The organism is Achromobacter sp. NFACC18-2 (assembly GCF_900108985.1).
GTDB lineage: Bacteria > Pseudomonadota > Gammaproteobacteria > Burkholderiales > Burkholderiaceae_B > Achromobacter.
In genome coordinates this window covers 2,186-117,528 of sequence record NZ_FNYM01000019.1, presented here as the reverse complement: position 1 = coordinate 117,528, position 115,343 = coordinate 2,186, and the positions used below count along the sequence as shown (strand labels likewise).

General features: G+C 66.1%; 92 protein-coding genes, 1 tRNA gene and 2 pseudogenes (1 of these 95 cut by a window edge). 69 read left to right on the top strand and 26 right to left on the bottom strand.

Annotation, left to right across the window (positions count from 1 at the left end):
* Positions 1–287 carry the final stretch of a hypothetical protein gene (locus BMW75_RS24715; RefSeq protein ID WP_076519866.1) on the top strand. The gene continues 673 nt to the left of window position 1, outside the view, so only the last 287 of its 960 coding nucleotides appear in the window; its start codon lies beyond the left edge, outside the window; the stop codon is at positions 285–287.
* A gap of 67 nt (positions 288–354) precedes the next feature.
* Here BMW75_RS24715 and BMW75_RS24710 read toward each other — a convergent pair whose 3' ends face one another.
* The 5 genes from BMW75_RS24710 to BMW75_RS24690 all read right to left on the bottom strand — a co-directional run bounded on the left by BMW75_RS24710 (position 355) and on the right by BMW75_RS24690 (position 6,132).
* Positions 355–1,968, bottom strand: coding sequence for a DHA2 family efflux MFS transporter permease subunit (locus BMW75_RS24710; RefSeq protein WP_175493259.1), 1,614 nt, complete (start codon positions 1,966–1,968; stop codon positions 355–357).
* Positions 1,965–3,158 (bottom strand): HlyD/EmrA/EmrK family protein, encoded by a 1,194-nt coding sequence (locus BMW75_RS24705; protein WP_092582264.1) that lies wholly within the window; start codon positions 3,156–3,158, stop codon positions 1,965–1,967. Before BMW75_RS24705 ends, BMW75_RS24710 begins: the two co-directional genes overlap by 4 nt.
* Before the next feature lie 21 nt (positions 3,159–3,179).
* A complete protein-coding gene (locus BMW75_RS24700; protein ID WP_092582263.1) occupies positions 3,180–4,595 on the bottom strand; it encodes an efflux transporter outer membrane subunit in 1,416 nt (471 codons plus the stop codon).
* Between the two features lie 93 nt (positions 4,596–4,688).
* Positions 4,689–5,204: a MarR family winged helix-turn-helix transcriptional regulator gene (locus BMW75_RS24695; protein WP_076519870.1), complete on the bottom strand. Its 516-nt coding sequence runs from the start codon at positions 5,202–5,204 to the stop codon at positions 4,689–4,691.
* 31 nt (positions 5,205–5,235) lie between these two features.
* Positions 5,236–6,132 carry a DMT family transporter gene (locus BMW75_RS24690; RefSeq protein WP_092582280.1) on the bottom strand — a complete coding sequence of 299 codons (897 nt, stop codon included), beginning with the start codon at positions 6,130–6,132 and terminating at the stop codon, positions 5,236–5,238.
* A gap of 69 nt (positions 6,133–6,201) precedes the next feature.
* Here BMW75_RS24690 and BMW75_RS24685 point away from each other — a divergent pair, with 69 nt between their 5' ends.
* Together BMW75_RS24685 and BMW75_RS24680 are read left to right on the top strand one after the other, a co-directional pair.
* A complete protein-coding gene (locus BMW75_RS24685) occupies positions 6,202–7,179 on the top strand; it encodes a DMT family transporter (RefSeq protein WP_076519871.1) in 978 nt (325 codons plus the stop codon).
* Between the two features lie 90 nt (positions 7,180–7,269).
* Entirely contained in the window at positions 7,270–8,259 is a 990-nt protein-coding gene (locus BMW75_RS24680; protein WP_076519872.1) for a quinone oxidoreductase family protein, read from the top strand.
* A 123-nt stretch (positions 8,260–8,382) separates the two neighbouring features.
* Here BMW75_RS24680 and BMW75_RS24675 read toward each other — a convergent pair whose 3' ends face one another.
* Positions 8,383–9,057 (bottom strand): epoxyqueuosine reductase QueH, encoded by a 675-nt coding sequence (locus tag BMW75_RS24675; protein ID WP_076519873.1) that lies wholly within the window; start codon positions 9,055–9,057, stop codon positions 8,383–8,385.
* Between the two features lie 48 nt (positions 9,058–9,105).
* On the bottom strand, positions 9,106–11,886 hold the full coding sequence (glnE, locus tag BMW75_RS24670) for a bifunctional [glutamate--ammonia ligase]-adenylyl-L-tyrosine phosphorylase/[glutamate--ammonia-ligase] adenylyltransferase (RefSeq protein ID WP_092582262.1): 2,781 nt from the start codon (positions 11,884–11,886) through the stop codon (positions 9,106–9,108).
* Between the two features lie 103 nt (positions 11,887–11,989).
* On the opposite strand from glnE, the gene BMW75_RS24665 reads away from it, so the two are divergent.
* A complete protein-coding gene (locus BMW75_RS24665) occupies positions 11,990–15,625 on the top strand; it encodes a YhdP family protein (RefSeq protein WP_092582261.1) in 3,636 nt (1,211 codons plus the stop codon).
* Positions 15,626–15,741: 116 nt separating this feature from the next.
* On the opposite strand, the gene rho is transcribed toward BMW75_RS24665, so the two are convergent.
* Entirely contained in the window at positions 15,742–17,001 is a 1,260-nt protein-coding gene (gene rho, locus BMW75_RS24660) for a transcription termination factor Rho (RefSeq protein WP_043541410.1), read from the bottom strand.
* Positions 17,002–17,117: 116 nt separating this feature from the next.
* A complete protein-coding gene (gene trxA, locus BMW75_RS24655) occupies positions 17,118–17,444 on the bottom strand; it encodes a thioredoxin TrxA (RefSeq protein WP_006218534.1) in 327 nt (108 codons plus the stop codon).
* Between the two features lie 323 nt (positions 17,445–17,767).
* Here trxA and parE point away from each other — a divergent pair, with 323 nt between their 5' ends.
* The 4 genes from parE (at position 17,768) to BMW75_RS24635 (ending at position 23,980) form a co-directional block, all read left to right on the top strand.
* Complete coding sequence (parE, locus tag BMW75_RS24650; RefSeq protein ID WP_076519876.1) at positions 17,768–19,729, top strand: DNA topoisomerase IV subunit B; 1,962 nt, start codon at positions 17,768–17,770, stop codon at positions 19,727–19,729.
* Positions 19,729–20,328: a YcxB family protein gene (locus BMW75_RS24645; protein ID WP_092582260.1), complete on the top strand. Its 600-nt coding sequence runs from the start codon at positions 19,729–19,731 to the stop codon at positions 20,326–20,328. The genes parE and BMW75_RS24645 overlap by 1 nt, the downstream gene beginning before the upstream one ends.
* Before the next feature lie 45 nt (positions 20,329–20,373).
* A complete protein-coding gene (gene parC / locus BMW75_RS24640; protein ID WP_092582259.1) occupies positions 20,374–22,704 on the top strand; it encodes a DNA topoisomerase IV subunit A in 2,331 nt (776 codons plus the stop codon).
* A gap of 76 nt (positions 22,705–22,780) precedes the next feature.
* The gene (locus BMW75_RS24635; RefSeq protein WP_092582258.1) at positions 22,781–23,980 is read left to right on the top strand and encodes a DUF418 domain-containing protein; all 1,200 of its coding nucleotides are present in this window, start codon (positions 22,781–22,783) and stop codon (positions 23,978–23,980) included.
* A gap of 4 nt (positions 23,981–23,984) precedes the next feature.
* On the opposite strand, the gene BMW75_RS24630 is transcribed toward BMW75_RS24635, so the two are convergent.
* From BMW75_RS24630 to BMW75_RS24615, 4 genes are all read right to left on the bottom strand, one after another.
* Positions 23,985–26,600, bottom strand: a complete 2,616-nt coding sequence (locus BMW75_RS24630; protein ID WP_092582257.1) for a TRAP transporter permease — start codon at positions 26,598–26,600, stop codon at positions 23,985–23,987.
* Positions 26,601–26,738: 138 nt separating this feature from the next.
* Positions 26,739–27,743 (bottom strand): TAXI family TRAP transporter solute-binding subunit, encoded by a 1,005-nt coding sequence (locus tag BMW75_RS24625; RefSeq protein ID WP_092582256.1) that lies wholly within the window; start codon positions 27,741–27,743, stop codon positions 26,739–26,741.
* A gap of 156 nt (positions 27,744–27,899) precedes the next feature.
* Positions 27,900–29,240: an aspartate aminotransferase family protein gene (locus BMW75_RS24620; protein ID WP_092582255.1), complete on the bottom strand. Its 1,341-nt coding sequence runs from the start codon at positions 29,238–29,240 to the stop codon at positions 27,900–27,902.
* Positions 29,241–29,290: 50 nt separating this feature from the next.
* Positions 29,291–30,223: a MurR/RpiR family transcriptional regulator gene (locus tag BMW75_RS24615; protein WP_092582254.1), complete on the bottom strand. Its 933-nt coding sequence runs from the start codon at positions 30,221–30,223 to the stop codon at positions 29,291–29,293.
* A 269-nt stretch (positions 30,224–30,492) separates the two neighbouring features.
* Here BMW75_RS24615 and BMW75_RS24610 point away from each other — a divergent pair, with 269 nt between their 5' ends.
* The 6 genes from BMW75_RS24610 to BMW75_RS24585 all read left to right on the top strand — a co-directional run bounded on the left by BMW75_RS24610 (position 30,493) and on the right by BMW75_RS24585 (position 35,365).
* Positions 30,493–31,041, top strand: coding sequence for a MarR family winged helix-turn-helix transcriptional regulator (locus BMW75_RS24610; RefSeq protein WP_092582253.1), 549 nt, complete (start codon positions 30,493–30,495; stop codon positions 31,039–31,041).
* Complete coding sequence (gene ectA, locus BMW75_RS24605; RefSeq protein ID WP_076519885.1) at positions 31,038–31,598, top strand: diaminobutyrate acetyltransferase; 561 nt, start codon at positions 31,038–31,040, stop codon at positions 31,596–31,598. Before BMW75_RS24610 ends, ectA begins: the two co-directional genes overlap by 4 nt.
* A gap of 125 nt (positions 31,599–31,723) precedes the next feature.
* Positions 31,724–33,031 (top strand): diaminobutyrate--2-oxoglutarate transaminase, encoded by a 1,308-nt coding sequence (gene ectB, locus BMW75_RS24600; protein WP_076519886.1) that lies wholly within the window; start codon positions 31,724–31,726, stop codon positions 33,029–33,031.
* Positions 33,028–33,426, top strand: a complete 399-nt coding sequence (locus tag BMW75_RS24595) for an ectoine synthase (RefSeq protein WP_076519887.1) — start codon at positions 33,028–33,030, stop codon at positions 33,424–33,426. Before ectB ends, BMW75_RS24595 begins: the two co-directional genes overlap by 4 nt.
* Before the next feature lie 15 nt (positions 33,427–33,441).
* Positions 33,442–34,368 (top strand): ectoine hydroxylase, encoded by a 927-nt coding sequence (gene thpD, locus BMW75_RS24590; protein WP_092582252.1) that lies wholly within the window; start codon positions 33,442–33,444, stop codon positions 34,366–34,368.
* Between the two features lie 124 nt (positions 34,369–34,492).
* Positions 34,493–35,365 (top strand): MOSC domain-containing protein, encoded by an 873-nt coding sequence (locus tag BMW75_RS24585; protein WP_092582251.1) that lies wholly within the window; start codon positions 34,493–34,495, stop codon positions 35,363–35,365.
* 19 nt (positions 35,366–35,384) lie between these two features.
* Here BMW75_RS24585 and sugE read toward each other — a convergent pair whose 3' ends face one another.
* Positions 35,385–35,702, bottom strand: a complete 318-nt coding sequence (gene sugE, locus BMW75_RS24580; protein ID WP_076519890.1) for a quaternary ammonium compound efflux SMR transporter SugE — start codon at positions 35,700–35,702, stop codon at positions 35,385–35,387.
* A gap of 208 nt (positions 35,703–35,910) precedes the next feature.
* Here sugE and panD point away from each other — a divergent pair, with 208 nt between their 5' ends.
* From panD to BMW75_RS24510, 14 genes and pseudogenes are all read left to right on the top strand, one after another.
* Complete coding sequence (panD, locus tag BMW75_RS24575; protein ID WP_050446262.1) at positions 35,911–36,279, top strand: aspartate 1-decarboxylase; 369 nt, start codon at positions 35,911–35,913, stop codon at positions 36,277–36,279.
* 69 nt (positions 36,280–36,348) lie between these two features.
* Positions 36,349–37,395 carry a CDP-6-deoxy-delta-3,4-glucoseen reductase gene (locus tag BMW75_RS24570; protein ID WP_092582250.1) on the top strand — a complete coding sequence of 349 codons (1,047 nt, stop codon included), beginning with the start codon at positions 36,349–36,351 and terminating at the stop codon, positions 37,393–37,395.
* Positions 37,396–37,521: 126 nt separating this feature from the next.
* On the top strand, positions 37,522–38,778 hold the full coding sequence (locus tag BMW75_RS24565; protein ID WP_092582249.1) for a D-amino acid dehydrogenase: 1,257 nt from the start codon (positions 37,522–37,524) through the stop codon (positions 38,776–38,778).
* Positions 38,779–38,782: 4 nt separating this feature from the next.
* A complete protein-coding gene (locus BMW75_RS24560; protein WP_092582248.1) occupies positions 38,783–40,123 on the top strand; it encodes an extracellular solute-binding protein in 1,341 nt (446 codons plus the stop codon).
* A gap of 244 nt (positions 40,124–40,367) precedes the next feature.
* Positions 40,368–41,264 (top strand): TrbG/VirB9 family P-type conjugative transfer protein, encoded by an 897-nt coding sequence (locus BMW75_RS24555; RefSeq protein WP_092582247.1) that lies wholly within the window; start codon positions 40,368–40,370, stop codon positions 41,262–41,264.
* Positions 41,261–42,849, top strand: a pseudogene (locus tag BMW75_RS24550) (hypothetical protein). The gene BMW75_RS24555 and the pseudogene BMW75_RS24550 overlap by 4 nt, the downstream one beginning before the upstream one ends.
* A 2-nt stretch (positions 42,850–42,851) precedes the next feature.
* Positions 42,852–44,189, top strand: coding sequence for a hypothetical protein (locus tag BMW75_RS24545; protein WP_254792120.1), 1,338 nt, complete (start codon positions 42,852–42,854; stop codon positions 44,187–44,189).
* Positions 44,176–44,691, top strand: coding sequence for a hypothetical protein (locus tag BMW75_RS24540; protein ID WP_092582246.1), 516 nt, complete (start codon positions 44,176–44,178; stop codon positions 44,689–44,691). The genes BMW75_RS24545 and BMW75_RS24540 overlap by 14 nt, the downstream gene beginning before the upstream one ends.
* The gene (locus BMW75_RS24535) at positions 44,688–46,439 is read left to right on the top strand and encodes an ATPase, T2SS/T4P/T4SS family (RefSeq protein WP_092582245.1); all 1,752 of its coding nucleotides are present in this window, start codon (positions 44,688–44,690) and stop codon (positions 46,437–46,439) included. Before BMW75_RS24540 ends, BMW75_RS24535 begins: the two co-directional genes overlap by 4 nt.
* On the top strand, positions 46,432–47,568 hold the full coding sequence (locus BMW75_RS24530; protein WP_254792119.1) for a type II secretion system F family protein: 1,137 nt from the start codon (positions 46,432–46,434) through the stop codon (positions 47,566–47,568). The genes BMW75_RS24535 and BMW75_RS24530 overlap by 8 nt, the downstream gene beginning before the upstream one ends.
* A gap of 63 nt (positions 47,569–47,631) precedes the next feature.
* A complete protein-coding gene (locus BMW75_RS24525) occupies positions 47,632–48,249 on the top strand; it encodes a type 4 pilus major pilin (protein ID WP_092582244.1) in 618 nt (205 codons plus the stop codon).
* Between the two features lie 89 nt (positions 48,250–48,338).
* A complete protein-coding gene (locus BMW75_RS24520) occupies positions 48,339–49,325 on the top strand; it encodes a prepilin (RefSeq protein WP_254792124.1) in 987 nt (328 codons plus the stop codon).
* A gap of 79 nt (positions 49,326–49,404) precedes the next feature.
* Complete coding sequence (gene alaS / locus BMW75_RS24515) at positions 49,405–52,029, top strand: alanine--tRNA ligase (RefSeq protein WP_092582243.1); 2,625 nt, start codon at positions 49,405–49,407, stop codon at positions 52,027–52,029.
* A complete protein-coding gene (locus BMW75_RS24510; RefSeq protein ID WP_092582242.1) occupies positions 52,029–52,298 on the top strand; it encodes a sulfurtransferase TusA family protein in 270 nt (89 codons plus the stop codon). Before alaS ends, BMW75_RS24510 begins: the two co-directional genes overlap by 1 nt.
* Positions 52,299–52,365: 67 nt before the next feature.
* Here BMW75_RS24510 and BMW75_RS24505 read toward each other — a convergent pair whose 3' ends face one another.
* Complete coding sequence (locus BMW75_RS24505; RefSeq protein WP_092582241.1) at positions 52,366–52,947, bottom strand: hypothetical protein; 582 nt, start codon at positions 52,945–52,947, stop codon at positions 52,366–52,368.
* Positions 52,948–53,388: 441 nt separating this feature from the next.
* Between BMW75_RS24505 and rpsP the strand changes: the two genes are divergently transcribed.
* The 3 genes from rpsP (at position 53,389) to trmD (ending at position 55,285) form a co-directional block, all read left to right on the top strand.
* On the top strand, positions 53,389–53,649 hold the full coding sequence (gene rpsP / locus BMW75_RS24500) for a 30S ribosomal protein S16 (protein WP_008165084.1): 261 nt from the start codon (positions 53,389–53,391) through the stop codon (positions 53,647–53,649).
* Between the two features lie 146 nt (positions 53,650–53,795).
* Complete coding sequence (rimM, locus tag BMW75_RS24495) at positions 53,796–54,413, top strand: ribosome maturation factor RimM (protein WP_092582240.1); 618 nt, start codon at positions 53,796–53,798, stop codon at positions 54,411–54,413.
* Positions 54,413–55,285, top strand: coding sequence for a tRNA (guanosine(37)-N1)-methyltransferase TrmD (trmD, locus tag BMW75_RS24490; RefSeq protein ID WP_092582239.1), 873 nt, complete (start codon positions 54,413–54,415; stop codon positions 55,283–55,285). The genes rimM and trmD overlap by 1 nt, the downstream gene beginning before the upstream one ends.
* Positions 55,286–55,483: 198 nt before the next feature.
* Here the strand turns inward: trmD and BMW75_RS24485 are convergent, their stop codons facing one another.
* The gene (locus BMW75_RS24485) at positions 55,484–58,378 is read right to left on the bottom strand and encodes a valine--tRNA ligase (RefSeq protein WP_092582238.1); all 2,895 of its coding nucleotides are present in this window, start codon (positions 58,376–58,378) and stop codon (positions 55,484–55,486) included.
* A gap of 422 nt (positions 58,379–58,800) precedes the next feature.
* Here BMW75_RS24485 and ndk point away from each other — a divergent pair, with 422 nt between their 5' ends.
* The 20 genes from ndk (at position 58,801) to BMW75_RS24385 (ending at position 80,820) form a co-directional block, all read left to right on the top strand.
* Positions 58,801–59,226, top strand: a complete 426-nt coding sequence (ndk, locus tag BMW75_RS24480) for a nucleoside-diphosphate kinase (RefSeq protein ID WP_076519905.1) — start codon at positions 58,801–58,803, stop codon at positions 59,224–59,226.
* Positions 59,227–59,335: 109 nt separating this feature from the next.
* Positions 59,336–60,490, top strand: a complete 1,155-nt coding sequence (gene rlmN, locus BMW75_RS24475) for a dual-specificity RNA methyltransferase RlmN (RefSeq protein WP_092582237.1) — start codon at positions 59,336–59,338, stop codon at positions 60,488–60,490.
* Positions 60,487–60,981 (top strand): helix-turn-helix domain-containing protein, encoded by a 495-nt coding sequence (locus tag BMW75_RS24470; protein ID WP_076519907.1) that lies wholly within the window; start codon positions 60,487–60,489, stop codon positions 60,979–60,981. Before rlmN ends, BMW75_RS24470 begins: the two co-directional genes overlap by 4 nt.
* Before the next feature lie 14 nt (positions 60,982–60,995).
* On the top strand, positions 60,996–62,282 hold the full coding sequence (ispG, locus tag BMW75_RS24465) for a flavodoxin-dependent (E)-4-hydroxy-3-methylbut-2-enyl-diphosphate synthase (RefSeq protein WP_056315698.1): 1,287 nt from the start codon (positions 60,996–60,998) through the stop codon (positions 62,280–62,282).
* 54 nt (positions 62,283–62,336) lie between these two features.
* Positions 62,337–63,623, top strand: coding sequence for a histidine--tRNA ligase (gene hisS / locus BMW75_RS24460; protein ID WP_092582276.1), 1,287 nt, complete (start codon positions 62,337–62,339; stop codon positions 63,621–63,623).
* Positions 63,624–63,626: 3 nt separating this feature from the next.
* Positions 63,627–64,265, top strand: a complete 639-nt coding sequence (locus BMW75_RS24455; protein WP_076519909.1) for a YfgM family protein — start codon at positions 63,627–63,629, stop codon at positions 64,263–64,265.
* A gap of 5 nt (positions 64,266–64,270) precedes the next feature.
* Positions 64,271–65,428, top strand: coding sequence for an outer membrane protein assembly factor BamB (bamB, locus tag BMW75_RS24450; protein ID WP_092582236.1), 1,158 nt, complete (start codon positions 64,271–64,273; stop codon positions 65,426–65,428).
* A 26-nt stretch (positions 65,429–65,454) separates the two neighbouring features.
* A complete protein-coding gene (der, locus tag BMW75_RS24445; RefSeq protein WP_076519911.1) occupies positions 65,455–66,807 on the top strand; it encodes a ribosome biogenesis GTPase Der in 1,353 nt (450 codons plus the stop codon).
* 3 nt (positions 66,808–66,810) lie between these two features.
* Complete coding sequence (gene hisC / locus BMW75_RS24440) at positions 66,811–67,884, top strand: histidinol-phosphate transaminase (RefSeq protein ID WP_092582235.1); 1,074 nt, start codon at positions 66,811–66,813, stop codon at positions 67,882–67,884.
* A gap of 157 nt (positions 67,885–68,041) precedes the next feature.
* A complete protein-coding gene (gene hfq, locus BMW75_RS24435; RefSeq protein ID WP_006218585.1) occupies positions 68,042–68,278 on the top strand; it encodes an RNA chaperone Hfq in 237 nt (78 codons plus the stop codon).
* An 84-nt stretch (positions 68,279–68,362) separates the two neighbouring features.
* Positions 68,363–69,469 (top strand): GTPase HflX, encoded by a 1,107-nt coding sequence (gene hflX, locus BMW75_RS24430; protein WP_092582234.1) that lies wholly within the window; start codon positions 68,363–68,365, stop codon positions 69,467–69,469.
* Positions 69,435–70,733 carry an FtsH protease activity modulator HflK gene (hflK, locus tag BMW75_RS24425; protein WP_092582233.1) on the top strand — a complete coding sequence of 433 codons (1,299 nt, stop codon included), beginning with the start codon at positions 69,435–69,437 and terminating at the stop codon, positions 70,731–70,733. The genes hflX and hflK overlap by 35 nt, the downstream gene beginning before the upstream one ends.
* Before the next feature lie 18 nt (positions 70,734–70,751).
* On the top strand, positions 70,752–71,654 hold the full coding sequence (gene hflC / locus BMW75_RS24420; RefSeq protein ID WP_076519915.1) for a protease modulator HflC: 903 nt from the start codon (positions 70,752–70,754) through the stop codon (positions 71,652–71,654).
* Positions 71,655–71,931: 277 nt separating this feature from the next.
* Positions 71,932–73,089, top strand: coding sequence for an ATP phosphoribosyltransferase regulatory subunit (locus BMW75_RS24415; RefSeq protein WP_092582232.1), 1,158 nt, complete (start codon positions 71,932–71,934; stop codon positions 73,087–73,089).
* A 76-nt stretch (positions 73,090–73,165) separates the two neighbouring features.
* On the top strand, positions 73,166–74,461 hold the full coding sequence (locus BMW75_RS24410) for an adenylosuccinate synthase (protein WP_056315722.1): 1,296 nt from the start codon (positions 73,166–73,168) through the stop codon (positions 74,459–74,461).
* A gap of 81 nt (positions 74,462–74,542) precedes the next feature.
* Positions 74,543–75,085, top strand: a complete 543-nt coding sequence (locus BMW75_RS24405) for a phosphoribosyltransferase (RefSeq protein ID WP_076519917.1) — start codon at positions 74,543–74,545, stop codon at positions 75,083–75,085.
* Between the two features lie 353 nt (positions 75,086–75,438).
* Positions 75,439–75,651 (top strand): 30S ribosomal protein S21, encoded by a 213-nt coding sequence (gene rpsU, locus BMW75_RS24400; protein WP_006218592.1) that lies wholly within the window; start codon positions 75,439–75,441, stop codon positions 75,649–75,651.
* Between the two features lie 19 nt (positions 75,652–75,670).
* Positions 75,671–77,746 carry a DNA primase gene (gene dnaG, locus BMW75_RS24395; protein WP_092582230.1) on the top strand — a complete coding sequence of 692 codons (2,076 nt, stop codon included), beginning with the start codon at positions 75,671–75,673 and terminating at the stop codon, positions 77,744–77,746.
* A gap of 719 nt (positions 77,747–78,465) precedes the next feature.
* Positions 78,466–80,733 (top strand): RNA polymerase sigma factor RpoD, encoded by a 2,268-nt coding sequence (gene rpoD / locus BMW75_RS24390; protein WP_092582229.1) that lies wholly within the window; start codon positions 78,466–78,468, stop codon positions 80,731–80,733.
* Positions 80,734–80,741: 8 nt separating this feature from the next.
* Positions 80,742–80,820 (top strand) — tRNA-Ile (locus BMW75_RS24385).
* 92 nt (positions 80,821–80,912) lie between these two features.
* Here the strand turns inward: BMW75_RS24385 and BMW75_RS24380 are convergent.
* On the bottom strand, positions 80,913–81,641 hold the full coding sequence (locus tag BMW75_RS24380) for an N-acetyltransferase (protein WP_217646966.1): 729 nt from the start codon (positions 81,639–81,641) through the stop codon (positions 80,913–80,915).
* A gap of 187 nt (positions 81,642–81,828) precedes the next feature.
* Here BMW75_RS24380 and BMW75_RS24375 point away from each other — a divergent pair, with 187 nt between their 5' ends.
* From BMW75_RS24375 to BMW75_RS29790, 11 genes and pseudogenes are all read left to right on the top strand, one after another.
* Positions 81,829–83,322: a glycosyltransferase family 61 protein gene (locus BMW75_RS24375; protein WP_175493258.1), complete on the top strand. Its 1,494-nt coding sequence runs from the start codon at positions 81,829–81,831 to the stop codon at positions 83,320–83,322.
* A 331-nt stretch (positions 83,323–83,653) separates the two neighbouring features.
* Positions 83,654–83,920, top strand: a complete 267-nt coding sequence (locus tag BMW75_RS24370; RefSeq protein WP_076521703.1) for a hypothetical protein — start codon at positions 83,654–83,656, stop codon at positions 83,918–83,920.
* A complete protein-coding gene (locus BMW75_RS24365) occupies positions 83,917–85,335 on the top strand; it encodes a pilus assembly protein TadG-related protein (protein WP_092582226.1) in 1,419 nt (472 codons plus the stop codon). The genes BMW75_RS24370 and BMW75_RS24365 overlap by 4 nt, the downstream gene beginning before the upstream one ends.
* Positions 85,332–85,949, top strand: a complete 618-nt coding sequence (locus BMW75_RS24360) for a TadE/TadG family type IV pilus assembly protein (RefSeq protein WP_092582225.1) — start codon at positions 85,332–85,334, stop codon at positions 85,947–85,949. Before BMW75_RS24365 ends, BMW75_RS24360 begins: the two co-directional genes overlap by 4 nt.
* On the top strand, positions 85,946–86,683 hold the full coding sequence (locus BMW75_RS24355) for a hypothetical protein (RefSeq protein ID WP_092582224.1): 738 nt from the start codon (positions 85,946–85,948) through the stop codon (positions 86,681–86,683). The genes BMW75_RS24360 and BMW75_RS24355 overlap by 4 nt, the downstream gene beginning before the upstream one ends.
* Positions 86,680–87,483: a Flp pilus assembly protein CpaB gene (gene cpaB / locus BMW75_RS24350; RefSeq protein WP_092582275.1), complete on the top strand. Its 804-nt coding sequence runs from the start codon at positions 86,680–86,682 to the stop codon at positions 87,481–87,483. Before BMW75_RS24355 ends, cpaB begins: the two co-directional genes overlap by 4 nt.
* The gene (locus BMW75_RS24345; RefSeq protein WP_092582223.1) at positions 87,480–88,841 is read left to right on the top strand and encodes a type II and III secretion system protein family protein; all 1,362 of its coding nucleotides are present in this window, start codon (positions 87,480–87,482) and stop codon (positions 88,839–88,841) included. The genes cpaB and BMW75_RS24345 overlap by 4 nt, the downstream gene beginning before the upstream one ends.
* Positions 88,842–88,845: 4 nt before the next feature.
* On the top strand, positions 88,846–90,537 hold the full coding sequence (locus BMW75_RS24340) for an ATPase, T2SS/T4P/T4SS family (RefSeq protein WP_092582222.1): 1,692 nt from the start codon (positions 88,846–88,848) through the stop codon (positions 90,535–90,537).
* Positions 90,534–91,379, top strand: a complete 846-nt coding sequence (locus BMW75_RS24335; protein WP_092582221.1) for a type II secretion system F family protein — start codon at positions 90,534–90,536, stop codon at positions 91,377–91,379. The genes BMW75_RS24340 and BMW75_RS24335 overlap by 4 nt, the downstream gene beginning before the upstream one ends.
* Before the next feature lie 12 nt (positions 91,380–91,391).
* On the top strand, positions 91,392–92,264 hold the full coding sequence (locus tag BMW75_RS24330; protein ID WP_092582220.1) for a type II secretion system F family protein: 873 nt from the start codon (positions 91,392–91,394) through the stop codon (positions 92,262–92,264).
* Positions 92,261–92,494 (top strand): annotated as a pseudogene (locus BMW75_RS29790) (DUF192 domain-containing protein); the annotation flags it as partial. The gene BMW75_RS24330 and the pseudogene BMW75_RS29790, both read left to right, overlap by 4 nt.
* A 6-nt stretch (positions 92,495–92,500) precedes the next feature.
* Here BMW75_RS29790 and BMW75_RS29785 read toward each other — a convergent pair.
* Positions 92,501–93,304 carry a BPSS1780 family membrane protein gene (locus BMW75_RS29785; protein WP_254792117.1) on the bottom strand — a complete coding sequence of 268 codons (804 nt, stop codon included), beginning with the start codon at positions 93,302–93,304 and terminating at the stop codon, positions 92,501–92,503.
* A 61-nt stretch (positions 93,305–93,365) separates the two neighbouring features.
* Positions 93,366–94,334, bottom strand: coding sequence for a homoserine kinase (locus BMW75_RS24320; RefSeq protein WP_092582218.1), 969 nt, complete (start codon positions 94,332–94,334; stop codon positions 93,366–93,368).
* A gap of 216 nt (positions 94,335–94,550) precedes the next feature.
* Between BMW75_RS24320 and dusA the strand changes: the two genes are divergently transcribed.
* A complete protein-coding gene (gene dusA / locus BMW75_RS24315) occupies positions 94,551–95,537 on the top strand; it encodes a tRNA dihydrouridine(20/20a) synthase DusA (RefSeq protein WP_254792121.1) in 987 nt (328 codons plus the stop codon).
* Positions 95,538–95,573: 36 nt separating this feature from the next.
* Here dusA and BMW75_RS24310 read toward each other — a convergent pair whose 3' ends face one another.
* Positions 95,574–96,032 carry a CBS domain-containing protein gene (locus BMW75_RS24310; RefSeq protein ID WP_076521692.1) on the bottom strand — a complete coding sequence of 153 codons (459 nt, stop codon included), beginning with the start codon at positions 96,030–96,032 and terminating at the stop codon, positions 95,574–95,576.
* A gap of 37 nt (positions 96,033–96,069) precedes the next feature.
* Entirely contained in the window at positions 96,070–97,386 is a 1,317-nt protein-coding gene (locus BMW75_RS24305) for a YihY family inner membrane protein (protein WP_092582216.1), read from the bottom strand.
* 17 nt (positions 97,387–97,403) lie between these two features.
* On the opposite strand from BMW75_RS24305, the gene BMW75_RS24300 reads away from it, so the two are divergent.
* The 3 genes from BMW75_RS24300 to BMW75_RS24290 all read left to right on the top strand — a co-directional run bounded on the left by BMW75_RS24300 (position 97,404) and on the right by BMW75_RS24290 (position 100,190).
* Positions 97,404–97,775 carry a DUF2069 domain-containing protein gene (locus BMW75_RS24300; protein ID WP_076521690.1) on the top strand — a complete coding sequence of 124 codons (372 nt, stop codon included), beginning with the start codon at positions 97,404–97,406 and terminating at the stop codon, positions 97,773–97,775.
* Positions 97,772–99,262: a protein adenylyltransferase SelO gene (locus BMW75_RS24295; protein WP_092582215.1), complete on the top strand. Its 1,491-nt coding sequence runs from the start codon at positions 97,772–97,774 to the stop codon at positions 99,260–99,262. Before BMW75_RS24300 ends, BMW75_RS24295 begins: the two co-directional genes overlap by 4 nt.
* Positions 99,263–99,470: 208 nt before the next feature.
* On the top strand, positions 99,471–100,190 hold the full coding sequence (locus BMW75_RS24290; RefSeq protein WP_043518814.1) for a response regulator transcription factor: 720 nt from the start codon (positions 99,471–99,473) through the stop codon (positions 100,188–100,190).
* 46 nt (positions 100,191–100,236) lie between these two features.
* On the opposite strand, the gene BMW75_RS24285 is transcribed toward BMW75_RS24290, so the two are convergent.
* Positions 100,237–101,679 (bottom strand): sensor histidine kinase, encoded by a 1,443-nt coding sequence (locus tag BMW75_RS24285; protein WP_092582214.1) that lies wholly within the window; start codon positions 101,677–101,679, stop codon positions 100,237–100,239.
* An 89-nt stretch (positions 101,680–101,768) separates the two neighbouring features.
* On the bottom strand, positions 101,769–103,736 hold the full coding sequence (locus tag BMW75_RS24280; RefSeq protein ID WP_092582213.1) for a bifunctional diguanylate cyclase/phosphodiesterase: 1,968 nt from the start codon (positions 103,734–103,736) through the stop codon (positions 101,769–101,771).
* A 533-nt stretch (positions 103,737–104,269) separates the two neighbouring features.
* On the opposite strand from BMW75_RS24280, the gene BMW75_RS24275 reads away from it, so the two are divergent.
* The 3 genes from BMW75_RS24275 to BMW75_RS24265 are packed head-to-tail and all read left to right on the top strand — an operon-like array spanning position 104,270 to position 107,636.
* Complete coding sequence (locus BMW75_RS24275; protein WP_092582212.1) at positions 104,270–105,652, top strand: putative bifunctional diguanylate cyclase/phosphodiesterase; 1,383 nt, start codon at positions 104,270–104,272, stop codon at positions 105,650–105,652.
* Positions 105,653–105,688: 36 nt separating this feature from the next.
* Positions 105,689–106,759, top strand: coding sequence for a chorismate synthase (gene aroC, locus BMW75_RS24270; RefSeq protein WP_092582211.1), 1,071 nt, complete (start codon positions 105,689–105,691; stop codon positions 106,757–106,759).
* Positions 106,760–106,796: 37 nt separating this feature from the next.
* Positions 106,797–107,636, top strand: a complete 840-nt coding sequence (locus tag BMW75_RS24265) for a M48 family metallopeptidase (protein WP_076522162.1) — start codon at positions 106,797–106,799, stop codon at positions 107,634–107,636.
* Between the two features lie 85 nt (positions 107,637–107,721).
* On the opposite strand, the gene BMW75_RS24260 is transcribed toward BMW75_RS24265, so the two are convergent.
* The 3 genes from BMW75_RS24260 to BMW75_RS29780 form a co-directional block, all read right to left on the bottom strand.
* The gene (locus BMW75_RS24260) at positions 107,722–109,689 is read right to left on the bottom strand and encodes a bifunctional diguanylate cyclase/phosphodiesterase (protein WP_092582210.1); all 1,968 of its coding nucleotides are present in this window, start codon (positions 109,687–109,689) and stop codon (positions 107,722–107,724) included.
* 17 nt (positions 109,690–109,706) lie between these two features.
* Positions 109,707–110,390, bottom strand: coding sequence for a transglutaminase-like cysteine peptidase (locus BMW75_RS24255; protein ID WP_076522161.1), 684 nt, complete (start codon positions 110,388–110,390; stop codon positions 109,707–109,709).
* A 106-nt stretch (positions 110,391–110,496) separates the two neighbouring features.
* Positions 110,497–115,343, bottom strand: a 4,847-nt coding sequence (locus BMW75_RS29780) for a type I secretion C-terminal target domain-containing protein (protein ID WP_092582209.1), incomplete at its 5' end; no start/stop codon positions are given.

Genomic DNA, 115,343 nt, shown 5'->3' with positions numbered 1-115,343 from the left:
TCGCCTATGCCGCCTTGCAGGTTTTGGTGTCCGGCGGCGCGCGCGAGGTCTACGTGCACGGGCTGGACCTGACCCTGCAGGGCGGATTGCGTTTCTACGACGAGGGGGGAAAGCCCCAGACCAGCCGGCTGACACGCAACTTTCCGCGCCTCATCGAACCGTCGTTCCGCTTTGCATCGGCGCTCTGGCGCGCGCGGGGGGTGTCCGTGTTCAATCTGTCTCCGATCAGTGCGCTGTCGGCCGACATCATCGAACGCCGGGACTGGCAAACGCTGCTCAGGGACTGACGGGCACGCTGCCAAAAAAGAACAAGGCGCCGCGAGGCGCCTTGTTTTCGTCTGGCGACAGGGCGGCTCAGTGGGCGCCCGCCGCCGCTTCCGCCGCGCCGTCGCCGCCCGCCTTGGCCGACCGGGGCCGGGCGAACCAGACCAGGCCCGTCAGCAGCAGGAAGATGAGCGCGGACGCATAGAACACGTCCGTCGCCGACATCGTGAAGGCCTGCGCGTTGATCAGGCCGTCGACCATGGTGAGCGCCTGTTGATGCGTGACGCCCAACCCGTTCTGCAGGGTGTTCATGGTCTGGTCGAACGCCTGCTGGCCCGGCTTGGCGACCTCGGTCAACTGCGCGTGGTGCAGGGTTGCGCGGTTTTCCCACAGCGTGGTGGAGATCGACGTGCCGAACGCGCCCGCCGTCAACCGCAGGAAGTTCGACAGGCCCGACGCCGCCGGGATGCGCCATGGCTCGATGCTGGACAGCGTGATGGAGGTGAGCGGCACGAAGAACGCCGCCATCGCCGCGCCCTGGATGATGGTCGGGATCATCAGCGTGCGCACGTCCGTCTGGGTGTTGAAGCCCGAGCGCATGAAGCAGACCAGCGCAAAGATCAGGAAGGCGACGGTCACGATCTGCCTGGGGTCACGCGTGGCCAGCATCTTGCCCACGATGGGCGTGAGCAGGATGGCGAGCAGGCCGACGGGGGCGGTGACCAGACCCGCGTAGGTCGCGGTGTAGCCCATATTGCTTTGCAGCCACAGGGGCAGCAGCACCACGTTGCCGAAGAAGACGCCATAGGCCACCGCCAGCGTCAACGCGCCGACCGAGAAATTTCGGATCTTGAACAGCCGCAGGTCGACCACGGGGTGGGCGTCGGTCAGTTCCCAGATCAGGAAGAACACGAAGGCCACGAAGGCGATCGCCGCCAGCGCGATGATGGTCGGACTGGCGAACCAGTCCAGTTCCTTGCCCTTGTCCAGCATGATCTGCAGCGCACCCACCCAGACCACGAGCAGGACAAGGCCGAGCTTGTCGATGGGCAGCTTGCGGGTCATGGATTCGCGCTTGCCGTAGATGCGCCAACTGATCCACGCGGCCAGCAGGCCCACCGGCACGTTGATGTAGAAGATCCAGGGCCAGGTGTAGTTGTCCGAGATCCATCCGCCCAGCAACGGCCCGGCCACCGGGGCCACCAGCGTGGTCATGGACCAGATCGCCAGCGCCATACCCGCCTTGGCCTTGGGGAAGCTGGCCAGCATCAGTGTTTGCGACAGCGGGATCATCGGGCCCGCCACCGCTCCTTGCAGCACGCGAAAGGCGATCAACGCCTCCAGCGACGGCGAAAAGCCGCACAGCCAGGAGGCCACCACGAAAAGCAGGGTGGAAATCAGGAACAGGCGCACCTGGCCGAAGCGTTGCGTCAGCCAGCCCGTGAGCGGCACGGTGATGGCGTTGGCCACCGCGAACGACGTGATGACCCAGGTGCCCTGGCTGGAGCTCACGCCAAGGTCGCCGGATATCGTGGGGATGGACACGTTCGCGATCGAGGTGTCCAGCACGTTCATGAAGACGGCGGTGGACAGCGCGATGGACCCGATGATGCGGGTCGCGCCCTCCAGGGGCGGGTAGGTGCCCGGCGGGCGGGCGGCGTCACTGGGCGCGCCTGCGCCCGCGGGCTGGGCGGCGGTGCTCATGATGCGAGGTTGGCCGCGATGATCTTGCCGATCATGGCGTCGACTTCATCGTGCGCGGGCTCGAACGCGCGCGTCGACCATGCCGGTTCCTTGCGCGCGACCTGGGCCAGCGGCGCGCCGTCGTCCTTGCCCACGTCGACTTCAACGTCCATCGACAGGCCCACGCGCAGCGGATGCTGCTTCAGGTCTTCGGGATCGAGCGTGATGCGCACGGGTACGCGCTGCACGACCTTGATCCAGTTGCCGGTGGCGTTCTGCGCGGGAAGCAGGGCAAAGGCGCTGCCCGTGCCGGCGTCCAGGCCGGCGACGGTGCCGTGGTAGGTCACCGAGCTGCCGTACAGGTCGGCCACCATCTTGACCGGCTGGCCGATGCGCATCTTGCGCAACTGGCCTTCCTTGAAATTGGCTTCGACCCAGACCTGGTCCAGCGGCACGACGGTCATCAGCGCGGCGCCGGGGGCGACGCGCTGGCCGACCTGCGCGCTGCGGCGCGCGATGACGCCGCCGACGGGCGCGGGCAGCACGGTGCGCGATTGCGCCAGCCAGGCGTTGCGCAGCTCGGCGGCCGCCTGGCGCACATCGGGGTGCTCGGCCACGGAAGTGCCTTGCGTCAAGGCCTGGTTGGTCGCCAGCTTGGCCTTCGCGGCGGCCAACGCCGCCTTGGCCTGCGCGACGCCGGACTGGGCGGACTTCAGGGCCACCTCGGCGTGCAGGATTTCCTCGCCGCTGACGCCGCCCGACTTGGCGAGCTGCTGGCGGCGCTTTACGTCGCTCTGCGCGCGGGTCAGCTCGGCCTGGGCGCGCAGGATGTCGGCATTGCGCAGGTCGACGTCGGCGGCGAGCGCATCGTTCTGCACGTAATAGGTCTGCACCTGGCGGACCGTCTGGGCCAGCTTGGCCTGCGCCTGCTGCAGGGCGATGTCCGTATCGGCGGGATCGAGTCGCACCAGCGGCTGGCCGGCGGTGACGGTTTCGGTGTCGTCGGCTTCGATGGCCACCACGGTGCCGGGCACCTGCGGCGTGATCTGCACCAGGTTGCCGTGCACGTAGGCATCGTCGGTGCTTTCGAAGTGCGCGCCGAACAGCGCCCACCAGATGCCGTAGGCGATGGCGACAACGATAAAGGCCCCGGTCGCCATCAGCAGCAGGCGTTTACGGGCGGGATGGGTCGAGGGAGTGGCAGCGTTCATGACGTCTGAATCCGGGATCGTTCAATGAATGGAGTTCGGGGCGGGCTCGGCCGGGGGCGCGTAGCCGCCGCCCAGGGCGGTGGCCAGGTTGGCGTCGAGCTGGTAAGCGCGGATGCGCAGATCGGTGTCCAGGCGAGCCTGGGTGAGGACGCCCGTCTGCGCGATCAGCACGGTGATGTAGTTGCCCATGCCCGCCTTGTAGCGATCGACGGCCAGGGCGTAGGCCGCCTCGATGGCCTCGCGCGCCTGGCGTTGCTGGGCCTTTTCCTGGTCCAGCAGGCGCAGGCCATCCAGCGCGTCCGCGACCTGATGCGCGGCGTCCAGCACGGTCTGGTTGTAGTCCGACACCGCCAGGTCGGCATCGGCGCGGCGGCCCGCCAGGTTGGCGTTGAGCTCGCCGCCGTGGAAGATGGGCAGCGTGATGGCCGGGCCAAAGCCGGCCATGCGGGCGTCGGCGCCCAGCAGGTTGCCGGTGCCGATGGCCTGAAAGCCCACGAAAGCGGCCAGGTTCACGTTGGGATAGAACTCGGCCTTGGCCGTGTCGATGGCGTGGCGCGCGGCCTCGGCGCGCCAGCGCGCGGCCGTGACGTCGGGACGATGCCCCAGCAGATCGAGCGGAACGCTGGACGGAATGCTGCCCGATGGCGCGGTCAGCGTGACCTGGACCAGGTCCTGCCCGCGCTGCGGACCGGCGCCCGCCAGCGCGGCGACCTGGTTGCGCAGTTGCGCCAGCGTGGTTTCGATCTGGGTCAGTTCGACCTTGCCCGAGGCGAGGGACGATTCCGCCTGCTTGACCTCGACCTGGGTGTCCAGCCCGGCCGTGTAGCGGCCCTGGGTCAGCGACAGCACTTCGGCGCGCTGCGAAATCACCCGGTTCAGCACGTCGCGCTGCGCAAAGGCGTTCTGCAGGTTCAGGTAGGCGCGCACGGTGGCGCTGGCCAGCAGGTTGCGCGCGGCTTGCGCGTCGGCGCTGGCGGCTTCCTGCTGCGACACCGCGGACTGCAGGCGCGAGCGGTTCTTGCCCCAGAAATCCAGTTCATAGCTGAAGTCCAGCGCCAGCCGGTTGTCGCTGACGACGGAACCGCCCAGCGGCGCGGGGTAGATGTAGTCCTTGGACAGATGCTCGCGGGTGAGCGTGTAGCCCGCGTCCACGCGGGGCAGCAACGGCGCGCGCGCGATGCCGACCGCTGCGTTGGCCTTGGCCAGGCGCGCCTGCGCGGCGCTCATCGACGGACTGTTTGTCAGCGCTTCGGCCATCAGGGCATTGAGCTGCGGATCGCCGTAGCGCTCCCACCAATGCGTGGCGGGCCAGTCGGCGGTCTGGCCGGTCAGCCCGAGCTTGGCCGCGTCCAGCGCCGCGACGGGCTGCGGCGCGGGTTCCATCAGCGCGCAACCGCCGAGGGCCAGCACCATTACGGTAGATAAAAGGCGTTTCATCCTGACTGTTAGCTGAAAGTAATTGATTAATCTGTATTTGCCTAGGCAGTGATTATGCCAAATAAAAACCCCGGTTCGGTACGGGGCGGCGGGTCAGCGTTCGGCGGGCGAGCCGGATGCGGACCCGTTGGCGATCATCCGTCGCAGGAAATGCATGAGCTGGGCGACTTCGTCGGTGGAGAAGCCGCGCAGGTGGTGATTGAGGGCGCGGGCGATATTTGCGGGGATCTGGCGGGCCTTGGTTTCGCCCAGTTCGGTGAGTTCGATCTTGACCACGCGGCGGTCTTCCTGGCAGCGGTTGCGGCGCAGCAGGCCTTTGGCTTCCAGGCGGTCCAGGGCGCGGGTCATGGCGCCGGTGTCCATGTCGTTGAGCCGCGCGAGTTCGGCGGGCGTGTCGGCGCGGCCCAGGAACACCATGGCCAGCGGCCGCCACTGCATCGCGGTGAGATCGAGCGGCGCCATTTCCTGGTCCAGCATGCGGGTCAGGGAGTGATAGACCAGCTTGATCAGGAAGCCCGCGTTGTCGTCCGCCATGCTGCGCGTGTCGCTGCGGTAATGGACGGGAGACTCGGAAGGTTCGGACGTGGAGGGGGAAGGCGCGGCAGTCATGCGGCGAATTTTACTGCCTAGTCAGTTATTGTCAAGGCTGTATCTTCGAGGGCGCTTCGGCGGTGGAGGACGGCGGCGTCTGCTTGCGCAGCCCCGACCACACGATGGCGGCCACGATGAGCGCGGCGCCCGCCAGCATGCGCGGCGTGGGCTGCTGGCTGAACAGCACCCAGGCGAAGGCAATCGCATAGACGGGTTCCAGCGCGATCACCAGGCCGGCGCTGCGGGCATTCAGGCGCGTAAGGCTGGACACGAACAGGTAGTGCGACAGCCCGGTGCAGAAGATACCCAGCAGCGCCAGCCAGAACCAGTCCAGCGCGGGCACGGCGGGCAGCTGGCCGACCGCGAAGGGCACCATCACCAGCGCAACCACCAGGTTCTGCCAGCATGACACCTGCATCGGGTCCATGCCGGAGGCCGACCGCCGGTTGCTCAACGCCAACAGCGCAAAGCTCAGGCCCGACAGCAGGCCCCACGCGAGGCCGATGGTGCCCTGGTCGGCCAGGTCGAACGACGGGGTGACCAGCACCAGGCCCGCGGTGACCAGCCCCAGCAGCAGCCATTCGGCCAGGCGGACGCGTTCGCGGAATATCAGGCCTTCAAAGAGGGTGATGAACGCCGGAAAGCTGGCAAAGCCAAGCGTCGCGATGGCGATGCCGCCCACTTTCACGGAAATGAAGAACGTGACCCAGTGCGCGGCAAGCAGCGCGCCGGCGATCACCAGGACGAATAATTGCGCCGGGGTGAGCACGCCCAGGAGCGGCTTGCGCCGCATGCGCGCGAAGATGCCCAGCGCCATGACGGCGAACGCCGCCCTGCCCAACGTGATGACCGCGGCGCTCGCCTGGATCAGTTCGCCAAAGACTCCGGTCAGCCCGAACAGCACGGCGGCGATATGGATGTAGGTGAGGGCGCGGTGTCGGGTCATGCGGCGGAAAAGGCAGAATGCGTCATGGAAGGTGTGCAAATATTTTCGCGGTGAACTTAAAATCATCGCATGAATCGTATTGCCAAGCTTACGGCGCTTCCGCTGGCCTCCGGCCGCGCCGCCGGAATCGCCATGGCCGTGCTTGGCGCGATCCTCTTTTCCGCCAAGGCCATCGTCGTCAAATTCACCTACCGCTACGGCATCGACGCGGTCACCCTGATCGCCTTTCGGATGCTGTTCGCCATGCCGTTCTTCGCGGCGGTGGCCTGGCACCAGTCCCGCCGCGCGGCGCGGGGCGAAATCGTCGTGATGACCACCAAAGAGCGCGTGCAGGTGTGCGTGCTTGGCCTCCTGGGCTATTACCTTTCCAGTTTCCTGGACTTCCTGGGCCTGCGCTACATCACGGCCAGCCTCGAACGCCTGATCCTGTTCCTGTCTCCCTCGCTCGTCGTCCTGTTGTCCGCGATCTGGTTCAAGCGTCCGATCGAGCGCCGGCAATGGCTGGCCATGGTGCTGTCTTACGCCGGCGTGGTGCTGGTGTTCGCGCACGATCTGTCCTTCGGCGGGGGCGGCGAGGTGCTGTTAGGGTCTTTGTTCGTTTTCGGCTCCGCCGCAAGCTATTCTGTGTACCTCATCTGTTCCGGGGAACTGATCAAGCGGATCGGTCCGACGCGGCTGGTGGCGTACGCGATGCTCGTGTCGTGCGTGGCGTGCATCATCCAGTTCTTCGTCGTGCATCCGCCGTCGATGCTGATCCAGCCTGCCGCGGTCTATAAATATTCGATCATCCATGCCACGCTCAACACCGTGGTGCCGGTGTTCATGCTGATGTGGGCGGTATCGCTGATCGGCGCGCCCACGGCATCGCTGCTGGGCATGGTCGGGCCGGTATCGGTGCTGTTCCTGGCGTCATGGTTCCTGGACGAGCCCATCACGGTGTGGCAGATGGCCGGAACCGTGCTGGTGCTGGCGGGCGTGTTCGCATTGATGGGCGGCGGCGCGGCCCGGCCGGCCGCGAGGCAGGACGACCGGCAATCCCCGCGGTGAACGCTGTGAACGCTGTGGCTCCCCCGGGGTAAGGTCGGCATTTTTGGATCAGTTCGCGTTATTTCCAATTTCCAATGAAAGGAGGCCAGCATGGCCAGCAATCTCGTCAAGGCAATTCGTATCGAGCAGCACGGTGGTCCCGAAGTCCTGAAGCTGGTTGAGGTGGAAGTTCCGCCGCCGGCCGCCAACGAAGTCACGATCGAGCAGCACGCTGCCGGGCTGAACTTCATCGATATCTATTACCGCACGGGCTTGTATCCGCATCCGCTGCCGCATGGCCTGGGCTTCGAAGGCGCTGGCGTGGTGACCGCCGTGGGCGCCGACGTCAAGCACCTGAAGAAGGGCGACCGCGTCGCCTACGGCCAGAGCCCCCTGGGCGCGTACGCCCAGGCGCGCAACGTGCCTGCCGCGCAGGTCGTCAAGGTGCCCAAAGGAATCGCGTTCGACGAGGCCGCGGCCTTGATGCTCAAGGGCCTGACGGTGCAGTACCTGTTCCGCCAGACCTATCGTTTGCAGGGCGGCGAGACCATCCTGTTCCATGCCGCGGCCGGCGGCGTCGGGCTGATCGCCTGCCAATGGGCCAAGGCGCTGGGCGTCAAGCTCATCGGCACGGTGTCCAGCCCCGAAAAGGCCGAACTGGCGCGCGCCAACGGCGCCTGGGAAACCATCGATTATTCGCGTGAAAACGTGGTCGAGCGCGTGCTGGAACTGACGGGCGGCAAGAAGGTGCCGGTGGTGTATGACGGCGTGGGCAAGGACACCTGGGAAACCTCGCTGGACTGCATCGAGCCGCGCGGCCTGATGGTCAGCTTCGGCAACGCGTCGGGTCCGGTGGCCGGCGTCAACCTGGCCGTGCTGAACCAGAAGGGCAGCCTGTACGTGACGCGCCCGTCGCTGGGCATCCACGTCAATACGCTGGAAAAACTGCAGTCGGCGTCCGAAGAGCTCTTCGACCTGGTGCTCAAGAAGAAGATCAAGGTTCGCATCGACCAGCGCTACTCGCTGGATCAGGCAGGCGAGGCGCAGACCGCGCTGGCCTCGCGCAAGACGACGGGCGCGACGGTGCTCACGCTGGACTGATCGCCCCATAAGAGAAACGGCGCCCCGTGGGGCGCCGATGCAGGCCTGGAGGACGCGCGGCGCGCGGACTGCCAGGCTTTTTCATTGGCGGCGGTGTGCCGCGGGGACTGGCTCAGCAAGCGGTCAGAGCTGTTCCTCGTTGATGAGGTCTTCCTTGCCGTAGAACTTCACGCCGATGTGGATGCGTTCGCGGCCCTGCGCGCGGCGATGGCGGTTGGTGTCGCGCAGCGAATAGACGCAGCCGCAATATTCCTGCTGGTAGAAGTTCTCGCGCTTGCTGATTTCGATCATGCGGGCCGAGCCGCCGCCCTTGCGCCAGTTGTAGGTCCAGTAGACCAGGTCGTCGTAGCGCGCGGCCGCGCGTTCGCCGCAGCCGTTGATCTGGTTCATGTCCTTCCAGCGTGAGATGCCGAGCGAACTGGTGATGGTGTCGAAACCGTGCTCGTGGGCGTACAGCGCCGTGCGCTCGAAGCGCATGTCGAAGCACGCCGTGCAGCGTTCGCCGCGCTCGGGGGCGTCTTCCATGCCCTTGACGCGTTCGAACCAGTTGTCCATGTCGTAGTCGGCGTCGATGAACTCGATGCCGTGCTTTTCAGCGAAGCGGATGTTCTCCTGCTTGCGGATTTCGTACTCTTTGACCGGATGGATGTTCGGGTTGTAGAAGTAGATCGCGTAATCGATGCCGGAGGCGGTCATGGCCTCCATGACCTCGCCGGAACAGGGGGCGCAGCACGAATGCATCAGCACCTTGCTGCGGCCGGCAGGCAGGTCGAGTTTGGGGCGGACGAGTTCAGACATGGCTGGCAGGCAAAAGCGGAAAAACCCTTATTTTACGACGAGTTGCCGTCAGTCCAGCACCGTGGTCCAGAGTTCGCGCACCGCAGCCCGCTCGGCCTGCAGCTGCTCGGGCGCGACGCGCGCCTTTTCCACGCCCTGCAGGCGCAGCTGATGCTGGACGCGCCGCAGGGTGCGATAGGCGTCGCCGGAGCGCGCCGCCAGCTCCGGCGGGATCAGGCCGGCTTCGCCGGCCAGCCGCAGCAGCGCGATGTTGCCGAGGTTGCGCACCAGCACCGGATGCGTGCCGGCGTGGCACAGCACCAGATACTGCGTGACGAACTCCACGTCGACCATCCCGCCGCGGTCGTGTTTCAGGTCGAATCGGTCGGTGGTGTTCGGATGGCCGGCGTTGATTTTTTCGCGCATCGCCAAGACCTCGTCGCGCAGCGCCGCCGTATCGCGCGGCAGCACCAGGATGTCCTCGCGGATTTTCTCGAAGCGGGCGCCCACGCTGGCGTCGCCGGCGGCAAAGCGCGCCCGGGTGAGCGCCTGGTGTTCCCAGGCCCAGGCGTGCTTGTGCTGGTATTGCTCGAAGGCCTCGAGCGACACCGCGAGCAGTCCTGCGTCGCCGTCGGGCCGCAGGCGCAGGTCAATCTCATAGAGCCGGCCCGACGAGGTCATGGTCGACAGCCAGGACGTCATGCGCCGGCCCAGCTTGGCATAGACCTCGGCAGCGTCCTCTCGCGGGTCGTCGAACAGGAAGACCAGATCCAGGTCCGACGCGTAGCCCAGTTCCTTGCCGCCCAGCTTGCCATAGGCGATGACGGCAAAGTGCGGTTCGGCGCCCTCGACCTTGTTCACGAGCGGCCAGGCGCGGCGGATGGTTTCGGCCAGCAGCAGGTCGGCCAGCGCCGACAACTGGTCCGCCAGCTTTTCGACCGTCAGTTCGCCTTCCAGGTCCTGCGCCAGGAGCTGGAAGCTGGCCTGGCGCTGCACGTCGCGCATCAGATTCATCTGGCGCTCGATGTCCGGGCTGCCGTCCGGCAGGCGGCACGCATCCAGGTCCGCCGTCAGCTGGCGGGCGATCTGGTTGAAGTCCAGCGCTTCGAAGAGGGTGCGCCAGTCGATCAGGCTGTCTAGCAGCAGCGGATGCTGCGTCAGGTACTGCGCGGCCCAGGGGCTGGCGGCCACCATCCGCGCCACGCGGGCCAGCGTGTCCGGATACTCGGCAAGCAGCGCCAGATAGGCGCTGCGCTGCGCGATCTTCTCGATCAGGTCGAAGAGGCGGACCGCGGCGTCCCGCGGCGCCGGCGTCTGCAGGGCGGCGCGCAGGGCGGCCGGCAGCAGGATCTCCATGCGGCGGCGGCTGCTTTCGGGCAGGCTGCGCACGCGGTGGCTGCCGGACAGCGTCTGGGCCCGGCGCAGCAGGTCGTCCGCGTCGTCGCCGAAAGCCTGGCGGATCTGGTCGCTCAGTTCGCTTTCGCTGTCGGGTTCGTCCTGGCCGGACGGCGCGTCGCTGCCCGCGGGGGCCGGCGCGGCGTCCTCCTCGCCCATGCCCACCATGCGGAACACGTTGCGAAAGGTCTGCGACACGAAATCGCGGTGCGCGGCCAGCGTGCTTTCGAAGTCGTCGGGGGCGAAACCCAGCGCCGCGGCCAGGGCGGCGCGCTGGGCTGGGTCGCCGGGCAGCAGATGGGTCTGCTCGTCTTCCCGGTATTGCAGCGCGTGCTCGGTGCGCCGCAGGAAACGATAGGCGTCTTCCAGGCGCCGGGCGTCGTCCTCGGGCACCAGGCCGGCTACGCATTCGGCGTGCAGCGCCTCCAGCAGGCCGCGCTTTTGCAGGGCGGGCATGCGCCCGCCGCGGATGAGCTGCGCCAGCTGCACCACGAATTCGATCTCGCGGATGCCGCCGTCGCCCAGCTTGATGTTGTTGGCGCTGTCGATGCCATTGCGCGCCGACGCGCGGCGCTGCCAGTCCTGGCGGATGCGCTCGCGCAGCGCGCGCAGGGCGGCCAGCGCGTCGAAATCGAAGTACTTGCGATAGACGAAGGGCACGCGCAGGCTTTCCAGTTGCGTGGCCTGCGCCGCGCTGTCGCTGCCTTCAAAGGCCTGCGCGGGCATCAGCCGGGCTTTCAGCCAGGCGTAGCGTTCCCATTCGCGGCCCTGGCCGATCAGGTAATGCTCCAGCGCATCGAGGCTCCAGGCCAGCGGCCCGGCATCGCCATCGGGGCGCAGGCGCAGGTCGGTGCGGAACACCTGGCCGTTGGCGTCCACCTCGGACAGCACCGGCATCATGCGGCGCGTCAGGCGCCCGTAGAACTCGTGGTGGCTGATGCGGCGGGGGCCGTCGGTTTCGCCTTCCTCGCCATAGAGCATGATGAGGTCGATGTCGGACGACACATTCAATTCGCAGCCGCCCAGCTTGCCCATGCCCACGATCAGCATTTCCTGCGGCTTGCCGGTGGCGGGATCGCGCGGGACGCCGTGCACCGCCGCCAGCTCCGCCGCCACGCTGCGGTAGGCGGCTGCCACCGCCATGTCCGCCAGCGTGGTCATGGCGCCGACCACTTCCTCAAGCGCTGCCTGACCGGCCAGGTCGCGCACGATGAGCACGCTGAAAACGCGTTCGCGCAGCTTGCGCAGCACCATGCGGCACACGTCCACCGGCAGGGTGTCGGACGCGGCGGCGGGGCCGGCGAGTTCGGCTTGCCATTGCGTCATCAGAGCCGGCGTGACAGGTTGCTTCACGGCTTCGGCCAGCCAGGCGGCCAGGTCCGGATGGGCGTCGAGCCGGCGGCGCAGATGGCCGGACCAGGCGAGGGCGGGGGCGAGGGGGGATGGATTCGACATGGTGCAAAGGGCGGCAGACGGATGGACGTGTTTCAGGTATAAGTGGGGACGATACTGCAAGACCTCTCCTCCTGCCCACTGATCCGTGTCTGTTCCAAAAAAAGTGCTCCGCAGCCTATTCTGGGCCGCGCTGATCGTATATGGCGTTGTCGCCATCGGGTTTCTGGGAGTGCGCTATTGGGTCCTCCCGCGGGTGGACCAATGGCGTCCTCAGATCGAAGCCTACGCCAGCCAGGCGTTGGGCGCCCGAGTTACGATCGGCTCGATCGACGCGAATTGGCAGGGGCTCAATCCCAGGCTCGATCTTGCCTCCGTCCAGGTCCACGACGACGAGGCCGGTCCGGTATTGAGCCTGCCGTCCGTGTCCGCGGTGGTGGCCTGGCGCAGCATTCTGTCGCTGTCGCCCACGCTGGTGCGCCTGCGGGTGGAAAGGCCGGAGCTGATCCTGCGGCGGGACCCATCCAATCATTTGTGGGTGGCCGGGCAGGACATCGACCTCAACACCAGCGACCATGCCTCCGACCTGAATCATCCCGGCCTGCGCTGGCTGGCGGCGCAGCGCGAGCTGCTGGTGCGCGACGCCACGCTGCGCTGGCAGGACGAGTTGCGCCAGGCGCCCGAGCTGACGCTGGAAGGCGTGGACCTTCTGGTGCGCAACGGCAATCTGTCGCACCGTTTCGTGCTGCAGGCATCGGCGGGCGCCGCGCTCGCTCACAAGCTGGAACTGCGCGGCGAATTCAACCGCAGCCTGTTCGCGACGGACGCCAAGAAGCCGGCCAACTGGAGCGGCCAGCTGTTTGTCCAGGCCGATGACGTGGAGCCGCTGGCCTGGGCGCCCTGGGTGGACGTGCCGCCGGTGGCAGGGCGGCTGGCCGCGCGGGCGTGGTGGCAGTTCGACCATGGCAAGTTCACCACGGTAACGAGCGACGTCGCGATGCGCGGCGTTTCCTGGACGTCCGGGCCGGACGGGCCTGCGGTCCAGGGCGGCTCGGGGCAGGTGCGGATGTCGGCGCTGCCCGGCGATTTCGTGCAGATCGATGGCCTGCCGCTGGCGCGCAGCGCGGGCGCGCCGGACGTCGCGGTCAAGGGGGCGCTGCATCAGTTGCGCGTGACGGTGCCGGGTGTTTTCGAAACGCCCACGCTGCTGGCGAACGACCTGGAGCTCGACGCCCGGGTCAAGGGCCCGGATCCGAAAAGCTGGTTCGTGGACGTGGCCCAGCTGCGCGTGGCCAACGACGACCTGGACGTGCGCCTGCAGGGCCAATGGCGCCGGGAAGGCAAGACCGCCGCCGGCAGCGCCGACGTGCGCGGCACGATGGTCCGCGGGTCGATGCCGGCCATCCATCGCTATCTGCCGCTGGAGGTCAACGCGGATGCCCGGGAATGGCTGGCGACCGGCCTGCCGGCCGGGCAGATGCATTCGGCGGCGATCACCCTCAAGGGCGATCTGGACGACTTTCCGTTTGGCGCCCCGGACGCCGCGGGCGAATTCGTCATCGCGGGGGGATACTCCGGCGCCAAGGTTGACTACGCGCCGGCCCGGCCGCACAGCAAGGGCTGGCCGATGCTGGAAAACGTGTCGGGCAATTTCCGCATCGACAAGGTGAGCCTGTCGCTGGACAGCGCGGGCGGTGCCGTGGCTCATACGGGTCCCGGTCACACCATCACGCTGGGCGCCGTGAAGGCGTCCATTCCCGACATGGAAAACAACTCGCAGCTCCAGCTCACCGGCGAGACCGCGGGGCCGGTGGCGGCCTATCTGGCCCTGGCCGCGAATTCGCCGCTGGGCGAACTGCTGGACGGCGCGCTGGACGAGGCGCACGGCACGGGCGACTGGCGCATGCCGCTGGATCTGAAGGTGCCGCTGCTGCATACGGACGACACGCAGGTGCAGGGGACCATCAGGTTCTCGGACAATTCCTTCACCTTCATGCCCGAGATTCCGCTGCTCAGCCAGATCCACGGCGACCTGGAGTTTTCCGAAAAAGGGGTGCAGACCAAGGGCATCCGGGCGCAATTCCTGGGCGGACCCGTCACCATCCTGGGCGCGCTGGCGAAGGGCTCGGACGTCCTGCGCTTTGACGGCACGTTGACGGGGGAGGGACTGTCGCAGTTGAGCCGGGCCCCCTCGATGTCGCGCTTTTCGGGCCGGGCGGCCTACAAGGGGCGTTTGAGCTACCAGAAGGGCGGCGCCATCGACATTTCGGCCGAATCCGACCTGGTGGGCATGGCGATCGACATGCCGGCGCCGGCGGGCAAGTCCGCCAAGTCCGCCCAGCCGCTGAAGGTGCAATGGGCGCCGGCGCAGGACCGCGGCGCGCGGGACCGGCGCTGGCTGACGGCCAACCTGGGCGAAAACGTGAACGCGCTTTTCGAACGGGATCCGGCCGATCGCTCGGCGTCCTATTTTTCGCGCGGCGCCCTGGGCATCGGGCGGCCGGCCAGCCTGCCGGAGCGCGGGCTGAGCCTGAATGCCAGCCTTCCGGAACTGGACATGGACGGTTGGGAGGCGGTATCAGACGGATTCAGCGTGGCGCCGGCCAAGGGCCGGGCCCCTTCCAAGCCGATCCTGCCGCAGCCGGAGCGCGTCAGCCTGGCGGCCGGCGTCCTGCGCACCAGCGGCTACACGCTCAATGACCTGACGCTGTACGCGACGCGTCCCGCGCCGGCGCAGTGGCGCGTCGACCTGGAATCGCGCCAGGCAGCGGGCACGCTGGCGTGGCGGGAGGCGTCGGGCGCCATTGCGGGGCAGATCACCGCTCGCCTGAAGCACCTGTCGTTCGGCGGAGAGGGCGACGCCAATGAGGCCGACAAGGCGCTGGCGTCGGGCAATGACCTGTCGGACATTCCCGCCATCGACCTGCAGGCCGACCGATTCCTGCTGTATGGCAGGAATCTGGGCGTGCTGCAGGTGACCGGCACCAATCTCGAGCGCGGGCGGCAGTGGCGGCTGGACAAGCTGTCCATCACCAATGATTCGGCGGCCTTGAACGCCACGGGCAATTGGCGCCTGGAAGGACCGGATCGCGGCTTGGCCGTCGACACGGCCCTGAAGCTGGAGAACATCGGCGAGCTCATGAACCGACTCGGCTTTCAGAACGTCGTGTCCAACGGCAAGGGCACCGTCCAGGGCAAGGCGACCTGGCGCAACCTGCCCTGGACGCACAACATCGCGGACGTCCAGGGCGACGTGATCGTCAGCCTGGACAACGGCCGCTTCATGCACGTGAACTCGCGCACGGCGCGCCTGCTGGAATTGCTGTCGCTGCAATCGCTGCAACGGCTGGCGCGCCTGGACGTCAATCCCACCAACCTGCTGCGCGACGGGTTTCCCTTCGACACCATCCGCGGCCACGTCAAGGTGGCCGACGGCTTGCTGACCACCGAGGGCTACAAGATCAACGGGCCGGTCGCCGCCATCGTGCTGGCCGGTGGGGTGAACCTGATCAAGGAGCGCTGGGACCTCAAAGCGGTGGTCATCCCCAACCTGGATGCGAGCGGCGCGGCAATGGTGACCGCGCTGGCCGTCAATCCGCTGATCGGCCTGGGGGCTTTCGTGACGCAGTGGCTGCTCAAGCAGCCGCTCGCGCGCGCGATGACCATGGAATATTCCGTGACGGGTAGTTGGGACGACCCGCGCGTCGAGCCCATCGAAAGCGCCGGCAAGGAGCCGCCCAAGCAGACGCCGCGGCCGGCCGATTCGATGCCGCGCCGGATGCCGGAGTTCATCGAGCATTGAGGCGGTGCGCAAGGGGGGCCGGGCCGGACGCTCCCCTGGCAAGATCTTGCGCGCAATGAAAAGCCGCCCATTCAGGGCGGCTGTGGCTGTGGCTGCTGCCGGCGCGGACGGCCTGCTTACTTCTTCTTCATCATGTCGAAGAATTCGGCGTTGGTCTTGGTGGCGCGCATCTTGTCCAGGATGAACTCCATGGACTGGACTTCGTCCATGTCGTGGATGAACTTGCGCAGCACCCACACCTTCTGGAGCAGGTCGGGGGCGATCAGCAGCTCTTCGCGGCGGGTGCCCGACTTGTTCAGGTTGATGGACGGGTAGACGCGCTTTTCGGCCAGGCGGCGCTCGAGGTGGACTTCGGAGTTGCCGGTGCCCTTGAATTCTTCATAGATGACTTCATCCATGCGGCTGCCGGTTTCGATCAGCGCGGTGCCCAGGATGGTCAGCGAGCCGCCTTCCTCCAGGTTGCGCGCGGCGCCGAAGAAGCGCTTGGGGCGCTGCAGGGCGTTGGCGTCCACGCCGCCGGTCAGCACCTTGCCGGAGGCCGGCACGACGGTGTTGTACGCGCGGGCCAGGCGGGTGATCGAGTCCAGCAGGATCACGACGTCCTTCTTCATTTCGACCAGGCGCTTGGCCTTTTCGATGACCATTTCGGCCACTTGCACGTGACGGGTGGCGGGCTCGTCGAAGGTGGAGGCCACCACTTCGCCGCGCACCGTGCGCTGCATTTCGGTCACTTCCTCGGGGCGCTCATCGACCAGCAGGACGATCATGACCGCGTCGGGGTAATTGGTGGTGATGGCGTGCGCGATGTGCTGCATCATCACCGTCTTGCCGGACTTGGGGCTGGCGACGATCAGGCCGCGCTGGCCCATGCCGATGGGGGCGAAGACGTCGAGGATGCGGCCGGTGAGGTTTTCCTCGCTCTTGATGTCGCGTTCCAGGCGGATGACGCGGTTCGGGTGCAGCGGCGTCAGGTTCTCGAACATGATGCGATGCTTGATCGCCTCGGGCGCCACGCCGTTGACCTTGTCCACCTTCACCAGCGCGAAATAGCGCTCGCCATCCTTGGGGGTGCGCACTTCGCCTTCGATGGAGTCGCCGGTGTGCAGGTTGAAACGGCGGATCTGCGACGGAGAAATGTAGATGTCGTCGGTGCTGGCCAGATACGAGGTTTCCGGCGAGCGCAGGAAACCGAAGCCGTCGGGCAGGACTTCCAGGACGCCGTCGCCGAAGATCTGCTCGCCTTGCTTGGCGCGCCGCTTCATGATGGCGAACATCAGTTCCTGCTTGCGCAGGCGGTTGGCGTTCTCGATTTCCAGGCCAGCGGCCATTTCGAGCAGCTGCGAGACGTGCAGCGCCTTCAGTTCGTTGAGGTGCATCGCGGTGAGTTTGGGGGAAAAGTAAAGGAGGGCTCTGGCGGCGCGCCACGGACGGGCTCGCGCGGTACTGAATGAGCGCCGCCTCAGCGGCGGCGCCTTCGTTTACAGCACGCGGTTTACAACGCGCCGTCCAGGAATGCGGTGAGTTGCGACTTCGACAGCGCGCCAACCTTGGTGGCGGCCGCCTGGCCGTCTTTAAAGAGCATAAGGGTAGGAATGCCGCGGATGCCGTACTTGGTGGCCGTGCCCTGGTTTTCGTCCACGTTCAGTTTCGCGATCGTCAGGCGACCCGCGTATTCGGTGGCGACTTCTTCCAGGATCGGGGCAATCATCTTGCAGGGGCCGCACCAGGCAGCCCAGTAGTCCACCAGCACCGGCTGGCCGGATTTCAACACATCGGCATCGAAGCTCGCGTCACTGACGTTCTTGATTTGGTCGCTCATGATGGTGATTCTCGGTTCGGCAGCAAAAGGCGCGTTAAGACGCGCCTTGCCGTTGTTCTTGTTTGTGGAATGGGCTCAAGCATACCACTGTCAATAACAACAGGCATACCACTGTTAATAACAACAGGGTTTGCAGGATTTGTGTAGGATGTTGCGGCGCGGCCGTCGCGATCCGGGTCACTGAACCCCGGTGCGCCGGTCGTGACTGTCATCATCCTACCGAAATCGGACTTGGTCAGGTCGTGCGCATCCCACCCGGAGCCGCGCAGAATCTAGGCTTGTCCGTAAAATGTCGGTTTTTTTCCACAGATGTTGGGGATAACTTGGCCACTCCACGTTACAACGAGGCGTCCATCCGCGTCCTGAAGGGGCTGGAGCCCGTGCGCCAGCGCCCGGGCATGTACACCCGCACCGAAAACCCCCTGCACGTCGTGCAGGAGGTCATAGACAACGCCGCAGACGAGGCCCTGGCCGGCTACGGCAAACAGATCCAGGTCACGCTGCACGCCGATGGCAGCGTGTCCGTCGAGGACGACGGGCGCGGCATCCCCGTCGGCCTGCATCCCGAAGAGAACGCGCCCGTCGTCGAACTGGTCTTCACGCGCCTGCACGCGGGCGGCAAGTTCGACAAGGCCGGCGGCGGCGCCTACGCCTTCTCCGGCGGCCTGCACGGCGTGGGCGTGTCCGTCACGAACGCGCTGGCCACCCGTCTGGAAGTCGTCGTCTGGCGGGACAACGCCGTGAACCGCCTGGTGTTCAAGGGCGGCGACGTCGCCGAACCCCTGGCGCCCTACGACCAGGGCGGCCGCAAGAAGTCCGGCACGCGCGTGCGCGTCTGGCCCGACGCCAAATATTTCGACAGCCCGAACATCCCGCTGGGCGAACTGACGCACCTGCTGCGCAGCAAGGCCGTGCTGCTGCCGGGCGTGAAGGTCACGCTGGTCAACGAGAAAACCGGGGACACCAAGACCTGGCAGTACCAGGACGGCCTGCGCGGCTACCTGGCCGAGGCCCTGGCCGGCGCGGAGCTGATGGTGCCGTTCTTCGAAGGCGAACAGTACGCCGGCGCCGACCACGAGAACTTCGCCGAAGGCGAGGGCGCCCAATGGGTGGTGGCCTGGACCGAGGACGGCAACGCGGTGCGCGAGTCCTACGTCAACCTCATTCCCACGCCCGCGGGCGGCACCCATGAATCCGGCCTGCGCGAAGGCCTCTTCGGCGCGGTCAAGGGCTTTGCCGAGCTGCACAGCCTGCTGCCCAAGGGCGTGAAGCTGCTGCCCGAAGACGTGTTCGCCCGCGCCAGCTTCGTGCTGTCGGCCAAGGTGCTGGATCCGCAATTCCAGGGCCAGATCAAAGAGCGCTTAAATAGCCGCGACGCCGTGCGTCTGGTTGGCGGTTTCTCCAAGAGCGCGCTGGACCTGTGGCTGCACAGCAACGTCGAATATGGCAAGAAGCTGGCGGAGCTGGCCATCCGTCAGGCGCAGGCGCGCCAACGGTCGGCGCAAAAGGTCGAAAAGCGCAAGAGCTCGGGCGTGGCTGTGCTGCCCGGCAAGCTGACCGACTGCGAATCCAGCGACGCGACCCGCACGGAAGTGTTCCTGGTCGAGGGCGACTCGGCCGGCGGCTCGGCCAAGATGGGACGCGACAAGGAGTTCCAGGCCATCCTGCCGCTGCGCGGCAAGGTGCTGAACTCCTGGGAGGTCGATCGCGACCGTCTCTTCGCCAACAACGAAATCCACGACATCTCGGTCGCCATCGGCGTGGACCCCCACGGTCCCGGCGATACCCCCGACCTGTCCGGCCTGCGCTATGGCCGCATCTGCATCCTGTCCGACGCGGACGTCGACGGCTCGCACATCCAGGTGCTGCTGCTGACGCTCTTCTACAAGCACTTCCCCAAGCTGGTTGAGGCGGGCAACGTCTACGTCGCCAAGCCGCCGCTGTTCCGCCTGGACGTGCCGGCTCAGGGCAAGCGCCCCGCCCGCAAGATCTACTGTCTTGACGAAGGCGAACTCGAGGCCGCACAGGACAAGCTGCGCAAGGAAGGCGTGCGCGAAGGCGCCTGGTCGGTCAGCCGGTTCAAGGGCCTGGGCGAAATGAATCCCGAGCAGCTCTGGGAAACCACCATGAACCCCGACACGCGCCGCCTGCTGCCGGTGGGCTACGGCGACCAGACGCCCGACGACACCACCCGCATGTTCGACATGCTGATGGGCAAGGGCGAATCCTCGCAACGCCGCGCGTGGATCGAGGAAAAGGGCAACCTGGCGGAGCTCGACATCTGATGACGCCGTCCGCGCCCGGGCAAGCCCGCATGGTCGTCGACCTGACCGCCGACGACTACGCGGATTTTGCCGCCTATGTGTACAAGCGGCCGGAACTGCGCCGCCGCCGTTACCGGTCCCATCTGCGCTTTGCGATCCTGATGATCGTGGCCCTGCTTGCCTACCTGATGTGGCAGACCTGGGACGGCAAGGGGCCCAATTGGGGCCTGCTGCTGCCGGTGTACTTCCAGGGGCTGGCGGTGGGGCTGGGCATCCTGGCTTTGCTGGCGCTGTCCTATGAATACCTGCTGCCCGGCCTCGTGAGGATGAACACGCGCCGCATGCTGGCCAGGCAGCCCGACACGCTGTATCTCGGCCGGCACGAGCTGGACTTCGGCCCCGAGGGCGTCACGGACACCACCGCCACCGCCTCCGGGCGCATGGACTGGACCGACGTGCGCCGGGTCGAGGAAACCCCGGAACACCTGTACGTCATCCTCGGCACCCTGCAGGGCGTGATCATTCCCAAGCGCGGGCAGGACGCCGCCACGCTGCAGGCGGTGCGCGCCCAATTGCGCGCGCACGTCGCCGACACGCAGCTCATGGCCGCGTCCGCCTGAGGCGCATTGGCGCCGTTTCGATGAAATTGTCTACCTGAAACCATCATGACCGACAGCAATCAACCCGGCCTGTTCGACTCCAACCCGCCCGGCGGCGATGGCGATGACAACGCCGCCATCACGCTGGCGCGCTACGCGGAGCAGGCCTATCTGGACTATGCGGTGTCCGTGGTGCGCGGCCGCGCCTTGCCCGACGTGGGCGACGGACAAAAGCCCGTCCAGCGCCGCATTCTTTTCGCCATGCAGGCGATGGGACTGGGCGCCGGCGCCAAGCCCGTGAAGTCCGCGCGCGTCGTCGGCGACGTGCTGGGTAAATACCATCCGCACGGCGACCAGGCCGCGTACGACGCCATGGTGCGCATGGCGCAGAATTTTTCGCTGCGCTATCCCCTGATCGACGGCCAGGGCAACTTCGGCTCGCGCGACGGCGACAACGCCGCCGCCATGCGTTACACCGAAGCGCGCCTGACCCCCATCGCCAAGCTGCTGCTCGACGAGCTGGACGAAGGCACCGTCGATTTCGTGCCCAACTACGACGGCAGCCAGCAAGAGCCGCAGATGCTGCCCGCGCGGCTGCCGGTGATGCTGCTCAACGGCGCCTCGGGCATTGCCGTGGGCATGGCCACCGAGATCCCGCCGCACAACCTGCGTGAAGTCGCCCAGGCGTGCGTGGCGCTCATCAAGCAGCCGCAGTTGCCGGACGAGGAACTGTACGCAATGATCCCCGGCCCGGACTTCGCGGGCGGCGGCCAGATCATCACGCCGGCGGCCGACATCGCGCAGATCTACGGCGGCGGCCGCGGGTCGCTCAAGGTGCGTGCGCGCTGGCAATTCGAGGAACTGGCGCGCGGCCAGTGGCAGCTCGTGGTCAACGAACTGCCGCCCGGCACCTCCTGCCAGAAGGTGCTGGAAGAAATCGAGGAAATCACCAACCCCAAGGTCAAGACGGGCAAGAAGAGCCTGACGCCCGAGCAGACGCAGTCCAAGGCCGTCATGCTCAACCTGCTGGACGCCGTGCGCGACGAGTCCGGCAAGGACGCCGCGGTGCGCCTGGTCTTCGAACCCAAGACCTCGCGTGTGGACCGCGACGAATTCGTCAACACGCTGCTGGCGCAGACCAGCATGGAAGGCAGTTCGTCCGTCAACCTGGTGTGCATCGGCACCGATGGCCGGCCGCGCCAGAAGGGCTTGCGCGACATCCTGGTCGAATGGCTGGCGTTCCGCACCAACACGGTGGTGCGCCGCACGCGCTTTCGCCTGGACAAGGTCATCGACCGGATCCATGTGCTGGAAGGGCGCATGGTCGTCTACCTGAACGTGGACGAGGTCATCCAGACCATCCGCGAATCCGACGAGCCGCGCGCCGCGCTGATGGAACGCTTCAAGCTGTCCGAGCGCCAGGCTGAAGACATCCTCGAAATGCGCCTGCGCCAGCTCGCGCGCCTGGAAGGGTTCAAAATCGAACAGGAGCTGGCCGACAAGCGCAAGGAACAGGTTTCCCTGCAGGAGCTGCTGGACAACCCCACGACGCTCAAGCGCCTGCTGATCAAGGAAATCGAGGCCGACGCCAAGCAGTATGGCGACGACCGCCGCACCCTGATCGAGACCGCCGAGCGCGCCGTGCTCGAAACCAAGGTGCTGGACGAGCCGGTCACCGTGATCGTCTCGCAGAAGGGCTGGCTGCGCGCCCGCCAGGGCCACGGCCACGATGCCGCGCAATTCGGCTTCAAGCAGGGCGACGACCTCTACGGCGCTTTCGAGTGCCGCACCACCGACACCCTGATCGCGGTGGGCGACAATGGCCGAGTCTATTCGGTCCCGGTGTCCGGCCTGCCGTCCGCGCGCGGCGACGGCCAGCCGGTCACCACCATGATCGACCTCGAATCCGGCACGCGCATCGTCCATACGATCGCGGCCGCCAGCGACAGTCGCTGGCTGCTGGCCACGCGCGGCGGCTATGGCTTTGCGGCCAAGCTGTCGGACATGGTCAGCCGCCAGCGGGCGGGCAAGCAGTTCATCACGCTCGAAGAGGGCGACGAACTGCTGCGTCCGGTGCCGCTCTTTGCGGGCGCCGTGCAACTGGCGCTGCTGTCGCAGAAGGGCAAGTTCCTGGTGTTTGGGCTGGACGAGGTCAAGTCGCTGTCTGGCGGCGGACGCGGCACCATCCTGATGGGGCTGGACGGCGCGGACAAGCTCGACCAGACCGTGCCCATCGGTCCGCTGGGATTGCGCGCCACGGGCATCTACCGCAACAAGATGACCGAAGACATCCTGGTCGGCGCCGCGCTGGCGGTCTACGTCGGCAAGCGCGCGCGCAAGGGCCGGGCGCTGGACGTGCGGCCCAAGCAGCCGCTGCTGTCCCCGGTGCTGGGTTGAGCCGGGCGCGCCGCCTGATACCTGAGCCGGCAGGCGGCGCGCGCCCCTTGCGCCGCCCGCGCCATCAAGGGCAGGCATGAGCGGCGCGGCTGCCCGCCAGCCCAGGCTCGCGCATGTCGATGCCCTGCGCGGCTTTGCGCTCTTCGGCATCCTCGTCGTCAATATCGGCGTGTTCGCGTTTCCGTTCTACGGCGCGGGCGTGCCGGACCCGGCCTGGTCCAGTCCGCTGGACGTGACCGTCCGCTGGTTCGTCGCCTGGCTGTTCGAGACCAAGTTTTACCTGCTCTTCTCCTTCCTGTTCGGCTACAGCTTCACGCTGCAGATGGCCGCGGCCGAACACGCCGGCGTGGCGTTCGCGCCGCGTTTCCTGCGCCGGCTTGTCGGACTGGCCGTGCTGGGCCTGGCCCACGCGATCCTCTTCTACCAGGGCGACATCCTGGTGACCTACGCCTTGCTGGGCCTGGCGCTGCTGCTATGCCGGCGCATGGACCCGGGCCGCGCGCTGCGCCGCGCCCTGTGGCTGATCGCGCTGGCGTCGGCGGCGTGGGTGATCCTGGGCGCGTTGAGCCTGTTGGGGCCCGCGCCGGTGGACTATGGCGCGCAATACAAGGCCGAGGCGCTGGCCTCGATCCAGGCATACCGCGGCACCATCGGCACCACGATCGCGCAACACATCAAAGAGCTCTCCGAGACCGTCTGGTTCACGTTGCTGTTCGTGCAGGGGCCGTTCGCCTTTGCCATGTTCCTGGCGGGCTACGCGCTGGGCCGGCGCGATGCGCTGGCGGATCCCTGGCGTTCGCCCCGCGCGCTGTGGCTGTTGTGCGCGCTGGGCCTGTTGCCCGGGCTGGCGGGGGCCGCGGCCTACGCGACCAGCGCCTTGCCCCAGGCCCGCGTGGTGTGGGAATTGCCGGGGCTGGCCGTGGGCCTTTTCACCGCGCCGTTACTGAGCCTTTCCTACGCCGCCGCGTTCCTGCTCGCGCTGCGCACGGGCCCAGGCCGGCGCCTGGGCGAGTGGCTGGCGCCCGCGGGCCGCATGGCCCTGAGCAATTACCTGATGCAGTCCGTGGTCTGCGCCTGGCTTTTCACGGCCTGGGGGCTGCGCCTGTACGCCGCCGTCTCGCCGCTGGCCGCGTTTGTCATCGCCGTCGCGATCTTCGCCGTGCAGATGCCGCTGTCCGCCTGGTGGCTGCGCCGGCACGCCTACGGCCCCGTGGAGTGGTTCCTGCGCGCGCTCACCATCGGCGCGTGGCCGGCCTGGCGGCGCGCGCAGGGTTGACCGCCTAGACCGCCCGGGCGCGCAACCGGCCTTGCGGCGTGCCGCCGCCGCGCCGGCCCTGCCAGGCCCACATGCCGGCCAGCAACGCCATCGCGGGCAGGTAGACCCAGAAATCGGACCAGCGGTGCGGGTTGGGCGCCTTCACGCTGACCACGTCCCATCCCTGTTCCCAGCCTGCGCGTTGCGCGCGGCTGCCGAAGCGCACCCCGCCGATCTGGATCTGGTCGCCCAGGCGCATCAGCGTCAAGCCGGCTTCGGCCAGCCGCTTGCGCCCGACGTCGGCGCCGCCGCCCGCTTCAAGCGCGGGCAGGGCGACCGCCACCGTCTTGGTCAACTCGTCGCCTTCCAGGTTGAGACCCTTGAGCACCACGGTCAGCCGGCCGTTGTCGGGCAGGGCGGCTGCCGTGGCCAGGATCTCGGACGCCGGGCGGTTTTCATGGCTGGGCGCGAAATGGTCCATGAACCAGTCGGGCCGGAACAGCATGAACGTGACCAACAGCAGCACCGCGACTTCCGCCAGGGTGCAGCGGACCCTGAACCATCGCATGGTGGCGGCGGCGAAGGTCAGCGACGCCAGCGTGGCGCCCGCGACCACCAGCGCCAGCTCCCAGCCGTAGTTCACGTCGATCAGCAGCAGCGTGGGGTTGAAGACGAACATGAACGGCAGAATGGCCGTGCGCGCCGCGTAGGTAACGCCCTGGATGCCCGTTTTGATCGGGTCCTCGCCGGAGATGGCGGCGGCCGCGAAGGTGGCCAGCCCTACCGGCGGCGTGATGTCGGCCATGATGCCGTAATAGAACACGAACATGTGCACGGCGATCAGCGGAATGACCAGGCCGTTCTGCGCGCCCAACTCCACCACCACGGGCGCCATCAGGGTCGCCATCAGGATGTAGTTGGCCGTCGTGGGCATGCCCAGTCCCAGGACCAGGCAGACCGCCGCGGTGAAGATCAGCATCAGCAGCACATTGCCCATCGACACCAGTTCGACGAAGGCTGTCATGCGCAGGCCCAGCCCGGTCAGCGTGATGGCGCCGACGATCAGCCCGGCGGTGCCGCAGGCGATGGCGATGCCGATCATGTTGCGCGCGCCGTCCTGCAGGCCCCCGACGGCGTCGCGCCAACCCTGGCGCCAGGCGGGCGCGGCCGGCTGCTTGCGGAACCAGGCCAGGATCGGACGTTGCGTGACCATCTGGAACAGCATCGCCATCGCCGCCCAGAAGGCCGACAGGCCGGCCGACAACTGCTCCACGCTCAGGCACCAGACCAGGATGCCGATCGGAATCAGGAAGTACAGGCCGGCGCGCACCGTGGGCCACGGCTGGGGGCGCACGGGATGATTGATGTCGATGTCCTGCGGCAAGTCGGGGTGGCGGGCGGCCACGCGCAGCAGCCACACGTAAAGGACCGCCAGGAGGGCCAGCAGGATCGGCGTCGCCGCCTGCCCGGCCAGCGCCTGCACGCCCGTGCCGATTCCGTAGACCGCGCCCATCACGAGCAGCGTGCCGCTGATGCCCATGCCCCAACCGGCCAACTTTTGCAGCGGCGTGCGGGCGGGGCCCGACGCCATCATCGGCTGGATGCCCAGCTTCAGCGCTTCCAGGTGGACGATGTAGAAGAGCGCGACATACGAAATCGCGGCGGGCAGGATGGCGTGGCGGATGATGTCGGCATAGGGGATGCCCACGTACTCGATCATCAGGAACGCGGCGGCGCCCATGACGGGCGGCATGATCTGGCCATTGACCGAGGACGCCGTTTCGATCGCGCCGGCGCGCACGCCGCCATAGCCCGCCTTCTTCATGAGCGGGATGGTGAAGATGCCGCCGGTCACCACGTTGGCGACGGACGATGCGGACACCAGGCCGTTCACCGCCGAGGACATGACCGCCACCTTGGCGGGCCCGCCGCGCAGGTGGCCCAACAGCGCGAACGACACCTGCATCATGTAGTTGCCGGCGCCGCACTTGTCGAGCATGGACCCCAGCAGTACGAAGATGAAGATGTACGACACCGATACGCCCAGCGCCACGCCGTAGACGCCTTCGGTGGTGAGCCACATGTGCGACATCAGCCGTTCCAGCGATGCGCCGCGGTGGGCCAGCACGTCGGGCAGCCACGGACCCGCCAGCGCATAGGCCACGAACACCAGGCCCAGCACCGTCATGGGCAGGCCCAGCGCCCGGCGGGTCACTTCCAGCAGCAGCGCGAGGCCGATCACGGCGGTGCCCACGTCCAGCGGCGTCGGCTGGCCGGGACGGGCCGCCAGCTCGTTGTAGAATACATAAAGATAGCTGCCGCAAAAGCCCGCCGCCAGGGCCAGCACCCAGTCATACCAGGGCATGCGGTCGCGGGCCGAGCGCTTGCTGGCCGGATAGGCGAGATAGCCCAGGAACATGGCGGTGCCCAGGTGCAGCGCGCGCGCCTCGGTGTCGTTGAAGATGCCCCAGTTCAACGAGAACGGGATCGGCGAGGCGTACCAGAGCTGGAAGAAGGACCAGAGCAGCGCGCCGGCGGCCAGCGTGGCGCCGGCCATGCCGCGCGCGTCGCGGCCGCCGCGGTCCGCGTCGGCGACCAGCTGTTCCAGGTTCGGGGTCGGCGTGTGCGACTCGTTTGTCATGAAATTCCCCTGCGTATCGTGGCGCGCGCCGACGCGTTGGCGCGCGATGAGCCGCCCCGCGCGCCAGGCGCGCGCAAGGACGGCGCCCGCGGCCCGAGGCGGATGCCTCCGGGGCCGCGGGCGCGGCTGCGACGGGCCTTAGAGCAGGCCCTTTTCCTTGAAGTACTTCGCGGCGCCCGGATGCAGGGGCGCGGACAGGCCGTTCTTCACCATGTCGGCGGCCTTCAGGTTGGCGAAGGCGGGATGCAACTTCTTGAAATCGTCGAAGTTGTCGAAGACGGCCTTGACCACGATGTAGACCGTGGCCTCGGGCACGTCGGCCGAGGTGACGAAGGTGGCGGTGACGCCGTAGGTCTGGGTCGCTTGCGGATTGCCCGGATACAGCCCGGCCGGAATCGTGGCGTGGGCGTAGTAGGGGTACTTTTCAACCAGCTTGTCCACGGCCGGGCCGATCAACGGCACGAGCTTCGCGCCGCAGCTCGTCGTGGGATCCTGGATGTTGGCGGACGGGTGGCCCACGCCATAGAAGAAGCCGTCGATCTTGCCGTCGCACAGCGCCGAGCCATGCTCGTCCGGGCGCAGCTCCGACGCGAGCGAGAAATCCTTCATCGTCCAGCCCATCGTGGCCAGCAGCTCTTCCATCGACGCGCGCGTGCCCGATCCCGGATTGCCCACGTTGAACCGCTTGCCCTTGAAATCTTCGAATCCCTTGATGTTGGACTCTTTGCGCGCCACGACGGTGAATGGCTCGGGATGGATCGAAAAGACCGAGCGCAGCTTGGTGAAGGGGCCTGCCTGCTTGAACTGGCCTTCGCCGTTGTAGGCATTGAAGCCGACGTCGGATTGCACGACCCCCAGGTCAAGCTCGCCGGCCTTGATGGTGTTGGCATTGAAGACCGAACCACCGGTCGATTCGACCGAGCAGCGGATGCCGTGGTTGGCGCGGTCCTTGTTGACCAGGCGGCAGATGGCGCCGCCCGCCGCATAGTAGACGCCGGTGACGCCGCCCGTTCCGATGCTGACGAACTTCTGCTGGGCGGCGGCCGGAGCCGGCGCCGTGGACAGCAATGCCGTCGCCAGGCCCGCCGCGGCGAGCGTCCAGGCATTGCGATGGCCCAAGGGGTGTTTGAAAGACCTGGTCATGCAAACTCCTTTTGGGGGTTTTCCCCGTGTGATTGCCGGTCTGTGCCGGCGGTGTTGGCAGCCCGCGAGCCGCGGATTGCCCTGTGCTGAATCATCACGTGCCCGCTGTCGGCGGGCGGCGCGCGCGGAACCCGCCGTCGCGCGCGCAGGCGGCGCCTAGGCGCCGGACTGGGCTATCGCCGCGTCGATCGCGCCGGCGAGCCTTTCCGTCAGTTGGTCCAGTTCATCGTCGGAAATGATGAAGGGGGGCGCGAGCAGCACGTGGTCGCCCTGGCGGCCGTCGATGGTGCCGCCCATCGGATACACCATCAGGCCGCGGGCCATGGCTTCGCGCTTGACGCGCGCGTGCAGCGCCAACGCCGGGTCGAAGGTCTGCTTGGTGGCGCGGTCCCGCACGAGTTCCACCCCCATGAACAGGCCGCGTCCGCGGATATCGCCCACGTGGGGATGGTTGCCCAGCGCGGCCTCCAGCCGTTGCCGCAGGCCGGCGCCCTGGATGCGCACCCGTTCGAGCAGGTTGTCGCGACGGATCACGTCCTGGACCGCCAGCGAGGCCGCGCAGGCTGTCGCATGGCCCAGGTAGGTATGGCCATGCTGGAAGAAGCCGCTGCCCTGCTGCATGGCGTCGACGATGCGACCCTGCGCCATGACCGCGCCGATCGGCTGGTAGCCGCCGCCCAGGCCCTTGGCGATGGTGATGAGGTCTGGCGTCACGTCCTCCTGTTCGACGGCGTACAGCGTGCCGGTGCGGCCCATGCCGCACATCACCTCGTCGGCGATGAGCAGCACGCCGTGGCGGTCGCAGACCTCGCGGATGCGTCGAAAGTAGCCGGGCACCGGCGTCACGGCGCCGGCGGTCGCGCCGACCACCGGCTCGGCCACGAACGCCATCACGCTGTCGGGCCCCAGCCGCTGGATCGTTTCCTCCAGCTCCTGCGCCAGCCGTTCGCCGTATTGTTCGGTGCTTTCGTTGTCGCGCTGGTCGCGGTAGGCGTAGCAGGGCGACACGTGCGCCACGTCGATCAGCAGCGGCGCGAACTGCGCGCGGCGCCACGCATTGCCGCCGACCGCCAGGGCGCCGAGCGTGTTGCCGTGATAGCTCTGCCGGCGCGCGATGATGTGCCGGCGCTGCGGCTGGCCGATTTCCACGAAATACTGGCGCGCCATCTTCAAGGCCGCTTCCACGGCTTCGGATCCGCCGGAGACGAAGTAGGCGTGCGAGGTGCCCGCTGGCGCATCCGCCACCAGGCGGTCGGCCAGCCGTTCGGCGACGTCGGTCGTGAAAAAGCCGGTATGGGCGTAGGCCAGCGCATCGATCTGGGCATGCATGGCGGCCTGAACGTCCGGGTGATTGTGACCCAGGCAGGACACCGCGGCGCCGCCCGAGCCGTCGAGATAGGCGCGGCCAGCGCTGTCATGGATCCAGACGCCCTGTCCGCGCACGGCGACGGGAGGCGTTTGGCGTAGGGAACGATGCAGGACGTGTGTCTGGCTCATGCTGCGGTTTTCCATGGATCAAGGGTTGAGAACGGCTGCGGCCCCGGGGCTCAGCCGGGCCGGCGCGCAGGCGCGCCGCTCCAGTAGACGTTGTCCGCGCGCAGGCGCGCCTCCACCTCGGTCAGTCGGTTCAGGACCGCATCGCCGCCACGCGCGGTCAGCCGGGCGATCAGGTGTTCAGCCAGTCCCAGCAGGCCCGCGGTGGTGTGGAAAAACGAGCCCGGGCCCTGGCGCGCCGGGCGCGCCTGCACGCCGTCGCGGTCGGGCGGCGCAAAGCGCAGCGTGTGGCGCGCGTCCACGGCCAGCGGCGAGAGCGGGTCGTCGGTCAACGCCACGAGGGCGACGCCGCGCTGCGCCGCCTGGCGCGCGAGCTGGACCGTCGCGGTGGGGTAGGGCGCCTGCGAGATGACGATCAGCGCATCTTCCGGACCCAGGTTGTCGGTCTGCTCCGCGGGCGCGCCGCCCAGTCCGTCGATGAGGACGCTGTTGCGCCGCACAAGCTGGTAGGCGTAGCGCATCTGGAACGCGATGCCGAAGGCCGAGCGCGTTCCCAGGAATCCGACCTGGCGGGCTTCGAGCAGTGTCTGCACCGCCGCGTCGAACGCGGCGGGCGGGTTCAGCGTGCACACCGAGGACATGGCCTGGACCTGGTAGTCGGTCAGGACATCGGGGCCGGGTTCGGCCGGGTCGCCCGCCGCGGCCTGCAACGCGGCGGCGCGATCGCGCAGGCCGGGCTGTCCGTGCCCCACCAGCGCCTGTTGAAAGGGTTGGCGGAAGGCTTCGTAGCTGGCGTAGCCGACCGCGCGCGCCAGTCGCAGCATCGTGGCCGGCGCCACCCCCAGCGCCTGCGCCTGGCGCCGCATCGACCACAGGCCCACCTCCGCGGGATGCGCCACCACCCAATGCGCCGCCCGCTGCAGCTCGGGGGGCAATTGCTCCAGCTTTTCCTGAAGTGTGGCGAGCAGGGATGACGGCAGGGACATGAGGGCGAGGGGGGGGTGTTAAAAAACATATGATAAATAAAACCAATGAAACAAAACATATGTTTTTTATAGGGGCTTCCCCCTGTGCTGGGCTGCGTCCAGCCCCCGGTCGCGACAGCCCGGCACCCCATAAGTGCGGCCATACTGCAGCGATCCTCGGCAAATCCGCGTTCATTTATTTACATCGCGCGGCGCCTTTTTGTTTGACTCGAATTAATCGGGCGCATATGATTCGTGTAGAAATGATTTTGTCCGAACCACCCGCAACCATGACTGACGCCGCGAAAACCGAAACCTCACAGCAGTACGACCTGCGCATTTTGCGAGCCCTGCGCCGCATCACGCGTTCGATCGCCCTGCATTCGCGCCAGTTGTCCGCGGTCAGCCACATCACCGCGCCGCAATTGATGTGCCTGCGCACGGTGATCGCCAACGGGCCCATGACGGCCACGGCGATCAGCCGCGAGATGCACGTCAGTCCCAGCACCGTGGTCGGCATCCTGGATCGCCTTGAAGACAAGGCCTTGATCCGCCGCGAGCGCGGTCGTGAAGACCGCCGCATCGTGTTCGTCACCGCCACCGAGGCGGGACGTGAATTGGCGCATGGCGCGCCGTCGCCGCTGCAAAAGCACCTGGCCGACGCGCTCAATGCCTTGCCGGAATTGGAACAGGCCACCATCACCCTGTCCCTGGAGCGCATCGTGGCGCTCATGGAACAGGATGGTCAGGCCGCAGTCGACACGCATGGCGACGTGTCGTCGCCCATCCTTGAAGTGCCCACGGGCGGGGCACCACCAGAATCGGGAATCGTCGCATGAAGAAAAACGAACTGGATACCCCCACACTCTCAAGTGCCGTGGCGCCGGCGGTCAGCGCGCAGACCCACACCATGCGTCTGCCCGACCGCAAAGACGGCGCCGCCATCCACCGCCTCATTTCCGAGTGCCCGCCACTCGACCTGAATTCCCTCTACGCGTACCTGCTCCTGTGCGAGCACTTTCGCGACACCTGCGTCCTGGCTGAAAGCGCCGGGGGACGCATCAATGGTTTTATTTCCGCTTATGTGGACCCGTCCCGTCCAGACGTCCTGTTCGTCTGGCAGGTTGCGGTGCACGCCCGCGCTCGCGGCCATCGCCTTGGCCGCGCCATGCTCCGGGAGCTCTTGCAGCGCAAGAACCTGGCGCATGTCCGCTATCTTGAAACCACGGTGGGGCCTGACAACCAGGCTTCGCGCCGCACCTTTGCCGGCCTGGCCGCCGAGGTGGGCGCCCACGTCTCCGAGCAGCCGTTCTTCGACCGGCAACTCTTCGGCGGCGCGGATCACGACGACGAGATGCTGTTGAGGATAGGTCCGTTCACTTTGCCGTCCCCCTAGGGACGCCGCTAGCCGGTCGGGCTTATCGATTTACCGGGATGGTTCACACCGTCCGGATGCGCCTGCCGCACCCGGAGGGGAGCTGGCCGTCTGTCAATTTATGAGATGAAAAGGGAGGATTAATCATGGACTTGAAGATCTTTGACCGTATGGAGTCTGAAGTGCGGGGCTACATCCGGTCGTTTCCCGTGATATTCAATCAGGCCCGGGGCTCGACGCTCATCGATGAGGATGGCGCCGAATACATCGACTTCTTCAGCGGCGCAGGCACGCTGAACTACGGCCACAACAATCCTGTTCTCAAGGAAAAGCTGCTGGAGTACGTGCAGGCGGACGGCGTCGTCCATGGCCTGGACATGGCCACCAGCGCGAAGAAGCGTTTCCTTGAGACGGTGGATCGCGTGCTGCTCAAGCCGCGCAACTGGCAGTACACGCTGCAATTCACCGGCCCGACTGGCACCAACGCCGTCGAAGCCGCGCTGAAGATCGCGCGCCAGGTCAAGGGCCGTCCCAATGTGATCTCGTTCACGCACGGTTTTCACGGCGTCACCGGCGGCTCGCTGGCCGCCACGGCCAACATGAAGTTTCGCGACGCCGCCGGCTACGCGCTGGGCAACACGACGTTCATGCCCTACGACGGATACTTCGGTCCGGACGTGGACACCATGTCGTACCTGGAACGCATGCTGGAAGATCCGAGCAGCGGCCTGGACAAGCCGGCCGCCGTCATCGTGGAAACGGTGCAGGGCGAAGGCGGCGTCAACGTGGCCACGCTGCGCTGGTTGAAAGAGCTGGAAAAGCTGTGCAAGCGGCACGACATGCTGCTGATCGTGGACGACATCCAGGTCGGCTGCGGCCGCACCGGCACGTTCTTCAGCTTCGAGGCCGCCGGCATCCGTCCCGACATCATCACGCTGTCGAAGTCGCTCTCCGGCTTCGGCCTGCCGATGTCCCTGGTGCTGATGAAGCCCGAGCTGGACATCTGGAAGCCGGGCGCCCACAGCGGCACGTTCCGCGGCAACAACCTTGCCTTCGTCACCGCGACCCAGGCGCTGGAAACCTACTGGACCAACACCGCGTTCACCGCCGACATCCAGCGCAAGGAGCGCCTGGTGGGCGACTGGCTCGAGAACCTGGTGCACAGCTATCCCAACGCCGGCCTGTCGGCGCGCGGCCGCGGCCTGATCCAGGGCCTGGTGTCCAACACCACCCCGGCGCTGTCCAACCGCATTGCCCAATGCGCGTTCAAGAAGGGCGTCGTGATCGAAACCTCGGGCGCGCATGACGAAGTGCTCAAGCTGCTGCCCGCGCTGACGATCGAGGAAGACCTGCTGGCCAAGGGCCTGGATCTGATCGAGGCCAGCGTGGCCGAAGCGCTGGCCGATGAGGGGCAGTCCGCCCGCATCCTGAAATTTGGAGGAAAACGTCAATGATCGTACGCAATGTCAAAGATGTGATCGGCACCGCCGACGAAGTCCGCACCGACACCTGGGTCAGCCGCCGCGTGCTGCTCAAGAAGGATGGCATGGGCTTTTCTTTCCATGAGACCACCATTTTTCCGGGCGGCCGCACGCACATCCACTACAAGAACCACCTTGAAGCGGTGTGGTGCATCGAGGGCGACGGTTCGATCGAGACCATTGCCGACGGCAAAAAGTATGAACTGGGCCCCGGCGTGGTCTACGCGCTGAACGAACACGACGAGCACTGGCTGTGCGGCGGCAAGGAGCCGCTGCGCGTCATCTGCGTCTTCAATCCGCCGCTGACCGGCCAGGAAGTGCACGACGAGCATGGTGTCTACGCGCTACCCGATGCCGTCGCGGCCTGAAAATAGGAGGTTCGCATGATCTCACCCGCGAAGGATCCGTACGCCTCCCGTACGGATCGTGGTTCCGCCATCATTTCCCGCCAGGATCCCGTCGTCTATGAAGACGGCAAGTACGCCAGCGCGCTGTCCGACGAGCAGGTCGGCCAGTATGACCGCGACGGCTTCCTGCTCCTGGAAAACCTGTTCTCGGAAGCCGAAGTGCGCGCCCTGTCGGCCGAGGTCGAGCGCATGACGCGCGATCCGTCGATCGTGCGCCGCGAAGAGGCCATCACCGAGCCGGGCAGCAACGCCGTGCGTTCCATCTTCATGGTGCACGTGCTCAACCCCATGCTGGCCCGCCTGGTGCGCGATCCGCGCCTGGTCAACGTGGCGCGCCAGATCCTCGGTTCCGAGGTCTACATCCACCAGTCGCGCGCCAACATGAAGCCGGGCTTCAAGGGCAAGGAGTTCTACTGGCATTCGGACTTCGAGACCTGGCACGTCGAGGACGGCATGCCTTCGATGCGCGCGCTCAGCTGCTCGGTGCTGCTGACCGACAACAACGAGTGCAATGGCCCCCTGATGCTGGTGCCGGGCTCGCACCGCCAGTTTATCTCGTGCGTCGGCGAGACGCCGAACGAGCACTACAAGCAATCGCTGAAGAAGCAGGAATACGGCGTGCCGGATCCTGTCAGCCTGCAACTGCTGGTGGAGCAGGGCGGCATCCGCACGATGACCGCCAAGGCCGGCTCCGTGGTGTTTTTCGACTGCAACACGATGCACGGTTCGAACAGCAATATTTCGCCGTGGCCGCGCGCCAATGTCTTCATGGTCTACAACAGCATGGAGAACACCCTGAACCCGCCCAAGTACGGGCTGACCCCGCGTCCCGAGCACATCGCGACGCGCAAGGGGTTCAAGGCGGTCACGCCGCTGGATGCGTTGAAGCTGGTTGGCGGTTGAGCATCCGCCGTCCACACCTGGCCCGGGCCCGTCCCGGGCCTTTTTTTGTCTCTTGCCGGCGGCCCGGCGCGCCGCATTTCTTGTATTCTCTGCGGCATTCGCAACCCGTTGAGCCATCGCCGCCATGTCTGCCCGTATCCTCAGCCTGCACATCTATCCCGTCAAATCCTGCGCGGGCATCGACCTGACCGAATCTCCCATCGACCGCGCAGGCCTGGCGCATGACCGGCGCTGGATGGTTGTGGATGACGGCGGCCAGTTCATGACGCAGCGGCAATGGCCGGCCATGGCGCTGATCCGCACGGCGCTCTTGCCGGACGCGCTGCGCCTGTCGGCCCCGGGCATGGCGGACCTGGAGGTCGCCCTGGACGGATCGGGACTGGAAGGCGAGGCGCAAACGGTGGGCGTCTGGAGCGACACCATTTCCGCCCGGCGCGAAGGCGCGGCCGCAGAACGTTGGCTGTCCGAATTCCTCAAGACGCCGTGCCGCCTGCTCAAGGTGGATGCCGCCGCGCGCCGCAACGCCAAGCCCGACTGGGTATCGCGCTGGGCCGACGCGCATCCCGATCTGGCCGATGCCTTCGTGGGGGAACACCACTTCGGCTTTGCCGACGGCTTTCCGCTCCTGATCGCCAACCAGGCCTCGCTGGACGACCTGAATGCCCGCCTGCAGGCCAAAGGGGCGGCCCCGGTGCCGATGGACCGGTTCCGTCCCAACATCGTGGTCCAGGGCGAATGGGAGGCCTTCGAGGAAGACCACACGGCCATGATCACGGCGGAGGGCGTACGGATGGCGTTCGTCAAGCCCTGCACCCGTTGCTCGATTCCCGACATCGACCAGCGCACGGCCCAGCAATATGAAGAGCCGGGCCGCACGCTGGCGGGCTACCGCAATCTGGACATCGGCGTCGTGTTCGGCCAGAACGCCATCGTGGATGCGCCGGCCGGCGCGCGGCTGAAAGTGGGCGACGCGGTCGACATCGAACTGGATTTCTGACGCGCCGGGGGGCGCGGCGTCACGGCGAGGACAGCTTCAGGCCAACCAGGCCCAGCACGATGAAGGCGACGCTGGCAATGCGCAGCCAGCTTGCCGACTCGCCGAAGAGCACGATGCCCGCCACGAAAGCGCCGATCGTGCCGATGCCCACCCACACCGCATAGGCGGTGCCCAGCGGCAGGCTTTTCATGGCCAGGGCCAGCAGCCAGAAGCTGATGAGCATGCCGGCCACGGTCACGACGGACGGCCACAGCCGGGTAAATCCGTTGGTGTATTTCAGGCCGACCGCCCAGACGATTTCAAAGAGGCCAGCCAATACCAGGATGATCCAGGTCATGCACGACTCCCAAGATTGCGATGCCGGCGAGATGCCGACATAAATGGGGTCGTCCCCGGAAAAGGCGCCGGCCGTTTGACCGGGCGCAGCAACGGGCCGTCCCGTTGCGGCAAAAATTATAGAATACCCGCTTTCGACGGCAGATCCGGATGCCGGGCATCAACCTAGCAACACTTCGCGTTCCGGGCCGCGAAACCAGGATATTTTTATGCAACGCATCATGCTGCGGGCAAAGCTGCACCGCGTCACGGTCACGGAAGCCGACCTTCACTACGAAGGATCTTGCGGCATCGACGAAGACCTCCTCGACGCTGCCGGCATGCGCGAGTTCGAACGCATCGAGCTCTACAACGTGACGAATGGCGAACGCTTCGACACTTACATCATCAAGGCTGCGCGCGGCAGCGGCGCCATCTCGCTGAACGGCGCGGCGGCGCGCCGGGCCCAGGTGGGCGATCTGCTGATCATCTGCACGTACGGCCCCATGTCCGAAGAAGATTCGGCCACGCACAAGCCCCAGGTGGTGCTGGTCGACGACGCCAACCGCGTCAAGGAAATCCGCAAGTTCCCGGCGTGACGCCGGGCCGGGCGAAGCGCCATGCCGGCTCGGCCGGATAGCGCTTCGTCGCCTCTGAACCGTTTCATCATGAGCTTCCAGGTCATCATCCAACCCAGCAAGCATCAATTCCCGGTCGAGCCCGGCCAGACCGTGCTCGACGCCGCGCTGGCGGCGGGCATCGTCCTGCCCTATAGCTGTCGCAATGGCGCATGCTCCACCTGCAAGGGCAAAGTGGTGTCCGGGGAGTTCGACGCCGGCCAGTACCCCGCGCAGATCCTGTCGCCGGAAGAACTGGCCGACGGCTTCACCCTGTTCTGCCAGGCCCGGCCCCAGTCCGACCTGGTGGTCGAGTCCACCGAGGTCCGGCTGGCGAGCGACATCCAGATCCGCAAGCTGCCGTCGCGCGTCCAAACCATGGAGCGCGTCGCGCCGGACGTCACGGTGCTCAAGCTGCAACTGCCGGCCTCCGAGCAGTTCCGCTACTACGCGGGGCAGTACGTCGAAATCATCCTGAAGGACGGCCGGCGCCGCAGCTACTCGATGGCGGGCGCCCCGCACACCGGCAGCCCGCTTGAACTGCACATTCGCCACATGCCCGGGGGCCTGTTCACCGACCACGTGTTCGGCGCCGGCGACACGCAGATGAAGGAACGCGAGATCCTGCGCCTGGAAGGGCCGTTCGGATCGTTCTTCCTGCGCGAAGACAGCGACAAGCCCATCGTCCTGTTGGCCAGCGGCACGGGCTTCGCGCCGGTCAAGGCCATCGTGGAACACATGATCCACAAGAACATCAGCCGCCCCGTCGCGCTGTACTGGGGCGGGCGCCGTCCGCAAGACCTCTACATGGACGCGCTGGCGCAGTCCTGGGCGGCCCAGCTTCCAGACTTCCGTTACGTGCCCGTAGTGTCCAACGCGCTGCAGGAAGACAACTGGACCGGCCGCACCGGCTTCGTCCACGAAGCCGTCATGCGGGACATCGCCGACCTGTCCGGCCACCAGGTCTATGCCTGCGGCACGCCCTTGATGGTCGATGCGGCGCGCCGCGAGTTCAGCGCGCAGAACGGCCTGCCGCCGGAAGAGTTCTACGCGGACGCCTTCACGTCCGAGGCCGATCTGGCGAAGGCCGGGTCGTAAGTCGTATGTTTTTTTATTACTTAGGCGGCTGCAAAACGGCAAGGTAAACTGCTTTGGCAGCGGCTTGCCGGGCTGCGCGGACATCGGGTCCGCCCCCAGAACCGGCATGCAAGGAGCGATGCGGGCATGAAAGTAGCGGTATTGGGTAGCGGCATTATCGGCATCTCCAGCGCCTGGTGGCTAAGCCAGGCCGGTCATGACGTCGTGGTCATAGACCGCTGCACCGGTCCCGCGCAGGAAACCAGCCTTGCCAATGGCGCGCAGATTTCCGTGTCCTATGCCGAGCCCTGGGCCAATCCCCAGGCGCCGCTCAAGCTGCTCAAGTGGATGTTCCGCGACGACGCGCCGCTGCTGTTCCGTCCGCAACTGGACTGGCGGCAATGGATGTGGGGCCTGGCATTCCTGCGCGAATGCATGCCCGGCCGCCTTGCCCCCAACATCCGCGCCATGGTGCGCATGGCGGAGTACAGCCGCGCTACCTTGCGCGGCATGCGCGCCGAGCTCGGCATCCAGTACGACCACCTTGAGCGCGGCATCCTGAATTTCTATCGCGATCCCCACGAATTCGAAAACTCGCAGCGCGCCGCCGGCCTGATGCGCGACTTCGGCGTCGAGCGCCGCGTCGTGACCGCCGACGAAGTCGTGGCCATCGAGCCCGCGCTGGCGCCGCATCGCGCCACGATCGTCGGAGGCGATTACACGCCCGAGGACGAAAGCGGGGACGTGCACCTATTTACCGTCGCGCTGGCCCAGCACTGCGAGCGTGCCGGGGTCGAGTTCCGCTACAACACGCGCGCGACCCGGCTGCTCACGCAGGGCGGGGCCGTCACGGGCGTGGAACTCATTCAGCCCGACGGCCGCTACACCAGCCTGTCGGCCGACGCCTACGTCGTGGCCATGGGCAGCTTCAGCCCGGCGATGCTGCGTCCGCTGGGCATTCCGTGCAACGTGTATCCGGCCAAGGGTTATTCGGCCACGTTCCCGGTCCTGAATCCGGATGCGACCCCGACCGTCAGCCTCACCGACAGCAGCCATAAGGTCGTTTTCTCGCGCCTGGGCGACCGGCTGCGCATGGCGGGCACGGCGGAACTGTCCGGCTATTCCCGCAGTCTCAATTCTGGTCGTTGCGAAGCCATGACTCGCCTCGCCAGATCGCTCTTTCCCGACGCGCTCGATTTCGAGCGCGTCAGCTATTGGGCGGGCTTGCGCCCGTCCACTCCCTCGAACGTGCCCATCATCGGCCGCAGCCGCATTCCGAATTTGTATATCAATACAGGACACGGTACGCTTGGCTGGACGATGGGTGTTGGCTCGGGCCGGGCATTGGCCGATCTGCTCAGTGGACGGCGGCCAGAACCGGAATTCCCTTTTCTTGGTCTGTGAACCTATGAAGAAACTGCAATTGGCGGGCGTTGCCCGCGCGATGTTCGCCAGCCGGCGAGCATGGGTGTTCGGCGCCGCGATGGCGATGGCAGGCGTGGCAAACGCCGCACCCGTCGAAATCCAGGTCTGGCACACCCTGACCGACGCAAACAAGGCCGAGTTCGAAAAGCTCGCCAAGCAATACAACAAGGAACAGGACGACGTCCGGGTGACGCTGCGCGGCTTCGCGACGCCGGGCGCCCTGGAACAAGAGGCCGTGTCCGCGGTGAAGGCCAAGAAGGGCCCGAACCTGCTGCAACTGTCGGACAACCACTCGCCGGAAGTCGTGGCGCAGCACAAGGCGGTCCTCCCGCTGTATGAACTGCTGGCCAAATACCCGATCAAGGACCTGAACTGGTTCATCCCGGCCACCAGCAGCTTCACGCGCGACAGCAAGGGCCGCATCCTGGCCTTCCCCTGGATGGCCGAAGTCCCGGTGATGTTCTACAACACCGCGGCCTACAAGAAGGCCGGCCTCGATCCCAACAAGCCGGCCCGCACCTGGACCGCCTTGCAGGCCGATCTCCTGAAGCTGCGCGACGTGGCCGACATCGATTGCCCCTACGCGTCCAGCGACCAGGTCTCGGTCCACCTCGAAAATCTGGCGCCCATCAACAACCAGCAGTTCACCAGCAACAACAACGGCCTGGACGCGGCTTCCAAGAAGTCCGTCGCGCCCGCCATGCAGTTCGATACGCTGTACATGCGCCACATCTCGATGATGGTGAGCTGGAAGCGGTCGCTGCTGTTCATGGCGCACTCGGGCGACAACGCCAGCGACAAGCTGTTCGCCAAGGGCGAATGCGCGGTGCTGACGTCCAACTCGGGTGCGTTCGGCCAGTTCCTGGCCACCAAGTCGCTGTCCTTCGGCGTGGCTCCTTTGCCCTACTACGAGCAGGCCACCAAGGAAGGCGGCAAGCCCTTCGTGAGCGGTTCGGCCCTGTGGGCGCTGCAAGGCCATCCCCAGGCGCAGGAAAAAGCCACGGCGCAGTTCCTGGCGTGGCTGTCCAAGCCGGTCGTCGCCGCTGAATGGCATCAGCGCACGGGCTACCTGCCGCTGACGGAAGCCGCGTTCCGCGCGTCCGACGTGTCGTTCTACAGCCGCATTCCGGGCGCGCAGACGCTGATCGCCTCGATGAGCGCCAAGCCCGTGGCCAACAGCCGCGGCTTCCGCATGGCCAACTACGAGCGCATCGAGCCCGTGCTGAACAAGGAGCTCACCGATGCCTTCGAAGGCAAGGTGCCGCCCGTCGCCGCGCTGAACAACGCCGCCTCGCAGGCGCGCAGCATCGCCGCGCAGCGCTGAACGCCGCACGCGGCGCCGCTTTCGCGCGCGCCACGTGGCGCAGAGAAATCGCCCGGTCTTCGGACCGGGTTTTTTTTCGCCTGCCGATTCGTCGATGCGTCGATCCGTCGATGCGTCGATGCGTCGTCGGCCGGGTGGATGAATCCATCCATGCGTACATGCCAGTCTGGCGGCGCCTCGGGCGCTCGGCCAACATGCCGCTCATGCGTGTCGCTTCCGATGCGCCTTTTGCTCGCGGTGAGGCATGGTACGAATCTTCTTCCTGGCGGCCGGGCTGTCCTGTCTCGGCGCATGCTCGTGGTCGGGCCCCGGCCCGGGCGCACCCTCCTGGCAGGCGGCCCGTCCGTCGGCGCAAGGCTTCCGCTTTGATTGGCAGCTATCCGGCGATCCCGCCGTCGCGCCCCTGCAGGTCTTTGACGATGGGCGAGAGACCTGGCTGCAGTTCCTGCCCGGTCAGCCGCTGCCGGCCATCTTTGGCGTCGGCGCCGACGGTGAACACGCCTTGCCGTACGTGCGGCGCGACCCCTACGTCGTGGTCGCTGGCGCGTGGAAAGGGCTGGCGTTTCGCGGCGGGCGGCTGACCGCCAGGGCGCTGCGCGCGACGTCGCTGGCGGCCGTTTCGGCGCAGGGCCCGCAGACCGGCGCCGCATTGCCGGCGCCTGCCGCAGCCGACCCGACGCACCCGCGGACGGATCTGGCGGCGGTTGCCGCGCTTGCGGCAGAGTCGCCGGCCGCCACGGACAAGGACGCCGCAGTCAAGGACGCCGCCGTCAAGGACGCCGCCGTCAACGAAGCCGCAGTCAAAGAGGCCGCATCCAGGCACGCGCCCGATGCCGCGCAGGCATCCCTGTTCCGCGCGGCGCCGCCCGACGCCACGTTGCGGGCGGTGCTCGCGCGCTGGGCCGATGCGGCAGGCTGGACGTTCCAGCCTCAGCACTGGGCCGCGGACGTCGACATTCCACTGGCCGCCACCGCTGAATTCTCCGGCGACTTCAAGACTGCGGTGCGCGGACTGCTCGGCGCCACGGAACTGGCCGATCGGCCCCTGCAGCCCTGTTTCTACGGCAATCGCGTGCTGCGCGTCGTGCCGTTGGCACAGTCCTGCTCGCGCGCGGCAACGCCGCAAGGAGCCGCGGCATGAGCCCCAGACTGCTAGCGTTCGCCACGTTGTCCGGCATGCTGGCCGGCTGCTCGGTCACCGGGCAGGTCTCGGACATGCATCGCATCGCCAAAGGCCGGCATGCCGACGTCGCCGCACGCCATCAGGCGTATGCCGACAGCCTGTCCGATCGCCAGGCGCGCCTTGCTGCGCAGGAAGTATCGACGCCCTGGCTCGCGGGCAAGCCGCAACCGCTGGCCCGCGAGGTCGTGCTGCCTCCGGCGCTGCGCGAAAACGTGCAGACCACGCTGATGCTGGCCGACGACGCCGACCTGTCCACGCTCGCCCAGCGCCTGACCGCCGCCACGGGCATCGCGGTGCGGGTGCGTCCCGACGCGTTGCTGCCGCAGGATCAGTTCCTGCCGCGGCTTGCCATAGCGGGTCTATCGCCCTGGCCGCGCCGGCGCGCATCGAGGTGCGCGCCGATCCCCAGCCGCTCGCTGATCTGCTCGACGCGCTGGCCGCGCGCTTTTCGGTGTACTGGCGATACGAACACAATGCGCTCGAGTTCTACCGGACCGAAACGCGCGTCTTCGACCTGCGGGCCCTGACGCTGGCCAGCAAGGTCGACGTGCGCCTGGGCCGGTCGGGCAGCGCGGAAGGCGAGGGCTTCGAAAGCACCTCCAACACTACGCTGTCGGCGGGCGAGCACAACGCGCTGGCCATCCTGCGCGCGAACATCCTGCCGTTCCTCACCCGGTCCGGCGTGATCGCCGAGTCCGTCGAAGGCGCGGCCGCGCTGGTCGTCACCGATACGCCGGACGCGCTGGACCGCGTCGCGCGCTACCTCGAACGCGAAAACAAGGCGCTGACCCGGCGCGTTCGCCTCGTCTTCGAAGAAATCACGCTCATCGCCAATAGCGAAGCCTCGGCCGGCATTGACTGGAACGCCCTGTATGCGGCCGCGGGCGCCACGGCGCGGCTCGCCGTGCCCGGCACGCCCGCCACCGGCGCCGGGCTGTTGCAGGCGGCGGCCGGCACGGGGCCGTTCCAGGGCTCGCAGGCCATCGTGTCGGCGCTCAGCGCCATGGGGGCGGTCGTGCGGCACAGCAAGATTCCGGTCCTCACCCTGAACCGCCGTCCGGTCACCCATGCGGTCAGGACCACGTTTTCCTACATCGATCGGGTGCAGAGCACCGCCGTCCCGGGCATGACGTCCACGGGCGCGAACGGTTCGCTGCCCGCCGTATCCATCAGCCAGAAAGAGGAAACCGTCGGCTCGTTCCTGACGCTGGTGCCGGACATCCAGGAAGACGGACAGATCCTCTTGTCCATCGCCTATGACAACGCGGTCGCGCAACCCCTGAAGACCATCACCTTCGGAGAAAACGCCAACCAGGTCCAGGTGCAGCAGATCACCATCGACGGCAGCGGCACCGTGCAGCAGATCGAACTGCGCCCGGGGCAGCCCATGATCGTCGCGGGCTTTGATCGCAAGCAGGACCAGCACGATCGTCAACGGCTCGCGCCCGGCATGCCGCTGCTCGCCGGCGGCATGGACAGCGCCGCCTCCGAGCGCCTGACGACCCTGGTCCTCGTAACGGCCCAGGTCGAGGAAGGATACTGAACGTGAACCGCGCTCCCCACTTCCTGCTGATCGAATGCCCAGGCTCGGAGCGGATGCTGGCGTTCGGCCTGCGCTGGTTCGCGCTGATCGGCTCCAACGTCCCCCGGCTGGCGCGTTCACGCGGGCGTCGCTTGCGGGCAACGCATTACGTGGTGGGCGGGTCCCCCGCGATGGTGGCCGGTTATGGGCGCGCGCGTCCGGGCCTGCGCCGGCGCCGTCGCGCGCAGGGCGGGGACGCGGCGCCTTTGCAGTCGGCCGCGCAGTTGTTTGCCTTGCTGTACCCGCAGGGCGGCCATAGCCTGGTCCGCCTGCCGGATGGGCGGCATTGGCTGGTGGCCGCGCAGGGCGGCGCGGTCCTGTCGCAGACGGACCGGGTGTTCGGTTCGTTCGACGACGCGCAGCAGGAACGGCTCGCGTTGATCGCGCAACGTCCTTCCTTGCAGGAGCACCCCGCCGACCAGGTCTGGACCGCGTTGGCGCAGGCTGTGGAACCGGGCGCGGCGTTGACGGCCTTGCCCTCGCGCTGGGCCGAACTGCCCGTCGCGTTGCGTCTCTTTCTTGCCTGCCTCGGGTTGGCTGCCGTGGCGCCCTTGGTGTGGAACGCCACCGTCAAGCCGCTCTGGCGCAAAGAGGCCGTCCGGCCCGAGCCGGTTCAGGTCCGGGACCCGGTGGCCGATGCGTACCACGCCCTGCTGCGCGGTACGACCCTGCATCCAGCCGCGGGCCTCATGCGCCTGCTGGCCGGGGTGGCTGCGCTGCCCGTGCAGGTGCAGGGCTGGGCCTTGCGCCGCGCCCAGTGCGAAGCCGGACCCCTGCATTGGAACTGCACCGCCGTGTACGCCAGGGCCCATCCGCTCGCCACCAATGACGGTCTTTACGCCTTGCGCCCCGCCGGTTGGCAGGTGTCGTTCAAACCGCTCGAGGAAGCCACGCTGGCGTGGCAAGTGGCGTCGGCCCCGATCCGGCTGGCCGACATGACGCTGCCTACCGCTTTGCAGGTCGACACGCGGGTGGCCGGCGGGCTGCAAGGGCTGCGGCCGGCGTTCGCTTCCGTGACGTTGTCGCCGTCCACGCCGCTCGTGCCCCGGATGCCGGGCGTGCCGGCGGCGGGGCGCGCCTCTGCCGCACAAGCCGGCGCAGCGGCGCCGGAGATGCCCGCGATCCGGCGGCGCAGCCTCGTTCTGCACGGGCCTTTGCGCTCCATGGCGCTGATGCCTGGCCCCGTCTCCGCGGTCCGCTGGTCGCGCCTCGTGGTGGACGTGCAGCCGCAGGCGCGGCCGAGTCTGGCGGCCAGCGCGCTCGTCGCCGAATTGCAGGGAGATCTCTATGAAATGGACTAAACATCGCTTCGATCGCCGCCGCGTCGTCGGACGGACATTCTTCGGTCTCGTCATCGGGCTGACGTTGAACGCCGCGGCAGCCTCGCCGGCACCATCGCAGGCCGGGTCGGCCGCGGCAACGGACCTGCAGCCCTGGCCGGAAGCCGAAACCGTGCGCACGCTGTTGCGCGCGGATGCCGCCGCCGCGCTGGCGGCTTGTCGCGTGCCGGGCATCTGCGCCGCGGGCGACGGAGCCGACATGGCGTCCGAGCGGCCCGCGCCCGCGCGCTTGCGCGACGACATCCGGGTGGCCGCGATATTCGGCACGGCGCGCAGCCTAAACGTCGACATTGTCGTCAACGGGTCGCTGCTGCGTTACCGGGCGGGGCGCGCCGATCCCGTGGCGGGAAGCGCCACGTTGGAGCCGTATCGGCTGCTGGCCATCGATGGCGCCTGCGTGCGCCTGCATCGAGACGGCCGCGACCAGACCGCATGCCTGGAAGCGCGAGGCCCGCGGCCATGACGAATCAAACCCTGCTTCCCGCCGGGGCGGGCGAGCGCGTCCCCGAGCTGCACACGCCCGAAGACGTCGCGAGCCTGGACCCGGCATTCGTCCGCGCGCTGGGCCGCCAGTTCGACCTGGCCTCGCTTGCCGGCCGGCTGTGCCCGGTCCTGCTTGAAGGCGGCGAGGCCGCGATCTTCGCCGTGAAGGAATACACCGTGGGCGACCAGATCGACGAGGTCGAACGCATGGTCAGGGCGGCGGGATACCGCCTGGCGCAGCCGGCGCGCTACATGCTTCCCGCGCCGCTCCTGCTGATGATCGCGCGCGGCCAGTTCGTGCCGTCGGGACCGGGGCGCCTGGCCCGCGCCAATCAGGCCGAGCGCGCCTCGGCGCTGGCGGCCTTGTTTCTCGACATCGTCCGCTGGGGCGTCATGCAGGGCGCCAGCGATGTCCACATCAACGTCGACCAGCGGCGCGACACGGGAGAAATCCGCTACACCATTCACGGCGAATATGTCGGCACCGATCGGTTCGCCGGCCTGTCCAGCGCCACCTTGCTCGAAGTCCTGGCTGTGGCATGGATGGACGTGCGCGGCGGAAACGGCGCCGTGTTCGATCCGGCGGTCGAGCAACAGGGTCGTATATCGCTGGACGTCGACTCGGCGCCCATCGTGTTGCGCTGGGCCTCGCTGGCCGCTGATGCGGGACCCTCGGTGTGCCTGCGCATCCTGCGCCTGGACGCCACCGTCAATGGCGACCTGCAGGCGCTGGGCTACCTGCCGGGGCAAGCCGAAACCCTGTTGCGGGCGCGCGAGCGCGAGGGCGGGGCGATCGTGCTGGCGGGCGTGGTCGGCTCCGGCAAGTCCACCACCATCGCCGCATTGATGCGCGGCATCGCACCGACGCGCAAGGTCATCACGCTTGAAGACCCGGTGGAATACCACATCGGCAATGCGCTGCAGAACACGCTGTCGGGGGCGCTCGCGGATTCGGCCTGGCCCACGCTGGACGCCAAGCTCAAGACTATCAAGCGGTCCGCCATGAATGACCTGCTGATCGGCGAAATCCGCGACACCCAGACCGGCCGCGCCTTCATGGACCTCGCCAGTTCGGGCGTCAGCCTGTATGCGACGACGCACGCCGCTTCGGCCGCGATGATCCCCGAGCGGCTGGCTTCCGATGCGATCGGCGTCTCGCGCGAATTCCTCGCGTCGCCCGGCATCCTGAAGCTGCTCGTGTACCAGACCCTGCTGCCAAGGCTTTGCGAGGGCTGCGCCTTGCCGGTCGACAGCCTGTGGTCTCGCGGCGCCGCGCAGCAGGCGGGCGGATGGGACTGGCGCGGCTGGGTGCATGGCCTGCAAGCGGCTTTCGGCCTGGACGCCAATGCGCTCAAGGCCCGCAACGCGGCCGGCTGTTCCTATTGCCGGCGCCCTCACATGCCGGAACTCAACGGCACGTCGGGCCGCTGCGTCGCCGCCGAGATGATCGAACCCGAGCGGGCGCAGGGCTTTCTGGACCTGGTGCGACGGCGCGACAACCTGGGGCTGAAGCAGCAATTTCAGCCGGCAACGGGCACGGCCTGGCGCGACGCCGCCGCGCACGGCGTGCGGGCGCTCGATTGCGCCGTGTACCGGGTCAGTCTCGGCGAAATCGATCCGCGCACGCTGTTGCGCAGATTCGAACTGCCCGTCGCGCCACGCATCGGTGCCTCTTTGAGCCACGCGGACATACATGCGGCGACGCCCGGGGGAGGCCGCCATGCCTGACCTCGCGCCGCGCGCCTCCCCCTGGTTGCCGCGTTTCGGCGGCCAGCATCGGCTGCGCTGGGACGCGCTGCGTTTTCGCGCGCAGCGTGCCGACTACTACGACTACCTCGCCGACGTCGTCGAAGGCACGCAGGGGCGCAAGAGCCTGCGCGACATTTTCGAGGACGATGCGCGCCGCTACGGGCCTGACACGGTGCGCGGCCGTCTCTGCCAGCACTGGGCGGTCGCCTATCTCGACGCTGGCGGCGATCTGGGTGTGGCGTGGTCGGAAACGCTGCCGCACAACGAATGCCAGTTGCTGAGCTGCGTACAGGAAGAGGGCGGCGACCTGGCCGCGGCATTGCGGGATCTGGCCCGCGCCGTCAGGCTGGCGTCCGAGGCCTGGGGGGCATTGGTGTCGGCGGCCGCCACCGGCGTGGTTGCGACCATCGTGGCCTTCGCCTTGCTGTGCGCCATCCCGTTCTTCAGCGTTCCCCGGCTGCAGCAGGTTTTCCAGGTCGTGCCGGCCGAAGACTACGCGCCGCTGACCCGCGCGCTCTTCGCGCTGGCCAGCGGGCTGAAGCAATGGCTCGCGCTATGGGTCGTACTGATCTTCGGCGCCGTCTTGCTGGTCCTGTGGTCGCTGGCCAATCTCACGGGCGATTTCCGTGCCGTGCTCGACCGCTGGCTGCTCTGGCGGCTGTACCGCGATTTTCAGGCGATCCGCTTCCTGTCGTTGCTTGCGGTGCTCATCAGGCAGCACGGCGCGGCCGACACACGGTTGCGCCGCGCGCTGGCGGTGCAGGGGCGGGACGCGCCGCCGTGGCTGCACGCCCATCTGCAGGCCATGCTGAGCCGCATCGACGCGGGCGCCAGCGGCGCCGAAATATTCGGCACCGGGCTGCTGGATCCCGAAACCTGGTGGTACATGGCCGACATGATGGACGCATTGGGCGTGGAGCCCGGCCTGGCTCGCGTGCGCCTGCGTGTCGAGTCGCGGCTCCTGGCGCGGGTGCGGCGACAGGCGCTCGTGTTGCGCTGGTCATTGCTGATCTCGTCGCTTGCCACGGTGCTGGGCATCACGCTCTGGCATTACGCGGTGATAGACCAGCTACGCCAGGCATTGACGAATTTCTATGCCAGCCAGTAGGGCATCACGGGTTGGCGACAACGGCGCGGCTCGCGCTGCGCGCTTTATTCAAAGAGGGTAGTCATGAAAGAAATCGGGAAGTCTCGATTCGGCGCCGCGCGCCAGCAAGGGTTTTCGTTGATGGAAGTGTCCATCGTCACCGCGATCGTCCTGCTCATCGCCATTGTCGGCATCCCCGCCATCGGCGGTTACGTCATCGAGAACAAGGTGCCCAAAGTCGGCGAAGAACTGCAACGATTCATCGCCAGCATGAAGATCAATGCGCAGGGCGGCGGCGTGACGCCCTATGTCGGCCTCGATACCGGCGCCCTGGCCAACGCACTGCGCGATTCGACGGTGCTTGCCGTGCAGGGAACAGGCGCGGCGGCCAGCGTGGCGCACGGCCTGGGAGGCAGCGGAACCGGCGGCAGCGGCACCGTCGAGGTCGAGCCCGCGGCCGTCGATGGCGCGGGCATGGGCTCCGCGTTCACGCTCACCCTCACCAGCGTCAGCCATGCGGCATGCCCCGCGCTGGCTTCCGTGCTGCAGCGGGTGTCGGAAATCATCTCCATCACCGGGAGCAGCGGCGCCAAGGTCGTCAAGGACTCGATCGCCCAGCCCGCCACGCCTTATCGCGCCGCGCAGGCCCAGGCGCAGTGCAGCCAGGGCGACGTGAACACATTCGTGTTTACCGCAAGATGAGCGCGCCCCTGCGCAACTCAGGCGTCCCGGGGCGCCACAGGTGCCGGGCCGGCAGCCGCGCGCGCCAGCCAGGCTTTTCCCTGGTCGGGATGGTCGTGGCCCTGGCCATCACCACCGCAGTCGCCATTTGGGCCTCCAACGAAGTCGTCCACGGCATCGAGGCGTCCGCGGCGCGATCCACGGGCGTATGGATGACCCAGATTCGACTGGCGGTGGCCGGCGTGCTGTCGCGGCATGCCGACGCGCTGTCCAAGGGCGATGCGCCCACGGACGGCCAGGGCCGGCCGTGGTTCGGGGACGCCTTGCGGCCCACCCTGGCCGAACTGCGTGGTCAGGGTCACCTGCCTGCCGATTTCCCCGACCAGTCGGCCCTGGGTTTCGGCGCCGATATCCGGATCTGGCGCGGTCCGACCTGTCCGGGCGAGCCGTGTCGCCTGGACGGCGTCGTCTATGCCGATAAGCCCTTGCTGAAAAAGGGGGCGCAAGTTCCGGACCCTCTTGCCATGGCCGCCGTCATCGAGGCGGCGGGGGGCTACGGCGGGGCGGTGTGGCCGCAAGCGCCCGCGCAGCTCCGGGGCGCCGCGTACAGTTTTCCCAATCCCCCGGCCGCCGGGGCGCCCACCTACGCACCCGGCACCCTGGCCTTGTGGGCGGGGGCGGGCAGCGGACAGCCCGATCTGAGCGGTTACGTCAAGCTGCGCGACACCCGCGACCCGGACCTGCAAGGCAAGCTGTCCGTGGCGGGCGATCTCGATGCGGGCGGCCACGTCACCGTGGGCGCGCGGGAGGTCCCCGGACATGCCTGCGGCGCGCAACCGGGGGCGCTGGCCACGTCCGCCGTCGGCCAACTGCTCTCCTGCGAATCGGGCGCCTGGATGCAGGCGAGCGGGGGCTTCGGCGGCGCCTTCAGCATCAATTACCCCTTGGGCTGCTTTCATTACACGGGCGTCTCCACGGCCAATCCCCGCACGGGCCAATGCTCGTGCCCCGAAGGCTACGCAGGCGTCATTGTGTCGGCGGGCGGCAAATGGACGGAAACCGAAGGCTGGACCACCGGCTATGTCTGCGTCCGCTAAGCCCGCCCCAACCCGTTCCCGCGTATTCCCGCCAACCCTCTATAATTGGCGATTCGCCCTAAATTCTGCTTCATCCACGATGAAATCCTCCGAGATTCGCCAGCAGTTCCTGCAATTCTTCAAGTCCAAGGGACACACCATCGTCCCTTCGTCGTCGCTCGTCCCCGGCAACGACCCGACCCTGCTCTTCACCAATTCGGGCATGGTCCAGTTCAAGGACGTCTTCACGGGCAAGGAATCGCGGTCGTACACGCGTGCAACCTCGTCGCAGCGCAGCGTGCGCGCCGGGGGCAAGCACAATGACTTGGAGAACGTGGGCTATACCGCCCGCCACCATACGTTCTTCGAAATGCTGGGCAATTTCAGCTTTGGCGACTACTTCAAGCGCGACGCCATCCAGTACGCATGGGAGCTGCTGACGCAGGTCTACAAGCTGCCGGCGGAAAAGCTCTGGGTCACGGTCTACCAGGAAGACGACGAGGCCTATGACATCTGGGCCAAGGAAGTCGGCGTGCCGACCGAGCGCATCATCCGCATCGGTGACAACAAGGGCGCGCGCTACGCCTCCGACAACTTCTGGCAGATGGCGGACACCGGCCCCTGCGGTCCGTGCTCGGAAATCTTCTTTGACCACGGCCCCGAGATCTGGGGCGGCCCTCCGGGATCCCCCGAAGAAGACGGCGACCGCTACATCGAAATCTGGAACCTCGTGTTCATGCAGTTCGAACGCGATGCCGCGGGCAACATGCCGCGCCTGCCGCGTCCCTGTGTCGATACCGGCATGGGTCTGGAACGCATCGCCGCCGTGCTGCAGGGCGTGCATTCCAACTACGAAATCGACCTCTTCCAGCACCTCATTGCGGCCGCCGCGCGCGAAACCGGCATCAAGGATCTGGAAGACAACTCGCTCAAGGTCATCGCCGACCACATCCGCGCCTGCTCGTTCCTCATCGTCGACGGCGTGATCCCCAGCAACGAAGGCCGGGGCTACGTGCTGCGCCGCATCGTCCGCCGCGCCCTGCGCCACGGCTACAAGCTGGGCCAGACCAAGCCTTTCTTCCATCGCCTGGTGCCGGATCTCGTCGCCGAAATGGGCGAGGCCTATCCGGAGCTGGCCGCCGCGGCCGAGCGCGTGGCCCAGGTGCTCAAGCAGGAAGAAGAGCGCTTCGGCGAAACCCTCGAACACGGCATGCGCATCCTGGACTCCGCCCTGGCCAACGTGCCCAAGGGCGGCGTGCTGGACGGCACCACGCTGTTCACGCTTTACGACACCTATGGCTTCCCGGTCGACCTCACCGCCGACATCTGCCGCGAACGTGAAGTCGAGGTCGACATGGCTGGCTTCGAAGTCGCCATGGAGCGCCAGCGCGACCAGGCCCGAGCCGCCGGCAAGTTCAAGATGGCCGAAGGCCTCAGCTATGAAGGCGCCGAGACGCGCTTCGAAGGCTACGAAAAGCTCGAACTGGACAACGTCAAGGTCACGGCCCTGTACGTGGATGGCACGCAGGTCCAGCAAGTGCAGGCCGGCCAGAGCGCGGTCGTCGTGCTGGACGCCACCCCGTTCTACGCGGAGTCCGGCGGCCAGGTGGGCGACACCGGTCTCCTGCAAGCCGATGGCGTGCGTTTTGCCGTCGCCGACACCCTGAAAATCCAGGCTGGCGTGTCCGGCCACCATGGCGTGCTGGAATCCGGATCGCTGTCGGTCGGCGATACGCTGCTGGCGCGCGTGGACGCCGTGCGCCGCGCCCGCACGGTGCGCAACCACTCGGCCACGCACCTCATGCACAAGGCCCTGCGCCAGGTCCTGGGCGCGCACGTGCAACAGCGCGGCTCGCTCGTCGATCCCGACAAGACCCGTTTCGACTTTGCGCAGGACGCACCGCTGACGGCCGAGCAGATCGCTCGCGTCGAAGCCATCGTCAACGCCGAAGTCCTGGCCAACCAGCCCACCGTTGCCCAGGTCATGGGCTATGACGACGCGGTCAAGGGCGGCGCCATGGCGCTGTTCGGCGAAAAATACGGCGATACGGTCCGCGTCCTCGATATCGGCTTTTCGCGTGAACTCTGCGGCGGCACGCACGTCAGCCGCACCGGCGACATCGGCCTGTTCAAGATTGTCTCCGAAGGCGGCGTGGCGGCGGGCGTACGTCGCATCGAAGCCATCACCGGCGATAACGCGCTCGCCTGGGTGCAGAACCAGAACGCCTTGCTGACCCAGGTCGCCGGCATGCTGCGCAGCACGCCCGCCGATCTGCCCGCGCGCATCGCGCAGGTGCAGGACCAGGTCAAGACGCTCGAAAAGGAACTGGAGCAATCGCGCAACAAGCTCGCTGCCAGCGCCGGCAACGATCTGGCCTCCAGCGCCGCTGTCGACGTCAAGGGCATCAAGGTCCTGGCGGCCAGCATCGGCGACGTCGATCCCAAGGCGCTGCGCGGCATGGTCGACAACCTGAAAGACCGCCTGAAGCCCGCTGTCGTGCTGCTGGCCACCGGTTCTGCCGATGGCAAGATCAGTGTCGTGGGTGGCGTCACGGCCGACCTGACCGATCGCATCAAGGCCGGTGATCTGGTGGGCTTTGTCGCCGGCCAGGTGGGCGGCAAGGGCGGCGGCCGTCCCGACATGGCCATGGGCGGCGGCACGGATATCGCCGCGCTCCCCGCGGCCATCGCCGGGGTGCAGAAGTGGGTGGACGAGCGCCTCTGATGAGCGACGTCGATTCCAGTCTCGATGCCGGCGCCCAGGCGCCGGCCTTCGAGCAAGAGGTCGATGCCAGCGGCCTGACCTGTCCCTTGCCCATTCTGCGGGCCAAGAAGGCGCTTGCGCAGATGGAAAGCGGACAGGTGGTGCGCGTCATCACCACCGACCGTAATGCCATCCGCGATTTCCAGGCCTTTGCCCGCCAGACTGGCAACACGCTGGTCGCGCAGCAAGAGGCCGAGGGGCGCTGCGTGCATTTCCTGCGCCGACGCTAGCGCGCCGACCTCCCGCGCCCAAACGTCAAGGCCCGCTCATCGCGGGCCTTGTTTCATGCCGCGCCGTCTATCTGTGGATGGCCGCGGCGACCGCCTGGGTGACCGTGAAGTCCACCAGATCGCCTTCCTTCAACTGCTGAAGCTTCTCGCGCAGGGCCGGGTCCCGGACCTGGATGGTGCGCCTGCCGCCCTGGGGCCCCTTCAAGATGACCAGATTCGCGCTGCGATTGATATGCCAGATCTCGGCCGTGATTGTGGTCTGCCGGCCGATGGCGCCGCCCGGCATCGCGCCCTTGGCGGCGCGGGTGGCCGCAGTCTCGGTCACGACCTCCGGCGCGCCGGAGCCCGCCGGGCGCACGTCCACCGCCACGGACTCGTAATAGTCCAGCGTCAACGTGTCCCCCGGCTTGATTTGCTGGAAGTTGCGAATGTCTGGCCCGGCAACGATTTCCACGGTGTTGCCATCGGCGCCGCGCAGCGTGATCGTCCGGCTGGCCGGGTCCACCGCCGTGACCTGGCCCGACGCCGTGGTCAGTGCGGCGCCGATCACGCGCGCGGACGCGCCAGTAGGCAACGCAAGTGATCCCGCCAGTAGTCCAGCCACAGCCAGGCGCGCGACGGGAGCGAAGACTGATTTTTGGTTCTTCATGATGTGCACACTCCAGTGAGAGGTAGTTCGTGGGGGGGAAGTGGGGAAAAAAGCAGGGACGTAGCCGCATGGTCCGATAAGTCCGGACGCCGGGCAGGGAGGCGGGGAGGGCGAGAAAGCGGTCGCTGGACGGCGACCAGCAAAGACGTGGCGTAGAGTTTTGCGCGGGTCGACATGAATCCGATCGCTCCAATCAGATTGCTCTTCAGACGCAACAACTGCTCAAACGCATTAAAACGGGCTGTTTGCAGGCACAAGCAGCGCGGGGAGGCTACACTTCGGGCTGCGGCGGGCCTGGGCCCTTGTTTTGTAGAATACCCGGATGTGGTGTTTTAGGATATAAATCGCGCCGCATCGCAGAATTCAGCACTCCCATTTGCCAGCAGGCTTTAATCAGTGCTAGAATTTCCCGTTTTTCACAACTAATTCAAGGGATTACCTATGGTGGTGATTCGCCTGGCCCGCGGTGGGTCCAAGAAGCGTCCGTTCTACAACCTGGTGGCCACCGATTCGCGTAACCGTCGCGATGGCCGTTTTATCGAGCGCGTGGGTTTTTACAACCCCGTGGCTAGCGAAGGCACGGAAAACCTGCGCATTGCGCTGGATCGCGTGCAGTACTGGACCGGCACCGGCGCGCAACTGTCGCCCGCCGTCGAGCGTCTGGTCAAGGAATACTCGGCCAAGGTTTCCGCTGCGGCCTGATTGCCCGCGTCGCGTATTTTTGGCTGATACTCTTGGCTGATGCTGATACGCGAGCTGCTGGTTTTTCCACGCTGAAAGCTACACGCTTGAAAGCTACCATTCATAGCTGATTCATAGCTATCTAAGCCCGATAAAGAGCACGATACATGCCTGATGCCGCAACCTCCAACGCGGCGCCCACGGATTTGGTCGAGCTTGGCCGCATCACTGCAGCCTACGGTGTGAAAGGCTGGGTTAAAGTGCAGCCGCATTCGGCCAACGCCGAAGTGCTGCTCTCAGCGTCTCAATGGTGGTTGACTCGCCCTGTGCCTGAATTGGCGCGGGGCGCTGTCGCGTCTGCACCTGTCGCAATTAAGGTCCTGCAAGCCCGTTCGCAGGGCGCCACCGTGGTGGCGCAACTGCAGGGCATCACGGATCGCGACCAGGCCGAGGCGCTGCGCGGGCATACCGTGCAGGCGCCGCGCGGGTCATTCCCCGCGCCCGAGGAAGACGAATACTACTGGGTCGATCTCATCGGTTGCGCGCTGTATTCCAGCGCCAACGGCGAACCCGCGCTGATAGGCGTGGTAAGCGAGGTCCTCGACAACGGCGCGCATGCCGTGTTGAAGGTCCAGCTCCAGAAGGCTGGGGACCAAGGTCCCGAGACCCTGCTGGACGCCAAAGGCCGGCCCGCCGAAATGCTCGTTCCGTTCGTACGCGCGCACATCCACGCCGTCGATCTGGCTGCTCGCCGCATCGACAGCGATTGGCCCGCGGATTTCTGATGCGTATCGACGTCGTTACGCTGTTCCCCGAGATGTTCGGGGTGGTGCGCGACCTCGGTGTCACCGGCCGGGCCCATGCCCAGGGCCGGTGGCAGTTGCGCACCTGGAATCCGCGCGATTTCACCCACGACGTGCATCGCACCGTGGACGACCGCCCCTACGGCGGGGGTCCTGGCATGGTCATGATGGCCGGCCCCCTGGAGGCCGCCGTCAGTGCGGCTCAGCGATCCCGCGCCGAGCAAGGCCTGGGTCCCGCGCCGGTCGCGCTGCTGGCCCCCGTTGGCCGGCGCTATGACCAGGCGGGCGCCGAAGCCCTGGCCGCCAGCGATGGCCTCATCCTCATCTGCGGCCGCTACGAAGGCGTCGACCAGCGGTTCATCGATCGCTGCGTCACCCATGAAATCTCCCTGGGCGACTTCGTGCTGTCCGGCGGAGAGATCGCCGCGCTCGCGGTGATCGATGCCGCTGTGCGCCTCTTGCCCGGCGTGCTCAATGATGGCGACTCCGCTCTGCAGGATTCGTTCAACGACACCTTGTCCGGTCTGCTGGACAGCCCGCACTACACGCGCCCGGAAGTCTATGAGGGCGAGCCGGTGCCGGCGCCCTTGTTGAGCGGGCATCATGCCAATATCGCGCGTTGGCGCCGTGATCGCTCGCTGGCGTTGACCGCGGCGCGGCGGCCCGAGCTCATCGATGCGGCCCGAGCCAAGGGCTGGCTGAACAAGCTGGATGAGCGTTTCCTGGCCGAGCTGGCCGGGTCGCCGCTTCCTGCCGATACGACGCCTTCCCGCCGCCGCCGGCCGCGCAAGGCGTCAGGCGCCGACACCGCGCCTTCCACGGCCGGCGCTTCCAAGCCGACCGACGCCGCCTGACGTCTCCGCCGGCCGTTTCCCCCTGATGTTTCCGCAGGGGTCTCCGCCCCGCCTGTCCGCCATCGGCCGCACGTCGCCGTCACGCGCCTGCGCCTGCGCCCGCGCCCGCGATGCGCGGGACCCCGGTGTGCGCGGCAAGCAAAACAAAAGCCCCGGAACCTGTCCGGGGCTTCTGGGTTGCTGCGAGCGAAGCGGAGATCAGTCCCCCAGCTTGGCGCGCTGCTCCTGCACCTTCTGCAGGGTCTCGCCAAACTGCGCCATGCGCGCCTTCTCCTGTTCGACCACGGCCGCGGGGGCGCGTTCGACGAAGCTGGCGTTGGACAGCTTGCCCTGGGCCTTGGCGATCTCGCCGGTCAGGCGCGCGATTTCCTTGTCCAGGCGCACACGCTCGGCCGCCACGTCGACTTCAACGTGCAGCATCAGGCGGCTGGAACCCACGACCTGCACGGGGGCGCCGGCGTCGGGCAGGGCGTCCAGCACCTCAACCTGGCTCAGCTTGGCCAGCGCGGCCAGGTACGGCGCGTTGCGGGTCAGCATGGGTGCGTCGCCCTGGGCGCACAGCGGCACCTTCTGGGCGGGCGACAGGTTCATCTCGCCGCGCAGCGCACGGACGGCCTCGACCTGCGCCTTCAGTTCGGCCACCGCGGCCTCGGCGGCCGCGTCCACGGCTTGCGGATTGGCCTTCGGATAGGGCTGCACGCTGACGCTGTCGGCGACGCCTTCCTTGCGCTTGCCCGCCACGACGGACACCTTCTGCCACAGCTCTTCCGTGATGAACGGAATGATCGGATGGGCCAGGCGCAGCACGCATTCCAGCACGCGGATCAGCGTGCGGCGCGTGCCGAGTTGCTGGGCCGGCGTGCCGGTCTGGATCTGCACCTTGGCCAGTTCCAGGTACCAGTCGCAGTACTCGTCCCACACGTAGCGGTAGAGCGCGTTGGCGATGTTGTCGAAGCGGTAGTCGGCAAAACCGCGCGCCACGTCGGCTTCCAGGGTCTGCATCTGGCTGACGATCCAGCGGTCGACGAAGGACAGCTCGCCGGCGTCCGCCACCGTCAGGTCGTGGCCTTCGGTGTTCATCAGCACGAAGCGCGTGGCGTTCCACAGCTTGTTGCAGAAGTTGCGGTAGCCCTCGCAACGCTTGAGGTCGAAATTGATGTTGCGGCCCAGCGTGGCGTAGGCGGCCATCGTGAAGCGCAACGCGTCGGTGCCGTAGGCGGGGATGCCGTCCGGATACTGGCGGCGTGTCGCTTTTTCGATCGCGCCGGCCTGCTTGGGGTTCATCAGGCCGTAGGTGCGCTTGGCCACCAGGCCGTCCAGGTCGATGCCGTCGATCAGGTCCACCGGGTCCAGCGTGTTGCCCTTGGATTTGCTCATCTTCTGGCCGTCGGCGTCGCGGATCAAGCCGTGCACATAGACGTGCTTGAACGGAATCTGGCCGGTCATGTGCGTGGTCAGCATGACCATGCGCGCCACCCAGAAGAAGATGATGTCAAAGCCCGTGACCAGGACGCTGGAGGGCAGATAGCGCTGCAGGTCCGGCGTGTTTTCCGGCCAGCCCAGCGTGGTGAAGGGCACCAGGCCCGACGAGAACCAGGTGTCCAGCACGTCCGGATCGCGCGTGAGCGGGCCCGACACGCCGGCGGCGCGGGCCTGTTCGATGGCTTCGGCTTCGTCGTGGGCGACGAACACCTGGCCGTCTTCCGAATACCACGCCGGAATCTGGTGGCCCCACCAGAGCTGGCGCGAAATGCACCAATCCTGGATGTTGTTGAGCCACTGGTTGTAGATGGTGGTCCAGTTCTCGGGGTAGAACTGGATGCGGCCGTCGGCCACCACTTCCAGCGCGACCTCGGTGATGCTCTTGCCGGGATTCAGCGTGCCTTCCGGCGCGGGCTTGCTCATGGCCACGAACCACTGATCGGTCAGCATGGGCTCCAGCACGACGCCGGTGCGGTCGCCCTTGGGCTGCATCATTTTGTGCGGCTCGACCTTGACCAGATAGCCTTCGGCTTCCAGTTGCGCAACAACGGCCTTGCGCGCCTCGTAGCGTTCCATGCCCTGGAACTGCTTGGGGCCGTTCTCGTTGATGTGCGCGTCCAGCGTGAAGATCACGATCAGCGGCAGATCGTGGCGCATCGCGCAGGCGTAGTCGTTGAAATCATGCGCGCCGGTGATCTTCACGCAGCCCGTGCCGAAGGCCGGGTCGACGAAATCGTCGGCGATGATGGGAATGTTGCGGTCGCACAGCGGCAGTTCGACTTCCTTGCCGACCAGGTGCTTGTAACGGGGATCGTCGGGGTGGACGCACAGGGCGCCGTCGGCCAGCATGGTCTCGGGGCGGGTGGTGGCGATGGTCATGCCGCGCAGCGTGACCGTCTGGCCGTCCTTGTCGACGATGGTTTGCGGGCCATCGACGAAGGGGTAGAGGATGTGCCACATGTGGCCATCGGTCTCTTCGGACTGGACTTCCAGGTCGGAAACGGCCGTCAGCAGCTTGGGGTCCCAGTTGACCAGGCGCTTGCCGCGGTAGATCAGTCCTTGTTTATGCAGGCGGACAAAGGTTTCCACCACGCCGCGCGACATGCGCTCGTCCATGGTGAAGTACTCGCGCGGCCAGTCGGCCGACGCGCCCAGGCGGCGCACCTGCTCGGTGATGGCGCTGCCGGATTTTTCTTTCCATTCCCACACTTTCTCAACGAACTTTTCGCGGCCCAGGTCGTGGCGCGAAACCTTTTGCGCGTCGAGCTGTCTTTCAACGACGATCTGCGTGGCGATGCCGGCGTGGTCGGTGCCCGGGATGAACACGGTGTCGTCGCCGGACATGCGGTGGTAGCGGATCAGCCCGTCCATGATGGTCTGGTTGAACGCGTGGCCCATGTGCAGCGTGCCGGTCACGTTGGGTGGCGGGAACTGGATGACGTAGGGCTGACTTTCCGTCCCCGTTTCTACGTGCTGGCCGGCGGCGAAGTAGCCGCGCTTGTCCCACTCGGCATACCAGCGGGATTCCAGTTCGGAGGGTTCGAAGCTCTTGGAGAGTTCCGGGGTTTCGCCGGCGATGGGCGCGGCGTTCGGGGGAGCAGCTTGAGTCATTACTAAGTTCCGGCAGACAGGGGCGCCCGGATAGGACGCGGGCAGCAAACCGCTCATTTTAAGATGTAATGCGGTCTTCTCAGCGTGTTAGAATACCGGGTTACTGTAAACCTTTTAGAAGTCCCTGAATTCATTGAGGATTCCTTCGGAAATGCGCGCAGAATCGTCCAGATTCACCCGCATCCGGAATCCCGCAGGCAATCCGGGACGCCTCCGACAGGTCGGCAGTGTCGAATCCTGTCCTGGTAGGTGGAACAGAGCGGCCCGAGGCACCCATTCGTTTCGGATCGCCTGCGCGCCAAGGGCGCGACACGCTCGTAGACGGCACCGAACGGTGGCATCGAAGGGCGACATCGCCAAGCGCAGAGCCCCGCCAGGCAATTAACTAGAAACCCGTCAGAAATCAGTTTTCGGAGTCTTTTATGTCCATCCAACGCACCCTCTCGATCATCAAGCCCGACGCCGTCGCCAAGAACGTGATCGGCCAGATCGTCGGCCGTTTCGAGCAAGCCGGCCTGAAGGTCATCGCCGCCCGCCTGGCCCAACTGTCGCGCGCCGACGCCGAGCGTTTCTACGCCGTGCACAAGGAACGCCCCTTCTTCAAGGACCTGGTCGACTTCATGATCTCGGGCCCCGTGTTCGTGCAAGTCCTGGAAGGCGAAGACGCCATCCAGAAGAACCGCGACCTGATGGGCGCCACCGACCCCAAGAAGGCCGCCCCGGGCACCATCCGCGCCGACTTCGCCGACAGCATCGACGCCAACGCCGTCCACGGCTCGGATGCGCCGGAAACGGCTGCCGTCGAAGTGGCTTTCTTCTTCCCCGAAATCAACATCCACAGCCGTTGATTTTTGGCTTGAGTTGTTGAGATCGCTTCAGCTTCAGTCCAGGCCTCGGCGTCAGTCTTTGTCTTGGCTCTGGCTTTAGCTCTAGCTTCTGTTTTGGTTTTACCTGGTTATGGAATCCGTCGAACGAATCAATCTGCTGGGGCTGGACAGCTCCGCCCTGTCCGAACTGGTCGGACAGTGGGGCGGCAAGCCGTTTCGTGCCCGCCAGTTGCAGCGCTGGATGCACCAGCGCGGCGCCGATTCGTTCGACGCCATGACCGACCTGGCCCGCGAATTCCGCGGCCAACTGGCCACGCACTGCCGCATTGAGGCGTTGCCCGTCAACATCGAGCAGCGCTCGACCGACGGCACGCGCAAGTGGCTGTTCGACGTGGGGCAGGGCAATGCCATCGAAACCGTCTTCATTCCCGAAGACGACCGCGGCACGCTGTGCATTTCCAGCCAGGCCGGCTGCGTGGTGAACTGCCGCTTCTGCTCGACCGGGCACCAGGGCTTCAACCGCAACCTGAAGACCAGCGAGATCATCGGCCAGTTGTGGTGGGCCAAGCGCGTGCTCGAAGCCGACATCGGCACCGCGCGCCTGGAAGGCGCCCGCGCCACCGAAGACACCCGTGTCATCAGCAACGTCGTCATGATGGGCATGGGCGAACCCCTGCTCAACTACGACCAGGTCCTGCCGGCCCTGCGTCTCATGCTGGACGACAACGCCTATGGCCTGTCGCGCCGCCGCGTCACGGTGTCCACATCTGGCGTGGTCCCCATGATGGACCGCCTGTCGCAGGACTGTCCCGTGGCGCTGGCCGTATCGCTGCACGCGCCCAACGACGCGCTGCGCGACGAACTGGTGCCGCTGAACAAGAAGTACCCGCTGAAGGAGTTGCTGGCCGCTTGCGAACGCTACCTGGCGTTCGCCCCGCGCGACTTCATCACATTTGAATACTGCATGCTGGACGGCATCAACGACACCGACCAGCACGCCAAGGAACTGATCCACATTGCACGCCAGGTGCGCTGCAAGCTCAACCTGATCCCGTTCAACCCCTTCCCCGCGTCCGGCCTGAAGCGCTCGAGCTCGGCGCGGGTGAAAGTGTTTGCCCAGCGTCTCATGGACGCCGGCATCATCACGACGGTCCGCAAGACCCGGGGCGACGACATCGATGCGGCTTGCGGCCAACTGGCCGGAGAGGTGCGCGACCGCACTCGGATCACCGAGCGCAACGCCGCACAGCGCCAGACCATACCAATCAGACAGGTGCACGCATGACGCAGGATATCGCTTCTGCAGTTTCCGAACCGTCCGCCGGCGCCTCGGGCAGCGTGGGCGCCGCATTGCGCGGCTTGCGCCAGTCCAAGGGCTGGTCGCTCGACGAAGTGTCCAGCCGCATCAAGTTTTCCACCAAGCAGATCGAAGCCCTTGAAAACGAGCAGTGGGACAACCTGCCCACCGGCGTTTCCTTGCGCGGCCTGGTCCGCAACTACGCGCGCCTGCTGGGCGCCGATGCGCAGGCCATCGTCGATTCGCTCGATCCCAAGGCCCGCGCTACCGGCCCGGCCAAGCTGAGCCCGAGTTCTCTGCACTCGGCGCATTCTATTCCGCAATCCAGCGCCGACGACGACCGCTCGTCCACGACGTCCTGGGGATGGCTCATCGCCATCGTGCTGGTGCTGGCCGCTGGCGTGGCGTATGCCTTCTGGCAAGGCTGGTTGCCGCAGCACTGGCTGCCGGCCGACTGGCTGCCCAAACCGACCAAGTAACCCGGTTCCACCCGATGCAAGATTCTTCTCTGCCTTGCCAGGATGCGCCGCCTCCCCCGGTGGGGGCCGCGGCGCGCCGCGCCACGCGCTCCGTCGCGGTGAAGTGGGGCGATCGCGTCGTCACCGTGGGCGGCGACGCCCCGGTCGTGGTCCAGTCCATGACCAACACCGACACCGCGGACGCCATCGCCACCGCCATCCAGGTCAAAGAGTTGGCCCAGGCCGGCTCCGAACTGGTGCGCATCACGGTGAACACGCCCGAAGCAGCCCGCGAAGTCGTCGCCATCCGCGAACAGCTCGACCGCATGGGCGTGAACGTGCCGCTGGTAGGGGACTTCCACTACAACGGCCACAAGCTGCTGACGCAATTCCCGGAGTGCGCCCAGGCGCTGTCCAAGTACCGCATCAACCCCGGCAACATGGGCGGCGGCAAGCGCCGCGACGACAACTTCGCGCAAATGATCGAAGTCGCCTGCCGCTATGACAAGCCGGTGCGTATCGGCGTCAACTGGGGCAGCCTCGATCACGAACTCATGGCGCGCAAGATGGACGAAAACAGCCGTCGCGCCCAGCCGTGGGAAGCGCAAGCCGTCATGCGCGACGCGCTTGTCGTGTCGGCCATCAGCAATGCCCAGCGCGCCGAAGAACTCGGCCTGCGGCGCGACGCCATCATCCTGTCGTGCAAGGTCAGCCACGTCCAGGACCTGATCGCCGTCTATCGCGACCTGTCCGCCCGTTGCGACTACCCGCTCCATCTGGGCCTGACCGAAGCTGGCATGGGCAGCAAGGGCATCGTGGCTTCCACGGCCGCGCTGGCCGTGCTGCTGCAGCAGGGCATCGGCGACACCATCCGCATTTCGCTCACGCCCGAACCGGGCGGCGAGCGCAGCCGCGAAGCCATCGTCGCGCAGGAAATCCTGCAGACCATGGGCCTGCGCGCCTTCACGCCCATGGTCGTCGCCTGCCCGGGTTGCGGCCGCACCAGCAGCACGTTCTTCCAGGAACTGGCCGACAGCATCCAGTCGTTCCTGCGCCGGCAGATGCCGGTGTGGCGCACGCAGTACCCCGGCGTCGAGAGCATGAACGTCGCGGTGATGGGCTGTGTGGTCAATGGGCCGGGCGAAAGCCGTCACGCCGACATCGGCATCAGCCTGCCGGGCACCGGCGAAGTGCCGGCCGCGCCTGTGTTCGTTGACGGCGAGCGGACGGTCACGCTCAAGGGCGACCATATCGCCGAAGAGTTCCAGGCCATCGTTGAAGAATACGTTGCGCGCCGCTATGGCGCGCTCGCCTCTCACTAAAGTAAGGGTGTAGCCGCTGGCGCGCTTCCCGGCGCGCGGCGCGGCATGATCAAGATGACTCAAGCTTTCCAGAAAGTCGCCGCCATACGCGGCATGAATGACCTGCTTCCGGGTGCGAGCGCCCGCTGGGAGCAATTCGAGGAAATCGTGCGCGGCTGGCTGCGCGGCTATGGCTATCGCAATGTGCGTACGCCCGTGCTTGAGCATACGCGCCTGTTCGCGCGCGGCATCGGTGAAGTCACCGACATCGTCGAAAAAGAAATGTACACGTTCACCGACGCGCTCAACGGCGAGTCGCTGACCATGCGCCCCGAGATGACCGCGGGCATCGTGCGCGCCTCCATCGAGCACAACCTGCTCTACGACCGTCCGCAGCGCGTCTACTCCATCGGCCCCGTGTTCCGCCACGAGCGCCCGCAGCGTGGCCGCTACCGCCAGTTCCACCAGATCGACGTCGAAGCGCTCGGTTTCGCCGGTCCCGACGTGGACGCGGAACTCATCGTCATGCTGGCCCGACTCTGGAAACTGCTGGGCCTGAAGGACGTGCGCCTCGAACTGAATTCGCTGGGCCAGCCCGCCGAGCGCGCCGCGCATCGCGCCGCCCTGATCCAGCATCTGGAAAAGCACCGCGACGTCCTCGACGAAGACGGCCAGCGCCGCATGTACAGCAACCCGCTGCGCGTGCTGGACACGAAGAATCCCGCCATGCAGGAGATGGCCGACAGCGCGCCGCGCCTGTTCGACTTCCTGGGCGAAGAATCCCGCGCGCACTTCGAAGGCGTGTGCCAGCGCCTGACCGACGCCGGCATCGAGTACCGCCTGAACCCGCGTCTGGTGCGCGGCCTGGACTACTACAACCTCACCGTGTTCGAGTGGGTCACGGATCGCCTCGGCTCGCAGGGCACGGTCTGCGGCGGCGGCCGCTACGACGGCCTGGTCGAACTGCTGGGCGGCAAGCCGGCGCCCGCCGTGGGCTTTGCCATCGGCATGGAACGCCTGCTCGACCTGTGGGAACAAAGCGTGGACATCGCCGCGCCCGCCGAGTGCGACGTCTACGTCGTGCACCAGGGCGAAGAGGCGCAGCGTCTGGCCGCGCGCGTCGGCGAAGACCTGCGCGACGCGGGTCTGTCGGTCATCGTGCATGCCGGATCGGCGGGCTTCAAGTCGCAATTCAAGCGCGCGGACGCCAGCGGCGCCCGCGTTGCGGTTATTCTTGGCGCCGACGAAGTGGCTACGCAGACCGCCAGCGTCAAGTTCCTGCGCGCGCAGGAACAGGGCGAGGCGGCCCAGCAGCAGGTGCCGCTGGCGAAGCTGGCCGACGCATTGAACAACAAGGGTTAAGGCATGGCATACGATCTGGAAGAACAGGAAAAACTCGACGCGATCAAGGCGTGGTGGGCCCGCTACGGGACGCTCGTGCTCACGCTGGTGACGGTCGTGCTCCTGGCCTGGGGCGGCTGGTGGGGCTGGAAGGCGTATGAATCGCATCGCGCCAACCAGGCCATGGGTTACTTCGAAGCCCTCGAAGATGCGGCCCGCCTGGGTGGCGCCGATTCCGCGGTGCGCATCAAGACGGCCGCCGCGACGCTGCGCGAAAAGTATCCGAACACCGGCTATGCCGCCCGCGGCGCCCTCGTGGCCGCTCAGGCGCTGCAGGCCCAGAAAGATGACGCCGGTGCGCGCGAACAGCTCGAATGGCTGGCCGGCCAGAACAAGAACCCGTCCATGCAGGCCGTGGCGCGCCTGCGCCTGGCGGGCATGATGCTGGACCAGAAGCAATACGATGCCGCCCTGGCGCAGTTGAACAACCCGCCGGCAGCCTTTGCCGCCTTGTTCGCCGACCGCCGTGGCGATGTCCTGGCTGCGCAAGGCAAGCGTGACGAGGCCCGCGCGGCATGGCAGAGCGCCATCGATGGCCTGGGCCAGGCCAATCCCCTGACCCAGGTTGTGCAACTGAAACTGGATGCCTTGAGCGGAGCGTGACTGTAATGCGTAAATTTGCACCTGGCCGCACGTGGCGCGGCGCCGTTTTGCTGGCCAGCCTGCTGGCCCTGGGCGGTTGCGGCATGTTTTCTCATGATGACGGCCGCTACGACCCCGCTCCCCTGACCGAATACAAGGCCGGCATGTCCGTGCGCCAGGTCTGGTCCACGTCGATCGGCAGCGGCTCGGGCCTGGGTTTCGCGCCCACCGTGCTCGGGGACGCCATCTACGCCGCCACGCCTGACGGCTCCGTGGGCAAGTTCGATCTGCAGAGCGGCCGCGTCATCTGGAAGGCTGACGTCGACGGCAAGTTGTCCGCTGGCGCCGGCAGCGACGGCACCACCACCGCCGTGGCCTCGCCCAATGGCGACGTCATCGCTTTCGACGACACGGGCAAGGTCAAGTGGAAGGTCCGCGCCACCAGCGACGTCAGCATTCCGCCGGTCGTCGGCTATGGCATCGTCGTCGTGCGTAGCGGCGACTATCGCATCCAGGCATTCGACGCCAACAGCGGCGAACGCGTCTGGAGCGTGCAGCGCCCCGGTCCCTCGCTCGCCTTGCGCAGCGTGTCGCAGATGGTGCTGGCCGAAGGCCTGGTCATCACCGGCCTGCCCGGCGGCAAGCTCATGGCCATCGCTTCCAACAGCGGCAACGTCCAATGGGAAGGCACCGTGGCCACGCCCCGCGGCGCCAGCGACCTGGAACGGCTGACCGACGTGGTCGGCGTCCCGCGCATCGCCGGCAACCTGCTGTGCGCGGTCGCCTATCAGGGACGCATTGTCTGCTTCGACGTCACCGCCGGCGGCCGTCCGCTCTGGGCAAAGGACTTCTCCAGCGTCAGCGGCCTCACGCTGGACGACCGATTTGCCTATTCCGCCGACCAGAACAGTGTGGTGAACGCATTTGCGCTGGATAATGGGGGCAATCTCTGGAAACAGGCCGCCCTGAAGAACCGCCAGCTCACCGCACCGGCTATGCTGGGGGGAGCGCTGGCCGTGGGCGACCTGGACGGATACATGCACTTCCTGTCGCGCAGCGACGGCAGCCTGATGGCGCGCCTGTCCGTGGGCGGAGGCGCCATCGTTTCGCCGCCGCAAACGACCCCCCAAGGCGTGCTGGTCCAGACGGGCAATGGCAATCTCGTCATGATCGGCACCAACTGAAACCCATAAAGCAAAACCCTTACACCGTGTCTTTCAAGCCTGTCGTTGCCCTGGTCGGCCGCCCCAATGTGGGGAAATCGACCCTTTTCAATCGCCTGACGCGATCGCGCGCCGCGCTGGTGGCCGATTATTCCGGCCTGACCCGCGATCGCCATTACGGCGAGGGCAGGGTGGGCGATATTCCGTTCATCGCCATCGATACGGGTGGCTTCGAGCCCGTCGCGAAGGATGGCATCCTGCTGGAAATGGCCCGCCAGACGCGCCAGGCCATCGCCGAGGCGGACGTCGTCGTGTTCCTGGTGGACGCGCGAGCCGGCCTCAATGCGCACGACCACGAAATCGCCAAGCTCCTGCGCAAGTCGGGCCAGCAACGCGTCCTGCTGGCCGTGAACAAGGCCGAAGGCATGGGCCTGGGGCCCGCCATCGCCGAGTTCCACGAGCTCGGCCTGGGCCAGCCCTATCCCATTTCGGCGGCGCACGGCGACGGTATCGTCGACCTTATCGAACTGGCGCTCAAGGACCTGGCCGAACCGCCCGCTGAGGCCGAGCCTGCCGAAGAAGGCGAGCACGATCACCGCATCAAGCTGGCAATCGTCGGTCGCCCGAACGTGGGCAAGTCCACGCTGATCAACACCTTCCTGGGCGAAGAGCGCGTCATCGCCTTCGACATGCCCGGCACCACGCGCGACGCCATCGAAATCGATTTCGACCGCGACGGCCGGCGCTACACGCTGATCGACACGGCCGGCCTGCGCAAGCGCGGCAAGGTGTTCGAGGCGGTCGAAAAGTTCTCCGTCATCAAGACCTTGCAGGCCATCGAAGCCAGCAACGTCGTGCTGCTCATGCTGGACGCGCAGACCGAAATCTCCGAGCAGGACGCGCATATCGCCGGGTTCGTGCTGGAAACTGGCCGCGCCGTGGTCGTGGCCGTCAACAAGTGGGACGGCCTGGACAGCGAAGAAAAGGAACGCATCGAGCGCGAGTTCAATCGCAAGCTGCGCTTCCTGTCATTCGCGCGCGTGCACACGATTTCCGCGCTGCGCGGGCAGGGCATCAAGCCTTTGCTCAAGTCCATCAATGCCGCGCATGCCGCTGCGTTCGCCAAGCTGTCCACGCCCAAGCTCACGCGCGAGCTGCAGCTTGCGGTCGAGCAGCAGCAGCCTCCCCGCAAGGGCATCTTCCGCCCCAAGATGCGCTACGCGCACCAGGGCGGCCAGAACCCGCCGCTGGTGGTCATCCACGGCAATGCGCTGGACGCGATTCCCGACTCGTACCGCCGCTATCTCGAAACGCGATTCCGCAATGCGTTCGACCTGGCCGGCACGCCGCTGCGCATCGAATTCAAGTCTTCGCACAACCCCTACGCGCAGGAAAGCTGATCCATGAGCCGTTTCTGGAGTCCCGTAGTCGGGACGCTCAGTCCCTATGTCCCGGGCGAGCAGCCCAAGCTTCAGAACCTGGTCAAGCTGAACACCAACGAGCATCCTTACGGGCCGTCGCCCAAGGTGCTCGATGCGATCCGCGAGGCCTGCGACGACACGCTCAAGCTTTATCCGGATCCTTCCTCCGATCGCCTGCGCCAGGCCATCGCCTCGACCGTCGGCGTGCAGCCCGGGCAGGTGTTCGTGGGCAATGGTTCCGACGAAGTCCTGGCGCACGCTTTCCTGGCCCTGCTCAAGCATGATCGGCCTGTGCGGTTCCCGGACATCACCTACAGCTTCTATCCGGTGTATTGCGGTCTGTACGCCATCGATTTCGAAACGATGCCGCTCACCGCGGACTTCCGCATCGATGTGGAAGACTACCTGCCCGCGCGCCATGGACAGGCGGGCGCCATCATCTTCCCGAATCCCAACGCGCCCACCGGCCGAGCGCTTGCCGCCGCCGAGGTCGAACGCATCGTTGCCGGCAACCCCGACACGGTGGTCGTCGTCGACGAGGCCTATGTGGATTTCGGCGCGGAATCGGTCATCCCGCTTGTCTCGCGCTACGACAACCTGCTCGTTGTGCAGACGCTCTCGAAGTCCCGCTCGCTCGCGGGCCTGCGGGTGGGGTTCGCCGTCGGCAGCGCCGCGCTGATCGACGGACTCGAGCGAGTAAAGAACAGTTTCAACTCCTACCCCATCGACCGGCTGGCATCCGTCGGCGCAGTAGCGGCCCTGGAAGATACGGAGTACTTTGAGAAAACCCGCTGCGCCGTGATCGAAACCCGCTCACGCATGACGACGGGGCTGGAATCGCTGGGCTTCGAAGTGCTGCCGTCCGCCGCGAACTTCGTGTTCGCGCGGCACCCTTCGAAAGACGCCGCGATGCTGGCCGCGGCCTTGCGCGAGCGCAGCATCATCGTTCGACATTTCCGTCATGCGCGCATCGATCAGTTCCTGCGCATCACGGTGGGTACCGACACGCAGTGCGACCTGCTGCTGGAAGCGCTTGCGCAGGTACTGCAGGCGTGATTTTCAGGGGCGTTTGGGCTGGAAAAATCTGGACTCATTTTTGCTTCCCGGCCAAGTAGCACGGGCCGGGAAAACCCTGTAGAGTACGTGTTTCGGCGTGCACCACCAGTACAAAAAGCACGCCACCACTCAATAACAAACAAATGGAGCCTGGCCAATGAGCAATAAAGGGCAAACTCTGCAAGATCCGTTCCTCAACACGCTGCGCAAGGATCATGTGCCCGTGTCGATCTATCTCGTGAACGGCATCAAGCTTCAAGGGCAAATCGAATCTTTCGACCAGTACGTCGTGTTGCTGCGCAATACCGTCACCCAAATGGTCTACAAGCACGCCATCTCCACCGTCGTTCCCGCGCGTGCCGTCAATTTTCAAGTGGAAGTCCCTGCTGAGTAATCTCGCTCCAGCTTTACCTTTTATTGCCCGCCGGACGGTTCTCGTCGGCGGGCATTTTCGCTTTGGCTCCAATATGGTGCATGTATGCGCGCTCTGATCATCAGCGTGGATCTGGGTGACCCAGACTTCACGGCCCATGCCGAGGAATTCGCCATGCTGGCCAAGGGCGCGGGCGCCGAAATCGTCGGCACCCTGACCGCCCGTCGGGACCGTCCCGACGCCAAGTTCTTCATCGGCTCGGGCAAAGCCGACGAGGGGGTTGCGATGGCGCAGGCCTTGCTTGCGGATATCGTCCTTTTCGACCAGCCCCTGTCGCCGGCCCAGCAACGCAACCTCGAGCGCGTCTTCAACCTGCGCGTCGTCGATCGCGTTGCGCTCATCCTGGACATCTTCGCGCTGCGCGCAAAGAGCCACGAAGGGAAACTGCAGGTCGAACTGGCGCAGCTCCAGCATCTGGCCACGCGCCTGACGCGCATGTGGAGCCACTTGGAGCGCCAGCGCGGCGGCATCGGCATGCGCGGCCCCGGCGAATCCCAGCTCGAAATGGACCGCCGCATGATCGGCGCCAAGGTCAAGACGCTGCGTGAGCGGCTGGACAAGGTCGAGCGCCAGCGCGTCACGCAACGCCGCGCCCGCGCGCGGGGCGGGGCGCTGTCGGTGTCGCTGGTCGGCTATACCAACGCCGGCAAGTCGACCTTGTTCAATGCCCTGACCCGGGCAGACGCCTACGCCGCTGACCAGTTGTTCGCCACGCTGGACACGACCACGCGGCGCATTTGGGTCGAAGGGGCGGGTTCGGTGGTGATATCCGATACGGTCGGCTTCATCCGCGACCTGCCCCACGACCTGATCGCCGCCTTCCGGGCCACGCTTGAAGAAACCGTGCACGCCGATCTGCTCCTGCATGTGGTGGATGCGGCCAGTCCGCAACGGGATGAGCAGATCTTCGAGGTGAACAAGGTGCTCGCCGAAATCGGCGCTGCCGCGATTCCGACCATTCTGGTATACAACAAGATAGATCGGGCGGGACTGGAACCGCGGGTCGAGCGCGATGCACATGGTACGATTGCGCGAGTATTTGTAAGCGCCACCGAGCGCGCCGGTTTGGACGCGTTGCGCGGGGCAATTGCGGAGACCGGACAGATTGTGGGAAACAATGCCGCGAATTATCAAACTCTTCAATCTGAATGACCCCGGCTGGGGTCGCGGAAACAACAATGGCTCCGAGCCGCCGCCCAAGCGGCCTCAGCGCGACGGAGACGGCCCACCCGACCTGGACGAGGTCTGGCGCGATTTCAATAATCGCATCGGCAACCTGTTCGGCCGCAAGGGCGGGGGCGGCAACAACCGGCCCGGCAATCGTGGCGGCATGACGCCGCCTTCCCCGCGTGGCACGCGCATCGGCCTGGGCGTCATCGCCCTGGTCGCGGTGGGCATCTGGCTGGCCAGCGGCTTCTACATCGTGCAAGAAGGCCAGGTCGCGGTCGTGACCCAGTTCGGCAAATACAAGAGCACGTCGCAAGCCGGTTTCCAGTGGCGCCTGCCGTATCCGATCCAAAACCATGAAATGGTCAACGTGTCGCAACTGCGCACGTTCGAAGTCGGTTTCCGCGGCGGTGCGCGCAACAAGGTCCTCCCTGAAGCGCTGATGCTCACCACGGACGAGAACATCGTCGACATGCAGTTCGTGGTCCAGTACCGTCTGCGCGCCGATGGCGCGCCTGACTACCTCTTCATGACGCGCGACCCGGACGAATCCGTCCGCCAGGCCTCCGAAACCGCGATGCGCGAAGTCGTAGGCAAGCAGTCCATGGACTTCGTGCTGTACGAAGGCCGTACGACCGTCGCCTCGCAGGTGCAGGCGCTGATGCAGCAGATCCTGGATCGCTACCAGACCGGCGTGCAGGTCAGCACCGTCGCCATCCAGAACGTGCAGCCGCCCGAGCAGGTCCAGGCCGCGTTCGACGACGCCGTCAAGGCGGGCCAGGATCGCGAGCGCCAGATCAACGAAGGCCAAGCCTACGCCAACCAGGTCGTGCCGCTTGCAAGCGGTCAGGCCTCGCGCATGGTCGAACAGGCCGAAGGCTACAAGGCCAAGGTCGTCGGCGACGCGCAGGGTAATACGTCGCGCTTCACCAGCATCCTGGGCGAGTACGAGAAGTCGCCCCTGGTCATGCGTCAGCGCATGTACCTGGAAAGCATGCAGGACATCTTCACGCGCGCCAGCAAGGTCATGGTCGACACCAAGAGCAACAACAACATGTTGTACCTGCCCCTGGACAAGATCATGCACCTGGCCGCTCAGGACGGGGGCAAGTCCAATGTCGGCAATCCCGGTTCGCCCGCTCTGGTCTCTCCGCCTGTCCAGCCTCCGCGTGGCACTGCCACGCCGGCGCCGCAGCCTTCCGGCAGCAGCACGAGCAACACGCTGCCCCGCGACCGTATGTCGCGCTAATCCGGAGGAGTCCCGAACATGAATCGTCTTATGCCCATCCTGGTCGGCCTGCTCATCGTGCTGGCCCTGCTTTCCTCCAGCGTGTTCGTCGTGCGCGAGCGCGACTACGCACTGGTGTTCTCGCTCGGCGAGGTCCGCAAGGTCATCAGCGAACCTGGCCTGTATTTCAAACTTCCGCCGCCGTTCCAGAATGTCGTCACGCTCGACAAGCGCATTCTGACCATCGAAACCAACGAAGCCGAGCGTATCCAGACGTCGGAAAAGAAAAACCTCCTGATCGATTCCTACGTCAAGTGGCGCATCGCGGATCCCCGCCTGTTCTACGTGACGTTCGGCGGCAATGAGCGTGCGGCGCAAGAGCGCCTGCAAGCCCAGATCCGCGACGCGCTGAACGCGTCGGTCAACGTGCGCACGGTGCGGGATGTCGTCTCCACCGAGCGCGACAAGATCATGGCGGAAATCCTGACCAACGTCGCCAAGCGCGCCGAGCCCCTTGGCGTGCAGATCGTCGACGTGCGTCTGCGCCGGATCGAGTTCGCGCCGGAGATCTCGGAATCGGTGTACCGCCGCATGGAGGCCGAACGCACGCGCGTCGCCAACGAGCTGCGTTCCATCGGCGCCGCCGAAGGCGAGAAGATCCGCGCCGAAGCCGACCGCCAGCGCGAAGTCATCGTCGCCCAGGCGTACGCCAAGGCACAGGGCATCATGGGTGAGGGCGATGCCGCTGCGGCAGCGATCTACTCCCAGGCTTACGGCAAGAACCCGGACTTCTACACGTACTACAAGAGCCTGGAAGCCTATCGCGCCTCGTTCTCCAGGCCGGGCGACGTGCTGGTGGTCGACCCCAGCTCCAGCTTCTTCCAGTTCATGAAGGATCCGGCTGGCGCCGCGCTGGCGCCTGTCACTGTGCCGGCCAAGTGATGCGCAAGCGGTAGCGCCAGCGCGCCGCAGGCACGAAAAGCCCCCTGGTTCTCCAAGGGGCTTTTCTGCATCTGGCGCGCGCCGTATCGTGCGTCCGTATTGGGGACGGGTTGCGGCCATGCGTGCGCCACCCGGCTGGCGCTGTCGGCCGAACCATGTACAATACCGCGTAAGCTAGAAAACATTCCGCAGCGGCTGAGCGGGCTTACGCCCCCTCAGCCGCTTTTTCGTTTGGGCGACGCCCACGCATCACTTGGCGTTATTCAGGTAAACATTCATGGGTAACTGGTTGCTGCCCGAGAGCCTTGCCGACGTACTTCCGGCCGAGGCCCGGCGCATCGAGGAATTGCGCCGCGAACTTCTCGATCTTTACCGTACTTACGGGTTCGAGCTGGTCGCGCCGCCCCTGGTCGAGTACATCGATTCATTGCTGTCGGGCACCGGCAGCGATCTGGATCTGCGCACCTGCAAGCTGGTGGACCAGCTCTCGGGCCGCACGCTGGGCGTGCGCGCGGACATGACTCCCCAGGTCACGCGCATCGACGCGCACTTGCTGAACCGCGCGGGCGTCACCCGCCTGTGCTACTGCGGCAACGTGTTGCATGCGCGGCCTTCGGACCTCTTGTCCAGCCGTGAATTGCTGCAGATCGGCGCCGAAATCTACGGCCACGCCGGATTCGAAGCCGACCTCGAAATCATCCAGCTCGTGCTGGAAACCGTTGCAATCGCCGGCGTGCGCAATCCGCGCCTGGATCTGTGCCATCCGGGCGTGTTGCGCGCCCTCCTGAAGTCCGACCCGGCGGCTGCCGAGCTGGCGCAGGACGCCATCCGGCTGATGCGCGACAAGGACGTGCCCGGTTTGGGCGAGCTCGCATCGCGGGCGCCCGGCATCCGACCGGAAACGCTCAAGGCGCTGCAATTGCTGCCCACCCTGTACGGCGGTCCGGACGTGCTGAAGACCGCTCGCCGGGAACTGCCGTCGTTGCCCGGCGTGGCCGAGGCGCTCGACGCGCTGCAGTCGCTGGTGGATGCCATGCCGAACGTGTCGTTCAGCGTGGACCTGGCCGATGTCGGCGGCTACGCCTACCACTCGGGCGTGAAGTTCGCCCTGTACGCCGAAGGTTGGCACGACGCGCTGGTCAGCGGCGGCCGCTATGACGACGTCAGCCGTGCATTCGGCCGGGCGCGTCCGGCGACGGGCTTCAGTCTGGATTTACGCAAGCTGGCGGCGGGTCTGCCGCCGGCGGAAAGGGCGCGAGCGGTTCGCGCGCCCTGGGGGCAGGCCCCCGCCCTGACCGAGGCGGTTCGCCGCCTGCGCCGGTCAGGGGAAATCGTCGTTCAGGTATTGCCCGGTCACGAGCAGGATCAGGACGAATTCGTTTGCGATCGCGAGCTGGCGCTGCAGGATGGCGTCTGGACGGTCAGAACGCTGTGACTAACTCCCTCTCGGAAACGAGGGGGCCGCGGGGAGATTTCCGGATTTCCCGAGAAACTCGATATTGATTCGTAACATGAGCAAGAACGTAGTCGTAATCGGCACCCAGTGGGGTGACGAGGGCAAAGGCAAGATCGTCGACTGGCTGGCGGAATCCGTCCAGGGCGTGGTCCGCTTCCAGGGCGGTCACAACGCCGGCCATACGCTGTGGATCAACGGCAAGAAGACGATTCTTCGCCTGATTCCGTCGGGCATCATGCATCCCGGTGTCACCTGCTTCATCGGCAATGGCGTCGTGCTGTCCCCCGAAGCCCTGCTCAAGGAAATCGAAGAGCTTGAGGCGGCCGGCCTGGACGTGCGCTCGCGCCTGCAAATCTCCGAGATCTGCCCGCTGATCCTCCCGTACCACGTCGCCATCGACAAGGCACGCGAAGCCCGCAAGGGCGAGGGCAAGATCGGCACGACCGGTCGCGGCATCGGTCCGGCCTACGAAGACAAGGTCGCCCGCCGCGCGCTGCGCGTGCAAGACCTCTTCAATCCCGCGCTGTTCGACGAAAAGCTCGCCGAAGTGCTGGATTACCACAACTTCGTGCTGACCCAGTACCTGGGCGCCGAAGCCGTGTCGGCCAACGAAGTGCGCGATCAGGCCATGGCGCTCGCCCCGGCCATCGCCCCGATGGTCAAGGACGTCTCCAGCAACCTGTATGCCATGCAACAGGAAGGCAAGCGCCTGCTGTTCGAAGGCGCCCAAGGTGCGCTGCTGGATGTCGACCACGGCACTTACCCCTTCGTCACCAGCAGCAACTGCGTGGCGGGCGCGGCCTCGGCCGGCGCGGGCGTGGGTCCCCAGCAACTGGATTACGTCCTGGGCATCACCAAGGCGTACACCACGCGCGTCGGTTCTGGTCCGTTCCCCACCGAACTGGTCGACGAGATCGGCACGCGCCTGGCCACGATCGGCAAGGAATTCGGTTCGGTCACCGGCCGTCCGCGTCGCTGCGGCTGGTTCGACGGCGCCGCCCTGAAGCGCTCGGTGCGCCTGAACGGCATTTCCGGCCTGTGCATCACCAAGCTGGACGTGCTGGACGGTCTGGAAACCATCCAGCTCGGCGTCGGCTACCGCGTCAACGGCGAGTTCCGCGACGTGCTGCCCTATGGCGCGCACGCCGTGGCCCAGGCGCAGCCCGTCCTGGAAGAACTGCCCGGCTGGAGCGAGTCGACGGTCGGCATCACCGAGTACGCCAAGCTTCCCGCCGCGGCCCGCCGCTACCTGGAACGTGTGGCGGAAGTCTGCGGTGTTCCGATCGACCTGGTGTCCACCGGCCCGGACCGCAACGAGACCATTGTTTTGCGTCATCCCCTGAAGGGCTGACATCGGGTTATTATTCCCGAGGCCGCCGCCGGTCATACCGGCGGCGGCCTTTTCGTATTTTTGTGCAGGAGATGCTTGCCTATGAGCACGCCGACCAGTGACGATAGCCATCTGTGGGTAACGTGGGACGATTACAACCGCTTGATCGAGCGCCTTACTTTGCAGGTGCACCAGTCGGGCTGGAAGTTTGACAAGATTCTTTGCCTGGCGCGCGGCGGCATGCGCGTTGGCGACGTCATGTCCCGCATTTTTGACGTGCCGCTCGGCATCCTCGCCACCAGCAGCTATCGCGAGGCGGCAGGCACCAAGCAGGGCGACATGGATATCGCCCAGTTCATCACCATCACCCGAGGCACGTTGTCCGGGCGAGTGTTGCTGGTGGACGACATGGTCGATACCGGCAAGACGTTCAGCAAGGTCTACGACCACCTGAAGAGCCAGTTTGCCGACATCACCGAACTGCGCAGCGCCGTGCTGTGGTGGAAAGGCCATTCCCTGGCCACGCCCGACTACTACGTCGAAAAGCTGCCCACCAATCCCTGGATCCACCAGCCGTTCGAAGACTACGACAGCTTGCGTCCCCATCAATTGGAAGCCTGGATCCGCAAGGGCTCCCAGGGCTAGCTGGTTTAGTCGAAGGGCGGTCCCGGCGCGCTGGGAAGCCCTTTCAGTAGTCAAACCGCCTATGACCATGCTAGAATCGCTGGTTATCGCTAAACCGAACTTGGCTTGTTACTCTCTGGGTAGTCTTTGGGTAACGGAAACAGCCAGCTTAAACCCGGGTGATCGCATGCCTGGGTTGCGCTTTCAAGGTTCCTAGTTATCGCGGTACTAGCCTTTTGGTGGTTGGCTGGCCTGGTTGTCAGGTCCCGTCGCCAAAGGCCGTCTTCGCGTACCTGGGTCCGCGCAGCGTTGCTGGAAAAGCAAGCCAGGTTTGTCATCAACTTTTGTTACCCTACAAGCAGGCCAATTACTTTATGCCTATCGTTCGACTGAAGGAAAACGAACCGTTTGAAGCCGCTCTGCGCCGCTTCAAGCGCACCATCGAAAAGACCGGTTTGCTCACCGAGCTGCGTTCGCGCGAGTTCTACGAGAAGCCCACCGCCGAGCGCAAGCGCAAGCATGCCGCCGCCGTGAAGCGCCACTACAAGCGCATCCGTAGCCAACAACTGCCCCCGCGCCTGTATTGATTTCTGATTCCCGAATCTATTGATTCCAGAATCATTCATCCAGGATTTGCTCGCCCGAGTCGACGTCGTCGACATAGTCGGGCGATATGTGCAGTTGCGAAAGGGTGGGGCCAACTTGCTTGGCCTGTGCCCCTTTCATAACGAAAAAAGTCCCTCGTTCACTGTCAGTCCCACCAAGCAGTTCTATCACTGCTTCGGCTGCGGAGCTCATGGCAGCGCCATCACCTTCCTGATGGAACATACGGGCGCCAGTTTCCCCGATGCCGTGCGTACGCTCGCGGCATCGGCGGGAATGACGGTCCCCGAAGAAAACCGCAGTCCCCGTCAGCAGCAGGAATCCGCGCGCCGCAAGGCCGAGGAATCCCGGCATACACAAGTGCTGGACGCCGCGCAGGCGCATTACCTCAAGCAGTTGCGCGCGTCGCCCGCTGCCGTGCGCTACTTGAAGCAACGTGGCCTCACCGGCGAAATCGCGGCGCATTTCGGCCTGGGGTGGTCCGGCACGGACAGGCATGGCTTGTCTCAGGTATTTCCCAATTACGAAGACCCCACATTGGTGGAGTCCGGGCTTGTCATCGAGTCCGAAGACGGGCGCCGTTACGACCGCTTCCGCGAGCGCGTCATGTTCCCGATTCGCAATGCGCGGGGAAGCCTCATCGGATTCGGCGGCCGGATCATCGGCAAGGGTGAGCCCAAGTACCTGAACTCGCCCGAGACCCCGCTGTTTTCGAAAGGGCAGGAGCTCTACGGATTGTGGGAAGCGCGCCAGGCCATCCGCCAGGAAGGCCAGGTCATCGTGGTCGAAGGCTACATGGACGTGGTCGGGCTGGCCCAGCAGGGCATCGCCAATGCAGTCGCCACGCTTGGCACCGCGACCACGCCGGACCATGTCAAGAAGCTCTTGCGCGCCAGTGACAAGGTGATTTTCAGCTTTGACGGCGACAAGGCCGGGCGGCGGGCTGCGTGGCGAGCCTTGCAGGCGTGCCTGCCGGTGCTCAGGGACGATATTGCGATCCGGTTCCTGTTCCTTCCTGCCGAGCACGATCCGGATTCCTACGTGCGCGAACTCGGCGCCGAGGCTTTCCGGGCTTGCCTGGCCGAGGCCGTGGCGCTGTCGCGCTTCCTGCTGGAAGAGCTGGCGTCGCGTCACAACATGACCGAGGCCGAAGGTCGTGCCAGTTGCCTGCACGAAGCCAAGCCCCTGCTGGCCGCCATCCCCGAATGTGCGCTGCGCGTGCAGATTGAACGCGAAATGGCCAAGCTGGTGCAGCTCACGCCCGAGGAGATGGCCCAGGTCCTGGCGCAGCAGCCCGCCAAACCCTTTGCGCCCGCCGGCCGGCCGGCGCAGGGCGCGGGCGAAGCGGCTGCAGCCGGCTCGCCGGGCTCCGATGGCGGCGCGCCCGACATGGGATATGACTTCGGCGGCCACGAATTCCACGACATTCCGGCAGACGAATCCGAATTCACGGATTATGGCCAGTATGCCTCGCACGGCGACGAGTCCATCCCCGGCGGCGGCGGCTGGCAGCAGGGCGAAAAGCAGGACTGGAAGGCCAAAAGCGACTGGAAGTCGAAGGGCGATTGGAAAGGCAAGGGCGATTGGAAGGGCGGCAAGGGCAACTGGAAGGGGCGCCGTGACAACGACGTCGGCGGCTTCGAAGGCCGCCGCACGATGCCGTCGCTGGCCAAGCGCCTCCTCAGTCTGCTGCTGGCCCATCCCGAGTTGGTCGATTCCATGGGAGACCAGCAGCTTGAAGTCATCGACCACGGCCCCCATCTGGGTCTTGTAAGGGACCTGATCATGCTGGCGCAATCCAGCGGGGCACGCCACGTCGGCGCCTTGCTGGAGGCGGCCGAGCCGGATTCGGACCTTGCCACCGTGCTGAAAGGTCTGAGGGCGGACATCCTGTCGCAAGAGGATCTGCCGGACCCGCAGACGGAATGGGATGACGCGCTGCGGCGCATCGAGTTTGATTCGGCCAAGGCCGAAATGGCCAAGCTGGCAGCGGCGGGCCTGGCCACTGATGAGGCCCGCAAGCGCTATCTTGAGCTGTCCCGCCGCATGACCGTCTTGAAAGGTGCCGGCATGCGCTAAATGCGCTAAAATCAAAGGTTGTCCGCCACGTTGCGAGAGGCCCGGCAGGCAAGAGCAGGGGCCTCTGGATGACCAGCAGTAGCAGGAACTTGAAAAATGTAGGGTGGTATCCGGAATCTATTTTGGATGCCGTAATCTAATAATTATTGTGGCAATTTATTGTGGCAATTGGCGTGCCCATCGATGCGAGCGGATGTTCGATTGATGCTCGGGCACCCCGGTAGTTCCCGGTAGTTGAGCCCCTGGCGCTAGCGCCGACCAGAAAAAAGAGGAACGCCTTCTTTTTCTTAATGGCTTAAAAAAAACGGGACGCGTGCGTCAATTTTGTTACATAGTTAATTAATATAGCTGAGCGGTGAATCGAGCAGTTCAGCGGCGGTAGTTCCGCGTGGCGTTAGTGGTTCGGGTGCTGTGTATACGTAGCCGCTTGGGGCAATGGCCCGATAAGCGAGCAAAGCCTATTTATAGGCAGGCAGCCCCCCCGATGTCCGGAACCCCGTCGATGAATGAGGTCATGCACGCCATGCGCCATAACGGTATTGAACCGTAGGATGGCGCCCGGCGGGCTCGCAAGAGCTGGCGCTGTGAACAACGCAGCCGCGTGATCTCTGCCGATCCACCAGATTTACCCGTATTTCATGCCGCGCCGGGTCCTTGCCCGGCGGGGTGATATGCGGTGCAACATGCCCGAACGGGTTGCGACGACCACGGAAGCGACTATGACCAAATCCACCGGCAAATCCTCCTCTGCAATTGAAGCGGCCGAAACCCAGGCTGTGGCGCCCAAGCGCGCCGTCAGCATGGCCGCGGAAAAAGCGCCCGCCAAGACGGCGGTAAAGGTCGCCAAGCCCGCTGCCAAGACGGCTGTCAAAAAGGCGGCCAAAACGGCTGTTGCCGCGGACAAGCCTGAAAAGGTAACGAAGGCCCGCGCCAAGAAGGCCGAAGACAAGCTGGCCGACCTGGTCGGCAGTGCGCGTCCCGCCCCGAGCGGCCGCCGCCCGGGCCGCCCCGCCAAGAACGCCAACAACGATTCCGACGGCTTCGACGATCCGATGGACGGCGAAGGCGAAGTCCTGCCCGACCTGAAGCCGCCCAAGCGCGGCGGCAAGCGCGGCAAGGCGGATCCCAAGGATCTGATCGCCCGTGGCCCTGTCACGCCGGAAGAGTACGAAGCCCGCCGCAACCGCCTGAAGCAGCTCATCAAGCTGGGCAAGGACCGCGGCTACCTGACGTACGGGGAAATCAACGACCATCTGCCGGATGACCTGGTCGACGCGGAAGCGATCGACGGCATCATCAGCACCTTCAGCGACATGGGTATCGCGGTCTACGACCAGGCCCCCGACGCCGAAACCCTGCTGATGAGCGAAAACGCGCCGGTGGCGTCCAACGACGACGACGTCGAAGACGAAGCCGAAGCCGCGCTGACCACGGTGGATTCCGATTTCGGCCGCACGACCGATCCGGTCCGCATGTACATGCGCGAAATGGGTTCCGTCGAGCTGCTGACCCGCGAAGGCGAAATCGAGATCGCCAAGCGCATCGAAGACGGCCTGAAGCACATGGTCATGGCCATCTCGGCCTGCCCGACCACGATCAACGAAATCCTCGCCCACATCACGCGCGTGCGTGAAGGTCAGGCGCAGATCGACGAAGTGGTCGACGGCCTGGTCGATCCGGAAGACGGCGAAGAATATGCCGGCGCCGGCGTGACCGCCGACGAAGACGAGAGCGATGACGGCCCCGCGGGCGGTATGTCCAGCAAGCAGCTGGAAGACCTGCGCGTCAAGGCCCTGGCCAAGTTCGACGAGGTCGGCAAGCAGTTCGACAAGATGCGCCTGTCGTACGAAAAGGACGGCTACAAGTCCGACATCTACGTGCGCGCCCAGGAAGCCATCCAGAACGAGCTCATGGGTATCCGCTTTACCGCCAAGATGGTGGAGAAGCTGGCCGATACGCTGCGCAACCAGGTCGAAGAAGTGCGCCAGCTCGAGCGGGCCGTCCTGCACACGTGTGTGGACCGTGCCGGCATGCCGCGCCTGCACTTCATCAAGGTGTTCCCCGGCAACGAAACCAACCTCCAGTGGGTCGTCGACGAAGTGGCCGCCGGCCATCCGTACGCTGAAACGCTCGAGCGTCAGATCCCCGCCGTGCAGGAACTTCAGCAAAAGCTGATCGACCTGCAGACCCGCGTCGTGCTGCCGCTGAAGGACCTGAAGGACGTCAACAAGCGCATGGCCACCGGCGAAGCCAAGGCTCGCAAGGCCAAGCGCGAAATGACCGAGGCCAACCTGCGTCTCGTGATCTCGATCGCCAAGAAGTACACGAACCGCGGCCTGCAGTTCCTGGACCTGATCCAGGAAGGCAACATCGGCCTGATGAAGGCCGTGGACAAGTTCGAATACCGTCGCGGCTACAAGTTCTCGACCTACGCCACGTGGTGGATTCGCCAGGCCATCACGCGTTCCATCGCCGACCAGGCGCGCACCATCCGTATCCCGGTTCACATGATCGAAACGATCAACAAGATGAACCGCATCAGCCGCCAGATCCTGCAGGAAACCGGCGCCGAGCCGGATCCCGCGACCCTGGCGCAAAAGATGGACATGCCCGAGGACAAGATCCGCAAGATCCTGAAGATCGCCAAGGAACCGATCTCGATGGAAACGCCCATCGGCGATGACGACGATTCGCACCTGGGCGATTTCATCGAAGACACGTCCACGCTGGCGCCTTCGGACGCGGCGCTGCACGGTTCCATGCGCGACGTCGTCAAGGAAGTGCTAGACTCTCTCACCCCGCGTGAGGCCAAGGTTCTGCGCATGCGTTTCGGCATCGAGATGAGCACCGACCAGACCCTGGAAGAAGTGGGCAAGCAGTTCGACGTCACGCGCGAGCGCATTCGCCAAATAGAGGCTAAAGCGCTGCGCAAGCTGCGTCACCCCAGCCGGGCCGACAAGCTGAAGAGCTTCCTGGAAGGGCAGTAAATTTTTCCGGGCCTCTAGCTCATGCCTGGTTAGAGCAGCGGACTCATAATCCGTTGGTGCCGAGTTCGACTCTCGGGGGGCCTACCAAGCATAGACGCGGGTTGCGTGTTTTCACGCAACCCGCGTTTTTCTTTTGGCTGCAAAGAAAATAAGGGGAGGTTCCTGGAACCTCCCCTGCATCATTCTTCGGCCGCCCGCTTCATGGGACGGGCCGGCACGCCGGCCACGGTCGTTGACGCTTCCACGGGCTTGGTGACCACGGCGCCGGACGCGACGGTGGCCTTGCTGCCGATGCGCACGCCGGGAAGGAGCGTGGCTCCCGCGCCGACGAATGCGCCCGCTTCGACAACGGGGCCCGTGATGTGGTCGCCGAAGCCCGCCCGGATCAGGTTGTCGTTTGCCGTGCCGACCATGGTGCTGATGAAGACGTCTTCGGCGATCCGGGCGTTCCCCGTGATGTGGGTGTTGTCCATGATCTTGGTGCGGTCGCCGATGGACGTGTCGTAATTGATGGTCACGTAGCGGCTGATGATGCAACGGCTGCCGATCGAACATTTTTCGCGCACGGACGCGCCGTCGCCCAGCAAAGTGTTCGCGCCAATGGTGACGTCGTAGAAGATGACGACATGCGGCCCGATCGAGCATTCGTCTTCGATCACGATTTTTCGTTCGAATTGCGGCTGGCGGGCGATCGCGCCGGCGCCTTTGGGCTCTTTGCCGATGAAAGCGCCCGGGAAGACTTCGACGTTGCGCCCGAGGTGGACGCCGTCGGCCATCACGACATGCGGGTGGATGATGGAGCCCTCACCGATAGTCACGTCGCCGATCACGGCGTAAGGTCCGATGACGACGTTCTCCCCAATGACAGCATTATTGGAAACAATCGCGGTGGGATGTATTTTGCTCATGGCCATAAGTTGTTGTGATAAAGCAAAAGTTTCAGTTGGGGGCCAGCGTGGCGACTTCCATATCCTACCTCCAGTCGCGAGCGACTATTCGTCAGGGGGCAGCGATATGTCGCGCGCCCTAGCGTGGAATGGGCGAGGCTTTAGCGTATATTGATTGTCATTCTTTTGCCATAAAGCCATGCGAAATATGGAGCAATTTCTCCGCCGCTGCGTCGTCAACGCCCTCAATTTCGTGGATGAGAAGTTTTATTTTCGGGAATACCCGGACGTTGCCGCATCGGGTATGAGTGCGGCGGAGCACTTTCACCGGTTCGGCCTGGCCGAAGGACGGCTGCCCAATCGGTTTCGCATGTGGTGGTGGCGAAGGCAACAGTACCGCTTGCTGCGAGTCAAGCCCGAGCGCCGGAAGCTCTACGATCCCGAAATGCCAGATCTGACGCGTGACGGCCTGTTCTACCTGGCGAGGACCGCGTCGGCAACGAAGCTGCATAAGATGATCCGGGAGATATTGATCGACGTCCCGCCGGATTCCCTGGTCTGCAAGGTGCTGCGGCGCGTGCGGGTCCAGGACGCGGGTGAAATGCGTCGTCTGCCTGGCCCGGCAAGCTTTGGTTTTATTGAGCCGCCGGTCTATGGAGAGATCGGGCGCGAGATCCATCGCGTGGTTGACGTCCCGGAGTCCTGGATCGCGACGGTGCGGCAGGCCTCTGTGATCGGCGGGTTCCAGGTCCTGAAGAACGACTGGCTTGTGCAATACGAACCCGCGGCCGACCAGCGCAAAGGCTTCGTGGCCGGTATCTGGCCGTTTCTGCACGTCGTGGGAAAAGGCCGCAATCGTGTCGTCGCCTGGTTTCGCTATGACCATGTTGAAAATCTGGAGGCGGGCATACTGCTGAGCGGGCGTTGCAGTCCGAACTATTTCCATTGGCTGATCGAGTATCTCCCGCGCGTTCAACTCGCCATGACGCAACTGGACAAGGTCCGTCCGCCCCTGCTGGTCGATGCGGACATGTACCCGCAGGAGTTCGAATCGCTGGCTGTGATCGCTGGGGACTGGCCGATCCACAAAGTGCGAAAGGCCACATTACTGCATGTGGACACGCTGCATATCCCTTCGATTCCGACGTACCACCCGGATTCCATCGATATGCCGTTCTGGAAAGGGTCTGCGGTCAATGTCGATTCCCTCAAGTTCCTGCGCGAGCGCGCCTGGGCGGCGGCGGGCGTCAGCGCGGACGCCGCTCCGCCGACGCGTCGCATTTATGTGGCGCGGCGGCAAGGACGCAATGTGACGAACGGCGAGGAAGTGGAAGCCGTCTTGCGCGGCCTGGATTTCGAAGTCGTGGACACGGCGGGCATGTCGTTCATTGAACAGGTGCGCCTCTTTGCTTCGGCGGCCGTGCTGGTGGGCGCAGTCGGCGCGGCGTTTTCCAACCTCGTGTTTTGCGATCCGCGGTGCAAGGTGATCTGCTTCGTATCGCCTTTCGGAAAAAGATATTCCATGCAGGCGAGCCTGGCGCAGTTTGCCGGCTGCGAGTACATGCTGATTGCCGGCCAGCATCCGCGATATTCGCCCGGCGCCGAAGATACCAATCGCGACGTCAATCTGCTGCAGGAATCCTTCGGCATTTCCAAAGACGAACTGGAGGGCGCAGTGCGCCACATGCTCGGGCGGCAATAGCCCAGGCGCCCTTGGCGATAAAACGCGGAGTCCAAATGGAAGAGCGCCCCAGCTCGAGATGAGTCTGAGGCGCTCCTGCCCGGCTTCGCACGCGATGGGTGTCAGACAGCCCGGCAATTCCAATCTACTGCTGGGTTGGGAGGCCGGCAATAGGGGAAACCCTTGCAATAAACGGGGTTGGATTGCGCAACCCCGGACGCGCGCGTTTCCCACGAAGGCGGCGTCCAGTCAACGCGCCGGGACGAACTTGTCCGCCTCGGCATCCACGAATTGTTGGCTCATCGCCCGCTGGCGACACTGTGCTCCACGTTCACTGCACGGGAGAGCAGACATGTCGGGGTATCGGAAGCGTCAATTGGGGCAGGGCATGACCGAGTACATCGTGGTCGTGGCCCTGGTCGCGGTCGCGGCGATCGCGGTCTACCAGTACTTCGGGCAAGTCGTGCGATCGCAGACCGCGGCGATGGCGCGCGAGCTCGCCGGCGAGGACGGCAGCTCGCAATCCCGATCCGCGCAGCAGGCGGCTCAGAAGGCTGCGGCGCAGACCAAGGCGCGATCGCTCAAGTCCTTCACCGGCAACGCCGAGAGCGCAAATTGAGCGCGCCTTCGCTCACGCTTGCCGACTCCCAGCGAGGCCAGGCCCTGGTCCTGGGCATGCTGGTCGCCGTGGTGGGGGCGGCGTCTCTCGTCGTCCTGTACAACCTGGGCCAGACCGTGGAAGCGCGCACCCGCCTGACCCATGCGGCGGACGCCGCGGCCTACAGCGGCGCGCTGGCGCAGGCCCGCGCCCTCAATGCCATCGCCTATGTGAACCGTAGCCACATCGCGCATCAGGTCGCCATGGCGCATCTGGTCACGTTGGGGGCGTCGGCGCAGTATCTCCATGCGCTGCAGACGCAACGCCGCCGCGGCAACCCGCCGGGCAGCCTCATTACGATGCTCTTCGGCCCCGACGTGGGAGCAGCCTATCTGACGGCGCAAGCGCCGGCGGACGCAGAAAGCCGGCTGGCCCGCGCTTTCGCGCAGCACGACCGCGTCGTGCATCAGGTCCTCGAAATGGCCGCCCGCGAGATCGTCGCGGATTTCTCCGCAGCCCGGGAGCGCGTGATGCGCAAGGTGCTCGCCGCCAATTATCCGGCGCATCCGGGCATCACCCGGGACTCAGCGGCGCCAGCGTCCCCCCTCACGCTGCGTCTGCTGGCAGACGCGTGGCCACGCTACACGGAACGCAACGCGGCAACGCGCAACGCGGGCCTGAGGCCCGCCACCGAAGGCGCTGAGGCGCGATACGGTTTCCTGGACAGCCGCAGCCAGACCCGTCGCAATCCCTGGATGGTCAATCCACGGTGCCCCCTGCATCGCCACGAGCTGCGGCGGCGCGGGTCGACCTGGCTTGGACCGGATGGCCGGTGGGGCGCTCTGGACACGCAGTCCTATCACGCCTTGCGCTCGAATCGCTGGGTCGGCTGCTACTTCCGCGAGTACGCGATGGGGTGGGGAACGGTGCAGGGAGAAAAAAGTGGCGTGCCGAACGATGTGGAATACGTCGACGATGCCCCCGCGGATTTCTCGCAAGAGGATTTCTGGCGGTGGGTGGAGCAGTCCACGTCGTGGGACATTTTTGGTGGCGCCACCAATCCGATGGCGAATTCGTACGCGATGGCGTCGGCGCAGCGGTGGCCGGCTGGCGGCTTGCCTGCCTATCGCGAAGTCGCCGCGGCGCGCATCGCCGATCCATTGCGCTTCGCGGTGGCGGTCAGCCTGGACTCCGCGGTGCTGAAGACCTCCGATGCGGCCAGTGCCGTGGCCCCGCCGAAGGGACGGTTTCACTACGCCGCGCTGGGTCGGACGAGCGCCGTCAAGGTCAGCAGCGCAGCCGAAACGTACTTCACGCGTCCGGAGCGGCGCGCCGACGGCCGGCAGGAGCTCGCCACGCTTTTTCGGCCCTATTGGCAGGCTCGCCTGTCTCCGGTCACGCCGCAGGAAGCCCTGCTGGCCAGGAGCGCCCCATGATGAAGATACGGACCCGCCAAGACGGGCAGGCGGTGATCGAGGCGTTGCTGATGCTACCCCTCATGGCGGGTTTGCTGTGGGCGGTGTCGGGCATCGGCGCGCTGCAGTTCTCCGCCCAGCGCGCGACCCAGGCCAGTCGCCAGGCCGTCATGGCGGCGGCACGGGGGCAGCCGGCAACGCTTTGGCGCGCGCCGGACGGGATGGACGTCGCCCGCGGCGCTCAGGTCTTGGCCGGCGTTGCCTCGCCCCGTGCCGCCACGCTGCAGGACGAGTGGTTCGGCCAGGGCATGAAGATGCTGTCCGCGGAAACCCGGTCCCGGCCACGCGCGGAGGACGCCACGTTTGGCTTGCCGATCGTTCGCCACATCAGCGTGGCGAGCGGGGCGGGCCATGCGCACGGCGACGCCGATGCGCAACGCCGTGTCGCAGGCTCGACTACCGGCTGGTTGCAGGCGAGCCGGACCTCGACGTCCGAGGCCGGGCGGATGCAAGGCTATGTGGATCGGGCGGATCGTCCATGGGGGCGCCCGTCGCTATCGCTGGACTGGTTGTCCGCGTGGGGGGATGTGGTGCCCGCCGACCGGCTGGCCAAGCGCTCGGAGGAAGGCAGATGAAAAAAGTCCGATCTGTACGGACGCCATGCGGCAGGCAGGGGCGCATCGCCGCGCGCACGTCCGGCGTCGTGCTTTGCGGCGTGTTGGGATTATCGCCGCAGGGCGTGCACGCGTCGGCTGGGGTCACGCGCCTCGAGGACCTGCGCTTTCCCGCAGGGGCGCTGCGCGAACGCCTGGCGGATCGCCTGTGGCTGCACGGCATGCCGGCGGACGTGCTGGTGTTCGACGCGCCCCAAAGTCCCTCGGCCCTGGCGCGCACGCTGTCGGCGCAACAGCCTGCCTTGGCGGACCTGCACGTGCTCCCCGGCCAACTCATCCTGTCCGGCCACGTCGGCGCTGAGCGCTGGGTGGTGCAGATGGAAGGGGCGGGTGGGGATCGCACGGTGGGCAGCCTTTCGGCGATCAACGTGCGCGCGGCCCCGACAGCCACTCGGCCCGCGTGGCTGCCCGAGGGCATGCGCGTCAAGTCGGATGTGACCGCGATGGACGCCGGCGTCAAGGTGTCTGACCGCATCTGGCAGCATGCGCTGCCCCCTAAAGAACTGGCCGACCTGCTCGATGTGGGCCTGCGGCGAGCCGGTTGGTCGCCGGAGCGCGACGCGGATGCGGCCCTGCCGGCGGTACGCCCTGGCGGCGCGGGACAATGGTGGACGCGCGAGCGCGAACGCATGAAGCTGTGGCTGGTTCCCGTGGAGGGCGGCAGCGGGGTGCGCGCCGTCGGGTGGGCGCCATGAAGGCCTGGATCATTGGCGGTGCTGCTCGCCTGAGACGGACCGGCGTGTACGGATTGGCCCTGCTTGCCGGCCTGGTCGCGGCGTGGGCGGTGCGCGAACACGTACAGCAGCGCGTGCAGGCGCTGGAGGCCGAGGCGCGCACGCCGGTCGTAAGCCGGCTCGTGGCCGCCTACGACCTGCCGGCAGGCACGTTGCTGGAAGAAGTGCACCTTGCCGTACGCCAGATTCCCCAGCCCTGGGCGCCCGGCACCAGCGTCGATCCCATGGATCTGGGCAGCGTGCTCGGCGCCACGCTCATCGCCGACGTCGCGCATGGCGAGCCGTTGTTGAGGAGCTTCATGACCTTCACCGCGCCGGCTCCCTCGCTGGCCTCGCGGCTTCGGGCCGGCCAGCGTGCGCTCACCGTGGCGGCGACAGACCTGGGCGGACTGGGCAGCATGCTGAGGGCCGGCGACGCGATTGACATCTATGTCACCTTCAACCATCGCCAACGAGAGGTCACGGTTGCGATGCTACAGGGGATGCGCGTGCTGACCGTGGCGGATACCGACGGAGCGGGCAATATCACCTTGGCGGCCACGCCGGAGGAAGCCATGCGCTTCATCGCCGCGCGGCAGGCCGGCGAGCTGACCGCCATGCTGCGTCATCGCGATGACGCATCGCCCGTCAATCCTTCCACGCAGAGTGACCTGGCGTCGCTCGTCGGGCTGGACCCAGACCCCAAGCCCGCGCCCGGCGTCGCCATTCTCTATGGCGACCGTCTGGACGCCCGGGCAAGCTTCGACACGGAGCGGCCATGATCCGAATTCGATTCATTCTTGCACTTGGTCTCAGTCTCGCCATCCCGCCTGCGTGGTCCGCCACTGAAGCCTTGGAAATGCAGGTCGGGGAAACGCGCGTCCTGCCGCATCCCGGTGTGCGGCGGGTGGCAATCGGCAATGGCCAGGTGGTCAGCGCGGTCGCGGCGGAAGGCCGCGAGGTCGTGGTGTTCGCGCGCGCCGAAGGCGTGTCCTCGGTGCATGTCTGGGCGGGCCGCGACCGCATTGCGGCCTATGAGCTGCGTGTCGTTCCGGCGGGCACGCCGAGACTGCGCGACGAAGTGCAGAGCCTGTTGTCGCGTATTCCCGGGGCGCGCAGCTCAAGCGTGGGCGGCCGCATCCTGATCGAGGGCGATGATCTTTCCGATGACGACCGTTCCCGCATTGCGGCGCTGGCGCAGCGCTATCCGGATGTCGTGGACTTCACCGGGCATGTTGGGTGGGACCGCATGGTGCTGTTGGATGTCCAGGTGGTCGAAATACCTACCTCCAGGTTGCAGGAGTTTGGCGTGCGGTGGGACGGCATGACGCAGGGGGGCGTCAATGCGGGGCTGGCCTGGGACGCGGGGTCCCGAGGCCGCATGGCCCGTCCGGGCGAACAGATCATCGAGACGGCGGCGCCAGCGTCGGCGGCCGCGGGGTACTTCGGCATAAACGCCTTGCTCTCTGCGCGCATCGCGGCGCTGGCTCAAACGGGCGAAGCCGTCATGCTGGCGCAACCTCAGCTTCTTGCCCGCAGCGGCGCCAGCGCCACCTTTCTTGCCGGCGGCGAGGTGCCTTATGCGTCCACCGACGCGCGCGGCAATCCGACCACGCTGTTCAAGCCTTACGGCGTGTCGCTGAACATCACGCCTCGGATAGACCGCAACGGCGTCATCCGGTCGTTGATCGAAGTGGAGGCCAGCTCGATCGACACGTCGCTGAGCCTGCCGGGCGGCCCGGCGTTGCGTACCCGGCGTGCGTCCACCGAGTTCAACGTGCGGTCCGGCAACACGCTGGTCATCGGCGGATTCCTGTCGCGCGAACAGGGAAATGACGTCAGTGGCTTGCCGGGCTTGCAGAACATTCCCATCCTGGGCGCATTGTTCTCCTCAAGTCGCTATCAGCGCCGCGAGACCGAACTGGCGATCTTCGTGACGCCGAAGATCGTGTCGCAAGGCGAGCAGGCCATGGCCGACCGCGTGCGGCGCGGGCGCGAGACACTCCAGGCTGCGTTTCCGGATCCCCCACGGCTGGGAACGGTGGCGCCCGCCGATGCGCCGGGTTGGGATCCTTACTCCGGTGTGGGTTCGCAGTGGGCTGCATCTTGGCCGCACCCCAGTTCCACCTTGCCGGAGTGACGCAATGCTCAAGATCGAACTGACCTTTGAGGACGCGGCCGAGCACCGGCTCGAACTGCCCGTGCCGGTCTTGATAGGCAGGGGCGCCCATTGCGCATTGCGCATCCCGACCTGGAGAGTCGGGCGCCAGCACGCCCGGCTTCTACGCGAAGACGACGCCATTGTGCTCGAAGACCTGGGCACGCTGGCGGGCACGATGGTCAACGGCGCAAGGGTGGTGCGGCACTCGCCCGTATTGCCCGACGACGAGATCCTCATCGGGCCGTGTCGGCTGCGCGTATCGGCCGCGACGCCGCATGAGGTGCCTTCGGCCGGCGCCCCGGGAAGCGCGCCGGTCATCGCTGAGCCCGCTGTCGCGCGGTCGCTGGCGGTAGCGGGCAGCGTCGCGCCGGCGATCGCCGTGCCGTCCGTGCTGCACCGGCTGCACGACCGCCGCCGCCTGCATGCGGCCTTGCTGGGCGCACTGGACCTGCGTCGGCGCGACGTGGCGGGCATGAGCGACAGCATGCTGCGCGCGGAAGCCGAACGTCTGCTCACCCAGATCGTGGCTGCGGACGCCGATCTGCCGGCGCAGGCCGACAAGGCCGCCCTGTGCCGCGAGGTGCTGGATGAAGCCGTGGGCCTGGGGCCGCTGGAGCCTCTGCTCGCAGCGCCCGACATTACGGAAATCATGGTCAACCGCTACGATGAAATCTATGTCGAGCGGGCCGGCCGCCTGTGGCGTGAGCCGGCGGTGTTCACCAGTGAACAGTCGGTGCGCTGGGTGATAGAACGCATCGTGACGCCGCTGGGCAGACGCATCGACGAAAGCTCGCCGATGGTGGATGCGCGGCTGCCCGATGGATCGCGCGTGCACGCCATCATTCCTCCCGTGGCCATGAAAGGGGCCAGCCTGACCATACGAAAGTTCCCGCAGCGGCGGCCGCAGATGCCCGACCTGATTGCGCTCGGCGCGCTGAGCAACGAGATGGCGCAGTTTCTTGCGCTGTGCGTAAGGATGCGCAAGAACCTGGTCGTCTCGGGCGGCACCGGTGCCGGCAAGACGACCTTGCTCAATATCCTGTCCAACGAAATTCCGGACGCCGAGCGCGTGGTCACGATCGAAGACGCGGCGGAGCTGCGCCTGAACCATGAAAATCTGGTGGCGCTCGAGGCGCGTCCGGCCAACCAGGAGGGACGTGGCCGCATCGACATTCGCGAACTGGTGCGCAACGCGTTGCGCATGCGGCCGGACCGCATCGTCGTGGGCGAATGCCGAGGCGCCGAAGCGTTCGACATGCTGACGGCCATGAACACGGGCCACGAAGGCTCTCTCACCACGCTGCACGCCAATTCGCCGCGCGATGCGCTGGGCCGCCTGGAGGCCATGGTACTCATGGCCGGACTGGACCTGCCCTTGTCGGCGGTTCGTGAGCATATCGCCGCCAGCGTGGACCTTGCCGTGCAGCAGGCGAGGCTGGCGGACGGACGCCGCATCGTGACATCCATCGTCGAGGTGGTCGGCATGGAGAGCGGCCGCATCCAATTGCAGGAATTGTTCCGCTATGACCGCGCGCGGGGTTTTCAGGGGTGCGGCGCGCTGCCCAGTTTTGCGCGGGAGTGGGCGGAGCAGGGCGTGAGCCTGGATGGGGGATGGTTCTCGGATAAGGGGGCCCCCGCCGTCGGTTCCTCGGCCTATTCGCAGGGGTTGGCGTGATCTGGCTCGCGGCGGCGGCCGCCATGCTGTGCGCCGGCCTGCTGGCGTGGCGCGCGCAGAGCTGGTTCGCGCCCGCGCTTCGGCGATATCGCGAGGTCTACACCCAGGAAGCGGGTGTGCGGCTAAGTGAGGTGTTCCTGTTCATCGATCCCGGGCAGTTGTGGGTGGGCGCCGTGGGCTGCGGGGTGGTGGCGGCGGGGGTGGCCTTCTCGGCGACCGGCAGCGGCCTGGCGGCGGCGCTGTTTGCCGTGCTGGCATCGCGCGTGCCGCGGATGGTCGTGGATGGACTGCGGCGCCGGCGCGCCCGGCGCTTCGAGGAGCAACTGCCCATGGCCCTGCTGATGCTCGCCTCCGCGTTGCGCGCCGGCGTGGCATTGACGACCGGGCTGCGGCATGTGGTTGACCAGAGCGGGGCGCCGCTCGCGCAGGAGTTCGGCTTGATCCTGCGCGAGCAGCGGCTGGGTGTCTCCTGGGATACCGCGCTCGATAACCTGCATACGAGGATGCCCGCCGATTCGACGTCGCTGGTCGTGGCGGCCATGCGCATCGCTGCCAAGACGGGCGGCAACCTGGCGGAGGCCCTCGAAAGCATTGCCCAGACATTGCGGGCTCGCCTGCAGTTGCAGGCCAAATTGCTGGCGCTGACCTCGCAGGGACGGCTGCAGGCCTGGATCGTGGGCGCGCTGCCCTTGGCGCTGCTGGCGGTGCTTGACCGGCTGGAGCCGGAAATCATGGGGCTGCTCTGGCACACGCCCATGGGGTGGGGCGTGTTGGCGATCGTGGCGGTGCTGGAGACCGCGGGCGTGTTGCTGATCCGGCGCGTCATGCGGATCGATATCTGAAGGGGAACGGGAATGTGGCTTTATCTGGGCATGTTCGCGGCGGCGGCGGGGACGGGTTGGCTTGCCTGGGTGCTGTTGAAACCCTTGTTGGCGCAGGAACCGGAAGCTGCCCGCGCCATGCCGTGGTGGTGGCGGGCGGCGTGGCCCTGGATCGCGGCGGTGGCGCCGCTGGCAGGGCCGCTGTGTTCCTGGCGCTGGCGGTCGCGGCTGACACGGCTGATCGAACAGGCCGCCTTGCCGGCGGGCGTCGGCTACGCGCACATCGTGGCGCTGTGTGGCAGCGCTGCGATCGCCGCCGGCGGCATGGGGGCGGCCGCCGCCGCGGCGCTGGCGCCTGCCGGGAGCATCGTGTGGATGCCTGGGGCGGGCGCGGCGGGGTTGGTAGCCGGAATCGCGCCGGCGCTGTGGCTCAAGGGGCTGGGCACGAAGCGGCGGCTTGCCATCGAACGGGACCTGCCTTTCGTGTTCGACATGATGACGCTCTGCGTCGAAGCCGGTTTGGGCGTTCAGGGCGCACTGCAATTGGCCGCCCAGAGCGGGCCGCCCGGGGTATTGCGCGATGCGCTCGGAGATGCATTGGCCGAGATGCGCGCCGGCGTGTCCAGAATCGCCGCGATCAAGGCGCTTGCCGACCGGAGCAACAGCCCGCTTGCGCGCAACTGGGCGGCGGCGCTGGCGCAGGCGGAAGCCTTGGGAGCCAGCCTGGGGCCGGTCCTGCGGGCGCAAGCGGCGCAGTGCCGCAGCGAGCGGCAACTGCGTGCGGAGCAACTGGCCATGCAGGCGCCGGTAAAGATGCTGTTGCCTTTGATCGGCTGCATCTTTCCCTGCACGTTCATCGTGCTGGCCTTTCCCATCGCGGTCCAGTTGCTGCAAAGCGTGCAATGAGCCGGCCGGCACCCCTGCCAGAAGGGCGTCTGCGCCTGCTGGCCGTCAGGCGCTGGCAGGGCCGGATGCGGGGATTGCTGGGGCGCGTCGCGCCCAGCCCGCGGACTGGAATCCTGCTGATGCCGTGCGCCGCGGTGCACACCTTCGGCATGCGTTACGCCATCGACGTGGCGTTCATCGGCCGGGGCGGCCAGGTGGTGGCGTTGCGCCGGGCGCTCGGGCCGTGGCGCGTGGCGCTATGCCTGCGCGCTGTTGCCGTTGTCGAAATGCGTGCCGGCGCTATGGATGCCGAACACGGAGGTGTACGCCGGATAGAAGCTGCAGTAAAGGACGCCACCCGCCGCAATGTTGAATGGAATCTGCAGGGTGCCCGCCAACTGCGGCGACAAACCGATGGCGACCAGTAACCCGGCGCACAGGTCGATGAACAGGAACACCATGATCCAGCAGGCGCCGTAGACCAGGAACGGCAGCTTGTTGCGCCAGCACGCGATGCCCGAAAAGAACAGGGCCTGGGTCAGGCGCAGGCCGTGCCAGGCCACCAGCACGGGTGCATGCCAGAACAACGCCGCGATCACCACATAGCAGATCGCGAACAGCATGAGCGGCAAGGCCATGGCCGACAGGATGGGCTCCACGCTTTGCTCGACCGAAGCGATGCGTATGCCCTCCATCATGGCGTCGGTGAAAGGCAGGAAGATGAGCAGGCCCGTCACCAGGCACAGCCCAGCATAAAGCGCGCCCATGAGAAACAGCTTTCGGAAAACGCCCGGCTGCTTGAGCGGTTTGCCCCACATGGACGGCAGCATGACGCGATCGGCCTCTACGTGCTTGCACGCCGACAGCGTCATCAGGGTGATGATGGGCATCAGGGCCACGACCAGCATCGGACCCACCGGCGGCGTAGCGGACGCAAAGACGACCAGCAGGCTGATGGCCATGGCCCAGGTGAACATGGCCAGGGGTTGCTTGCGGAACAGACGGAAACCGTCGCGGACCCAAAGCCAGCCGGACGTCGCGGGTAGAAATGCTGCTTGCATGGCTCTCTGAAGGGGAGTTCTCTCAAGGGGGGCGCTGTTCCCATTATGGGGGGCGTAGCGGTTACGGCAAGGTTGGCAAGGCCGAGCGGTGGCGTGCTTGCAACACTCGTTCGAAATGGCGCGGGTCGTGCGGCTTGAGGGTCTGGGCCGGCCGCGGCAGGTAGAAGTCATACAAGCGGGACAGCCAGAAGCGCAGGGCGGCCGCGCGCAGCATCAGCGGCCAGATCTCCCGCTCGGCGTCGGTGAATGGGCGCACGGAGGCGTAAGCCTTTAGCCAGGCCTGCACCAATTCAGGGACGAATTCGCCAGTGTCGCGCTCGATGCACCAGTCGTTGACGCTCACGGCCACGTCGAACAGCCACGTGTCGCAGCCCGCGAAGTAGAAGTCGATGATGCCGCCCATGAGCGGATCTTCGAACGTGCCGGCGAAAAGGACGTTGTCGCGGAACAGGTCGCAGTGTGCCGGTCCGGTCTGCAGGGCCTGCCAGGCGGGGGTCGAGGTAACGGCCTGCTGCGCGGCCAGTTCGGCCGTCAGCAGCTCGGCCTGCGCCGGGCTGAGAAAGGGCATGACCTTGGGGGCGGTCTCCAGCCACCAGGACAGCCCGCGCAGGTTGGGCTGGCGGATCGGAAAGTCCTGCGCCGCCACGTGGGCGCGCGCCAGGGTGGCGCCGGCCAGCGCGCAGTGGGCGGGACCGGGGGCCGGCTCGTAGCCGCCGGGCAGGCGAGACACGATGGCGCAGGGCTTGCCGTGCAGGGTGGTCAGCCGGGTGCCGTCGCGCAATGTCTGGGGCTGGGGCACGGGGATGCCGCGTTCCGCCAGGTGGTACATCAGCTCGATGTAGAACGGCAGTTGGGCATGCGTCAGCACCTCGAACAGCGTCAGCACGTATTCGCCGCGCGTCGTGTAAAGAAAATAGTTGGTGTTCTCGATACCCGCCGTAATGCCTCGAAGCGAGACGAGCTCGCCCAGATCGAAATGCGCCAGCAGGGCGCGCGCGTCGTCGTCGGATACAGAGGTGAATACGGCCATGGATCTACGGTGTGAAGGTTAACGGACGCGCGGACAGGCGTGCACGGCGGCGGCGCCGCAATTTTAGACCACATGGAGGGCGGCCCCGGGGCCGCCGTCGGACGACCGGATGGCGGCCGCCGGGCACAATGTCGCCAAGCACCGTAAAATACCGCATCCCCTTGTTTTGTAGAGTGATTCTTGGACTCCCCCGACTGGCGGCTTTGCGTCGCCCCGATGATCGACGTCACCGACCGTCACTGCCGTTACTTTCACCGGCTGCTGGCGCCACGCGCTCGCCTGTACACCGAAATGATCACCACGGGGGCGCTGCTGCACGGCAACGTCGCGCGCCACCTGGAGTTCGACGAGGCCGAGCATCCCGTGGCCCTGCAACTGGGCGGCAGCGAGCCCGATGCGCTGGCCCGCTCGGCCAAGCTGGGCAAGCAATGGGGCTATGACGAAATCAACCTGAATTGCGGCTGCCCGTCCGAGCGCGTGCAGAAGGGCGCGTTTGGCGCCTGCCTGATGGCCGAGCCGGCGCTGGTGGCGGACTGCATGAAGGCCATGCAGGATGCCGTGGACATTCCCGTCACGGTCAAGCACCGTCTGGGACTGGACTACGACGAATCCTATGAATTCGTGCGGGATTTCGTGGGCAAGATCTATGACACCGGCTGCCGCGTCTTCATCGCCCACGCCCGCAACGCGGTGCTCAAGGGCCTGTCGCCCAAGGACAACCGCGAGATTCCGCCGCTGCGTTATGACGTGGTCGCGCAGCTCAAGCGTGATTTTCCGGATTGTACCTTCGTGCTCAATGGCGGGCTGGCCGATGCCGGGCAGTCCGTGAGCGCCGCGCAGACCTTTGACGGGGTGATGCTGGGACGCGCGGCCTGGCACACGCCGCGCGTGCTGTCGGAAGTGTCGTTGCAGTTGTGGCCGTCGGTGCGGCTGCCCAGCGACGCGCAGGTCGTGGACGCCATGACGGAATATGCCGCCCGCCAGGTTGCCAAGGGCGTGCCGCTGCGGGTGATGACCCGTCCGATGCTGGGCTTGGTGAACGGCCAGTCGGGCGCGCGCCGTTGGCGCCGGATGCTGTCGGACCCGGCCCTGCTGGCCGCGAACAATCCGGAACTGATCTACGACGCGTGGCGCAGCCAACGCCATGCGCCGGGCTCAGGCGCGCACGACGCCGCTCGCGAGGCCGCGCCGGCCGGGATGTGATTCCCGGGGCAGGCCGCAGCGAGGGCGCCCGCGGGCTCAGGACTTGGCGGGTTCGGCGCTTTCGGCGGGCCAGTCGCGGATATACGCCTTGAGCATGTTGTTTTCGAACTGCTGGGCGGCGACGATGGCCTGCGCCATGTCATAGAAGGAAATCACGCCCATCAGCGTGGGACCGTCCATCACGGGGATGTAGCGCGCGTGTTTTTCCAGCATCAGGCGCTGCACTTCGTCGGCGCTGGTGTTGGGCGACACGCTGACCGGGGCGTCGTCCATGATCGAACGGATGGTCGTATCGCCGGCCCCGCCATGAGCATGCATGTGGCGGATGATCTCGCGGAACGTGAGCATGCCGGTCAGGGTGCCGAATTCCATGATGACCAACGAGCCTATGTCCTGCTCGCTCATGGTTTGCACGGCCTGCGCCACGGGCATGTCGGGCGACGCCGTATAGAGCGTGTCGCCCTTGACGCGCAAAATCTCACTGACCTTCAACATCGGAATCTCCTGGGGCGGACTGCGCCCATATGCTTTGCTATTTCTTGTTCGCGCCCAGCTGCAGCAGCACGGGTGCGACGTCATTGTCGGTATTTTGCGCTTCTCCGCAGAGTTCTTCCAGCGTTGGCGTGGTTTGCGGCGAAATCACGGACGAAGCGACGCGCAGGATGTCGGGATCATTGCGCACGCGGGGCTGGCTGCGGTCGATCAGAAAGCGGTCCACGACCGGCGCCATTGAGGTCGTGCGGGCGTCGCAGGTCAGCATCCAGTTGTCTTCGGGGCTGCGGGTCACCAAGCCCATGGCGCTCAGCGTCTCCAGGACTTCATTGAGCTCGTCCTGGTGCAGGCGCAGCTGCGAGGCCAGCGTGTTTGCGGCCACGCCGCCCGGCGTCGACAGTTGTGCCTTGCGCAATGCGCGCAGGGCAGCCAGCGCGTCCACGAACGAGGCGCCGGGATAGCGGTTGATGTGCCAGCGTCCCAGCCGGATCAGGGGGGCGCTGGAGGCGAGTGTGGCGCCCAGCAGGACCGCCAGCCAGGACAGGTAGATCCACAGCAGGAAGATGGGGAGGGTCGCAAAGGCGCCGTAGATGACCGTGTACGTGGGAAACCGCGTCAGGTAAAAGGCGAACGCCGATTTCATGATTTCCAGCACGATGGCCGTGACGCTGCCGCCGATGAGCGCGTCGCGCCACAGCACATCGCGGTTCGGCACGACGACGAAGAGCGCCGCGAAGCCCAGTCCCGTGAGCACCAGCGGGATGAAAGAGATGGCCACGCTGACCACCTCGGGCACGTCCTTGATGAGCCCCAGCGATTCGCGGGCCACGAACGAGGTGGCCCAAAGGCTGCCGCCGGCCAGGACCGGTCCAAGCGTGATGATGGCCCAGTACACGAGCGCCCGCTGCGGCAAGGGGCGCTGGCGCGAGACGCGCCAGATGTCATTGAAGGCCTGGTCGATCGTCATGATCAGCAGCAGTGACGTGACCAGCAGGAAGGCGCCGCCGATGGCGGTCAGGCGCGATGCCTGGTGCGCAAACTGGTTCAGGTAGTCCATGATGTTGTCCGAGACGGACGGGGGCATCAGGCTGGTGGTGAGGAAGTCCTCGAGGGCGACCCGGAATTCCTGGAAAACGGGAAAGGCGGTGAACAGCGACAGCACCACCGCCAGCATGGGGACGATTGCCAGGACGGTGGTGAAAGTGAGGCTGGACGCCACCTGGAGCAATTTCTCTTCGTTGGCGCGCTGCACAACAAAGATAAATACGCGTCCGGACCTCGCGACCCATGAAAAGCGCGAGGTCGATCGTTTGGTGACCGCCGGCGTAGCGGCGGCGGGCTCGGCGGGGCGATTCATCAGGCGATAATAGCAGCATGAACCCCGAACTCAACCCCCGCTTGCGCCTGCTGGCCTCGGTGTCGTTGTTTGCCCTGATCGTGCTGTGCGTCGCCTGGGAAACTGTGGTGGCGCCCGTACGGCCAGGCGGATCCTGGATGCTGCTCAAGGCCCTGCCGCTGGCCTTCCCGTTGCGCGGCATCGTGCGCGGCAATCTCTATACCTATCAGTGGGCGTCGATGCTGTCGCTGCTCTACCTGATGGAAGGGGTGGTCCGCGCCATGTCCGATCCGGCGCCCCTGTCCGTCCTGATGGCGTGGGGCGAGATACTGCTGTCGACCACCTTTTTCCTCAGCGCCATTTTCTATGTGCGTCCAGCCAAACGCGCCGCCCGGAGTCAACGCGCATGAAGAATGCCCAATCGCTGTCCGAACTGAATGCCGTCAACTCGTTTGCGGCCTTGCCCGAGGCCTTCTATACCCGGCTGCCAGCCCAAGGGCTGAACAACCCCAGGCTGTTGCACGCCAATCATGAGGCGGCCGCCTTGATCGGCCTGGATCCCGCGGTGCTGTCCACCTCGGAATTCCTGGAGGTGTTTTCCGGCAGCCGCCCGCTGCCAGGCGGAGACACGCTTGCCGCCGTTTACAGCGGTCACCAGTTCGGCGTCTGGGCGGGCCAGTTGGGCGATGGGCGCGCGCACCTGCTGGGAGAGGTGGAGGGGCCCGAAGGCGCATGGGAATTGCAGCTCAAGGGTTCCGGCATGACTCCCTATTCCCGGATGGGGGATGGCCGGGCGGTGCTGCGTTCCTCCGTGCGCGAATATCTGGCCGGCGAAGCCATGCACGGTTTGGGGGTGCCGACCACGCGGGCGCTGGCGCTGGTGGTGTCCGACGATCCGGTCATGCGGGAAACCGTCGAAACCGCCGCGATCGTGACGCGGATGTCGCCCAGTTTCGTCAGGTTCGGCTCGTTCGAGCACTGGTCGTCGCGGCGCCAGCCCGACCTGCTCAAAACGCTGGCCGATTATGTGATTGATCGGTACTACCCGCAGTGCCGCGAGGCGCAGGCGGGGGAAACTCCCTCTGAAACCGCGCCCTACGTGAATCTGCTGCAGGAAGTCACGCGCCGCACGGCGCTGCTGATGGCCGATTGGCAGGCCGTGGGGTTTTGCCATGGCGTCATGAATACCGACAATATGTCCATCCTGGGGCTGACGCTGGATTACGGTCCCTACGGTTTCATGGACGGTTTTCGGTTGGGACATATCTGTAATCATTCGGACGCCGAGGGGCGGTATTCCTGGAATCGCCAGCCGTCCGTGGCGCTCTGGAATCTTTACCGGCTGGGCGGCAGTCTGCATATGCTGGTGCAGGACGCCGATGCGTTGCGCGCGGTGCTGGACCAGTTCGAAGCCATTTTCACGCGCGCTTTCCACGACAGGATGGGCGCCAAGATGGGACTGGCGGCCTGGGTGCCCGACGACGAGGCGCTGCTGGACGATCTGCTGAAACTGATGGATGCCAATCAGGCCGATTTCACCCTGACCTGGCGCCGGCTGGCCGATGCATTGCAGGGCCGGCGCAGCGCGTTTGAAGATCTTTTTATCGATCGCCTCGCGGCTGGCGCCTGGCTGGATCGGCTGCTGGCCCGCCACGCGCAGCAAGGTCGGCCCGTGGCCGAAACCGCCGCCGCCATGAATCGCGTCAATCCCCTTTATGTCCTGCGCAATCACCTCGCCGAGAACGCGATTCGCGCTGCCAAAATGGGGGATCCTGGTGAAATCGATACGCTGCTTAAACTACTGCGTAACCCTTATGTCGCCCAGGACGGTTATGAACGTTATGCCGGGTTGCCGCCGGATTGGGCCAACGGAATCGAAGTCAGCTGTTCTTCCTGAAGCCGATTTTGAGATATTCGCGGCACGATTAATCCGGCGGCAAACCCGGCTTGCGAAAAAAACGCGCGAAAAATGCAAAATATCGCCGTTTTTTTCACTGCAATCATTCGTTTCCATTGTAAAAGTCGTAAGATTGCCGGCTCCGGGACCTTTTTTTCAAGAGTCTCCAGGGCATTTGTCGACAATCTCAATGTAAAGCGCTCTGAATATGCCTGGTGCAGATGGTTTGCTATGTATCGGCCTGCTTGAGGACGATGCCGATTTCCGCGAGGAATTGGCGCTGGGCCTGGGCGGCTACGGCTTTCGCGTGGCGTTCGCCTGTGACAATGCAGTGGCCTTTTATCGCCGGTTGCAGGAGCAGCCGTGCGACATCGTCATCCTGGACGCCCATCTTCCCGGCGAGGATGGTTTTTCCGTCGCCACGCGCCTGCGCGCCTTGAGCCCGGTGGGCATCGTCATGTTGACGGGCCGCAGCGCCCTTGAGGACCGCGTTCGCGGCCTGGAAGGCGGCGCCGACGTCTATATGACCAAGCCGGTCGACCTGCTTGAACTCAGTTCGGTCATACGCAGCCTCGCGCGCCGGATGCGCCTGGCAAAGGCGCCGCGCCCGGCCGATGCCGAGACGCGCGCGTCGGCGGACACGAACTGGTCCCTGCAGGACGGCGGCTGGATTCTCGTCGCCCCGGACGGCGCTTCGCTGCACCTGAGCGCGCAGGAACGGACGTTTCTGGTGGCCTTGATGGATGCCGCCGGCAGCGCGGTCAGCCGCCAGGCACTGGCCGAACTCTTCCTGCCGGACAGCCCGGGCGGTTTTGAATTGCGGCGCATCGACGTGCTGGTGAGCCGGTTGCGCGCCAAGGCGCAAAGCGCCGGCCTCAAGCTGCCGGTGCTGTCCGTGCGCGGCCAGGGTTACGTGTTCGCCGCCTGATGCGGGCCGCGGCCGCGAGCCGTGGACCGCGCACGCCGATTGGCGCCTAGGCCTGCGGTCCGCAGGTCGGCAGGGTGACGACAAAGCGCGTGCCCACGCCCACCTGGCTTTGCACCGTCAACGTGCCGCCCTGGCTCTGGCAGATGCGCCGGGCCAGATACAGCCCGATCCCCATGCCCTGGGTCTCGCGATGCGCAGACCGCCGAAAGCGCGGCTCGAAGATGCGGGCCTGTTCTTCTTCCTCGATGCCGGCGCCGCGGTCGACGACGGCCGCCCACGTCATGGGCGTGTCGCCGACCCGGGTATGACCGGTTTCGATACGCACCGGCTCGTTGGCGGGCGAGTACTTGATGGCGTTGTGGATCAGGTTGCGCACGACCACGCTGGTGAGCGGACGGTCGCAATAGACGGGCAGCGGGGCGTACGCGTCGACCACGAGCGCATGCGCCGTATCGGGCTGCATGGCGTGGACCACGTCGCGCACCAGGTCGGCCAGGTCGGTCTGTTCGCCGCGCGGGCTCCAGGCGTGTTCTTCCAGGCGGTCCTGGTTCAGCAACTGGTCCATCAGCTCCGTCATCCGCGCGACTGATCGGTGGATGCGCGCCAAGCGCGTATCCACGGTTTCGCCGCTGTCGGAGAGAATCATGTCCAGGGATTGGGCCGCGGCGCTGATGGTGGCCAACGGGGCGCGCAATTCGTGCGAGATCAGCGCATTCATCTGCCGCTGCGTGTCGAGCGCGCCGGCCAGTTCCGCCAGCCGCAGTTCGCCCTGGGCCAGATGCTCGGCGTTCGTGGCGCCATCGGCGGGGCGGGCCGGCGCGAGGTCGACGGAGGTATTGAGCGCCAGCCAGAGCAGTGCGCCCGAAGCCAGCATCAGCCGCAATACCTCGATGCCGGCGTCGGCGGCATCGGCGCCGCCGGCGGTCCAGGCATCGTGTCCGAGTATCCATGCTGATGCGCCATACGTGAGCGCCAGGGCCAGCGCCAGGGACATCTCGCGCACGCACCGTTGCCTTGCCGCGCTTGCCAGAAACCAGATTGCCAGCGGCACGCTGAGCAGGGCGCAGACGCCCGCGATGGCGGCGGGCAGCACGCCGGATTCGGTTTCGTAGACGAAGATCAGCGCCAGCGCCGCCACGCCGCACAGCGCGATGCTGATGGATCGGCACGCGGCGGCCAGCATCGTGGCCCAGCGCGAGCCTTTCAGCAGGGGGGCGGTCAGGGCGAGCAGGGCCGCGTAGGAGGCGGCCTGCAGCGCGCCCGGGGGCATCAGCGCGGGCAGGGATCGGAACAGGCCTTCCACCAGGGCAAAGGCCACGCCTGCCGCGTACAACGCGTTGCGGGTATGCGCCCAGGCCACGCCGCAGGCCAGTGTGCATGCGATCGCGACGCCAGCGGTCAGGCCGGACTGCAGGCTGTCGTAGTCGGCATTCAGCCCGTAGGCCAGCGCATGGCCCGGCCAGAAAAGGGCGCATAGCAGCAGCCCCATCCCCGGCCAGGCGGATCTCCGGAGGGAGCCGGCCCAGCTCGCGCGAAGGTGGCGGAAACGCCAGCGGGTGCGAAGAAACAATCCTTCCGTCAACTAGGAACCCATTGGTGATCATGCGCGAGATCGTGCGCGTGGGCGAAGTTTACGACAGCCCCGCTGATCGCGCGGACGCCGATCTCTTCCAGCACGAACTGCGTGGCGCTGTCAGGCACGTCGGCGGCATAGACCGCCATGTCCAGCGTCCTTGCGGTGGCGACCACGGTGGCGGCCAGGTGCTGGCTGCCGGGGCTGTGGAGCAGGCCGGTGATGAAGCTGCCGCAAAGCGTCACGTAGGACACGGGGAATTCATGCAGGTGTTCCATGGCGCCGAATTGCTGCGACAGCCTGGACACGCCGACCCTTCCGCCGGCGCCGGTGACAATGTCGCAGAGCAGGCGCACGTCGGCGCCTTGTTCCACGAGTCCGGCGGCGTCGACGTCGAGGATGAGCCGCATCGTCAGCGCCGGCCGGTCGGCGAGCATGCGTTCAAGCCGGGTGAAGAATGACCCTTGCGCGAGCGTGGCGAGCGACACCGGCACGGTGAGCGCGCCTTCATGGGTGAAGAGCCAGTCCAGTCCCAGGCGGATCGCCTGGATGTCGCATTCGGCCGACAGGCCAAGGCGCACCGCCGGGGGCATGAAGATCGAGGCGGGGACGGGGTCCGTGCCGGACGCGTCGTGCAGCGCCAGCGTGGCCTCGTAATGCAGCACCGCGCCGGACAGGTCGTGCAGCGGCTGGGCCGCCAGCGAGAACCGGTGCTGCTCCAGCGCCGTGACCAGCGCATCGTGCCAGCTGTATTCGCCGATACGGGTGCTGTCGGCGGCCTGGCTCGCGGGCGTTATCTGGTCGTCGTCAGCGCTTTCCGCGCACATCAGGGCATGGTCCAGGCGGGCCAGGATGTCGCTCATGTTGTCGCCCGGGGCGAACTCAGCCATGGCCAGCGCCCAGCGGCACCAGCCGTATTTGTCCATCGGCACGCGCAGGGACCGCAGCTCGCGCCGCACGCGTTCGGCCAGCAGGCTGGCCTGCGGCGCTGACGTGCGGGGCAGCAGCAGGGCGAAGTCCGAGCCGCTGATCCGCGCGAGCAGCGCGCCCGGACCGCCGAATTCCTCCACCAGCTTGCGCAGCCGGTCCGACGACGACCGCAGCCACTGGTCGGTGAAGGCGCGGGACAGGTGCCGGTTGATCTGCGCCAGATCGCGCTGGCGGAACATCAGCAGGTGGCCGCCCGTGTCGTCGGATTTGTCGGTCAGGGCCAGCCTGAACTGGTCGATGAAATGCTTGCGGTTGGACAGGCGGCTGATTGGGTCCCGGTAGATCTCGCTTTGCAGGGATTCGATGCGGGCGTTCTGTTCCTGCACCGTGGCGGCCACGCGCCGCTGCGCATCGACCAGCGCCTGGTCCACCCCCGGCATTTCGCAGGAGCCGGTCAGCGCCGTGCCGGCGCCCGGCGCCAGGGCCCGGACGCGGTCGCAGATGTCCCGGGATGTCCGGGCCTCGATCCACCGCACGAGGTTGGTCGCGAAAAGCGCCCAGAAAGCGGCGGCGGCCAGCGCCAGGCCCAGCACCCGCACACCGCCTTGCCATAGCGTGTCGCGCGCCAGCCGCGCGTCGGCCTGCACGGTCAGGGTGCCCCTGGTCTTGCCGTTGGGCGTGGCGAAGGGCCGGGACACCGCCGGCGCTTCCATGTTCAGCCACGCGGCGCGCCAGTCCCGGTCGCGGCCGGCGGCCGGCGGCGACCGGCGCTCGACGCGCAGGACATTTCCTTCATTCGTGATATTTACCAGCGAATAAAGGCCTTGGCCGAACAGTTCATCCGCGAGCTCGGCCTGCTCCTGCTGGGTGCCCGTGCCGTGAGACAGCGCCCACGCCAGCGCGTTGGCGCCCGCTTCGCTTTGCTGCGCGAGCTGGGTGTTCAGGTAGCGGTGCGCCGCCAGCATCCCGAGCGCCTGGGCGCCAAGCAGGATGAAGCCGATCAGAAGAGCGGAGCATAAAAGCAGCCGGCGTAATGTGGGCATGTTACTTGCGTGTCCCTTCCTGGGCTTGCGCGGTGCCGGCGGGGTATCGCGTCGGCTGCCGCCTAAACGGGAGCGTCAGGCGGCAAGAACGCCTGCGCGGGATAAAACCTGGATATCAAACGTGACACACGTTACGGAGATTGCGATGGCAACGCTGACACTGTAATGGGGCTTGTCACAGAACGCACAGAATATTACGAAATCCTCGGTCATATCAGACAAGGTGTGCAATTATTTCGCTCGTGATAATTGGCCGGTTGAGAACTATTGAGACACTGCGTATTAATTTTTGGCGCTTCGGTGTCGTAGATGGAGCGAGGCATGGCGAGAGGACCGGCCAGCGACTGCCATCCAGGACCCTGCCATGACCTGCCGCGAGCAAACCAAGAACCCAAGGATGTCAGGAAGGAAGGGGCGTGTTGCCTCCGAAAAGTGGCGTGTTTTTGCGAAAGCAATGCATAATTTAAAATATGTTACAGCCCCTGGGCCCGTGGTCGGGCCGCAACGCCGGGGGCATATGGATAGGGGGCTCCGTGCGTGAGAGTTACCTGCTCGCACTGTGCCTGACGCTCGCGGGCGCACTTGCAGCGATCAGTCTGCTTTTCGTCCGCCGGGAGCGCACGCTCCGGCGGCGTTTGACGCGTGACGAATTGACCGGCCTCCTTAGCCAGCAGGAGCTGCATCGTCGCGTGCGTACCTGGCTGGGCAAGCCGCAGGGCACGACGCGCCGCGGCGCCTTTTTTCTGGTCAGTTTCGAACACTACGCCCAGATCAGCGCGATGCTGCGCGCGGGCGAAGACCAGGCCCTCGTGGTGCAGGTGGCGGACCGGCTCGGGCTGGTCGCCCGGGCGCTGGGCGGCATGGCGGCCCGTGCCGGTGCCGATTCGTTCACCGTCTGCGTCCCCAGCGTGGACGAAGAGGGCGCCGCGCAGGTGTCGGCCAAATTGCTGGCCGACCTGAGCGCGCCCTATGAACTGGGAGGCCGTCCCCTTATTGCGGTCTTTCGGATTGGCGCCGCCCTCTATCCCGCCCACGGCCGCAGCGTCGAAGAACTGCAGCGCTGCGTTCAGGTCGCGATGGTCCCGCTCAAGGAACGCGGCGGCGAGGGCTGGAACCTCTTTGATTTCCGTCTGCTGGCGCGCCAGCGGGATCAGCAGGGCCTGGAAAACGACCTGCGGCTGGCGTTGACCACGCCCGACATGGAGCAGTTCGAGTTGTACTACCAGCCGGTCTGCGACAGCGGCACCGGGGTGGTGCAGGGCTGCGAGGCCCTGCTGCGCTGGCATCACCCCGTGCTGGGCAGCGTGTCGCCGGCCGTCACGATTGAACTGGCCGAACGCAGCGGCCTCATTGTGCCGCTGGGCGCCTGGATCCTGGAGCGGGCTTGCACGCAGGCGGCGCTGTGGCCGTCCGCCTGGCGCGTCCACGTGAACCTTTCCGTCAAGCAGATGGACGAGGACAGCCTGGTTCAGCTGGTGACTGACGTGCTGGAGGCCACCCGCCTGTCTCCGCGCAAACTGGTGCTGGAAATCACCGAATCCATCTTCATCCTGCACTACGAGCGGCACGTAAAGATCCTGAACATCCTGCGCGACAAGGGCATCGGCGTGGCATTGGACGACTTCGGCTGTGGCTATTCCAGCCTGAACCACCTGCGCCATCTGCCCATCGACTGGGTCAAGATCGACCGGAGCTTCATTTCCGCCCTGGAATCGGACGCCGGCAGCCGCGAGGTCGTGTCGGCCCTGTTCGGGCTGTGCCAGGCGATGCATCTGCCAGTCGTGGCCGAGGGGGTCGAGACGGAAGGGCAGCGCGAAATCCTCAAGTCCTTGGGATGCCGCGTGATGCAGGGCTATTTGCTGGGTAGGCCCGCGCCCGCCGCCCAGATCCAGGCTTTGGCCTCGGCGGTGTCATAATCGGGGTTGCTTGCAAACCCGACCTGTTGACTCCCTATGCCCGGCAATACCCTAGGTACTCTCTTTACCGTCACGAATTTCGGCGAATCCCACGGGCCGGCCATCGGTTGCGTCGTGGATGGCTGTCCCCCCGGATTGGCGCTGGACGCCTCGGACATCCAGGCCGAGCTGGACCGCCGCCGTCCCGGCACCTCGCGCCACGTGACGCAGCGCCAGGAAGCCGACCAGGTCGAGATCCTGTCGGGCGTTTATGACGGCGTCACCACCGGCACGCCCATCGGCCTCCTGATCCGCAACACCGATGCGCGCAGCAAAGACTATTCCAACATTGCCGACACCTTCCGGCCCGGCCACGCCGACTTCGCCTACTGGCGCAAGTTCGGGGTGCGCGACCCGCGCGGCGGCGGCCGTTCGTCCGCGCGCCTGACGGCGCCCACCGTGGCGGCCGGCGCCATCGCCAAGAAATGGCTGGCCGAACACCATGGCGTGAAGGTGCGCGGCTACATGAGCCAGCTCGGTCCCATCGCGATCCCTTTCGTTTCCTGGGACGAGGTGCCCAACAATCCCTTCTATGCCCCCAATGCCGAGGTCGTCCCCGAACTGGAAGCCTATATGGACCAGTTGCGCCGGGACGGCGATTCCATCGGTGCGCGCATTGAAGTCGTCGCAGAGAACCTGCCGGCCGGCTGGGGGGAACCCATCTACGACCGTCTCGATGCCGACATTGCCCACGTCATGATGGGCTTGAACGCGGTCAAGGGCGTGTCCATTGGTGCCGGCTTCGACTGCATCGCGCAGCGCGGGTCAGAACATGGCGACGAGATCACGCCCGACGGCTTCCTGAGCAACCACGCCGGGGGTGTGCTGGGCGGCATCTCCACGGGCCAGCCCATCACCGTGTCGCTGGCGATCAAGCCCACGTCGAGCATCCGGGTCGAGCGCCGCTCGGTCAACCGCGCCAACGAGCCGGTGATGGTCCAGACGCTCGGGCGCCACGACCCCTGCGTCGGCATCCGCGCGACGCCGATCGCCGAGGCCATGCTGGCGCTCGTGCTGATCGACCACGCGCTGCGCCACCGCGGGCAGTGTGGCGCCGCCCCGGTCTGATACGCTTTCCCGTTGTTGAAATGGCTTGGAGGCCGACATGAAACAGAAGCGTCATTTTCTGCGCAATGCCGGAGCCGTGCTGTCGCTGGCCGTACTGGCCGGCTGCACGGGCATGAACACCACGCAGTCTGGCGCCGTGGGCGTCAATCGCACGCAATATATGTCCAGCATGGTGCCCTCGCAGGCACTGGAGCAGGAGGCGGCCCAGCAATACGCCGACATCCTGCAGCAGGCCAAGTCCAAGGGGCTGCTGGACCGCGACGCCAAGCAGGTGGCCCGGGTGCGGGACATCTCCCAGCGCCTGATCGCGCAGGCGGGCGTGTTCCGTCCCGATGCGACAGGCTGGAAATGGGAAGTCCACGTGCTGTCCAGCGACGAGATCAACGCCTGGTGCATGCCCGGCGGCAAGATCGCCGTCTACACCGGCCTGATTTCAAAGATCAATCCGACCGACGATGAGCTGGCCGCGGTGCTGGGCCACGAGATCGCCCACGCGCTGCGCGAACATGCGCGCGAGCGCGTATCCCAGCAGATGGCCACCGATCTGGGCTTGCAGGTGCTGTCCATCGCCACGGGATCTCCCGCGGCGTCGGACCTGGGCGGGCAGTTTACGAGCGTGATGTTCACCTTGCCCAACAGCCGCACCCATGAGACCGAAGCGGATCGCATGGGCGTGGAACTGGCCGCCAGGGCGGGCTACGACCCGCGCGCCGCCGTGACGCTGTGGCAGAAGATGGGCGCGGCCAGTCAGGGCAGCGCACCACCCGAGATCCTCTCGACCCACCCGTCGGCCGCCTCGCGCATCAGCGACCTGCAAGCCGCAGCGCAGAAGGTGATGCCGCTTTACGAACAGTCCAAGGGCCAGGGCGCGCGCTGAGCGCGTCCGGCCTCGCGCTGACGACACGGCCCGCGCGGCAAGGCCAGCGCGGGCCGTTTTGCATGGTCTGCCGATCGCGGGGCCTTCAGCCTTGTCCCCCGCTGGCCGTCTTGACGCCCTGGCCGCGCATGATCTCGATGCCCAGGCCGTGCAGGATGCGTTGGGTCTCCGCGTCCGGCACGTCTTCCGCATAGACCGCGATCCCCAGCGACCGGGCGGTTTCCAGCACCGAGGCAGTCAACTGTTGGCTGCCCGGGCTTTGCGACATGCCGCCCACGAACCCCCCGCCCAGTTTCACGTAGGACAACGGCAGCGTGTGCAGCTGCGCCACCGCGCCGAACTGCTGCGCCAGGCGGCGCACGCCGATGTGCGCGCCGAACTCCGCTGCGACGCGCGCAAACGCGGTGATCTGCTCGTGGCATTCGACCAGCCCGTGCGCGTCGATTTCCACGAACAGGCGGCGCGCCAGCGGACGGTTTTCGGTCAGCAGCAGCGCAAGCTGGCGCATAAACTTCTGGCCGCGCAGCGACGGCAGCGCCACGCGCACGGCGAGTTCGCCCGGATGGCGGGCCAGCCATTGCAGGCCCAGCCTCACGGATTCCAGGTCGCATTCCGCCACCAGGTCCAGCCGCACGGCCGGCGGGATGAAGAGCGTGGCCGGGATCGGCTCCTGGTCGGGCGCGGTGCGCAGCATCAGCATGGCTTCGGTGCGGACCACGCGGCCGTCCAGCGCGAGCAGGGGTTCTGTCGCCAGTTCGAAATGCTGCCCTTCCAATGCCGTCTGGATGGCGTCCTTCCATGCGCGCTCGCCGGCTTCCGAGGGCGAGTGCATGTCGGTGGCACCCGCAATCACGACCTGGTCGTTGCCGGCGCTTTCCGCACGCATCAGGCCGAAATCCAGTCGCGCCAGCACGGCGCCTGCCTGGCTGCCGTGTCCGTAATCGGTCATGGCCTGCGCCCAACGGCACAGATGCCCCTCACCGACCGGAATGCGCGAGGCGTGCAGATCGGCCCGCACCTGCTCGGCCACCATCATGGCCTGCGGCGCCGCGCAGCCGGGCAGCAGCAGCGCAAAATCGGATCCGTTCAGGCGCGCGAGCAGGGGCGTCGCCACATGCATGCGCGTCAGCGACCCCTGGATGCGTTCGCAGGCCGCGCGCAGCCACTGGTCGATGAATTCGCGCGGCATGTGCCGGTTCAGGTCCGCCAGATCGCGCTGGCGGAACACCAGGACATGCCCGCCATCGATCCGGGACGTGCCCGCCGCCGGCCGGGTTTCCAGCGCGCGCCGGAACTCGTTGACGAAGTACTTGCGGTTGGGCAGGCCGGTCACCGGGTCCTGGTTCAGCTCCAGTTCCAGCGACTCGATCTTCGCGTTCTGCTCTTCGACGCTGGCATGGATGCGTTCGCGCGTCTGGTTCAGGGCCTGCACCACGCCGGAGAGCTCCGGCACCCGCGCCTCGACCTGCTCGCCCGGCGAGTCCCGGCCGATGCCGCGAACGTGGTCGCTGATCTCGCGCAGAAGCCGGTTCTTGATCCAACCAACCAGCACGAAGGCAAAGACGGCCCACAGGATGCCCGCGCCCACCACCAGCGCGATCATCTTCAGGCTGCTGCGCCACAAGGCTTCCCAGGCATAGGCGTCGTTGGCGATCAGGGTGACTTCGCCGATCTGCCGCCAGCCGTCGCTGACCGCGTGGCTGGCCGCCTGGCTATCCAGCGGCGCCAGCGCCTGGAACCACGCCGGCACGGAAGCCGCCGTCGCCGTGGACTTGCGCTCGATCAGCACCTTGCCCTCGGGATCCGTCAGGCGCACCAGCGAGAAGTGCCCGCCATCGTAGAGCGCCGACACCAGCAGCTCCTGGACGACCGGGTCATTGTTCGCCGGTTGCGACAAGGACAGGGCCAGGGATACCGCCGCGTCGGTGCTTTGCACCTGGAGCTGGCCCGAGAGGTATTCGCGCGCCGAGTTGACGCTGAGCGCCAGCGTCCCCAGCAAGATGACGCTGATGGCGAGGGTGACACTGAGCAGGAGCTGACGAAGTATGGACATAGTCTTGTTTCCGGACATCAGGGGCGGATGCCTTCCCGTTCCATGCGTTGAAGGAGGTCGCGCCAGCGGCTGAGGCGGTCGACGGGCGCGGCAGCCTTGCCGTCCACGTAGACGCCGTCGGCATTGAAACTGAACACCGGCGTCAGGTCGCGCCGCTGCGTGGCCGGCAGGATGGTTGAGATCAGGCTGTCCAGCACCAGCGGGACGGCATTCGGGGTTTCGTAATAGCCCAGCACCATGTGCGCCACCTGGCTGCTGCTGGCCGGGCCGCCGATGCGGGCGCGCACGTAGATGAAGCGCAGCTTGTTGGCCGGCACGCCCATGGAGAGCAGGGTGAAATACTTGCCGATGACATAGTCTTCGCAATCCCCCGCGCCTCGCCCCAGCGATTCCAGCGGCGTGGCCCAGTAGTCGGCCTGCTTCCAGATGATGGAATCCTCGCCGGAAAGGAGGGCGCGGTTCCAGAAATCGTTGGCGACGGTGAGGCGGTCCTTGTTCGCGGCGGGCGCGGGGCTGCGCAGCAATTGCAGCCAGCTCGAGACCGATTTGGAGCCCTTGGCGCCGTAGCGGCTGGCCGACAGGCTTTGCAGCCGGTCGGAGTTGACTTCCAGGGCGGAACTGCCCGTCCAGCCGCAAGCCAGGCATAGCAACGCCAATCGGCACAGAGTCAGCGCGCTACGGTAACGGCGGGTCGATGGCATGAAACGGATTTTCACATTTTTTGCGTGATGTTGGACGCACCCTTTAAAAAATGTGACTGAGAAAAAAGGGAAGGCCGATGCCGGCCTTCCCTTGGAACGTCGTGGCTTAGTGGTGATCGACGTTCAGCTTCCCCTTCTGCAGCAGGTCGTTGATGATGGCCTGGTTGCTGACGGCCTGACCGTGGGCGTCATGAGTGAGATCGACGCCCTCCAGCACGATCTTCTGATCGGCACCCTGGCCGATCTGGCCCTTGGTGTTGATCTCGAGAATCGTGTTGCTGGAGTTGGCCGGATCCTGCTTGAAGTTCAGATAGTTCGTCAGATTGCCGTCCTTCTCTCCGACGAGCAGGTCCTTCAGATCCAGCACGTCTCCGCCGTCCGCGGGCTTGGCCAGGGAGAAGTCCTTGATCCGGTCGACTGCCGGGTTGGCGGTCGTTCCCTGATCATTGAACTCCCAGCGGAACGTGTCGGAGCCGTCGCCACCGATGAGGGTGTCGCTGCCCTTTCCGCCGACCAGCACGTCGTTGCCCTTGCCACCGTTGAGCGTATCGTTCCCATCGCCCGCAAGCAGGATCTCGCTCTTGTCGGTGCCAAGCAGAGAGCTACCCGATTGATACGCCACCGACACATTGGCACTGTCGCTATGACCATCCGCCGTCTGGATCGTGTACGAGGAATTGGCCACGTTGTCGGTCACGGGGTTCGCGTGGGAGTAGTCCACGGTCATCGTGAGCAGATAGTCCTCCGCTCCCGTGCCGCCCCAGCTCGATCCGTTGTCGTCGACGTTGACCATGTGGATTTCGTAGGTGGCACCGTTCGTGGAGCTGATGGACTGGCCGCTCTGCAGCACGACATAGTCGTCCGAGCTTCCTGCCAGGCGATACTCCATCCGGATCCAGTTGCTTGGCTGGTCATGGCTCAGCGTGAGGACCTCACCGGCCAGCAGGGTGATGGTGATTGTGTCCTGATCGTTGTTTTGGCTCGAGCCGACCGAAGCAAGATAACCGTCCACCTTGATCTGAGCGCGATCCTGGCCAATCTGCGCCAGACGGTCACGGTTGACCGTCAGGAACTTGTTCGCGTTGTTGTTGCCGGTGCTGTCAAAGTCAACTTTTTCCACCGTTCGTGCGGTGAAATCGCCTCCCTTGTCCTTCCAGCCCGTATTCACCGTCAGCGGACCCATCGTCAACGCACCCGTTCCGCGCACGTCGTTGGCAAGCAGCGAGCCGGCCTGCACGGTCAACTGCGAACCCAGGATGTTGGTGATCACGCTGTCGTTCACGGCATCCGGGTTTTGATGGACCGGCGCCGTCACCGTCAGCGTGAGGCTGGAGCTTGCCGTATCGCCGTCGCCATCCTTGACCGTGTACTGGACGGTGTCGCTGCCGGCGGTTTGCGGCTGGTAGCGGTAATCGCCCACGTTTTCGCCCGCCAGATCGATGGTGAACTTGCCATGCGACGTGGTCACCGTCAGTTCGGATTTGGCCGAATCGAATGTGTAGGTCGCGCCGGAGCTGGCCGTAACCTTGTTTGTCGCGGCGTCGTAGTTATACGTCTTGCCGTCGATGACCAGTTGTGTAATGCGCGCACCGGCCAGGTCGGCGCCCAGCGTGCCTCCGGCGGAGATGTCACCGGTAATGGGCGGCGCGATGGTGTCCGCGATCGCCGTGTCGAGCCCGTTCAGGTCCTTCACGATGATCGTGTTGCTGTCCTGCGGCTTGTCCGGGTTGTAGGAGACCGGATCAATGTACGTGCCGCTGGCGTTGGTGCCCAGGCCGATGCCGTAAGAATTGATATGGTTGTCCGAGAGGAACTTCTCCCAGGTCGCTTGCTGCGCCGCGTAGACGGGACCGTTCTCCGGATTTCCGTCCGTGAAGAAGTAGGAAATGTTCTGGACATTGGCGCCTTCCAGCTTGCCCGTGCCAGAGTTGTTCCACGCAGTCATCGCGGTGTTCAACGCGGCTTCGTAATTCGTGCCGCCGCCGTAGCTCAAGCCCTCGACCAGCACTTTGGCGTCGGCCAGCGACATCCAGCCGCCTCCCTTCTGGCCGGCGGTCGAGTTGAACTCCACGATCATGACGCGCACGTCGCCGGCTTCGCCATATTGGTCGAGCAGCTTGGCAACCGAGGACTTCAGAACCTCCAGTCGCGACAGTTCACGCCAGCCGCTGTACACCCCGCTGCCATAGTTCATGCTGCCGGACGTGTCCAACGTAAGCATGATGTTGGTGCCGAGCGAAGACAGCGCGGAGCTTGCGGCGGCCGGAACGAGACTGGGCGCCGTGTCGGTGACCAGCACGCCCAGGTCGCCCGTGGCCTTGCCGCCGAACTTGTCTTCGACCGTGATCGTGAAGTGGTCCTGGACGTTGGTGTCGTCGCCGGTGTGTTGCTGCGCGCCGCTGGTCTGGTAGGTGTAGGTCACCTTGCCGGTGGCCGCGTCGTAGCCGGTAAGCGTCAGCGTGCCCTTGCTGGTGGTCAGCGTGAGCGGATCGTTCGCCAGGCCCGCCAGGCGGTCCAGGGTCAGCGTGGCATCGGCGTTGCCCGTGCCGTCCATCGAGATCGACTTCAGTCCGGCCGCCGCGGTGATCAGGAAGGAGCCGCTGCCGGTGGCCTGTGCTTCCGACACGCTCAAGACGCCAGGAGCAGCGGCGTTGTTGTCTGCGATCGCCAGGGTCGGCCCGGTCGGCTCGACACCGCCGACCTGGAATTGACCGTTGGCAAAGTCGCCGTCGGCGTCCTTGACTTGGTACGTGAAGTCGATCAGGTCGTTGGCCGTGCCATTCATGGGTTGGTACTGATAGAACTCCCACTTGCCGGTGGCCGGCGTCAGGCGGATCTCGAACACCAGATTGCCCGAGGAATCCAGGCCCTGGATCAGGTTGCCATTGGCCGCCACATTGGTCTTGATGGCGCCGCCGTCGCGCGTGGTCAGGCCGCTTTCCACCCCCGTCAGCTGCAGCGTGCCGGCGCCGTCGGCGCCGTAGGCGTACTGCAGGTTGCCGTCGGCATAGGCGATGGCATGGACATCCTGGCTGCCCAGGAACGTCACGCCGGTGACCGTGAAGTCGCTGTTGTCGCTCGACGAGTTCTTGTGGTTGTCCGTGGCGGAAACCACGATGGTGTCGAAACCGCCTTCCTCGACCCGGAAGTTCGCCGCATAGTCGCCGCCGTTCTTGTCGGAGGTGAAGGTGCGTTCGGCAATCAGCACGCCATCGCGGTAGAAACGCGCGATGCCGCTTTCCACTTCGCCGCCGTACATGGCTGCAAAGTCGATGGTTGCGCCGTAGGCGATCTTTCCGCCGGTAAGGCGGATCGTCAGCTCTTCAGACGCGCCTTGCCCGTTCAGTTCGCGATAGTCCACCTCATTCGCAATGTTGTGATACGGGGATTCATTGCTGGCCACGCCCAGCCCGGACGTGCTCTGGTTGACCTTGGCGTCGACGAGCGTGAGGTCGTCTTTCGAGGTGAATCCCTTGGCGGAGACTTCCACCGCACCATTGCCGAACGTGAACTTCCATTGGCTGTCGCTGCTGGAGCTGCCCGCAAACGACACCTTGCCGGTGTAGACATCGGGAATGCCGGTGGATTCCACGTTGACGGGCGAATTCTGCTGCACGACGGGAGAGTCGTCTTCGATCGTCACGTTCAGGGTGGTGGAGACGGGCGCATTGACGCCGTCGGCGACCTTGACCGTCACGGACAGGCCGAGCGTATCTTCGCGGGTCGTGTCCGGGTGGTCGACCGGCGCCAGCATCTTCACCGTGTACGCGCCGGTGTCGTCGATCTTGATGATGATGGCATCGGCGGAGCCGGCGCGGCCGGTCAAGGTATGGCCGTTGTCGGAGAGCGTCCAGACGATGGGCACGCCGTCGGAAGAGAGGGTGCCATTGGCCGGCGCCACCAGGGTGATGGTGTAGGTGGCTCCACTATTGTCGTCGGTGATGCTCAGTTGACCGTTGGCCTGCGCCGAGTTGGTCGTGTCGGACGTGCCGTTGCTGTCCTTGATGCCGCCGCTCAATCCTTCCTCGGACACGGCCGCGGATGCGCTGCCGACCACCGGGGGCTTGTTGATATCGACGATCGAGGCATTTCCGCTGTCCGAGATGCCTGCCGGCAAGGCCGAGCCACTGGCGGTCTGTCCGGAAAGCGTGGCGTCGAGCGTCATTTTCTCGGTGCCTTCGTAGATGCCGTCTGCCGTCGTGGGCACTTGGACCACGATGCCGCCGGTGGTGCCGGCGGGAACCTTGATGCTGTACGAGCCGTCGGCGTTGGCCGTGACCGTCACGGACAGCCCGCCAATCGTCGCGGTCGGGGTGCCGTGGTCGGCTGCGGTGATCTGGCCGCCCAACGTAAAGGTGAGGGTGGTCTCGGCATCGACGGGCTTGCTCAGGGAGACGTTGAAGCTCGCCTTATTCCCTTCCGTCACGTTGCCCGCGTCGGACACATTGAGCGAGGGCACGTCGGCGCCGGGGCCGCGGTCGTCCACGATGACGGCGTTGCCGGTGTCGGTGATGTTGCCCGGCAAGGCAACGCCACTGGCGGAATTGCCCGTCAGCGTGGCTTCGAGGGTCAGTTGCTCGCGGCCTTCGAACACCGTGTCGTTGGTGGTCGGGACCGTGACCACGATGCCGCCCGTGGTGCCGGCAGGGACCGTGATGCTGTACGAGCCATCCGCGTTGGCGGTGACCGAGGCGGACTTACCGCCGATCATGACGGTGGGCGTGCCCACGTCGCCCGCTTCGATCTGGCCGCCCAGCTTGAAGGTCAGGGTGGTGTCGGCGTCGACGGACTTGGTCAGCGCGACGTTGAAGACTGCGTTGCTGCCTTCATTGACATCCCCAGCGTCGGAGACGGTCAGGGCGGGCACGTCGGCGCCCGGGTTCGGGTTGGACGGATCGGTGCTTTCGGTATCGACAATCGTGGCGCTGCCGCTGTCGGTGATGTTGCCCGGCA

Coding starts and splice junctions, on each gene's coding strand:
- BMW75_RS24620 (WP_092582255.1), bottom strand. CDS start 29,240: ATGAGCCAGACACACGTCCTGCATCGTTCCCTACGCCAAACGCCTCCC.
- BMW75_RS24485 (WP_092582238.1), bottom strand. CDS start 58,378: ATGACTCAAGCTGCTCCCCCGAACGCCGCGCCCATCGCCGGCGAAACC.
- hflX (WP_092582234.1), top strand. CDS start 68,363: ATGCGCGCTCTGATCATCAGCGTGGATCTGGGTGACCCAGACTTCACG.
- rlmN (WP_092582237.1), top strand. CDS start 59,336: ATGGAATCCGTCGAACGAATCAATCTGCTGGGGCTGGACAGCTCCGCC.
- hflK (WP_092582233.1), top strand. CDS start 69,435: ATGCCGCGAATTATCAAACTCTTCAATCTGAATGACCCCGGCTGGGGT.
- BMW75_RS24710 (WP_175493259.1), bottom strand. CDS start 1,968: ATGAGCACCGCCGCCCAGCCCGCGGGCGCAGGCGCGCCCAGTGACGCC.
- BMW75_RS24565 (WP_092582249.1), top strand. CDS start 37,522: ATGAAAGTAGCGGTATTGGGTAGCGGCATTATCGGCATCTCCAGCGCC.
- trxA (WP_006218534.1), bottom strand. CDS start 17,444: ATGAGCGACCAAATCAAGAACGTCAGTGACGCGAGCTTCGATGCCGAT.
- BMW75_RS24535 (WP_092582245.1), top strand. CDS start 44,688: ATGACGAATCAAACCCTGCTTCCCGCCGGGGCGGGCGAGCGCGTCCCC.
- BMW75_RS24260 (WP_092582210.1), bottom strand. CDS start 109,689: ATGTCCATACTTCGTCAGCTCCTGCTCAGTGTCACCCTCGCCATCAGC.
- rpoD (WP_092582229.1), top strand. CDS start 78,466: ATGACCAAATCCACCGGCAAATCCTCCTCTGCAATTGAAGCGGCCGAA.
- BMW75_RS24410 (WP_056315722.1), top strand. CDS start 73,166: ATGAGCAAGAACGTAGTCGTAATCGGCACCCAGTGGGGTGACGAGGGC.
- BMW75_RS24610 (WP_092582253.1), top strand. CDS start 30,493: ATGACTGACGCCGCGAAAACCGAAACCTCACAGCAGTACGACCTGCGC.
- BMW75_RS24455 (WP_076519909.1), top strand. CDS start 63,627: ATGGCATACGATCTGGAAGAACAGGAAAAACTCGACGCGATCAAGGCG.
- BMW75_RS24525 (WP_092582244.1), top strand. CDS start 47,632: ATGAAAGAAATCGGGAAGTCTCGATTCGGCGCCGCGCGCCAGCAAGGG.
- aroC (WP_092582211.1), top strand. CDS start 105,689: ATGCCCGGCAATACCCTAGGTACTCTCTTTACCGTCACGAATTTCGGC.
- rimM (WP_092582240.1), top strand. CDS start 53,796: ATGCCTGATGCCGCAACCTCCAACGCGGCGCCCACGGATTTGGTCGAG.
- BMW75_RS24645 (WP_092582260.1), top strand. CDS start 19,729: ATGACGCCGTCCGCGCCCGGGCAAGCCCGCATGGTCGTCGACCTGACC.
- BMW75_RS24570 (WP_092582250.1), top strand. CDS start 36,349: ATGAGCTTCCAGGTCATCATCCAACCCAGCAAGCATCAATTCCCGGTC.
- BMW75_RS24300 (WP_076521690.1), top strand. CDS start 97,404: ATGAACCCCGAACTCAACCCCCGCTTGCGCCTGCTGGCCTCGGTGTCG.
- BMW75_RS24370 (WP_076521703.1), top strand. CDS start 83,654: ATGTCGGGGTATCGGAAGCGTCAATTGGGGCAGGGCATGACCGAGTAC.
- BMW75_RS24290 (WP_043518814.1), top strand. CDS start 99,471: ATGCCTGGTGCAGATGGTTTGCTATGTATCGGCCTGCTTGAGGACGAT.
- BMW75_RS24280 (WP_092582213.1), bottom strand. CDS start 103,736: ATGCCCACATTACGCCGGCTGCTTTTATGCTCCGCTCTTCTGATCGGC.
- BMW75_RS24375 (WP_175493258.1), top strand. CDS start 81,829: ATGGAGCAATTTCTCCGCCGCTGCGTCGTCAACGCCCTCAATTTCGTG.
- hisC (WP_092582235.1), top strand. CDS start 66,811: ATGAGCCGTTTCTGGAGTCCCGTAGTCGGGACGCTCAGTCCCTATGTC.
- BMW75_RS24360 (WP_092582225.1), top strand. CDS start 85,332: ATGATGAAGATACGGACCCGCCAAGACGGGCAGGCGGTGATCGAGGCG.
- panD (WP_050446262.1), top strand. CDS start 35,911: ATGCAACGCATCATGCTGCGGGCAAAGCTGCACCGCGTCACGGTCACG.
- trmD (WP_092582239.1), top strand. CDS start 54,413: ATGCGTATCGACGTCGTTACGCTGTTCCCCGAGATGTTCGGGGTGGTG.
- BMW75_RS24675 (WP_076519873.1), bottom strand. CDS start 9,057: ATGTCTGAACTCGTCCGCCCCAAACTCGACCTGCCTGCCGGCCGCAGC.
- sugE (WP_076519890.1), bottom strand. CDS start 35,702: ATGACCTGGATCATCCTGGTATTGGCTGGCCTCTTTGAAATCGTCTGG.
- BMW75_RS24415 (WP_092582232.1), top strand. CDS start 71,932: ATGGGTAACTGGTTGCTGCCCGAGAGCCTTGCCGACGTACTTCCGGCC.
- BMW75_RS24285 (WP_092582214.1), bottom strand. CDS start 101,679: ATGGGGCTGCTGCTATGCGCCCTTTTCTGGCCGGGCCATGCGCTGGCC.
- BMW75_RS24700 (WP_092582263.1), bottom strand. CDS start 4,595: ATGAAACGCCTTTTATCTACCGTAATGGTGCTGGCCCTCGGCGGTTGC.
- BMW75_RS24295 (WP_092582215.1), top strand. CDS start 97,772: ATGAAGAATGCCCAATCGCTGTCCGAACTGAATGCCGTCAACTCGTTT.
- rpsP (WP_008165084.1), top strand. CDS start 53,389: ATGGTGGTGATTCGCCTGGCCCGCGGTGGGTCCAAGAAGCGTCCGTTC.
- BMW75_RS24310 (WP_076521692.1), bottom strand. CDS start 96,032: ATGTTGAAGGTCAGTGAGATTTTGCGCGTCAAGGGCGACACGCTCTAT.
- glnE (WP_092582262.1), bottom strand. CDS start 11,886: ATGTCGAATCCATCCCCCCTCGCCCCCGCCCTCGCCTGGTCCGGCCAT.
- BMW75_RS24380 (WP_217646966.1), bottom strand. CDS start 81,641: ATGAGCAAAATACATCCCACCGCGATTGTTTCCAATAATGCTGTCATT.
- BMW75_RS24705 (WP_092582264.1), bottom strand. CDS start 3,158: ATGAACGCTGCCACTCCCTCGACCCATCCCGCCCGTAAACGCCTGCTG.
- BMW75_RS24340 (WP_092582222.1), top strand. CDS start 88,846: ATGCTCAAGATCGAACTGACCTTTGAGGACGCGGCCGAGCACCGGCTC.
- hflC (WP_076519915.1), top strand. CDS start 70,752: ATGAATCGTCTTATGCCCATCCTGGTCGGCCTGCTCATCGTGCTGGCC.
- BMW75_RS24330 (WP_092582220.1), top strand. CDS start 91,392: ATGTGGCTTTATCTGGGCATGTTCGCGGCGGCGGCGGGGACGGGTTGG.
- BMW75_RS24615 (WP_092582254.1), bottom strand. CDS start 30,223: ATGTCCCTGCCGTCATCCCTGCTCGCCACACTTCAGGAAAAGCTGGAG.
- BMW75_RS24540 (WP_092582246.1), top strand. CDS start 44,176: ATGAAATGGACTAAACATCGCTTCGATCGCCGCCGCGTCGTCGGACGG.
- thpD (WP_092582252.1), top strand. CDS start 33,442: ATGATCTCACCCGCGAAGGATCCGTACGCCTCCCGTACGGATCGTGGT.
- BMW75_RS24530 (WP_254792119.1), top strand. CDS start 46,432: ATGCCTGACCTCGCGCCGCGCGCCTCCCCCTGGTTGCCGCGTTTCGGC.
- BMW75_RS24320 (WP_092582218.1), bottom strand. CDS start 94,334: ATGGCCGTATTCACCTCTGTATCCGACGACGACGCGCGCGCCCTGCTG.
- BMW75_RS24690 (WP_092582280.1), bottom strand. CDS start 6,132: ATGACCCGACACCGCGCCCTCACCTACATCCATATCGCCGCCGTGCTG.
- BMW75_RS24695 (WP_076519870.1), bottom strand. CDS start 5,204: ATGACTGCCGCGCCTTCCCCCTCCACGTCCGAACCTTCCGAGTCTCCC.
- rpsU (WP_006218592.1), top strand. CDS start 75,439: ATGCCTATCGTTCGACTGAAGGAAAACGAACCGTTTGAAGCCGCTCTG.
- BMW75_RS24595 (WP_076519887.1), top strand. CDS start 33,028: ATGATCGTACGCAATGTCAAAGATGTGATCGGCACCGCCGACGAAGTC.
- dusA (WP_254792121.1), top strand. CDS start 94,551: ATGATCGACGTCACCGACCGTCACTGCCGTTACTTTCACCGGCTGCTG.
- ndk (WP_076519905.1), top strand. CDS start 58,801: ATGTCCATCCAACGCACCCTCTCGATCATCAAGCCCGACGCCGTCGCC.
- BMW75_RS24625 (WP_092582256.1), bottom strand. CDS start 27,743: ATGACCAGGTCTTTCAAACACCCCTTGGGCCATCGCAATGCCTGGACG.
- ectA (WP_076519885.1), top strand. CDS start 31,038: ATGAAGAAAAACGAACTGGATACCCCCACACTCTCAAGTGCCGTGGCG.
- alaS (WP_092582243.1), top strand. CDS start 49,405: ATGAAATCCTCCGAGATTCGCCAGCAGTTCCTGCAATTCTTCAAGTCC.
- BMW75_RS24345 (WP_092582223.1), top strand. CDS start 87,480: ATGATCCGAATTCGATTCATTCTTGCACTTGGTCTCAGTCTCGCCATC.
- BMW75_RS24355 (WP_092582224.1), top strand. CDS start 85,946: ATGAAAAAAGTCCGATCTGTACGGACGCCATGCGGCAGGCAGGGGCGC.
- BMW75_RS29785 (WP_254792117.1), bottom strand. CDS start 93,304: ATGCAAGCAGCATTTCTACCCGCGACGTCCGGCTGGCTTTGGGTCCGC.
- BMW75_RS24585 (WP_092582251.1), top strand. CDS start 34,493: ATGTCTGCCCGTATCCTCAGCCTGCACATCTATCCCGTCAAATCCTGC.
- BMW75_RS24255 (WP_076522161.1), bottom strand. CDS start 110,390: ATGCCATCGACCCGCCGTTACCGTAGCGCGCTGACTCTGTGCCGATTG.
- BMW75_RS24265 (WP_076522162.1), top strand. CDS start 106,797: ATGAAACAGAAGCGTCATTTTCTGCGCAATGCCGGAGCCGTGCTGTCG.
- BMW75_RS24520 (WP_254792124.1), top strand. CDS start 48,339: ATGGTCGTGGCCCTGGCCATCACCACCGCAGTCGCCATTTGGGCCTCC.
- hfq (WP_006218585.1), top strand. CDS start 68,042: ATGAGCAATAAAGGGCAAACTCTGCAAGATCCGTTCCTCAACACGCTG.
- BMW75_RS24680 (WP_076519872.1), top strand. CDS start 7,270: ATGGCCAGCAATCTCGTCAAGGCAATTCGTATCGAGCAGCACGGTGGT.
- cpaB (WP_092582275.1), top strand. CDS start 86,680: ATGAAGGCCTGGATCATTGGCGGTGCTGCTCGCCTGAGACGGACCGGC.
- rho (WP_043541410.1), bottom strand. CDS start 17,001: ATGCACCTCAACGAACTGAAGGCGCTGCACGTCTCGCAGCTGCTCGAA.
- BMW75_RS24555 (WP_092582247.1), top strand. CDS start 40,368: ATGGTACGAATCTTCTTCCTGGCGGCCGGGCTGTCCTGTCTCGGCGCA.
- ispG (WP_056315698.1), top strand. CDS start 60,996: ATGCAAGATTCTTCTCTGCCTTGCCAGGATGCGCCGCCTCCCCCGGTG.
- ectB (WP_076519886.1), top strand. CDS start 31,724: ATGGACTTGAAGATCTTTGACCGTATGGAGTCTGAAGTGCGGGGCTAC.
- BMW75_RS24635 (WP_092582258.1), top strand. CDS start 22,781: ATGAGCGGCGCGGCTGCCCGCCAGCCCAGGCTCGCGCATGTCGATGCC.
- bamB (WP_092582236.1), top strand. CDS start 64,271: ATGCGTAAATTTGCACCTGGCCGCACGTGGCGCGGCGCCGTTTTGCTG.
- BMW75_RS24560 (WP_092582248.1), top strand. CDS start 38,783: ATGAAGAAACTGCAATTGGCGGGCGTTGCCCGCGCGATGTTCGCCAGC.
- BMW75_RS24405 (WP_076519917.1), top strand. CDS start 74,543: ATGAGCACGCCGACCAGTGACGATAGCCATCTGTGGGTAACGTGGGAC.
- parC (WP_092582259.1), top strand. CDS start 20,374: ATGACCGACAGCAATCAACCCGGCCTGTTCGACTCCAACCCGCCCGGC.
- hisS (WP_092582276.1), top strand. CDS start 62,337: ATGACTCAAGCTTTCCAGAAAGTCGCCGCCATACGCGGCATGAATGAC.
- BMW75_RS24470 (WP_076519907.1), top strand. CDS start 60,487: ATGACGCAGGATATCGCTTCTGCAGTTTCCGAACCGTCCGCCGGCGCC.
- BMW75_RS24685 (WP_076519871.1), top strand. CDS start 6,202: ATGAATCGTATTGCCAAGCTTACGGCGCTTCCGCTGGCCTCCGGCCGC.
- BMW75_RS24305 (WP_092582216.1), bottom strand. CDS start 97,386: ATGAATCGCCCCGCCGAGCCCGCCGCCGCTACGCCGGCGGTCACCAAA.
- BMW75_RS24510 (WP_092582242.1), top strand. CDS start 52,029: ATGAGCGACGTCGATTCCAGTCTCGATGCCGGCGCCCAGGCGCCGGCC.
- BMW75_RS24630 (WP_092582257.1), bottom strand. CDS start 26,600: ATGACAAACGAGTCGCACACGCCGACCCCGAACCTGGAACAGCTGGTC.
- BMW75_RS24505 (WP_092582241.1), bottom strand. CDS start 52,947: ATGAAGAACCAAAAATCAGTCTTCGCTCCCGTCGCGCGCCTGGCTGTG.